Raw genomic sequence first — 115343 nt, forward strand, 5'->3', positions numbered from 1 at the left:
CATTGGAATTGTCCAGACTAATCACTTCTCGATCTATCTTACCTTACGTCCTAACTAAGCTGGCGATTGCTATAAATTCCCCATATAACCTTAGCCTAGGTAACTATATATTTTTTGATGTTTAATTTAAAACTGACGCAGCGTAAATTAAAATCAAAACAATACATAATTATTTGAGATTACAAAAAGTAATTTGTGATACTTATTTTTTTAGTAAGTACCATTCCTGAAAATTTAATTAACAATTCCAAATTTTCATGTTGAGATTTTGGAACTTGATATTTGGAATTTAAGATTTGGAATTTGAGGTTTGGAATTTGAGGTTTAAGATTTGAGATTTAAGATTTGAGATTTCAGGTTCGGAATATGATATGTAGTAACTCAAGTCTTTTCAATCTCAATATCTTTTTTCTCATATTATATGGATTGTGAGATTTTATTAAAAATAATTAATCCAGTTTTAAGATTTTTGTTTGCTCGTGATATTTTACTTTTACTAAAAGAGAAGTAATAAAATAACACAAAAACAAATTCAACAAAAATTGTTAAAATTCACAGCCAAAAAATCTGTAAAATTTGTGTCTAACTTGTTCCTCTTCACTGCTAAAATCTCCCTACATGAAAACCATTCACACATCATCCAAAAATAATGTAAACAGTGAACAATTTGCTGAAAAATACTTGAGATGAAAAATAAAGTCTCAGCAATTAATATTGAATTATCAAGTGCAGAAAATTAAGTAGTGAGTGCACAGTTAACTGTTAACTATTAACTGTTATAAGTCTGTAACAAAAGACCACTAATGACTAATTTATTATGGCTGCAAGGTGGAGCCTGTTCAGGTAACACCATGTCATTTCTCAACGCAGAAGAACCTACGGTTTGCGATCTGGTAACTGATTTCGGCATTAATGTATTGTGGCACCCTTCTTTAGGTACTGAGTTGGGTGACAATGTACAAAGATTGTTGTGGGATTGCATTTCTGGTAGAGTTTCTCTTGATGTTTTAGTATTTGAAGGTTCGGTTGTTAACGCCCCAAATGGAACCGGTGAATGGAACCGTTTTGCAAACCGTCCAATGAAAAGTTGGTTAGCGGATTTAGCTCAAGTAGCTAACTACGTTGTAGCGGTGGGAGACTGTGCAACTTGGGGTGGAATTCCGGCAATGGAACCTAACCCTAGCGAATCTCAAGGATTACAGTTTCTCAAACGCGAACAGGGTGGTTTGTTGGGGGAAGAATTTCGCAGCAAGTCAGGAGTACCGGTAATTAATATCCCTGGTTGTCCCGCTCACCCCGATTGGATTACGCAGATATTGGTTGCGATCGCCACAGGTAGAATTGGCGATATTACTTTTGACGAGCTAAATCGTCCTCAAACCTTTTTCAAAAGTTTTACCCAAACAGGTTGTACTCGCAACATTCACTTTGCTTATAAAGCATCTGCGGCTGAATTTGGTCAGCGTAAAGGATGCTTATTTTACGACTTGGGTTGTCGCGGACCCATGACCCATTCTTCTTGTAACCGGATTTTGTGGAATCGCGTTTCTTCCAAAACTCGGGTTGGAATGCCCTGTTTGGGTTGTACGGAACCCGAATTTCCATTTTATGACCTCAAGCCAGGAACAGTGTTTAAAACCCAAACTGTTATGGGTGTTCCTAAGGAATCACCTCCTGGGGTCAATAAAATCGACTATGTATTGCTCAGCATCGTGTCAAAAGATGTCGCGCCAGGTTGGGCTGAAGAAGACTTTTTTACTGTTTAGGGGATTGGGGATAGGCAATTAGCGATTAGGAGTAAACAGTCCCCAATTGCAAGTCCCCAGTCGCCATATGCCGCAAGGCGGCATGCAGTGCTATCCCCAGTCGCCAGAGGCTTTGCCGACGCCGCAGGCGGCACACAGTGCTATCCCCAATCGCCAAAAGGAGAGGAGAATGGAAATTCAAACTTTAGATATTTCGCCCCTCGGGAGAGTTGAGGGCGATTTAGATGTCAGAGTAGAAGTTGAAGATGGTCATGTAGTAAATGCTTGGACTCATGCGGAACTATTTCGCGGATTTGAAGTTATTTTACGTGGGAAAGACCCACAGGCAGGCTTAATTGTTACTCCTAGAATATGCGGCATATGTGGAGCTTCCCATCTTACCAGTGCCTCTTGGGCATTGGATGTTGCTTGGCAAACAGAAGTTCCACGTAACGCTATTTTAGCCAGGAATCTCGGTCAAATAGTTGAAACTCTACAAAGTATACCGCGTTATTTTTATGGCATTTTTGCTACCGACTTAACTAACAAAAAGTATCAAAATAGTATTTTCTATACAGAAGCCTGCGAAAGATTTGCTGCTTTTAGTGGTACCTCTTACGAAAAAGGTATTACTATTTCTGCCAAACCGGTAGAAATTTATGCCCTTTTTGGCGGACAATGGCCCCACTCTAGTTATATGGTGCCAGGGGGTGTAATGTGTGCCCCTACTTTAACCGATGTTACCCGTGCCCTATCAATTCTAGAATATTTCCGTACTAGCTGGTTAGAGCCTGTATGGTTGGGATGTTCTTTAGAACGTTATGAAGAAATCCAAACTTATGAGGATTTTATGGTATGGTTGGATGAAAATCTCAGCCATCGTAATTCTGATTTAGGTTTCTATTGGCGGATGGGCTTAGATATAGGTTTAGATAGATATGGTGCCGGTGTAGGTAAGTATATTACCTGGGGATATCTACCCCACGAGGCAAAGTATCAGAATCCCAGTATTGAGGGACGTAATGCTGCCATGATCATGAAAAGTGGAGTTTATGAAGCTTCTAGTGACACCCATGTACCGATGCACCATTCTTTTGCTCGGGAAAATACAGTTCACTCTTGGTATTCTGAAGGAGAAGCTGACATTTATCCTCTTGATCGCAAAACTAAACCAATCCAAAACAACGCCAAAGATTTTAATGGTAAATATTCTTGGTCAACGGCAGTCAAACATCAAGACTATGGTCGCTTAGAAGCCGGTCCTTTAGCTCGTCAATTGGTTGCTGGTGGTAAACATGGCGAGTCTTGGCAGCATTATGATGGGTTTATTCTTGATACCTTTAAGCATATGGGTGGTGCTAGCGTTCACTTACGTCAGTTAGCAAGAGCTCACGAACTCGTGAAGTTATATCGTCAAGCCGAACGCTGTTTGCAGGAATTTCGTCTTAACGATCCCTGGTATATTAAACCTCAAGAAAAGGATGGACGGGGTTGGGGTGCAACAGAAGCTGCACGAGGTTCTTTGTGTCATTGGGTCGATATTGAAGATGGTAAAATCAAGAACTATCAGATTGTCGCTCCAAGCACTTGGAATAGTGGACCTCGCGATGCAGAAGGAGTACGTGGTCCAGTCGAACAAGCGTTAATTGGAACGCCAATTGAAGACCTCACCGATCCTGTGGAGGTAGGTCATGTAGCTAGGTCTTTTGACTCTTGTTTAGTTTGTACAGTTCATGCTCATGACGCTAAAACTGGTGAAGAGTTAGCGCGTTTCCGTACTGCGTAACAGTTTGATTCCAGCTTGCAAGTGAGTTCAATGGAAAATAAGTTCTCCTTGCAGCTGACTTCTAACTTCTAACTTCTAACTCCTGACTCCTGACTCCTGACTCCTGACTCCTGACTCCTGACTCCTGACTCCTAAATTCCTACTTCAAAAACTACACTATAAGCCTGTGTCTGAATTAGCATTACACCGATATCTCTCCATTCTTCCAGAGACAGCACTCCAAGAATTTACTCAATGGTGTGTTTTAGAACAAGCAAAAGAAGCCGGATATGAGTTTACTCCCAATGAGAGTAAATTGGAAAATCTTTCTCCTGAAGAATATATCCACCAACTTATAGACCAATTTTTAAAGGTGAAAAATAACCCGATCAGAGATGGATTAGCTGCAGTATCTGCAGGAAAACTCGTCGATCAACATGGTTTATCAGGAACTGCAGTGATGGTTGATTTCATTTCACTATATGTTAAGTACTTGTTCCCATCAGAAGGTAATGATGCTCAACAAGCCGATGAATTAATCGAGCAAGCTTCACAACAACAATTTGAAAAACTAACTCAAATCGCTAAAGAACATAATGTTGAGTTGAAAGCTTAAGCAAGATTGATTTCTCAATTGATAGTTGTAACGTTCTTTCAAATAAAATAATGCGTTACAGCTTTATTAATTTATTTTCTTAAGCTGCACCTATTTTCTTAAGCTACACCCATTTTGAAAACCTGAGTTTTTATCTGAAGGTACATTACGCTGAATGTGCTCAAGGTTTAGATTCATCATTCAACCAATAAATGCTCAGACAATAAATATATTTTTGTGCAGACCTATCAGAATAATTTCAAAGCTATGCCCATAATCCAAACAGAAATATTTCCCGTTAAGATAACTGTTAATATCAGAAAGAATATTTACTCAGGAGAAGTTTATTTTGACGATAATGTCAATATAGTTTTCCATCATCATGTAACAGAAGATGAAGATTACTACATAAAAACTTCTCTTTGTGAACTTACAAAAAAATACCAAGGCAAGGGGAAGTATTTTTTACTTGTAGATCTGAGAAATGCTCCTAAAGTCGGTGTGATGATTACACCATTGGACAAGTTAGACGAGATTTACACTTTTACCAAGCATCAAGAAACTGATAAATTTTTAGCAAGCATTAGCTAGAACAGGGTTTAGAAATCCTATCTGTAAATCTTAAGAGTAGGGCGATAAAATTCAAAGTCTATCTATTTACTTGTAAGCCATATAGAAAATAGACAATATAGAATAATCGTCATCAAAAGATGTTTCACATCCTATAGGTAGCCTCTGCATATATTTAGCTAGCAATTTTATCAATTTCCCTACTCAGTATAATTTAAATGTCATCACTTCAATATATTTCTGATTCCTCAGATATCAAGTGAGGTATATTACAAACCAGAACAAAAGTAACTAAAATTACAAAAAAAATAAATATAAAAATTTTATATACTGGCACTGAAGTAACTTATACTACTCCGAAGTTTGTACTTAGGTCTCAAAAGGTAAGAAAAAATGTATATATTTGCAAGTTGTCAAATACTAATAATTTAAGTATATATGAGCAATCAACATCCCTCATAAATTATTAAATTGATCGAATTGCCGTACTTCAGAAATAAATATATGTTTCTGATTTAACTTTAGTCACAATTTTGACCTTCAGTTACAATTCAGTGAATTTTAAGAATGTTCTTAGACTCATATGTTATTTTCCGAATAAATAGTATTTGAAGTTGTAGGTGATACACAGCACCGAAAGAACTAAACGTTGGAGCTTAAGACATATGCAAAGAAGAAAACTGCTAAGAGATTTGTCAATCGGAGCTGTTGGAGTGACAGCAATTTCCCTTGGTTGGAACTTTCGTGATTTAGTAGTAGCTTCAAAACAAAAAGAGAAGCCCCACTGGGGTTATATCGGTGAAGAAGGACCTGAAAATTGGGGTAAATTATCACCAGAATTTTCTTCCTGTAATTTAGGTACAGCCCAATCACCAATTAATATCAATTCACCTATTGAGGCTAATCTCGACCAGTTAGAAATTGATTATCAAAGCTCTCCATTACGGATTATTAATAACGGTCACACAATCCAAGTTAATTATCAGTCAGAAAGCATACTGAAGTTAGATGGAGAAACTTATAAGCTCGTACAATTTCACTTTCATCACCCCAGCGAGCATAAAGTTAACAGTCAAAATTTTCCAATGGAACTACATCTAGTTCACCAAAATGAAAAAGGGTCTCTAGCTGTATTAGGTATATTTCTCAAACAGGGTAAAGCAAATAAAGCTTTAGAATCTATTTGGGAGGTTTTACCGGAGAAACAAGGAAAAGAACAAATAATTCCTAATGTAGAAATTAACGCTTCTGAATTGCTACCAACGGATAAAGAATTCTATCGATATTATGGCTCTTTGACCACACCACCTTGTTCGGAAAAGGTTAATTGGATTGTTTACAAAAAACCAATTGAGGTATCGGTCGCACAAGTACAAAAATTTTCTAAATTATTTCCACTTAATGCAAGACCAGTTCAAAATTTAAACCGCAGGTTTTTATTGGGTTCAAATTAAAAGCGGTGTATTGTAGGGTATCAAATATCTAGCAGCTAGATGTTTGGTCGAATGCACCGATCCACGATACCTATTCCCACAAATAAAACAATCTACAAAATCTCAAATACGGACTAGAAACAGCTTGTTAGTCAATATTTCTTTCCCTACTGAGAAAAAATTACATGCATAGGGATAACTATTTTTCTACTAATACTCTCTTGCTTAGCAGTTTCCGGTCCTTCAATTATTCACCCAGTAGAGAGTTTTCCAGTAGAAAGTTTTGAGTTTATTTTCTTATCTATTTATCAACTATTCACTTGTCAAAATCCTCATGATGAGATAGGTCTTTCTATAAAAATTCAGTTCCTTGTCCGAGCTTAGAATTAAAGCTTAATCTACCACCATGGTTTTCTTCAACAATTTGGCGCGCGATCGCCAGACCTAGTCCTGTACCTTTATCTGCACTTTTAGTTGTAAAAAGATTATTAAAAAAAGTGGCGTTGGTGAGTGCGTAATGCTTTTCATATAACTATCTACGAAAAATCAATGTTTCAATAATTCGATTCCTTGATTAGCATTCTCTATTCAGCAACGCCGAAATGTGGATTAAATAAAGTACAAAAGTAGGGTGCTGTTAGCATAGCGTAATGCACCATTCTAAATTTCAGAATTACAGGTTATTAAATTCTTATTCCTAAAGACGTAAGTCTGAGTAAATATTAGACAACAAAGAAGTCTCGGAAAATATTGACATTGGTTGAATCTTCAATAACACCAATTAAGTCATCTTGGAAGTAAATCAAAGTATCAGATTCAGAACTACCACTTAAATTATCAAAACCAAGAGAGTATTGTTCGGAATTTCCACCGACTTCGATGAAATCGCGTTTGTAATCCCAATCTTGGATAGTTGCGTAACTTTCACCCTGGTAATAAGCTCCAGAAGAATTACCCAGAACAAAGGTGTCAAATCCATTTCCACCAACTAGAGTGTCATATTCTGTCCCACCTGTAGAATAGCCATCAAGGCGATCGTCTCCTCGACCCCCATGAAGAAGATCGTCTCCTTTACCGCCCTTGAGGATATCATCTCCTTTACCACCTTTCAGGGTGTCGTTCCCTTTACCACCTTTGAGAATATCGTCTCCTTGATTCCCGTAAAGACTATCATCCCCCTGGTTACCGTAAAGAATATCATCATCTTTACCACCTTTGAGAATATCGTTTCCTTTACCGCCTTTGAGAGTGTCATCTCCGGCATTTCCATTAAGACTGTCTTCACCTGCATAACCATGAATAAGGTCATCACCTCTCAAACCAGAAATAGTGTCGTTACCTAAACCACCATTGAGAACATCATCATTAGATGTACCTTTATTAACGAGAGAAAAAACATTGTCCTGAATGATAGTTGTATCGGTATTTCGCTTAATGATATCCGATAGACGAGTATTTTCTATGATTGCAGCTTCTTCTGGCGTAAAGACATTTTCATAGTAGAAGCGATCGCCATCTCGTAAGACTTGAAATTGGTAAGTTAGAACAGCATATACGCTTTCACCAACACTAGCATCAGGAAGTAAATCTTCAGCTAACATACCGACAAAAAAGTCGATGTTATCTACACTACCATATAATTCTTGTAAAGTATTTTGTTTCTCTTGGTCTGAGGTAATCTCTGCAAAACTAGTCACGCGAGATAAACCAAAGGCTTCTCTAACTGTGTTGTAATCAGCTAAGCCATTGAGTCGTCCGCGTTGAATATTGATTGCGGCTAAATCCCTCGCGCTGACAGCACCTCTTGGACCCATACCAAACAATAAGTTACGCACATCGTCAATGATTTCATTGTCTACCTGTTGGCTTTGGGAAGAAGAAATACCTCTAAGAATAGGGTCTATACCAGCCTCTTGAAGAACTCCAGAACCTGGAAAGAAGACTTCACTTAAAGTGACGTTTCCTTCCGGAATAACCTCACCTTCAGTATCTAAGCGGACAATATTTGAACTAAGTTGAGTATGACCTAAACGAAATGCTGCAGTACTGAATGTGCGAGTAATACCAGGGTTGACCTCAGAATTATAGCCTGTGTATTCAGGTAAAGCATTGTCACCCAATAATGCTGGAATATACTCATTAAAAGTAATTGATTGCATTTGGGCGATGTTAATTTGACGAGCACGTTGAAATAGTTGCTCGTCAGTCCATTCTGGATGTATTTCCTTAAGTTCTGTTGCAATACGGTTATGTTCTCTTACAAAGAGGGTGTGAACCGATGATAGTACAGCATTTTCATTCCCTCGGACATCTCCTGCAACAAATAAATCTGTAGGATCCTGACGGGTGGGATTATCATTTTCTACACCACCCTCATTCACAGGTAAATTAAAGGGTAGTAAATCACCTTCACTGGTCTTGAGTTGACCTCCCTCAAAAGAACGCAAAAAATCATTACGCTCTTCATCAGATCCATATACATTTGAGCCATCTATCCAAGCAGTAATAACGTTGGGTAATTGTTTTGGATTATTGACATCAGTTCCGGTATCTTCGATGACTTGGGAATCATTAAGGTCAATAACTACATTACCGGTATTTTGTGGGTCTAAGAAAGGATCCCCCGCAGGTACGGGAATCGAAACAGGTTTATTTCCATCTTCAGGGGTCAGGCTAAGATCATGGTCGAGAAACTGTCCCCAAGCCCAGATAAAGTTAGTAAGTCCTCTAGGATCGAAAATATCTTCATTTTGCTGAGAAATAGCGTTACTAATTTCCCGTGGGTTCGGACGATCTTGTCCTGTAGGGGTAGAGAAACCGTCACCATAATTAAGCGGTGCAATATTTACCAGAGCACTATCAGTCGCTCCATATTCAGGTTTATCCAGGTTGTTTCCAGTTCCATCCAAAGATTGAACTTCGAAATCACTATCTAAAAAGGGGTTATTGAAAAAGATTTGATTTTGCATTGGGTTAAATCTTTAAAATTATTGAAAATGAATGAAAATGACAATTAGTCTTAAAAGCAAACTTTAATAACTTATACAAGCTCTCCAATAAGTTAATAGAGGTTTGGGAGAAGCAAAAATCACAAGAAGTAATAAATGTTACCGCACCTATAAGTAGTTGGTTGCGTTACGCTACAAACCTTTATCTCTTAATTCAAGCTGTATGAGTACTATTTCAGAAAATTTAAGTAATTGATTTAATGCTTTTAAGTAAACTTATGTTTTAAAAAGTTTTTTCAACAATCGCTATTAGGTTTAGAGAAAAGATGGATATTTACTCAATGTCAATTAAACGATAGCTGAGAATATCGCTTGGAGGTAAAAAATCTTTTTTTGAAGCAAAAGACTTAATAATAAATTAAATATTCAAGTTTTTGAACTGAATAGAGACTTACAGAGCGATCGCAGATTCAAACTGTAAAACTATATTTACCACCATAAAAATGGTAGTAGTATTGGAGCAATAATTTTCAAGTAATTTTTTACTCTCTCAAGCTATTGGGAATACAAAAGGAAGTTGACATTTCTTCCTTATCGCATGCTGGAAAAAAGATCGTGAAGATTTCATAAGCTTTAAACGGGATTAGAAAACATCTCTGTAGCTTTGATATTGAATATCAGATAATTTTTCAAAAAACTGGCTGACATTTCAAGAAACTAAGCGATAAATTAATATTGAGTGTAATTTTTTAGTTATTCTTACCCTTGTAACTAATAAATATATTACACCTAGATAAAATAGTTTCAATACATTGTTTCTAATCTTTGTATATTCTTCAAGATTTGAGCTTATTTAAATTAACTGAATACAAATACTATAAAAATAATAGAAAATTTATCTTGGTTGCAAAATTCTTTCCAAAATAAAACTTAAACAAAATCATAGGGCAATGTTCGTAAATGTAGCCTTTTTCCTGGTTAAGTCATCTACTAAAGGGATAATCTAACTGAGAATAAGAATAGTGAGTTCCTGTGATGATATCAATCTGGTTAATTAGACATGGAGAGTCTGAAGCTAACGCTGGTTTACCAACTTCTGATGTTACTTTAATCAACCTGACACAGAAAGGACAACAACAAGCTAATAAAGCTGCTTCAGCGTTTACCCAAGCACCTTCTTTGATTGTCACTTCGCCTTATATCCGTACCAAGCAAACAGCACAACCTACTGTTGAGCGCTTTACTTCTACTCCTCAGACAGAATGGTTAGTACATGAATTTACCTACCTTAGCCTTGACCGACGTCATAACACAGCAGCAAAAGAAAGACTTCCAATGTCGAAAGCTTACTGGGAAAGGTGCGATCCAAACTATGTTGATGGTGTAGGCGCAGAGTCATTCGCAGATATGATACAGCGAGTACAAGATTTTCGGCAAAAAATATATCGATTGGAGGAAGAGTTTACTGCAGTTTTTACATACGAAATATTTATCAGAGCATTTTTGTGGTTAATGCTTAGCAATACTGTAGAAATTAACTCTCAAGCAATGGAAGAATTTCAGGCTTTTATCAAGTCCTTAAAAATTCCCAACTGTGGAATTGTCAAGTTAGAATGTCGTAATTCAGATATATGGTTGAATGGTGTATCTACATCACATCTGTCATAGATATATCTTTAAAGATATCCCTTGAAAATTAACTGTGTATTCTCAAAAATTTTTGGTAAACCATTAGCATATTATTAGAAATAATACGTCGTATCTACATAATATTTAATATGCTTTTTCTAATATTGTTTTGATTTTAGATATTGATACTATATTTGCTGCAACATTAGCATCATATGTGGACTGTCTAAAAAACCATTTTTTGTATAAAACTTTTTAAGTTCTCCATCCTTCATTGTCAAAAGATAAATTAAGTTGATGTCCATAGTTGATAAGGTCTCAACTAAATGACGAAGTAGTTTTTTTCCAATACCTTGGCGTTGTCGATCGCTGCGGACGCATATTTCTCTTAAAAAGAAACGTCTGTAATTGCAAGACTGTTCGGAGTAACCAGCGATAAATCCAAGGAGTTCTTGACCTGCTTGCAGCATTTTACTGTCTACTTGCAGAAGTTTTTTGCGATCGCAGAATACGAATCCTACAAATCCAGGTGTATGAAATATTTCCCATAGAAGTGTTCTTGCACTATCAAAACTCCAAGACTCGTTCCACGGTTCTTTATTGAAAACTTGTACTAATAGATTGGCACAAGCATCAAGATGTTCGCTAGTAAGGGTTAAAATTTCTTCTGACACAAATGATTTTTCAATTACCAATTACCAATTACCAATTACCCATCACCTACCGACTTATTCTTATCCTTGTTTTTATTTTCCAAATATTGCTCTATATCAGCAACAGCATCTTCCCAACTTGCTAAGTCAATACCGGAGGAGTTATCAGTTACTTTGCTGTTATTTGTAGTGTCGCTAATTGAATGAGTATTCTCTTCTTCTGTATTCTCATCTTCGTGCAGAATATTTTGTAACTGCTCTAAAGATTCTTCAAATTCTTGAGCAGCTGTGCGACGCTGCTTTTGCTGATTTTCCTCCATAGCCTTTGATTTTCCTCTATAATTTCTTAATTATTAGGACTAAATTTTAATTATTAAGACTAAAACTTAATAGATTATGGCATATGTCATAGATCTAGAGTTTCTTTTATTCGAAGATTTTTCCTAACTCACAAATCAAAAGCCTTGATCGCAAAATCAGCGAGGGTAACGGTAAAACTTTTCTGTTGTTCGCTAGCAACAAAATTTGTAATCACTTCACAAGCGACTGCGACAGTCAAAATAACTAAGTTTCGGGCTAAGGGATAGTCGCAGACGTCATCGTTAGCAGGTGTCGGTACGCGATAGATTTGATTCCAGATGATTTCTGCATAGTCGCTTGCTAAACCTACATGAAGACAAGGTATATGAGTAGCACAGTAATCTGTAACTATTTGACGAGCAATACTATTATCGAAGCAATCAACGACAAGAGCACTTCCATTTAATAATTGTTTTACATTGCTTGGAGTCAGTTCTTGGGAACGTCCATCTACTGCGATACCCAAAGCCCGATATAAGCTATTAGTAAGAATTTTGGCTTTATATGCTCCCACATCAGAACGATAGTAGGGTTGGGTTGAAAGATTGCGCTCTTCAATTCTGTCTTTATCAATTACCCGCAATTTACTAAACCCGGAACGAGCAAGATTTTCGGTCAGATTTGCACCCAAAGCTCCCGCACCACAGATAGCGATCGGAAAATCTCTTAACTTTGCCATTAGTGCAGGAGTACGATGTAGTTGTTCATGGAAAAATGCGTCAGTCATGGGGATTGGGGATGGGTGAAAGTGTGGGAAGTGTAGGAAGTGTGGGAAGTGTGGAAAGTTGGGGATTTGGTAAAAATAGAATAGATTAAAAACTATTTTAGTTGACAATTTTACTTTCCCCAGTGGGATACTAGTTTGTCATCGAAAATTTAAATTGTTTAGTTAGAATATATTCTCTAGGACTTGTCTCAAAGCACTAGTGTAACTTGATTTACCTCACTTTACCTTTGCAAGGTTCTCCCAAATATTTTTACCGGTCAATATGTAATTCCTAAACTCTGTAGGGGTGAAATTACTACCGCATCCCCACCAATACAGCATTGAAATCAATACCTATAATCGTTTACATTTATTAACAATAATCTTGTGGGGATTTAAGAAATATTGGTTTTAAGAATAGTAGATCTAAGAGTATCAGGTTCAAGAATTTTGGCTTTAAGAATAAATTTATGTAAAGGTAGGAATGTCGGTTATGCAAGTACGATGGAAAAAACTATTTCTTAAAACCTCTGTATGGTTAACTGCAGAAATAATCTTGACTGTAGTTGGTTTAGATAATTTAGCGGATTATAGTGAATTTGTTTTACAGAATCAAAACATAACACAAGTTACCGAAGCTTTTTCTAATCTAATTACTCTGATTTCATGATTTTTATGAATTTAGACTATTTAATTTAAATTACTATTTCAATTTGGTTATTTAAATTCTAAAATATTAGTCTTATGGTTTTATTTTTGTAAGTATAACTGTTTTATATTTAATTGCGATCGCTTCATCCCTCTTCAAAATATTCAAAAAATATGGAACAATTAGAGTCTACATTACTAAGACCTGCAAGAACTTAAAATTCCATATAATCTATTCATCTTAAGTTACTTCACCAACAGCTATTTGCCAAACTACCCTAAATGACTGGAAGGAATCCTGAGATATTCTTTCTTCTACTAAAGCATTGACGGAACGTTTGAATATAGCTTCCAAGTCTTGGCGAATATTTTTGCTTTCTAACTTAAGTAATTCAGATGGTTCTAAATTTTTGAGTTGCTGTTTAGCTTTTCCTTTGACTCGATCCAAAATATTGTTTAAACTCTTTTCCATCTGATTTTGTGTCTGAGATATATACGGTATTTTTATGTTCAAAGTTTTGCTGATTCCTAAAGACTGTTCCCAAATAAGAATTAAAGATAGCAACTGATTTCTCAAACGCTTGTTATGCTCTTTTTCCATATTTTTTTTGGCTTTTTGCACAATAGCGTTAAATATTTCTTCTGACTCAGGAATTTGTTCGATGACACCGACAGTTATTTGCAGAGTTTTTCTAAAAGATTTTAAAGATTCACGAGAAATTTTTCCTTTATTGCGAGCATTCTGAGCTTTTTGAGTACACAGTAGTATTTTTGCAGTTTTATTAATGATATTAAAACGTAGTTCCTCCATCGCATCGATTTGGTTTGATTTATAAGCTGCGAGCAAAGAAGTTGCTGCTTTTATGGACTCTTCTGCATCCATCAAGGCAGTTACTTCTAAAATATAATCATCAGCTTTATTTTTCTTCACTGCATTTTCTCGGAATAAAAGTACTAACCAAGAAACAAATGGGAATGCAATTGCAACGAGAACTTCCATGATTCCCGAATAACGCTCAAACCATGTAGGATCTTCCTTTTGATAGTAAGCTTTTGCTCCGGGATGAATTGGTCTTCCAGTTCCACCTGCTCCACTAAGATTATCGGGTCTACGAATGAAGGCTGCAGCTGGTACTTGATTTTCTTTATATTCGCATGTGGGATTTTGATTCTCTTCAAAAATATTATTATCTTTGCACCCATATACTAATTCTTGACGATGCTCGTAGAGAATTTTAGTAATTTTACGAATTACCTCTTTATCAACACTTTCATGTGCTAAAAATAATCTATTAACAGATATAGTAGGTAAGTCTCGATCAGGAATTGGTGGGTTACCTTGATAAGCTCCTTTAGGAATAATAGCCTCATCTAAATCTGGATGTTCTATTTTCATCGCCTTAGCTTGTTCGATGGGTATTAATTTTGCATTGCAGTGTTTATTTTTAAAAATTTCGTTGCGAATAGAATAATTACCTGCACGACGAACATGAAATACCACATCTGCTTGACCGGCACAAAATGCTTTGTCTGGGTTACTACTTTCTACAGAATAAAATTTATATTTGTTTGTTGAATATTTGAAGTCGTGTTCAATGTAATATTTGGTTAATTTTCTGTTGAGTAAACCATAGTGTTCCATTAAAAAATCAAAAGATTGTATTTGACCTCCACCTGAAGGTGGTAAGACAACTCGCTTTCCTTTTAAATCCAGAATACTGACAATTCCAGAATCTTTTTTAACGATTAATTGATACACATCTGGGAATAGTAAAGATACAAGTTGCGCTTCTGATGGTGCAGGTATATCAGCCTGAGCCATAGCTAACTGTACTCGTCCTTTCTTTAGTAATTCTAGGTTCTCCTGAGTGCCATCAGTGCGTTTAAGAACACTAAGTTCAATATTACTATTAGAGTTATTGACTACCTGTTCTAATTTTTTGGCAAATATAAAACTATCTCCGTTGGGTTTTCCTGCTGCAATTACCAGGTACTGTTTTTGATTGCGAAATAAACTGATAAAGGAACAAATAAGTAATCCCAGAACAAATAAAATAATGAGTCGAGATTTATACTTTATCATTGTCATAAAATGGTAAATCTAACACTACTGGCAGAATTAATTTCTTAGCTTTTACCTTTTAGATGAAATAGTTTGTTAGCTCTTTATTCTGGTTGCTACACTTGAGGTTTGCAGGATTCCATATTATTTTCGCTTCAAAGGAAAAATTAATCACAATTTAAACTAACCTTAATTTTTAGTTTATGAGATTCTGACTAATGAAATTATTAGTTATGAAATTATCTAAGCTGGGGGATTTACTTTAGAAAAGTGTCAATCTAATTGAGAAATTTATATTAGATCGGCTTCTCATTCACATGAGACATAATTCCCTTTCAGTATAAATAGTAACTGTATAGCTTAATTTATTTAATCCTAAGACTATAAGATACCGTAGTGAATTAGACGAATCAGATTACAGTTTTACGTATTGCTATGCAGTAGTTACTTATGGATATGGAAACACTAGTGAAGTTAAAATTTGGCGATGGTGACTTTTTACGAGGTTTCAGTCAAGAAGTAAACACCATCACGATCGCCGCAAATCCTGAAGATAAATCGACAGAGATTGAAATTCAACTTCCTAGCGCCCCAGAAATTCCAGTTTTATATCAAAAATGGCTTGATAAATATACTCTGCTGACTAATCCTTCAAGAATTGGTTTTAAACGCAAACAAGTTACTAATTTTTCTTGGTCTGAGTGTTATCAGGAATGCGAACAATTTGCTGAATATTTACGCGCACAATTAAATCATTGGCTTGTTGGGATTAAACCAAAATTAGCAGGAGTTGTTCAATTAAGTTCCAATTATGACATCATATTTATTATTGATGCTCAAGATATAAAATGCCAATCAACTAAGAATATTTTGCACAGATTACCATGGCGAGAATGGGATTATTTTTCTGGTAATTACTGTTTAGAAACTGCATTAACTTTTAACCAATTTCAATCACAAGTTAATTTAATTAAAGAAAATAATATATTTAGAAGAGTTAAAGTTACTAGTATTTTTGGTGACAATCAAAATATAGATATCGAAACAGACCGAGAATTAAAGGAAATCAAAACCTTTCCAGGACATTCTCAAGGAGTTTCTAGTGTTAGTTTCTCTCCAGATGCTAAAACGATTGCTTCTGCTTCATTTGATGGGGATATTAAACTCTGGGACATAAACACTGGTCGAGAAATTACAACCCTTAAAGGTCATTCCCAAGGAGTTAGCAGTGTCAACTTTTCCCCCGACGGTAAGACCATTGCTTCTGCATCAGGTGACGGTACAGTAATTTTGTGGAACTTTGATTTAGAAAGTTTGCTAGATGAAGGCTGCAATTTAATACGCGATTATCTGCAAAATCACCCCGACGTCAGCGAAGATGATAGACGCTTGTGTGATGGTATTGCTACCAATAAAAATAATTAGGGCTTGCTGAATAAATAGAAAAAAGTGGATGTTCAATACATTCTGGTAATGTAGTATTATCAAGCGGACAGTCCTCCATAATAATATTCTAGCTATTATAAACTTCTATTTTTTTAATAAAGCCTACAAAATTAATCAGTCTTTTAGATATTAAAGATTATTTCGCCAGCAGTATCAAAATCTGAAAAGAGTTAATTTTAACCTTAGTAGATTTTTGCAATACTTGAGATTATGAAGCTTTATTACATACCTACAACAAGAGCAGTTCGTCCTCGATGGCTCCTGGAAGAAATTGATATTTCCTACGATTTGGTTAATGTCACAATGGAAATGTCTCGCTCAAATGAATATGCCAACCTTAATCCTCATGGTAAAGTTCCAGTATTGGTTGACGAAAATGTAACTATTTTTGAATCGGCAGCAATTTGTGCTTATCTTGCTGATAAATATTTGGAGCGAGGCTTTGCACCAAAACTAGAATCATCTGCACGGGCATATTATTATCAATGGATGTTTTATGCTTCTCTAACTTTGGAAGCCCCAGTAGAGCAATATATGTTTCATGTGTTACCAGATTTACCAGAAAAGTTATTGCCTAAACAAGCACAAGCAAAAGTTACGCCGGAGGAAGCTACACAATGGTTCGCGAAGGTGTGTGGACCCCTAAATGAACTCCTCAAAGATAATAATTATTTAGTAGAAAACAGCTTTACTGCTGCAGATGTAGTGACAGGTGGTGTCTTATTATGGGCATTAAAACTGGGAATGCTCCAACAGGATAGCCCTGTTAAAACTTATCTTGCTAGGCTAATGGAACGCCCTGCCTTTCAAAAGGCTGATGAAGATACGTATGCCAAGATAGATTAGGGACAAAGTAAGAGAACTCTAAAAGAAGAAGCGAATGCAACGAAATTGCTACCAATAAAACAGTTAACAGTTAGCATTTCACTTGAGCCCGTAAGGGTTTGACATTAGCTGTTAACTGTTAACTTTGAACTGTAGCCCGTAAGGGCGTGGCGTTAGCCATAAACTGTTAGCGAAGCGTGCGCGTTCCTAGCGTAAGCGTACCGTAGGTATTGCGCATTAACTGACTAACAAACCATTTCTCTTGTAGCCTCAGCATCAATAGGTTTAGTCAGATAAATCCGTAATAAATGACCGACAGTCGAAGCTATTAACGGTACTTTCTGGAATAACTTAACAATTTTGGGTCTGTTACTGTTGTTAATCTCAGTCAATTTCACATTGTTCTCAGAACACTTTTCTAAGCGACGGAAAAAGTCTGGATGCTTAGTATTTAAAATGACAGGAAATGCTCTTGCCGCAGTTTCATTGGTCTTTTCTATCACATCAATATTGTACTGTCGAGCATCCAAACCAACGGAATCATAAAATGTTGAACGCTCTAATACCGTCAGGGTGTGAGTAGCAAATACAGAAAGTAAAAAGAAACGTACCCATAACCGAGCTTTCCAATTATCGTAAAGTTTCCCTTGGGATCTCACCAATACCTTAAAGAAATCTCCATGGCGATTTTCGTCCTGACACCAACTCTCGAAGTAGCGAAATAGCGGATAAAATTGATTCTCTGGATGTGACTCCAAATGACGGAACATAATTATGTAACGCCAATAACCTATTTTTTCTGATAAATAGACTGTATAAATCACCCATTCTGGAGGAAAGAAAGTGTAAGTACGATTTTTAGTTAAATAACCTAAATCTAAAGACAAGTTAAAGTCTGACATTGCTTTATTCAAAAAGCCTGCATGACGAGCTTCATCCCTCGATAGGTATCCAAAACCTTCCGCAAGTAGGGGGTTTTTATTTTTGAGTCGTCGCGACAACTCTTTAAACAACAGAAATCCCGAAAATTCAGAAGTACAGGAACGTTCTAGAAACTCAATAAAAGCAAGACGTTTTTCTCCATCAATGCTGTCCCAGCACTTTTCGAACTCTTCACTACGCACAAAGTGATGGCGATTGTAATCTGATTTTAACTCCTCGATTACTGCTTTTAACTCAGACTCATGCCCAGAGAAATCCATCTGCGCGATCGCCTCAAAGTCAGTAGTGTAAAATCGGGGCGTTAGTAATGTCTCCTTTACCGGCGCTTTAACTCCCGGTTTGAGCATCTCCGGTTCTAGGGTTTGAAGCGATTTAACCATGAGAATTCTGCCATTTAATGCTTACAAGGCTATATAAACACGATTTATTCAGTAAATCTATAATTGGTTAACTTATCTGAAGGATTCTTCAAAAAAATTGTTGATAGGTGGATGATTTTGAGGATATTTACTTAGGAGTTGGGGATTGGGGTGAGCCCGCGCCTAACGGCGTTAGCATAGCGTGGCGTTAGCCATATGGGGATTGGCGTTAGCGTTAGTAACGCACCATTCCAAATTTCAGAATTACAGGTTATTAAATTCTCATTCCTTACCCATAAAAACACCATTTATTTTAGAACTTCATATTTAGAACTTCATATATAGTTATCTACTAACTAAACCTTATTTTTGATATGAGCATCCGCAACTTAAGAAAGAAAAAATTTTGTTTCCGTTACCCAATCCCCAGTCGCTAGTCGCCAATCCCCAATAAACACTTGTTAAGAAAAGTCAATGCTTGTGTAGTGATACGAAGAATAGTGATTAAATAGTTTTAAGTAAGAGTCTATAAGACTAAATTTTATCTTCATGGAAATAGTCTTTGCTCTGAACCGGGCGATTTTGGTCAAAGAAAGCCAAAAATAATAAATCGAAGGGGAATCCATGTTTCGGAAATAAATTCAACAAACTGTAAATCCAGTTATTAAACTGGTGAAGTTTCCGATTCATTCTGCGCAAATCCAACAAACAACAGGATTTGAATATAAGGGAATTGATAATGAGTAATGGTCTAGCGATCGAGCTTCGTAAGAGAACGCAGAAAGCTCATACAGCTGCGGAAAACGTAGGATTTATGAAATGCTTTGTCAACGGAGTTGTAGATCGTGACTGTTTTGCAAAGTTTTTAGGTAATTTATATTTTGTTTATGGCGAACTAGAAGCGGCTGTTCAAACACATCAAAATCATCCAATTGTTAGTAAAATTTATTTTCCCGAACTGAATCGTAAGGCTAATTTAGAAAAAGATTTAGAGTTTTACTACGGTAAAAATTGGCGACAAAAAATTACTCCATCTCCAACTACCAAAAGTTACGTGAATCATATTCGTAAACTTTCTGCTTCATCGCCAGAATTATTAATTGGTCATACATATACCCGTTACATGGGTGATCTTTCTGGGGGTCAGATGTTGCAAAAAGTTGCTCAATCCACCCTCAAACTAGAGGGATATCAGGGTACATCTTTTTATCATTTTGAACAAATTCCCGACAAAAAAGCATTTAAAAATAAATATAGGGAGGCGTTAGATGCTTTACCTATTGACGATATCACTAGAGACAAAATAGTTACAGAAGCAAACTATGCTTTCTCACTCAATATGCAAATCATTCAAGAGTTAGAAGCAATTTTGATCCATGCGATAGGGGAAATTACATTTAAGAAACTCACAAGTCATCACAGTTCTGGTAGTACGGAAATCGGTTAAAAAAGTCAGGAGTAATAAGTAACAAGTAATGAGTAACAAGTAATGAGTAATAAGTAATGAGTAATAAGTAATGAGTGAGGAGTAGGAAATAAGAAGTAAGAATTGAGAAGGATTTACCAATTACCAATTACATAATCCCCAATCCCCATATGGCTAACGCCACGCTATGCTAACGCCGTTAGGCGCGGGCTTCACCCCAATCCCCAGTCCCTAATCCCTAATCCCCAATCCCTAATCCCTAATCGCCAACCCCCCAATGCTCGATATCATCAAAAAGTACGATACTCCAACACCAAGATATACTAGTTACCCACCAGCGACGGAATTAACTGAGAAGTTTACCTTCAAAGATTTTCAAGCACGTATTACAGCTTCTAATCTGCGACGGTCACCACTTGCTTTATATTTTCATATCCCCTTTTGCCAAAATCCTTGTTATTACTGCGGTTGTAATACGATATTTTCTCAAAATAAAAATATTGCTCAACTTTATCTGGAGTATTTGGTCAAAGAGATTGAGAATACAGCTAAGCTAATCGATCCACAACGGGAAGTTGTTCAAGTTCACTGGGGTGGAGGTACTCCCAATTATTTGAGTTTGTCACAGGTAGAATTCTTATGGAAAAAAATTACCCAAAATTTTACTGTTAATTCTAATGCAGAAATATCTATAGAAATTAATCCCTGTGAGGTTGATAAAGAATATATTTTCTTCCTCCGGGACTTGGGGTTTAACCGCATTAGTTTTGGGATTCAAGATTTTAACCCTCAGGTACAAAGTGCTGTTAATCGCATTCAACCTGAAAAAAAACTATTCGATGTGATGGATTGGATTAAGGTTGCTGGGTTTAAAAGCGCAAATGTCGATCTAATTTATGGTTTACCCTATCAAAACCTCGATAGGTTCCGCAAAACAATAAAAAAGACTATCCAGTTAGACCCTGATCGAATTGCTGTTTTTAATTTTGCTTACGTTCCTTGGATCAAACCGTTACAGAAAAAAATTCCTGTAGAAGCTTTACCCCACCCTCAGGAAAAGTTAGATATTTTCCAAATGACTATTGAGGAACTTACAAATAATGATTATGTCTTTATTGGGATGGATCATTTTGCGAAACCTCACGATGAACTGGCGATCGCTCAACGGAACCTCCAACTCAAACGTACATTTCAGGGTTATACGACCCATCCAGAAACTGAACTCTTTGGTTTTGGAGCTACATCAGTAAGTTTGTTAGAAGACAGTTACGCTCAAAACTATAAAAAATTAAAGGATTATTATCAAGCTATTAAAGATGGAATTTTACCGGTGTACAGGGGGTTTCAATTAAACCGGGATGACATCATCAGACGAGAAGTGATCGTCAATATTATGTCCAACTTTCAACTTTGCAAACAAGATATCGAAGAGAAATATCACACCAATTTCGATGATTACTTTTTTCGAGAACTCCAAGCTCTAAAAAATTTGGAAGCTGATGGGTTGGTACATCTATCATCAACACACATCGAGGTTACGGAAGTTGGTAGATTACTAGTGAGAAATATTGCCGTCATATTCGATACTTACATTACTCAAAAAGAACAAAAATTCTCTCGAGCAATTTGAGAAACACAGATACGAACAGCGCTACGCGCGAGTCATTAGCGGCTAGCGTAGGTCATGACGCTGTAAACACGCTCAGTGTCTGTGCTTATACCCCCCGCCTTGCTAACACTTTGTGTTTACCCGCATCCTAGCGGATGTTAGCGTTGCTAGCGTAGCGTACCGGATCCGTAGGTAGCGCAGCTATAGTATTGCGTGACAGTCATACAGCTTTGCTGTCTATAAAGCGTCACACTGCGTTAATGCGTTTCCGTAGGACATATATACTCAAAAAAATAAATAACTTGATAACAAACTATGTCAACACAGTTCTAATAAAACCCAGTCGTAATGACTGGGTTTTTAGTTATGAGTTATTTTGTTATGTCTTTACTGAGCGGTAGCATTCAGTGTGATTCAGTGAAAAAGTATAGTTTACTTAATGAACAATGAAGTTAAAGGTGTTAAAAATTAATTTCTAATTATTTATTACCAACCATTTGTCGGTAAATAAATTACATCAATGTGTGGAGAAGCAAATTAAACATCAATCAAAAAACTAGCTATAAAGTCAACAGATTAATTAAAAAAATTGAAACATTGATGCTAATTTAAAAATTGATTTTTACGGATTTTCTAACTGTTTTGTTTTTTCATTGATACCAAGTGTGATTAGAATTTCTTCCAATCCGATTCTGAGGAGAATAATATAGGACGAGAATACTAGGGGAGCTACAACTAAACTTCCAATTCCCAATGTTAAACCGTTATTAAAACCTTCCGTAATTATTACTACAGCCATTAAAGCAGCAAAAACCATACCGATTACGTAAAAAATTCCAACAATTTCTACTGCTTCGACAGCCATAAACTTAGAAAACGAAAAATCAAATAACCGAAGAAAAAAGTTTTTACTTAGGGACATAAAATTTTAATTTTCCTTTAATACCCTGACAATTCAGTCAAATTTATTCACTTTCATTCAAAAGTACCAAGAATCAATAAATTTTGCACTGACATGCAGTAATAACTATCTTTATTGTATTCTGTTTTGGAATATCGTACATGATGTTACCACTATGCAGTTATAAATCAGAGACTTTATCTGTAAATTATTTGTTTCTTTAATCCTACTTAACAGATCTAACAATTGTTAATTTTGTCATAAGCATAACCACTCAAAATGACTTGTGATATGGGTATATCATACAATATGAGCTTTGTCCATTTACTTCGAGGAATATTTAGCTGAAAACTTATTGACAGTTGTCAGTTATCAATTACCAATTACCGATTACCGATTACCGATTACCGATTACCGATTACCAATTACCAATTACCAATTACCAATTATTTCAAAATAATTATTCCGGATCGCAGCGAATTTCTACCATGAAACCATCAGGGTCGTAGAAGTACACACCGCGCCCTGTGGGACGACTTACGGGTCCGTGAGCAATGGTAATCTGATTTTGTTTTAGCACTTCAACTGCACCATCAAATAATTCTGGAGCAATATCGAAAGCTAGGTGATAAGCTCTAGTAAAGTTTTTTTCTGGATCTGGATCGGGAGGATTTAAGTCTGGAGCGCCAAATAGATCCAAAATGGTACCGTCAGGGGTAATAAAATTAGCAACTTTTCCTTCTGCAACTAATTTGACTAAGGTTTCAGGAACCTCTTCACCTGTAAGCTCATGTAACCCTAGGATGGTACCGTAAAAATACCGGGAAGCTTGCATATCTTTTACGTTGAGAGCAATATGATGCACTCTACGTAAATCACCTGCATTCAATACGCTTTGTTTACTTTGGTTTTTTAGATTTTGGGGAGTAGATACCATGGAAGAAAACACTGTTTAGCTACAACAACAATAGAATGGCAAAATATTTTGCCTTCTACTATTAGTCTAAATGGGGTGTGCGATAAGCCATAGGCATGCGCAAAGCGAACGCTTGTATCAAATTCGGGTTAACGCTTACACTTATTTATATATCTAAAATCTATGTCTGAAATTTACATTCCTTCTGGTTCTAGCTTTGATTTGAAGCGAGCTAAAGAATTAGCGATGTTAGTTGAGGAATCTTATCATTTTTATGAGCTAGACCAAAAAAAAGAAACTTTGGAACCTGAAAAAACGGGTTTTCTGGATGTTGATTTGCATACAGGTAATGTTTCCGAACGCTTAAATTATTCCATTCTTTCTACTTTTCGATTTACTGGTTTTTGGTTAACACGTCCTGAAACTGTAACTTTTGGGTTTATCGCTAAGCGGATTTTGGAAGATGGAAATGTAGGTATTTTTATTGTGTTTCGGGGAACGCGAGAAAATCAGGAATGGTATCAGAATCTTAATTCCAATCAGGAAGATTTTCTCGGTGTCCCTGAATTAGGTTTGGTCAATGTGGGAACCCATAAAATATATACCCGTGCAGTAAAGAATCGGAATTTGCATTACGCTCGTCTTACTGCTGACGGTAATCTTTCTTATATAAAAAATAAAAGTCGTTATCCAGATTTGATTTCTCGGAATGGTCACTCGGAAGCGATAACAGAAACCGTACACAAAACATTAACTGATTCTACCCAATGTCCAGCAAATTCCCAAGTGTTTATCACCGGTCATAGTTTAGGTGCAGGTTTAGCTACTTTTGCTGCACTTCATGTTGCAACTCAAACAAAATTTCAACCTATCCTTTATACTTTTGCTAGCCCTAGGGTCGCAGCTCCAAATTTTAAGGAGCAATTTACTAATCGAAACATAGAATATTATCGGATTGCTAACGCTGAAGATGTTGTACCGACATTACCTTTAGCTAATTTCAACTTCACTAAGGTTAATCCCATCCAAAATTTCTTTAGTCGACTGCTATTTCTCAATCAACTTACATTAATGGACATACGCTATCAGCATATGGGAGAACCAATTTATTTTAGTAAGCAATTGGGTTCTATTTTAGATAATCACGACATCATAACTTATCGGAAAGCGTTGTAAAAGAGGCACCGCAACATAATCGCAAAATCCCTCTCTTCCACCCAGCGACCTTATTCTGGTAAATCCTCTAAAACTTCCCGCGCTACCCCAGCCGCATATTCATCCTTATACTCAACAAATATCTCCAACGCTTGCTGCAAATAATTTCTAGCTTCTGAGTAATTCTCCTCTGTTTGTGCGAGCATTCCTAATGCTCCGTAAGTTCCAGCACACTNGTTCCAGCACACTCATAGCGATCGCCATATTCAATTTTAATTTCCAGAGCATTTTGATAATAATCTCGTGCTTGCTGGTATTCGCGCAATTCTTGGGCTACCCTTCCCAACTGGTGGTAAGTTACAGCACAGCCATAGCGATCGCCATATTCGATTAAAATTTCCAGAGCATTTTGATAATAATCTCGTGCTTGTTGGTATTCGCGCAATTCTTGAGCTACTCTTCCCAACTGGTGGTAAGTGCTAGCAGAGCCATAGCGATCGCTATATTCGATTAAAATTTCCAGAGCATTTTGATAATAATCTCGTGCTTGCTGGTATTCGCGCAATTCCTGGGCTACTCTTCCCAAGTTCTGGTAAGTTTTAGCAGAGTTATAGTGATCGCCATATTCGATTAAAATTTCCAGAGCATTTTGATAATAATCTCGTGCTTGCTGGTATTCGCGCAATTCTTGGACTACATATCCCAACTCATGGTAAGTTTTAGCAGAGCCATAGCGATCGCCATATTCAATTTTAATTTCCAGAGCATTTTGATAATAATCTCGTGCTTGCTGGTATTCGCGCAATTCTTGGGCTACCCTTCCCAACTGGTGGTAAGTTACAGCACAGCCATAGCGATCGCCATATTCGATTAAAATTTCCAGAGCATTTTGATAATAATCTCGTGCTTGTTGGTATTCGCGCAATTCTTGAGCTACTCTTCCCAACTGGTGGTAAGTGCTAGCAGAGCCATAGCGATCGCTATATTCGATTAAAATTTCCAGAGCATTTTGATAATAATCTCGTGCTTGCTGGTATTCGCGCAATTCTTGGGCTACCCTTCCGAACTGGTGGTAAGTGTTAGCAGAACCATAGCGATCACTATATTCGATTTTAATTTCCAGAGCATTTTGATAATAATCTCGTGCTTGCTGGTATTCACGCAAATCTTGTGCTACGATTCCCAACTCGTGGTAAGTTGTCGCTATCCAGAGTTGCTTATCCCTTTCTTCTACTTCTCTGAGTTTTTCATATGCTTCTAAAGCTTGTTTAAAGTTTTTTTCTGCTAATTCATACTGTTTAATATCCAAATAACTACTACCATTTCTGTGGAGTGCAAATCCAATTTGATAGCCAATCTTACTTTCTAAGAACTCAGGGGGGAAATTAGATATTTTTTGACATAGTTGTGCTGTAAATTTAGCTCTGTTATTCGGATCGTTAATTAGTATAAAATAATCATCTAGACAGAAAGAAATATTAAAATCTTCCTGCTTCTCTAGACAAATCTGCAAGGCATTGTATAAGTTTTCATATTCTAATCGACAGAAGTTAATACCTAACTGTCTTTCTTGCGCATTCTTAGAATTCATCAATAGTTGGTAATCACTAGCTAAAACTCGATAGTGATTTTTAAACCCTTCCTGTAATGCTTCGTGGGTTGCTCCATCGATTTGTGCTAATTTTGCTTTTAAAAAGAAGGGGAAAACAGGTTGAATTTGTAATAATTTTTCTTCTCCTGTAAAGGGAGTAGAAGGGATATCGGAAAGCAAACCCCAATTAATTGCTTCTTGAATCGCCTCATCAAACTTATCAAAATTATAATTCTCAAACGGCTCTAACTTCTGCAACTCCTTAGCATAATCAGGAATACTAAGCCGCAAAATAAACCCACTAAAGGGAGCCAAACACAACAATAACTTCTGAGCATCCGGCGATAAATTACTATGGGAATATTCCACACATTTAAGAATGCTCTGGGTCTTATCTTCACTACCGGTATCTAGGTTAATATCTGCTGCTTGCAATTTCGCTAGAATCTCCTGGGGTGAGAGATTTTTCAAGTTCGCTAAAACCACTTCCATTGCGAGGGGATACCCGGCTAAAAGTTCCATTAATTTCTGAAAATCCCCATCTTCGCGAATCTTAGCTATCTTGCGCTCATTACCTACATTCCGCTCTAAGATTTTATTTGATAATTCTGTTCTTGCTTGCGGATCTAAACCTTGCAATTTGTAGATATTTTGTTTAAAAGCACCTTTTAACCAACTTTCATCACTGCGGGAACCCAAAATCACCCGCGTTTTTCCATCAACTAACTGGGTTAAAAAATCTTGCAGTTGCTTTTGCTCGTCTGACGGTAAAGTATTTTGAATTGCTAAAGCTTGTCCCGTCACCGACTCCAAGTTATCCAAAATCAAAACGTAGGGTTGGGATTTCAGTTTTTTGAGTAATTTCTGTACCTGTGCGGTTAGGTTCACGGCTTGAAAATTAGCAAGTTCAAATCTTCCATATAACCGCTTACTAATCTCAAACACTATTTGTGTCAGCGTCCAAGCTTTTTTGTCGTAACCAAAATAAAATATATCCGGGGAGAAATTAGTTGTTTCCCACCAACTGCACAGATAATTTAATAGGGTGGTTTTCCCCGTTCCTCCCATTCCTTGTAACAGTAAAATATTATGACGGAACAAAGCCTTTTCAATTTTCAAAATTTCTAAATCCCGTCCAATAAAGCCATATTCGGGGGGTGTATATTGACTTTGATATGAACTTGCTAATTTTTCAAAATACTTTTCTTCTTCCTCGGGTGTAAACTTCCCCAAATTCAAATTCACCTGTTGGTTACTGTAAACCACAGGTAAAAGCCAATCTTCTAAATCGATATCTGTATTAAAATAAGCTTTGCGCGTCTTACTATTAAATAACTCCCTTCTCCCCAAACGTATCGCTTCCGTTATCTTCTTCCCCTCAAATAATTCTTTATAAACCTGTTTCATCATCAACTTAGCAGCGGAAACAGTTACCGAATACCCCATTGCTACCACCATTTCCATTCCCGCAGTCATTAACCGACTACCCAAACTAGTTTCACGGGAATTTTCTTCTGTTTCTCCATCACTTTTTACCTGCTTCCCCGACTGACAAGCGTTGAGGATACATACAGGAATCCTTTTCCCGGTAAGTAAACTTGCTAATTCCCCTGCTTCCACCGGATCGGCTTTTCCCTTACTTTCCCCGTCCAAAAATAAAAATGCTTTTACCCCGTCATATTCTTGAATATCTTCCCGTCCCCACCTTGTGTTGTAGGTATAGCGGTTTCGTCTCATCCCTTCTTGAATATCTTGATATCTCATCAATGCACCATGACAATCAAAATGTATGAAATGATAATATCCCGCACCTTTTTCTTCCAAATGTCGTTCTAAACTTTCATAGGTACCTGGACGCAATAAATCCACATTGACAGGTAATTCACTATTTTGAATCACCTCAATTAAAGGACGGGAAATAGTACGATAACCCACATCATTTTCTTCGTTCGGTCGGGAAGTTACCACCAACAAGTTAATAACAGGTGATTTATCTATATTTGCAGGTACTGATGCTGCTTTCGTAACTCGCTTGCGTACCATCACGCAATCCACAGCCAAAGGTCGTGGTAAATCCTTGTCCCGCATAGCTTCCCAGTGTAAAGCGTGAAACTCGGGACTATCGCCAACTATCTCAATTTTTACCTCTTTGAGATTATTCCGCAGTTGACGATAATAACTATAAGCATCAAAATCGGTCTTAAAAACCTGTTCAAATAAACTTTCCCCATAACCAGCAACACTGTTTTTAGCAGCTTCAGCCTTCCTCCCATTTAACATAGGGTAAGTCAGCCATTCTTCAAAATACCATTCCAGTCGCTGTTCTTCCTCGGCTGTGAAAGGATCGGTAATATTAATAGAGTATTCACCACCATCACCACGATCGAAAATTAAACGTGCTGTAAAACCCGTCTCTGTTTTTTCCGTTTCCCGAATCGTGATGATTGACATACACTAAACCTGTAGGTGCTAATAATATGATGACAACAATTAAAGTGTCGAATAAGTTGGTGGACAAAAATATTTACCGTCATTGCGAACAACGTGTTCGCGGAGCGCGTCCTCAGCAATCCCAAGCTCCTGTGATTGCGTCATTTCGCTTTGCTCCATATGCGCTTTGCGCACGCTATGCTAACGCAATGACATTGTGTAATTAATTCAGTCCAACGACTTATCAAGCTTCTACTACACAGTCAATGATTGTGAATTCGGATAAATTAAAAAAGATAAATTCAAAAGGATAAATTTAAAGAAATAAATAAAAAAATTCAACTCCAGTAATTCAGGAGTTGGGCAAAATTAATGAAACATTTTGCGCGATCGGGTACGGAAAATTATTTATGTATTCAATATCGATTTATATTACCTTTTCTTAGAATAGCGCTAAGTCTTTAGGCTAGGACATTTATGAGCCCTAAAACCTATGATTAAGATACTTTTGGTCCCCGCACACGGGTCTGTTTTGTTAGCATTTTAACGGAGCAAGCTGTTAGCGTTAGCGTGACTTTAATCATACGCGTAGCGCCTTCTCAGCGTGTCCATAGGACGGACATATTTTGACTTTTGCTCGCCTTTGGCGCGGTCTGTTTTGACTTTTAACTTGCCCATAGCGCCATATTTTACCTTCTTTTTTTCCTCTTCTTCTTGTTTTTTCTCTCATTCTCTTTTTGGATGCTCTGGAGGTGAAACTTATAATCACCTTTTTGAATACCTTTACCAGTAATTACAAGTGCAGGGATCAAAAATAACAAGAGTGCTTCCCAAGGAGCCAATGAAACACTAACAGCAAAACAAATACCGGCTATCGAACCAGACAAATAGCGTAATTCATCCCTGAATTTCGTAAAGAAATACAGGGCTACCAAGGTCATTACAAGTGGAATCAGAAAAACAAACGCCATGTTAGCTTCACTCTGAACTCACAACAAAATTCTCATGCTAAAAAACCCGTTCTTGAAGAACAAGTTAAATTTTTATTAAGCAATCGTAAGACATTCTACATCTTCAAAGTTGTATTTACAAGTAAAGTTGTAAACCATACAACTAAATGACCAAAAACAACTTTAAGCTTTGTTATATTAACCTATTATTTCCTTTTTAAACTCTCTAAATTCATAAGACTTACTGCATGATAGTAGTGGATTTTTTAATCTGTAGATTCAATCATGCTGAACATACCGCAACTCCTAGCTAGCGAACTAGAACTTCAACTAAGACAGGTGCAAAACGCCTTAGAACTTTTTGCTGAGGGTGCAACAGTTCCTTTTGTTGCTCGTTACCGCAAAGAGCAAACTGGTGAAATGAATGAAGTACAATTACGTTCGCTTTTAGAAAGGTATACTTATTTGACCGAACTTGAGGAACGCAAAGCTGTAATTCTCAATGCGATCGCTTCCCAAGGAAAGTTGAATGATGAACTCAAAGCGAAAATTGAATCTTGTTTGCAAAAAACTGAACTTGAAGATTTATACTTACCCTACCGACCAAAGCGACGTACCCGCGCAACCATTGCGAAGGAAAAGGGTTTAGAACCTTTAACAGAATTTATCAAGTCATTGAACATAAAAAATGCAGCTTCTGTTTCCCTTGATGAAGAAGCTGCTAAATATATATCTGAAGATAAGGGAGTGAAAAGCGCTGAAGAAGCACTTAAGGGAGCTGGAGATATTCTAGCGGAAGAAATCGCCGAAAAAGCAGAATTAAGAACATATTTGCGAGAATATCTCCTAGAAGAGGGGATTTTTGTCTCTCGCATCAAGGACGAACATCCCGAAGGGACGACAAAATATGAGATGTACCGCGAATATCAAATGAGGGTTGAGAATATTGCTTCCCATAATATGTTGGCGTTATGTCGGGGTGAAGCGGAAAAAATCTTGAGTTTTGAAATTTCCTTCGATGAAGATCGAGTTTTAGCTTATTTGGAATCACGAGAAATTCGTTCTTCCCTGCGTCAAATTCGTAATTTTTATCAGATGACTATCAAAGATGCATTTAATCGTTTGATGAAAAATTCTTTGATTGGTGAGGTGGTAGCAGAGAAGAAAAAAGAAGCTGATATTGAATCCATCAAAACCTTTGAAGCAAATTTGCGAGAATTATTACTTTCTGCACCAGCAGGGATGAAACCGACTTTGGGAATAGATCCGGGTTTTCGCACTGGTTGCAAAGTTGCAGTATTAGATCGAACCGGTCAATTTTTGGAATATGAACCAATATTTCCCCACAGCGGAACCCAAAAACGTCAATCTGCTGCTGCTTTTGTTGACAAAATTATTAAAAAGTATCAGATCGAATTGATTGCTATTGGTAATGGTACAGCTTCACGGGAAACCGATGAGTTTGTTGGGGAAGTTTTGCAGAATATCGATAATAAACCCATCAAAGTGATGGTTAATGAGTCCGGTGCATCTATTTATTCTGCCAGTAAAGTCGCGATCGCAGAATTTCCCGAGCTTGATATTACGGTGCGCGGTGCAATTAGTATTGGTCGTCGCTTACAAGATCCCCTCGCAGAATTAGTAAAAATTGAACCCAAGTCCATTGGGGTGGGACAATATCAACACGACGTCGATCAAAAGATGTTGAAGAAAAAGTTAGCCGAAACTGTAGAAAGTTGTGTGAACTATGTTGGTGTCGATCTAAATACTGCTTCTAAGGAACTCCTGACTTTTGTTTCGGGAATTACAGCTACGGTTGCGAATAACATTGTGACTTACCGCAACCAAAATGGTGCTTTCAAAAATCGGCGAGAATTACTCAAAGTACCAAAACTAGGACCGAAAGCATTCGAGCAAGCTGCAGGTTTTTTACGAATTCGCGATAGTGATAACCCATTGGATAACACAGCAGTACATCCAGAAAGTTATTCTGTAGTTAAAGCGATCGCCTCAGATTTAAATATTAACCTCAAGCAAGTTACCGAAATTTCAAGCAAACTGAAAAAAACAGACTTGAAAAAATATGTCACCGACAAAATTGGGGAACCAACACTAAGGGATATTATTAACGAATTAGAAAAACCCGGAAGAGACCCCCGAGCCGAATTTAAGTATGCAACCTTCAAAGAAGGAATCAAAGAAATTTCCGATCTAAAAGAAGGAATGATACTTGAAGGTATTGTCACCAACGTTGCTAATTTTGGTGCATTTGTTGATATTGGCGTTCACCAAGATGGTTTAGTGCATATATCCCAACTTGCAAACAGATTTATTAAAGATCCCAAAACAGTAGTTAAAGTAGGTCAAGTAGTTAAAGTTAAAGTACTAGAAGTTAACGAAAAACTCCGACGCATTGGTTTATCGATGAAAGCGGTTGATTGATTTGGTAATGGGTAATGGGTAATGGGTAATGGGTAATTGGTAATTGGTAATTGGTAATTGGTCACTCATTACTTATTACTCATTACTTATTACTTATTACTTATTACTGTGCGCTTACGCACCCCGCTGCGCTAACATTAATTAATCACTTTGTCCCAAACAAACTTGCTCATAACGACGAGCAGCACTTTCCCAAGTAAAGTCTTTTTCGATTAATTTTCTAGCATTATGTGATAATTCAGCCCGCAATTGCGAATCATTAAAAATACGACTAATTGCACTGACATACTCACTGGGTTGATTTGCTCTTAATGCTCGTATCGGTACATTAACCCCATCTATTTCTAAACCTTCTAAACCGCGATCGCTAGCAACTACAGGTACACCAGCAGCCATAGCTTCCAAAGTTTTGTTTTTAATTCCAAACCCAGTCCGCATCGGGATTACGCACACTGCAGACTGGTGTAGATAATCTACCATTGAGGGTACGCGTCCAGTGACATTAACCCCTGGTCTTTCTTGGAGAGCAAGAACCTCGGATGTGGGACGGGAACCAACGATATCAAACATTGCATCTGGATAAGTCTTTTGAATTTCTGGAAAAACTTGATTTGCAAAGAAATTAACAGCATCAATATTTGCCAAAATATCCATTGCTCCAGTAAATATTATCCGGTGTCCTTGAGGATCTTGGAGACGAAATGGAAAAGCAACTAAATCTACACCATTAGGTATAACTGCAATATCTGCGTTGGGATTAAGCTCTTGCAATTGATTTTTATCCTCTTGCGTAGTTGCAACAATCGCCGCAAACTTTGAACTGTAACGTTTTTCGTAACGATGTAAAAGTGGCAAATTAATTCGATCTCGCAGCTTATTTTCACAGACGTCCTGTTTTAACTGATTCAGACAAGTACCATATACAGAACTATGAACATTTACCAAAGTTCGGACTTTTTTCTGAAAATCTGGACGCACATATATCTCATTTACGCTGTGTTCGCAGGTAATTACGTCACACTTAAGCGAACTAACGAAATTATCTATCCAGTCTTGCATTTGTGGAGAATAACGGTTTAATACACTTGGTGGAGTTCCATTTTGGACAAATTTTGCAAATCTTTGAGCTTTTTTCAGTATTCCTCCGGTAGTCCCACTATCTGCTGGACGGTTAAAAAGAACTAAATTATCGACGAAATCCCGCAATCCAGCAATATCTGATTCTGGAATTCCAGGTTGTTTTTGTGTAACTAAAGTAACGTTATGCCTTTTACTCAAATATTTGAGCAAATAAAATGTTCTTACCTGAGTTCCCCCTAAGGTTGGTGGATATGGGAATGTGGAAGATAACATCAAAATATTCATGATTTTAATATTTAAATTACTAATAAGTATTTGAATAAATTAGGAATAAAATAAAAAAATTGAATTCAATATTTGTTGAATAAATATAAAACCAAAAGCTATCAAACTAATTATCAGCCACTCATCATATCCAATATTTTTTTGTAAGTCAATTTTTAAATATGAAGCCTGAAAATCACGGAGATGAAATCATTTAAAACAGATTAATTATTGTATAGGTAGCAAGGATAAATCACTTTATCGTAGTAATTTTATGATAAATATTTTTATGATGTGATCAATAATAAATAATGAAAATTATTGATTTTTACTTGAGCAAATAAATAATAAAGTAATTAAATGAAACTATTTCTATTTTTACTTGAAATAGGCTTTGCTCCTCATTCCAATAACATCTGAAGATTCTGATTGCGATCTTTACTCTTTTAATTCTTAAACTCTGTTGGCTATAGGCTCGTAGCAGCTATTTATCTTAGTTAACTATCAAAATATGATTAAGCCTAAAACAACGCTTAATTTTATACTTTCTAAGTACTACTGATTGGTTTGCTTTTAGTACATATGAACTTGTAGAAGTCGGGGTATATAATGTAGGATAAATCACTTCATCCAAATAATAATCGTTGTATTATTTCGAGACAAGTTTAATCTGTTAAGAACATGTTTAATAAACTTCATCTAGCTTGACGTAGTAATTAGCACTAATCTCGCTACTATAGAAAAGGTGCGTAAATTCATTACTAGGACTTACGCAAGATGAGAATGCAGATTTGCTTTCCATATCCTTTGCATAAAGGAGGTTTTGTGTAAGTCCTAATTCCTTTGAATTATAAATATCTTGACTTAGATACAAAAAGATTAACAGTATGGAAACAAACGACCATTTAAAATTTATACTTAAGTTATTGGGATGCAAAAATTATCGCTCGAGGTTGAGTGCTAGCGCATTCAACAGTTTTAAGAATAAGAATAAAATATGTCAAGATTTGGGCGATCGCGAATTGATAGACTATACTCGCGAGATTGGCTCAGCTAAAATTCTACCTGCTGGTCAAGCTTTGTTAAAACTAGATCTTGCGGAATTACCGATCAAAGACAAGGAACTTAAAGTACTTAAAAGGATTGATCAAGCTTCAGGTGCAATTACTCCCGGTCAAATCAAAATATCATCCCTCAGAACCCATCGGAGAGATGCAATATTGAAGTCTCTGAGTGAAAAAGGATTGATTGAAGTTGAAACTAAGGTCAAGAGACAAAGAGCAGAAGTTTGGTTAACTGAAAGAGGAGTTGAATATTTACGGGATGATTACAACCCACACAAAGGTAATAATCCTGTCATTAGCTTAGATTTATTAAATAATTATCTACGATTTTTACGGAAAACTTTATCTGTTAAGCCTGTACCAGAAGATACTTCAGAAAGTTTAAATTCAGAAAGTTTAAATTCAGCAAGTTTAACTTCAACAACTTTAAATTCACAAAGTTTAGTCCCAGATTCTGCAGCGAAAAAAGTTACAGATATCAGTGACGAGGAAATTTTACAAACTATCCAAAACTTAGATCGGGAAATAGGTACAGAGAATTACTTACCAATCTTCCATCTGCGAGAAAAGTTACAACCCCCTTTGTCAAGGGAACAATTAGATAAAGCACTTTATCGCTTGCAAGGAAATGACCAAATAGATTTTAGTACCTTGCAGGAAGCTAATGCATACACTCCGGAACAAATTAATACTGGAATACCTCAAAATGTTGGTGGTCCGTTGTTCTTTATTAGTCTTAACTAGGACGATACTTTCCCTTAGTATTCACACTCTTTTCATATTTACATTATTTTCAGACTCACAGTTAAGTTCGTGACTCTCATTTATTTGCAGCATGGTATTTATCAACGACATAATTAAACGTGAGGTTAATCCTTTTGACCTAATAAATTTGAAACCTGGTGATTTCTGGGAGGAACAACAGGACTCAACACAGATGGTTGAGTCAATTCATCAAAAAGTAATAACAGAAATTGAAGAATATCTTGACTTAGTAGCTAAAGATAATCGCAGTCGCAGTCTATTACTTTTAGGTGATTCTGGTTCCGGTAAAAGTTATTTATTAGGTCGGGTAAAACGCACTCTCAACCCCAAAGCTTTTTTTGCTTACATTGGACCTTGGGCTGATAGTGATTATATTTGGCGTCATATTTTACGCTCCACTGTTGATAGCTTATTACGAATTCCCGAAGGTCAACAAGAGTCTCAGCTAATGTTATGGCTGAAAAATTTATCTGCATTTACTAGAGGTAAGTCAAAGGATAAAATTTGGCAATTATTACGCAGCGATCGCCGAAAATTTATCAAACACCTCAAAGAAACCTACAAACGAGCTGCTCTTTATAACTCAGAGATTTTTTTTGGTGTACTGCACGATCTTACTAATCCAGAACTATACGATTTAGCTTGTGAATGGTTACGAGGAGATGATTTAAGCGAAGAGTCAATGCAAGCTTTAAAGGTAAAAAATTGTATTGATTCAGAAGATGCAGCAAAAAATATTTTAGCTAACTTTGGTAGAATTTCAGCCCAAACTCAACCCATAGTTTTATGTTTTGACAATTTGGATAATATTCCTCGTATCGCAGATGGTTCTGGGGATTTCCAAGCTTTGTTTAATGTTAATACAACAATTCATAATAGATATCTAAAAAACTTTCTGGTTATTATCAGTGTTATTACTAATACTTGGAGACGTATTTGGTACCGGATTGAGCAAGCTGATAAAGCTCGGGTTGATAAAGCCATTCAGTTAAAACCTATTACACTAAAACAAGCAGAGGGGCTTTGGTCTTATCGACTAAAACCTTTACATCAAGCAGCTAACGATGGAAATTATTCTGAAATTTTTCCATTAAACCGAAAATTATTAGAAGAAAATTATCCTGGTGGTAAAACTCGACCGAGAAATTGTCTCATTCTTGGAAGACAGGAATATCAAAAATATAAACTCTCATTGTTAGAGGATAAAGTAGATAATAAAATACGTGAGCCTGAGGGAAAGCGTTCAAAATCACCAACAAATAACGAACAACAAATTTCCCGCGAAGAGGTTAATAAAGAAAAAACTCATCAAGAAGAAACTAATAAACAACAAACTAATAAAGAAAAAACTCAAAGTGATTCCAAAAATACTTCTCAAACTTCTACAACTCCAAAACCACCAATAGATGATGATGAAACCCAAGGTACAGACAGAATTCAGGCAGAATTTAAATTAATTTGGCAAGAAGAACTGAAAAAAACTCAGGGTAAAATTAGTAAAATAAGTTTTTTGGCTGCACCTGACCTAATCAGAATGTTGCAACAAGCTTTAGAAGCATTGCAAATGAAATCTGTAAAACCAAAACTTATAAGTGGTAAGTATGCTAGTTACTCTTTGAGTTATCAACACCCTAAAAAAGGTGAAAAAATAGGAATAGTTTGGACAGAAGATGCTAATATGGTAAGCTTCTATAATATTATGAATGCTTCACAAAAAGTCATTCAAAAACAAGCTTGTCAAAAACTATATCTAATTAGAATTAGCGGTGTAGGAAATTCAAGGCTGAAAGGGAATCAAATCTATCAGCAAATTTTCAAAGGTAATCAAAAACAGAATATTCATCTTAAACCACATCTATCTTCAGTTCATCAATTAGCCACATACTATAGCTTAGTAAATTCTGCTCATGCTCAGGAATTAGTTGTTGGAGGTAAAACGATTCATCCAAAAGAATTACAATCTTTGATTCGTGAATCTACAATTTTAGAAAAATGCACTTTACTCCAAGATTTAAAGATTGTCTCTGCTCAAACAGAACCTGAAGAAAAGGGAAAAGTGAGACGAGATTTACGACCAGTGAAGGATTATTTGTTAAATTTAGTTATTACCCAAAGTCTTATGGGTGTAACAACTTTAGTAGAACAATCTATCAATCGGTTTTCTGATGTGAGTGAAAATGATACTTTACTCTTAATTGAGCTATTACGTAAGGAAGGTAAAGTCAAAATTCTTAATCACAAAGCAAAGTTACAAGATCAGTTAATTTGCTTGGTGACTTAGAAAGTTTAATATCCAATCAAGAGAATCAAAAAACAAATAAATATAATAAGTAAATGCAATATCTAATTCAAGCCAATGAAATAAAAGCGCAAATTGCTAAATTTAGTTTGGCAAAAGTGTTGTGGCTAGATACAGAAATTGCTGATTATTGGACTGCATACCCACGTTTATCTCTTATTCAAGTTTCATCCGACTATACAGATAATATAGGCGAATCTACTTGTATTTTGGATGTACTAGATAAACCCGAGTTAGCAGAGGAATTTATTAAGCAAATAATGCTTAATCCTCAAATAGTAAAAGTATTTCATAATGCCAGCTTCGATTTAAAATATTTAGGTGGAAAATCTGCAAAAAATGTTATCTGCACTCTCAAAATAGCGAGAAAAATTACCAAACAAGTTTTACAAACATCTAATTTAAAACTTAAAACTTTAGCTGTAGAACTATGTCACTTTTCCAATGTAGATACAGAAGAAGGACGAAGCAATTGGGGAAAACGTCCTCTTTCTCAGAAACAGTTGCAGTATGCGGCTATGGATACAGTTTATCTCGCTGCTGTACATCTTCGCTTACTAGAAGTTTCTAAACCCGATGCTGTAAGGGAAATTTTTGATATGGTCAGCGAGTCCAATAATCCCATAAGCAACTCAAAAACCAACTCGGGAAACCTATCTTTGAGTCCTACTAAGGTTAGAGTTGCTTTTGAGTGTCCCCGTCTTTTTTATTTAAGTCAATATTTTGGTGGTAGAACCTTATTTTCTCCACCAGATAAAATCGCAGGTATTGGTAGTATTTTCCATCAATTGGCTGATAAGTTCGTAAATTTAGCTGTTTGTGAACCCCGATTCCAAGAAATTTTTCACCTTGGAGGGTCGCAATTACAGATTGAAAAAGTTGCTCTCGATATGCAACAGCTTTTTTATCAGTTAAAATTTTCTTCCTACCTAGATCGAGTCATTGCAAAAGATCCGAGTAAAGCTCCAGCACTACTACGACTTTGGGAGGGAATTCAAGGATTAATTAAACGTTTTGCAGCGTTATTAGTCACCAACCGTAATTACTGTAGTGCAGAAACTGTAATTCGCAACACTTTTATTACAGAAAAACGTCAGCTTGAGCATTACTTTAGCTTACCTGATGGTAGCGAGCAAAGGGTAGTAGGAGCATATGATTGTTTAGTTTTCAATTTTGAACGCAAGCGTCTCGGGGTATTAGAATTTAAAACCTATCAACCTGTAGATCCGTCTGCACAGTTAGCCCAGGTTGCACTTTATAGTTACATGTTATGGCACAAGAAAAAGGTTGCTGTTGATGCAGCAGTTTATTGTGTTTTACCAGAATTTAAAGAATATCAATATACCTGGGAACAACTGGAAAATACCGTACATCAACTAATTCCCTATAAGTTACAGCAGATGGGACAGTGGTTAAACTGGGAAGCTCCTCACCCCAATCCACCACCTGAAACAACTCAACTCCATCTGTGTGATATTTGTCCTCAACAACAAAAGTGTCAAAGTTATTTTTCAGCAGAATCTTTAGATCGAACTCAAACTACTGATGTGGAAGACCCACATGTTTTCTCTTCCCAGAAGCAAGATTTTCTAACACAAAGGGAGTTTACAGAAAATTACACCACAGGAAATAAATTTACAGAGAATAAATCTACAGAAAACAACTCTGCAGAAAATAATTCCACAAAATATGAATCAATATCTTGGGATGTTGATGCTACAGGAGAAGAATTGGTCAACACATTAGAATCCTTCGGTATTGGTGTTGATTATCAAGGTGTGGCGATCGCTCCTGCTTTCATTCGTGTGAAGTTAAAACCCCATCTGGGTGTAAAGGTTATTTCAATTCTGAGATTATCTGCTGACTTACAGGTACATTTGGGTTTAGAAAATCCACCTTTGATTACTCCCCAAGCTGGATATGTAAGTGTTGATTTACCTCGTCCGGATAGACAAATAGCCGAATTTACAAATTACGTTCAAAACCAATCTTTATCACCGACAGTATCTGTAAAAATAGCAATTGGAGTGAATTTAAACGGGAAATTAATAGAAGCAAATTTATCTGACCCCAATACCTGTCATTTTTTGGTTGGGGGTACAACTGGAAGTGGTAAAAGTGAATTTTTGCGATCGCTTCTCCTAAGTTTACTTGTTCGTCATTCTCCAAAAAATCTGCAAATAGCTTTAGTCGATCCGAAAAGAGTCACATTTCCAGAGTTTGAGGGTATTGAGTGGTTACATTCACCAATTGTCAAAGATAGCGATCGCGCAATCGAATTAATGGAAGAGTTGGTAGAAGAAATGGAATTACGTTACCAAAAATTCGAAACTGCAAGATGTGCAGACATCAGCGCTTATAACCAAAAAAACTCTCAACCATTATCTCGCATCGTTTGTATTTTTGATGAATATGCCGATTTTATGGCAGAAAAAGAGATTCGTAAGACATTAGAATTGAATATTAAAAGATTGGGTGCAATGGCTAGAGCAGCTGGAATTCATTTAATTATTGCTACTCAACGTCCCGAAGCCAAAGTTGTCACCCCAATTATCCGTTCCAATTTACCGGGAAGAGTCGCTCTACGTACAGCAAGTGAAGCAGATTCCTGTATAGTCCTAGGAAGTAAAGAAACAGCAGCAGCTTATTTATTGGGAAAAGGTGATTTACTGTATCAAAGTGGTAGCCAACTACAACGCTTACAGAGTTTACTTGCAACTAATATCCACTTTACTTAAAGTTTATGACCAAAATCCTTTTGTTCTGCAAGCAGAATAAAAAGATAGTGAGTGGTAAGTAAAGTTATAACTTTGAATAAATATAGCAATCCTAAATCATTTGTGAAAAATAATTATGTATAAAAATTTAGTGGGAATACCTCACTAACTACTCGCTACCGAGCAAGATAATCATATTATTTATTACTAACATTTTCATCACTCATTTAGAATTGCTGTATTCTTCAGATTTTTTCAACAAAGATAACTATGAATCTTAAAGGAAAGAAGATTAAAATTAAATGTTAAATTTTCCAATTGTAATTGGTATTATTTATTATTCATCACTGAAATAAAAGTCAAGGAATCATGATTTAAGATTAAAAGCATAAAATAATACATCAATCAAGTAAATCAAAACAATTAAGTAGAGTAAAGAGGTTATTTATACTAAGTCAATATCAGAAAAAATTACAAACAATAAGTAATAAAATTGACATCTATTTGTTAAATAAAAATTTTGTTACCCTATCCCTATTATCGAGAAAACTCTCAAATTTCTTCATAATTGTTGGATTTGGAGGCTATGCTCTCACTATCAAATTTAAAAATTTATCTCGACATACGGCTAAAAGGACACTACGAATAACAGTAACCTCATAAAAATAATAAGATTCCATCCTCATCAATAGTAAAATTATCAAAAATAAAAATGCTGTAAAATTTACGTCGTTTCAACTAAATATATCGTCATTACAGCATCAAATGCATAAGTTAAAATTCATAACACTTATATATAAATGTACAGCAGTTAAACAATTATTGATTTATTGATTCGTAATCATAGAAATTTTATTAGAAAGTATTCCAATTTCTTAGTAGAAAAATAAATTATGGGGAGTGAATTTACTACCTGTAGTACGGTAAAAATCTCAACAAAATTATTGAGTGAAATCAAAAGGTAAGATAATTCAAAATTATAAATAACACAACTTCATATATTCATAAGCTCTATAAATTTTACAAGTAATCTTTTACATTTATGATTAATCCTGAAAATCTTCTCGAATTAGCAGAAACTGTGATTTACAGTAAAACAAATATCTATTGTAGCGATCTACAAAGGGGTATATTAGTCACGACTTTAAGAGGAGAGCGCAAAACCTACGAGCAACTAGCAGATGAATACGGTTATTCTGCCAAATACCTCAAACAAGATGTTGCTCCTAAATTGTGGCATTTACTTTCGGAAGCTCTGGGAAAAAAAGTGACTAAGTCAAATGCTAGAGCAATCCTGGAACAAGAAATGCGTCGCAATCAAAATTCTTCATCGTTAGAAATCAAGCAGTCAGCTTTCAATGCAATTAACCCTTTAGCAGTTAATGAAGCAACTACCTCCTCATTAAGAGCAGCATCTACCTCTGAGGCAAAATTGCAAATACTAACTCATGCCAGCATTCTACTGGTTGATGATAAGCCAGAAAATTTAAACTTATTATCCAACATACTCGAAGAGCAAGGCTATGAAGTTCGACAAGTGAATAATGGAAATTTGGCGTTACAAACAGCTTCTTTAGCAACTCCAGATTTGATCCTATTGGATATTCGCGTACCAGAATTAGATGCTTATAGTATTTGCCAAAAATTTAAGAGTGATCCAAAAACTCAAGATATCCCAGTTATTTTTGTTACTGCTTTAGATGAATCCTGGGATAAAGTTAAAGCTTTTTCTATTGGTGGTATTGACTGTATCACCAAACCATTTCGAGTCGCTGAGGTCTTAGCAAGGGTCGAAAATCAACTTAGAATTCAAAAGTTTCAAAAGGGGTTAAAAGCCGAAAATACGCAGCTTCAAGAAGCTAACCAGGAATTACAACGACTGGTAACTTCCGAGAGCCTAACTCAGATAGGGAATCCTTATAAATTTGATGAGTCTTTACTTATAAATTTAGAATATCCCGATAATACTGTTTCTTTGGATTCTCCCTTTTATATAACCCGTACTCCTAGCGAACAACTCAGCTGCGAACAAATTCTGAAACCAGGAAGTTTAACCCGTATTCAAGCACCTCGGAAAATGGGAAAAAGTTCTCTGTTGCTCAGAATTATGAAATTTGCTCAACAACAGAACTACAAGACAGTAAAAATAGACTTTCAGGAAGCAGATCGAGCAGCTTATACGAGCTTAAATAAATTTTTACGCTGGTTTTGTGCCAATATAGGTCGTCAGTTACAATTACCACCTCTCCTTGATCAGTATTGGGATGAGGAAATGGGTAGTAAAGTAAGTTGCGGAATCTATTTTGAAGGATATCTATTAAAGCAAATAGAGACTCCTATAGTCTTAGTTTTAAACGAAGTAAATTTAGTTTTTGAATATCTCAATATTGCGGAAGAATTCTTATCTCTTTTATGCTTTTGGCACGAAAAATCAAGGCAAAGTATCGAATTTCAAAAACTACGTTTAGTTGTAGCCCACTCTACAGAAATTAATCTATCCCTAGATATTAATAAATCTCCATTTAATCTAGGGTTACCAATAAAACTGTCAGAATTTAATTTAAAGCAAGTTCAAGATTTAATTAAGAGACACGGACTAAATTTGATAAGTGAAGATAAAGTTAAACAGTTAATAGACATGGTCGGGGGACATCCTTATTTAGTACGTATTGCTCTCTACCATTTGGCTCGAAAAGAAATAACATTGGAAGAATTCTTAAAACAAGCTCCAACTCAGGGAGGAATCTATGGAAGGATTTTACGTCATCACTGGGAAATAATACAAAAAAAACCGGCACTGTCAACAGCATTAAAACAGATATTAATGACGAACGAAAGTATAAGTTTAGAACCAATTCTTAGTCATCAACTAGAAAGTATGGGACTTATTAAATTAGATGGCGATCGCGCTTATATTTCCTGTCAAATGTATCGTCTTTATTTTAATAATCAATATCAACAAAAGGAAAATACACTTTAAATAAATTTAAATAGGATAAATAACTATTAATTAATTAAATTAATATATAAAATTTATATATTGTAGCCCTAATTATTCTTAGTAATTTTGTAGGTTACGAATTAGCCTATCAAGCACAAAAACTTTATTTTCGTTATTACTCCAAGGCTACAAGGACTATTTAGCTAAAAAGGCTAATGTAAAATATTATTTTCTAAGGAGTTTGGGTTATATAGCAGTTTCCATTTGAATCAAATACATTTTATATTCCCATTCTGTAGAGACGTTGCATGCAACGTCTCTACAAGGTGTCATGCACTCAACCGAAAATCGCTATATAGTGGTGGTAAGTAATAATAGTAATCACAGTGGTAGTGAATTTTTATATCACTAATCGTTACCACTACTAATTACTCACAAAAACTTCCACCATTTTCCATACTTAGTTTTGACTTTTAAATCCCATTTTTTCTCTTATTTCATCATATTTGGCACGTACTGCCCGAATATCCTGCCACATTAACCACTTAGGACTACCTTTCTCCCTGGATGGATTACGTAACAAGTAAGAGGGGTGAAAAATTGGCATACATAATCTGCCTTCCCATTCCATCCAGGTTCCGCGTATTTTGGTAATTCCACGTTTCTCAGCTGTTAAACCTTTAACAGCAGTAGCACCAGTAAGCAGAATGATTTTGGGATCTACCAAACGGATTTGTTCTAAGATATAGGGCTTGCATGCAGCAATTTCTTCAGTGGTTGGAGTGCGATTATTGGGAGGACGACATTTGGCAATATTGCAAATATAAACATCTTTTTCCGAGTCCAAGCGTACTGCAGCCAAAATTTTATCAAGTAGCTGTCCGGCTCTACCAACAAATGGTAAACCTGTTTCATCTTCATTTTGACCTGGGGCTTCTCCCACAACTGCAATTAATGCTTTTTGATTTCCACGCCCAATTACTGCGTGTTTACGGGTACTCCCTAAACTACAACGGTGACAACTATTGCAATGTTCAGTGATTTCTGTCATATTTGCATAGGTGCCACTGGGGATAGGAATCTTAGCACTAGTGGGTATGAGTTCTTTATCTTGTGGATTGGAATATTGAAAGAGAGTTAATTGATTATCGCTGCTCATGAATCTTTATAGATTTATTTAATAACTTTGTGGGGATGCAAAATTTATGATTTACGCCTTATGTGAATTGGAAGCTGAAATAACGTAAATTCGTGAAAATAATCACAAACGTGATTTAAGCCAATTCTTGAAATCCTTGATATTACAAGGCTGAATTTAACTCACATTAGCCATTATTTCGAAATCGAAATATTTATGGCTTCAAACTATTCATGAATTAATTTATACGCTAGTAATACTGGAATTTTTACCATCACAGCTAAAAATATCTAAAATACAAATATCTAGAAACTTAAAATTATCATACTTTCAGCTTTTAATTCTATTTTGAAAATATTAAACTTAAAAATATTAAACTTAAAAATATTAAGCTTCAAAAATATTAAAATTAAAAAGCATCAAATCGCAAACAAAATACCTATATATAGGAATCCGATTTTATTTATGAAATACTTTTCGAAGTAGAGAACAGGTAATGGGGAACAAGGAACAGAAATTGTACTTTTAGCGGTTAGCGTTAGAAGCATCTACGATGTTAGCGACAGCGTGACTTATCCCGCGTTCTAAGCGTAACGGTTTGGACGCATCTAACGACGAATGCACGCGGCTTGACCGTTAGCGTAGCAATGCCGCTGTAAGGCTTAACCGTAGGTAGCGCAGCTATGATTATTGCATACTGTATTAGGTATGATTTTTAAGCGCGAAGTACAGGCTGCGTCAACAAAAATCAAATATGAACCCCATAGAATGTTACCTATGTAAATAGCCCATACTTTTTTCATACTTCTATAGATTTGTAAATTAATTGCTTCAGGTAAAAATCAATCATCATAAAATCAATATTAAAGTCGATAATACTAACACCCTTTGTGCTGGGGGAAAGATGTCTGATGCCCCACTTTTTGCTACTCGTGCCGATGCCGGTAAAAAATTGGCATCGGTGGTTGATGACCTTTTAACCCAGCAAATTAATACTTTCGGAGAAACCCCTAGACCAATTGTCTACGCTTTACCACGGGGAGGAGTTCCAGTTGCTGTAGAGATTTCACAATATATAGGCTGTCCTTTAACTATTATCGTATCCAAAAAGATTGGTCATCCAGAGAATCAGGAACTGGCTATTGGTGCTGTGACTGCAGCAGGAAGTATTTTGTGGGCTCCCTCTTACAGATGTGAATTTAATTATCCCCAATGGCAAAAAGAGGCGCTAGATGTAGCTTTAAAACAAGCTAAATTTTTAGAGGCACAACTAATTTCTGTTTGCCCAAAGGTTAAACCCAAGAATTCGACACTTATTTTAGTAGACGATGGTATTGCTACGGGAATGACCATAGCTGTGGCAATTAAAGCTCTGCGAAGACTCTGTCCACGAGAAATTTGGGTTTGTGCTCCTGTTGCACCGATGCGATTATTACCTTACTTACGTGAATGGTGCGATCGCTCAATTGTTTTGGCTGCGCCACAATCATTTTTTAGTGTCAGTAATTTTTATGTGCATTTTCCTCAAGTGGAAACTGATGTAGTTCGAAGATATCTACAGCAACAAGATTAGTTTTAAGAAGTAATAAGTAATAAGTAATAAGTAATAAGTAATAAGTAATAAGTGATGTAACTGTTAACTGGTAACTGTTAGCGCCTAGCGGTTAGCGGCTCACTTAAGCGCGCCCTGCGTGACGTTAGTCAGAGGCTTTGCCGACGCCGCAGGCTCCAGCGTACCTTAGGTATTGCGTGCGCGGTCTAGCGTAAGCGTACTGTAAGTATTGCGCATTAACTGTAGCCCGTAAGGGCGTGCCGTTAGCCATAAACTGATAACTGAATTTTCTTTACTTTTACTTTCTAAGTGTAAATAACTGTAAATGTAACGATAATATTTACGTAAATATTCTACAGTCAAAAATGTTTCTAAAAAAGGTGATTATCTCGATATTTTTCTTTTAAAGAACGGATATTAGGGATGTTGCCCCTACTCTCATTTCAGTAAAATGTGAATATAATCTCACTAAAAATATTTATTCGTAACTAACTATATGTTTCCTAACGAACAAAAAACTCAATCGAACCCTTTGAGCCCGAAGTTTGAAGGCTTTTTTCTCGAAATGGTTATGCCCCGATTAGAGGGTAGATGTAGCGAACTGGTAAAAAATATACTTGGTGATGATTGGAATGTTAAACCAATTGGCGACAATCTGACTGAATTTGAAATTACCCTTAATGATGATGCTTTATCAGTAAAAGAAGCTTGGGATAAAACTTATGAATTGCGATCGCAACCTGGTGTCATTGATGTAGAACCATTGTTTGCTGTTCCACTTCCCGAACTTACTAGCTGGGATGTATCAATACCTGACTTGGGAGATTTTTTCGATAATCAAATTGAACGAGAAAGTGAAGATGTAAATTGGTGTCTTAAGCAACTTCGAGTATTTGAAGTCTGGAAGAAGTATTTCCCCGATCCCAATAAACTACCCGGACATGGAATAGTTGTAGCTCATCCCGATACAGGTTACACCAATCATCCAGAAATTATTGATAATTTACTTCTGGAAAAAAGTTACGATTTTATTGAGAAGGATAACAACGCCACAGATGAACTGGAAAGACCATTCGGTCAGCTAATCAATAATCCCGGTCACGGTACATCGACTGCAAGTGTGATCGTTAGCAATCAAGGTAAAGAAGCTAATTATTCCAATCAAAAATATGTTACTGGTGTCGCGCCTGGTGCAAAGGTACTTCCCTTAAGAGTTTCCTATTCTGTGGTACTTTTGAGTGTCCGCAATCTGGCACAGTCAATTGAATATGCGGCAGATAATGGCGCTCACGTAGTTACAATTAGCATGGGAACTGCTTTTCATAATCAACGTTTGCGAAGTGCGATTATTTATGCTCAAAAACGGGGTATGATTATTGTTGCCGCATCTGGTACGTTAATTCCCTACGTGGTATTTCCCGCCGCATATGATGAAGTAATTGCTGTTACTGGTAGCGATATTCGGCGTGAAGTTTGGTGGGGTGCATCGCGAGGAAAGCAGGTTGACGTTACTGCTCCGGGTCATTTAGTTTGGTACGCAAAAAGTGATAGAAAAGATAAGGGGGTCGAACACAGGATAGAGCAAGGTTCGGGTACTTCATTTTCTGCGCCGTTTGTTGCAGGTGTAGCAGCGTTATGGCTTTCCTATCATGGACGAGACAAATTAGTTGAACGCTATGGTGCGGAAAAAATTCCTTTTATTTTCAACGAACTTTTACGGGATACCTGTGACAAATTCCCCACTTGGAAGCCCAATCGATTTGGATCGGGTATTGTGAATGCAGAAAAGCTACTCGCTGCACCTTTACCAGATAATGTTAATGGATCGGTTGTTTCTCCTGCTTTAGCGTTACAGCAGCACAGTTCCTTGGACAGTGGTAGGTTAGATGCTTTCATGCACCTATTTGAGTCCCAACTATCAGATACTCAACCTGGAGAATTTGCATCCCCTGATGCATTTTTAAATAGTAATCTGGCAGAATTACTACAAACGTTCTCATCAGAATTACCGAATAAATTAAAAGAAGTAGGACAAGAATTAGCTTTTGATTTTGCAGTTAATCCAGATTTGTACAAACAATTTACTGAATTATTACATAGCAATAAGCCATCACCAACTGGTCAATCAGAAGGTAGGAAAAAAGGGGAACCCGACAACAAAAAACCTATACGTGAAACCTTGAAGAAGAAAGGAATTTCCGATATTTTGTTTAATAAACTTTTTAATTGGGGCTAGATTGGCGGTTTTGAGAAATATAGGAATTTAGGATTGGGAAGCGTCTCTGAAAAAGTTAACTTTGTGAGACGCATCTCTAATTAAATCGGACATTATGTATTCTTTAAGTTACAAATCTGTTATTGTTCTTTAATCACTCTGGTGAAGTAAAAATATCAGACAATTTTTTGACTAAATATGGAGATAAGCTTAAGCACCTGTACCAACAGCAAATAAATCCGACTCTTCAGAATTAGATTCAGCAAGCTTGACGGATGCTTCAGTTAATGAAATATTCCCAGTTACATCACTAAGAAACTTGTTGTTTATCAAATCAGAGAAAGTGCTAATATCAGTAAAACAATTCTCAACAACTTGGTTCGCACAACTAAGCTTTTCCTCAGTGCTATTCCCAGTAATTTGATAGCTGAAACTACCACTAAAAATCACAATAGGAATACTTTTATTCTTCTGATTTAAAGCCGCTTCAGTAATATTCAAAGCCAAAGGAGCCCGTTGCAATTTGTACATCAAATTCAAAGAAGCTCGCATTGCTACTTCCCCTTCATCTTGCCAATCGCCAGGAGATAGAAGCTTGTCAGTAATAAATCTGCGTCCAGCATCTTCTTGTGCAAAAGCCACAAAACCCCTAGGATTGATTCCAATTCCCTGAAAATCTAAGCCAGGCAATACTTGGGTATATTTACGTGTAATTTCGGGTATTATAACCATGTCATCTGTTTTTTTGGTGATACCCTCTGCAAAAATTACCCGATGAGGTTCAGCGATGATATTCACACCATTTTTAAAGCTAAATCTTGCCTCGTTATTATTTACAACAGGTTTCTTTGCAAACTCCCATTCCCCCGGAATAATTCCACTGTATTTAAGAAAATCTGGACTTAAGATAGAAGGTTTAAGATTTTTAGCAGCAACTACAATAACCAACTCTTGAACGGTTAATGGTTGATTCATCGGCTTTCCTTGTAAAGTCATGTAACAGTTTCTCTTTAGTCTTCCTACTGAAAGTGATTTAATATACCAGAAATTCCTTGTTTAGTATGGCAACTAAAGATGAAAATGCCAAGTATGTTAAATGATGCTGATGATATGGATTGTAGGTAATACCAATTTTCTGGTTCTACGCAAAAATACATCACTACAAAAGTTGATAATTTTTCTGAGACGAGATTTTTGCAGCAGATTTAGGGCATACTACTTTGAGTTGCTTGAATAAGAAATAGATAGTTTGATAAATTTCTTATTGAAGCTGTGCAGAATTTGTAATTATAACAATACTCTCATTCAGAATAAAAATAAAGTAAAGACGTACCACCAATTTATAACATTAATTGCCAAAGGTACGCCTTTTAAACTATTTATTTTTTACAATAATTCTCAAATTGACTAGCTAATTGTATTGTCTTACTTTTTCATAATCACCAATTGCATAGCAAGCGACTTTTAAACTTGCAAGAGCTTGTTCTTCAGTGCGGGAATCTTTAATATTTCGAGCTAAGTTTAAACGTTGTTCGTAGTAATCAATTGCTTTTTGATAATCACCTAAAGCTTCATGAGCTACACCCAATTTGCCCAAAGATTCTTCTTGTGCTCTTTTATCATCAATTTCTCGAGCAATTTCTAAACTTTGTTTGTAATAAGTAACAGCTGTTATATTTTCTCCTAAAGCATAATAAGCGTTACCAAGATTTTTTAAAACTTGCTCTTCACCCCATTTATCTTTGAGTTGACGTGCAAACTCTAAACTTTGTTCTTGACATTCAATTGCTTGTGGTAAATTATTTAATGCTTTATATACTAATCCTAAATTATTAAATGCAGCAACTATAGAGCGACAATCTTTTAATTCCCGACATATGTGCAAACATTGCTGCAAATTATCAACAGCTTCCTCATATCTACCTAAGTGGCGCTGGGCGTTACCTAAGTAAGAAAATGCTTGTATTTTCATCTGCAGATTCTTAGAATCTTTGATCACCGACAAACATTCTTGGGAATAGACGACTGCACTTTTATAATCTTGTAAATTGTAAGCCGCAAGCGCTAAACAAGAGAGTGCTTGTCCCTGTTGTTGTAATTTCCCAAATGCTTGAAATAATGCTAGTGCTTGCTGCAGAGACTCAATCGCTCTGACAAACTCACCAACTTGTTGATGTTGAATACCATGCTGTAAGAACCTAGTTGCTCGTGATGAATAATCCTCAGCTTCTTTTTTGCTTATGGGCTTTTCTATATAAAAATCTTCATATGATTTTTCATCGGAATTTTCATAAAAATTGTGGGTTATTGTGTCATGTTTCCCGAGTACGAAGTCGTTTTCTGATATTTGTACGGAAACAGTATTTTTACAGGTAGAATCACATCCGCCTTCGCTCATGAAGCAATACCTATTTTATGTGGCTTTGAGTCCAGTGTTCCCAATGTTACTTTTCTATTTCCACCTTAAAGATATACTTTATAACAACTTCATAAGAAATATATTTCTATTTACCTTATATATTCCCATGCATTTGATTGGTTTTTCTTTAATAAGCGATATTTACAAGAAATTAACACTAGATAAGATATAAAATATCAAGAATATTATTTCAATAACTTTTAATAGCATAAGCCATGATTCCAGTTAAATCAGAATCATTAACTTCTATGGAAATTAGAAATACTTCAGTACAGAGAAATCTTCAAATTTATCAGTCAGTTCGAAGATTGGGCTGGCTAGTAGGGGGAATTATTTTGAATCATTTTACATTACTTGGTTTAGTTGTCCTAGGACAAGAAAGTACTGATTTACTTATTAATCAGCAAAAAGAAGCATGTAATACATTCAAGACAGAGAAATCAAAAGATAAACATTTAGATATTGCTTCTACTGGTCTAATACCTGGTACGCAGACCATATCAAATGAATTACAAAAAGTGCAAGTTCAACTAGTAACTGCAAGAAATCGCTTTAAAGAGAAGCATCCAGTTATAGTCAATTTAAAAAGGAGAGAAACAGCACTTGAGAAATTATTATTGGAGCGTGTAAAAAATACCTGCCAAACTTTAAAGTAAATATACAAATTTTATCTGATCTTATTTGTACTTTTTACTTTTGTAGCACTACCTAATAAGGTTAGGACATCGCTAAATCCGGCAAAGCTATGATGTGTAAACTTTTTATCGTCGGACCCCTTAAGTAATGTTAGTCATAAGCACGGTCTTTTCTTACTTCGTATTTGCGCGCAGCGCTACATCATTACACTACATCATTCCAATAGCCAACCAAATAATTCCCCAAGAGTTAATTGAAAAGTTTTAGCAAAATCAGGTACGGGTAAAATATCTGTTGCGAGTTCAAAAAATGCAGGTTGCTGTTTAGGAAAATAAACCAATACAGACTGTTCGCTGGGATCTATGAGCCATCCCAATTGGGTACCATTATCTAAAAAACAATAAAGAATATTTTTGGTGACTTTAGTTTGACTTTGCTCTGGAGATAAAATTTCAATTGTCCAGTCCGGTGCAATCTTAAAAGAATCAGCTACTTCACTATTGCTATCACGGGGTATTCTCTCCCATGTAAATACACTTATATCAGGTACGGTGGAACGTTCGCCAAAGGTACATCTGAGTTCAGAGAACGCACGAGCAGTTTTTTGAGGTTTGAGTGCAAAATTAATGGTAGTGGATAGTTCAGTCTGAATCGTACTATGTTTTCCTTTCGGCATTGGTTTCTGAATAATTTTTCCGCCTATGTATTCACTGGAGGGCTTAGTTTCTGGTAATGTTAAAAACTCTTCTAGAGTGATGGATTTAGATGAAGTTGTAACCATAATGTGGTTTTCCGTTCAATCCTATGGTTGTCTTGATTGCATTTTACCTTGATCGCCCCAAGGGACAAATTTAATGTTATGACCCGTTATGGGTACTTAGCATATTTGATACTACTACTATCAGGATGCCGATGGATTTAAGCGATGAATTTAACTTCGGCTTGTCACAATATCGTTCGCCGCAGCCCATTGTCCGATGTCTTGTTTTTGAATTGCAGCAGCCATTAAATCCGGGAATTTATCGGGACTACAAGCAAAAGCCGGAATATTCATTTGGGAAAATTCTGATGTAACTCTGCGATCGTACATAGGTGCACCTTCATCGTTTAACGCAAGTAGAGTAATTACTTGCACTCCAGAATTCACCAATGCAGCAACCCGTTTTAGCATTTCTTGACGATTACCACCTTCATATAGATCGCTAATCAGCACCAAAATTGTATCTTGGGGTTTTTGTACAAATCCTTGACAATAAGCCAAAGCACGGTTTATGTCTGTACCTCCTCCCAACTGAGTGCCGAATAGTAAATCTACAGGATCTTGAGCCTCATCTGTTAAATCTACAACAGCCGTATCAAACACAACGATCCGCGTTTGAATTGCAGGTAGTGAAGCCAAAACCGCTCCAAAAATACCCGCATAAACTACAGAAGTTGCCATCGAACCACTTTGATCGACACATAAAATAATATTGCGTAAGGAACTACGTTTGCGTCCATAACCAATGCGAATTTCTGGAATAATTGTTCGATATTCCGACTGATAATGTTTGAGATTGGCGCGGATAGTGCGGTTCCAGTCAATTTCGTTATGACGAGGTCGACGGTTACGGATAGCGCGATTAAGACTTCCCATGACAGCTTGATGGGTTGGGTGTGTTAATTTACGTTGCAGTTCTTCCACAACCCCACGAACCACCTGACGGGCGGTATCCTTAGTTTTGCTTGGCATTACGCCGCTTAAAGACAGCAAATTTGCAACCAAATGTACATTCGGTTCCACAGCTTCAAGCATTTCTGGCTGTAGTAACATTTGTCGCAAGTTAAGGCGTTCAAGTGCGTCTTTTTGCATCACCTTAACAACTGATGAAGGAAAATATGTACGGATATCACCCAACCAACGAGCTACTTTAGGTGAAGAACTCCCCAACCCGGCAGAGCGTTCTGAGTCATATAATGCATTTAGGGAGTTATCGATGGTAACATCAGCACCACTCAATTTACAGGCAGTACCGTCTTGTGCGCTGCCGAGAATGAGTCTCCAGCGTCGTAGACGTTCATCTTGGGGGTTTTGGGACATATTGTTTAAGTTTAAGTTCAATTCAAATTTAAGTTCAATTCAAATTTAAGCTCAATCCAAATTTAAGCTCAATCCAAAGTAAGTTCAATCCAATAAGTTAAAAATCAATTCAAAACAAATATTAATTATTCAAAATTATTTTTTGCAAAAATTTTCTCTCGACTTTCGTGAGACCAGGCTATAAAAACAAAACTGAACTAAAAATAACTAAAAATTTACAGTATCAAAGTATTACCATGTCTATTTAGATACTGACCATATGTCTTAAAATCAGTATTCTTGTAAAAGTTATCAGTTAACAGTTAACAGTTACTAGTTAATAGCTAACACTGCGCCTTCACAGGCTACAATTACCAATTACTAATTACAAGTTACCATTTACCATTTACAAATTATTGCAATGAGAACCAAGCAACCGATTAAGATGAAAGTCATATGCATTCCCCATAGCTGTTCATTCTGATCTAATGCCTGTATCGCGCCTAGTTACGCTGATTATCGGTCTGATTGTTATTTTGGCACTCAGCCTGTGGCTGATTGATTCTTTGTCGCGACTGTATTGGCAGTTGTCATATTCTTCTCCTTTTTTGGGCAATCTGTTGTTATTATTGCTGATTGTTTTACTTGGAGTGATTATTGCAGCTTTTGTTTACTATATTTGGATAATTAAAGTAGGAGAACAGCGCACTCGAGGACGTTCCGGGAGGAAAACCCCCCAGTTAAAAATACCAGAAGCCAGAACAGAAGTTGCTTCTTCAACCCTCAAAGCTGTGAAACAGCAAGTCGAACAAATTCAAGATGAAGTGACCCGCCAAGCTTTACTCACTAAATCTCGAGAAATTGAAGTTAGCTTAACCCGTGGTGAGATTCAGGTAGTTGTATTTGGTACGGGGAGTGCAGGTAAAACCTCCTTAGTTAATGCCATCATTGGGCGTATGGTTGGGAAAGTCGATTCACCAATGGGAACAACCCAAGTAGGAGAAACCTACTGTTTGCGCCTCAAAGGTTTAGAACGGAAAATATTAATTACCGATACACCTGGAATTTTAGAAGCAGGAGTTGCAGGAACTGAAAGAGAAGAATTAGCCCGTTCTTTGGCAACTGAAGCAGATTTACTATTGTTTGTGGTAGATAACGATTTGCGACTTTCTGAGTATGAACCATTACAAGCATTAGCGGAAATTGGTAAGCGTTCGATCGTTGTACTTAATAAAATAGATTTATATACAGAAGAAGATAAAGAAAGAATTTTAGCAAGATTGCGACAACGGGTAGGAGGATTTATTGCAGCTAATGATGTTGTCGCTATAACTGCAAATCCCCAAGCTGTAGAGTTGGAAAGTGGGGATATATTCCAACCTGACTTCGACATTTTGCCGTTAATGCGCAGAATGGCAGCTATTTTACGTTCCGAAGGTGAAGACTTAGTTGCAGATAATATTTTGCTGCAATCTATGCGCTTGGGAGAAGAAGCACGCAAACTAATTGATGCCCAGCGTCGCCGTCAAGCTGATAAAATTGTAGAGCGTTTTCAGTGGATCAGCGCTGGTGTAGTTTCAGTAACACCTTTACCTGTTGTTGATTTACTTGCAACTGCTGCAGTTAATGCACAAATGGTAGTAGAAATTGGCAGAATCTATGGTTGCGAATTAAATATGGAGCGCGGACGGGAGTTGGCGCTTTCTTTGGCAAAAACTCTTACAAGTTTGGGGATTGTTAAAGGTGCCGTACAATTAGTTTCTACGGCGTTACAGCTAAATATTGGTACCTTAATTATCGGTAAAGCAATCCAAGGCGTAACCGCGGCTTACCTCACACGGATTGCTGGAAAAAGTTTTGTGGAATATTTCCGTCACGATCAAGATTGGGGTGATGGAGGAATGACAGAAGTGGTACAAAAACAATTTCAACTCAACCGCCGAGATGAGTTTGTTAAGGCTTTTATCCAAGAAGCGATCGCGCGGGTTGTAAAACCCCTAACTAATAAATCGGAACCGATAGAAGAAGAGTTAGAGCAAGGTGATACTAAATCCGGGTGAATTACCCTTTTTTGAAATGAGATGGGGAGTGTGGGAAGAATGGGAAGTGTGGGAAGAGTGGGGAATGTGGGTAGGTATATTTTTAGTTGCAATCTTAGTTAAATTATCTTTATCTCTACTTGAATACTATTTTTTATCAATGATTTTATCGTAGCTAAAATTACAAAATTTGAGATTTATGTTTGCCACTTGCATTATTATGCATACCTAAAAATAAATGCTTGGCATCATGACTTTTGTAACATAATAAACAATTTTGTCTGAATATATTTATCTGTAATATTGACAGATAAAATTTCTACCTAAATTTATTTCTTAGTACACCAACTAATACTTAGAGTTTTCCTTACTCTGTATCTAAAATTTGTATTTATACTACATGCTCATATCCTCACACCTTTTTTTACAAAAACTAAATTCATAGATTTCACAGGTCAACTATCATGCTGTGTGAAACTTTTAATTCAGCCTTAAATCATCATAATGTTAGTATTTTTAATTACAAAATGATGACTTTAAGAAATACTATTAAAGCTATTTGCTTGATAAAAAGCGTGTATTTTTTATTATTAAATGGACTTTATAATTTGTAAGCATGAAATATTAACTTTAAGATAGTTGACTATGCTCTCTTGGTGATAATATTTTCATTGTTGATATTTTTTAGAATTAAAATACTTAAAACTTGCATGTGAATCAATAAAAACAATCGAGTTTAAAGCAACACAAAAATAAAATTACATAAACCCAATTAATTTGTATTCTCGAATACTATTTATTGGGAATCCAAATTCCTTAAATATAAACCAATTGATCAATAAACCGCAGTAGCTATTCAAATATAGCGAGCCAGTACAAAACATATGTGTATCATTTTCTACTTCATTTCCGGAAAGTCTTAAAAATTACAGAACTAATAGATTAGGAGTGAATAAACAGCCAACTCATGACTCTCCCCACGATCGGTAAAGTATTAAAAGCGCGTTATCAAATTGTCCAAAGCTTAGGTGCGGGGGTTTTTGGTCAAACATACATAGCTGTAGATGTAGACCACCCCAGAAACCCTAAATGCGTAGTTAAACAATTAAAAGTCAGTAGTTCTCTACCTAGTTATATAGAAACATTGAGGTTACGCTTTCTTACCGAAACCGAAACTTTAATTCAACTGGGACATCACAGCCAAATACCAGAACTTATAGCCTGTTTTGAGGAAGATGAGCGATTTTATCTAGTACAAGAATTTATTGAAGGACACTCACTAAGTGCAGAATTACCAGTTCAAAGAGATTTAAACTATCTTTGGAGCGAAGGTGAGGTAATTTCTTTTTTAGAAGATGTTTTAAATATTCTAGAATTTATTCATGCCAGAGGTGTAATTCATTGCGATCTCAAACCAGAAAATTTAATCAGGCGCATTTCTGATAATAAGTTAGTCCTGATTGATTTTGGTTCTATACAACCAATTGATTTTGGTATTGATGCAGAACTTCCGATTTACAGAATTCCCGTAACTTCTTTAGGATATATTCCACCCGAGCAGTTTATTGGTCAAACAAAACCCAATAGTGATATTTATGCTTTGGGTATGATTGCAATTCAAGCTTTGACTGGTTTGACTCCATTGCAATTAAAAATAGATCCCGAATCCAACGAAATTATCTGGCGTTCTAAAGAGACTGTAGTTAGCGATTATCTTGCTGCAATTATCAGTCAAATGATATGTTACGACCACAATCAACGCTTTCAGTCAGCCCCGGAAGTTTTACAAGTACTCCAACAAATTCCAGCAGAAGCTAGAAAACCAACAGTTATTCAACCCAACTATAGTGCGTTCTATGAAGATCTGATAGAAAACGAGCGAGAGTCTTCATCTTCAAAGCCTTCCATTCTTACAGGAATTAAATTTGGCTTAGCGGCTAATTCTCTGGTTATGGGTTTGGGGGTATATTCCCTGGTACAAAACTCTCCAGGATATGTAGGGAAAGAGGCTGTATACAAAGCAACAGAAGAATTTCAATCAGGCGATCTAGACCGAGCGGTCGCCTTGATGAGGTCGATCCCCAATAGTAGTAAAGTCTATTCTGAAGCTCAAAATACTATTGATGAATGGGAAAATGAATGGAAAATAGCAGCAAAGCAATATCAAGCAGCCGAAACGGCTTTGAATCAGAAGAAATGGTCGGAAGCGATCCAAGCTGCAAATTTAATTCCTGATATTCTATATTGGCAATCTAAATCAGATAAGTTAGTTGAACAAGCTAAAGCCAAGATAGAAACTCAAACTCAGAATTTATTAAATAAAGCTTACAAACAAGCTGAGTCAAAAAATTTTGGTACTGCTTTAGAATACTTGAGTCAAATTCCAGCTGAAAACTCTACTGGAAGTCTGGTACAACAAAAACTAGCAGAATATAAACAAAAGCGAGATATTCGTTCTGTTCACCTATTGCAACAAGCTTATAACCAAGCAGAGAAAAAGAGATTTGATATTGCTTTAAAATTCCTCCGTCAGGTTCCGAAAAATTCTTCAGCATATCCTACTGCTCAAGTAAAACTTATGGAATATGAGGAAAAACAAGGTTCGCAAACAACAAAAGATAATTCAGTTTCGAGCAAAGTTTCGAGCAAATTTTCTAGTAAAATCGAATCTTTACAACCTGAAGAATCTGTACCACAAAAATCAACCACACAGTTTAATCATTTTCAACCAGGTGATTTTTTGCAAGAAATCAATATTTAAGGAGGGATCCCAGTTTTACAAAATTGGGATGCTTACTTTCTATGAACGGTAATAGCTAACTTGTAATTTATAATTGGTAACTGTAATTTGTAATTGGTCGCTAGTCGTTGGTCGTTCGTTACAAGAACTTCGGTTGAAGCCGATAATTTTTGCAGATGTAAAACAAATGGCAGATGACAAATGACCAACACATAGTGACAAATTACCAATGACCTATCAATCTAAATCAGAATTTTCTAAACCCGAAATTTCACAAAATCGCAAACGCTTACCTAATCAGCGCTGGTACATATACCCGCAGAATTTAGAATTAGCAAACAAGCTGGCTGAATCCACGAATTTATCGCCCATCATTAATCAACTACTAATTAATCGTGGAATTGAAACAGTAGAACATGCACAGGTCTTTTTAAGTCCAGAATCATTAAAATTACCTTCCCCGTTGGAAGAATTTCCCGATCTTGCTATTAGTCTGGAGTTATTACAACACAGTATTGCTACAAAAGAAAAAATTGCTATTTGCGGTGACTATGACGCCGATGGAATGACATCTACTGCTTTGTTATTAAGAAGTTTGCGTTGGTTGGGTGCTCAAGTAGATTATGCGATCCCCAGTCGCATGCATGAAGGTTATGGGATTAACAAACGTATCATTGAAGATTTCCATAATGAAGGTGTTGGGCTGGTTCTAACGGTAGATAACGGTATATCTGCATTTGAACCGATCGCCAGAGCGAGAGAACTGGGTTTAAAAGTAATTGTCACCGACCACCATGATATTCCCCAAGAGTTACCCCCAGCTAATGCTATTCTCAATCCCAAATTAATTTCACCGGCTTCTCCTTACTATGGAGTTGCTGGGGTAGGTGTAGCATATATTTTGGCGGTGTGTCTGGCTCAACAAATGGGGTCGGTGCAAGATATAAACAAGCCGATGCTGGAATTATTTACTTTGGGAACCATTGCAGATTTGGCTCCTTTGATTGGGGTGAATCGTCGCTGGCTTAAACGTGGTTTACAATTATTACCCAAATCAAGTTTACCTGGCGTCCAAGCTCTAATTCAAATGTCTGGGGTGCAAGCAAGGGGTATGGAATCACAAAATAATTCTCCATCGCTAACTCCAAATGCAAATATAAATTCAGATTCACGATCGCACATAAATTCAAACTCAAATATAAATTCAAGCTCAAATATAAATTCAAATACGACTAATAATTTAAATCGAAATCCTAATAATAAATCTTTAAAAACTTTAAAACCAGAAGATATTGGTTTTCGCTTGGGACCGCGAATTAATGCGATCGGTCGAATTGGTGACCCCCAAATAATTATTGAATTACTCACCACTGATGATATGGGAATAGCCCTCGAACGTGCAATGCAATGTGAGGGTATTAACCGTCAACGTCAGGAAATGTGTGAGGAAATTGAGCATGCTGCGATCGCAGTTGTAGAAACAGAATATCTTTTATCTCTCAAAGATGACCGGGTACTGGTAATCGTACAACCAAATTGGCATCATGGTGTGATTGGTATTGTTGCTTCTCGGTTATTAGAACGTTATGGCGTTCCGGTGTTTATCGGTACCTACGAAGATAATGAAACTATTCGCGGTTCTGCGCGGGGAATTCCCGAATTCCATGTATTTGAAGCCTTAGAATTTTGCGACGACCTGTTAGGTAAATATGGTGGACATAAAGCTGCGGGGGGATTTTCCTTACCTGCAAAAAACTTAGATGCTTTCCGTCAACGCTTGAGTGAATTTGCTAATCAGTGTTTAGAAGTTCACCATCTTAAATCTCTTCTCAAAATTGATGCTCAAATAAACTTCGATCGAATCAATCATGAGCTTTATGAGGAATTAAATACTTTAGAACCCTGTGGGATAGAAAATCCCGATCCGATATTTTGGACCCCTGACGTCCAGGTTATGGACCAAAAAACAGTTGGTAAAGGTCATATTAAATTAACATTGTGCCAAACTATTGGCGATCGAAATCATAAAATTAAGGCGATCGCATGGCGCTGGCGCGATTATTTCCCTTTACCCAAACGAGTAGATATCGCTTATAAACTTCGAGAAAATCATTTTAATGGTAATACCACTATCGAATTGGAAATATTAGGAGTTAGACTTCCAGACCGTTCTAATTTATTTCCCAAAGTAATAAAAAAACCAATTAAAAGTTCTTTTGAGTACAATCAGCGTCACTACATCTGTGCGATTTATCCCAATCAGTTTTCAGGCGAATTAAGAATTAAAAATCCAGAAGGTATTGTTTTAGCTGTCGAGTTGGGAAAAAATACCGGTTTACTAGGAGCAAATCGCCAAGAAGCACAAACTGTTGATATATCCGAACAACGCTATCAAGTAATTATTCAAGTCGCTTGGAATGCTTTATCGAGACTTTTAGAGGATATTTAAAAATTCATACTATATAGCAATCTTAAGGAATGTAGATTTAAGGAATATGGATTAAATAAAGTACAAAAGTAGGGTGCTGTTAGCATTGCGTAACGCACCATTCCAAATTTCAGAATCATATCATGTCCGCTTAATTACTTATGAAAAAATATGCTTGTAGTAGCGCTTTAGCCCCATAGTAAAGATATTGGCGTATTAGCGCTCAAGCGCTACTACGAACCTTATCGCAAGTGTTTTACCGGACATGATATTACAAGTTATTAAATTCTCATTTCTAAATCATTCGTGAAAATAAATTTCGTGAAAATAAATATTGTTTCAGCAACGCCAATTTTTAAACTATTCAGCAAGCCCCAATTAGTTTTTTATTTGACAATTAAATGTTTTATACGATACCAATGTTTTCTACCTTTGTGACAAATAATTGTTACAAATATGTCCCAATAATGCAATTGGTTTATGGTGCAAATTCAGTTATTTGGCAGAAAATTTCTATGGACAAATGACATCTTATTTCCGGGTGCAATATGGCTGAGTAGTCGATTACTAGTTTGGATAATAATGCTGTACGTGGCTCCCAACTTACCCGCACCTCCCGGAGGTGTATCTCCTCAATTTGGTTGGGAAGTCTTTAATTTTTGGGACAGCGGACATTATTACAATATCGCTACAAATGGCTACGAATTTGCTAACGACGGTGGAGAACATAATGTCGCTTTCTTTCCCCTATTTCCCTTGGTGCTAAGGGGATTGATGATTTTGGGTTTGCGGTTTGAAATTGCTGGAATGTTAGTGAATAACTTGTCATTTTGTTTGGCATGTTATTGTTTGTACTTCTGGATTAAACACCATAATGGCACTAAAGCAGCAATCTGGACTATTGCAGTTCTAGCTTGGGTTCCAGCTTCCATGTTTGCAGGTGTCATTTATACTGAAGGGCTCTATTTATTTCTTAGCATTGCAGCATTACAAGCTTTTGATCGCAAGCAATATATCTGGACTGCTTTGTGGGGTGCAATGGCTACAGCAACTCGTCCCACGGGAATCGCTCTTGTTCCAACTTTTATAATTACTGCTTGGAAGCAGCGTAAACCAATAGGTGCATATTTTGCTGGATTCGCTACTGCGATTGGTTTGCTTCTATATAGTCTTTATTGTGCCATTCAATTTGGCGAACCCCTTGCTTTTATCATTGCTCAGAAAGGATGGCGCGATTCTTTAGGATTTGAATGGCAAAGTTGGTTGAAAATGTTAGTGCAAATAGTTGCAGGTACGAGCAATTGGAAACATGGGTCAATTCAAGATCCTTGGCATCCAATTTTATTTACACTGATTATTACTCTGGGTTATTTATTATGGCGTTCCCGATCCAAAGTGGGTACAGAAAAAGTTGGTAGTGGAATTATTGTTTTAACTTTCTTACTTTGGTTATTAGCTGGAGATCCCTTAGTAAATACTATGGCGACCATTGGTAGTAGTTATTTATTGTGGCACCTGCGCCAGGAGCTTAGTACGATCACGGTTATATATGGGTGGTGTGGCTTGGGATTACTTTTTGCTTCTGGAAGCACTATGTCACTAAGTCGCTTGAGTTACGGTATTGTCTCTACTAGTCTTGTATTGGGGATACTTTTATCTCGTTATTCCCGTTGGGGGTATTTAAGCTTAAGTTTTTTTGCAATTATCCTAGCTAGTCTATCTGTAAGATTTACTCAACAACTTTGGGTGGGCTGAGAAAACTGTCATCCGAATAAATAATTGGTATTACTATTGGATGAATATTTCACTTTTTATCCGCGACAATTTCCCACTAACAGATTAAACTTGATCTGGCTCCCCCGTATTCCGTTCCCCTCTGCAATATGCAGGGGGGTTAATATTTTATATATTTCGTGCTTTTGCTTCGCCATACTTACGGTTGGAGAGAGTTATAACCTAGAAGCTGGAGTTCAAATTAAAGTTATTCCTTAATAACCTTTTCTTAACCCAAGCCATATTTCTTGTATACTGGTTTTGTAGCGTAAGAATTTAATCTATAAAAATCTAAAGATGTGAAGTCGATTGGGCGATCGCTTATTCTAAAAGCACGGTACTGCAGATGAAAACCTCTCGACAAGGAAAATCTAACGCCTCAGGTAAGAAGAAGCATCAACTACGAAATAGAACCATAAATCCTTGGAGACGGGAACTAAACGATATAGTTCGAGGAATATGTGGAGGTTTTTTATTTGGAATTCCCTTGCTTTACACAATGGAAGTATGGTGGATCGGCTCGTCTGCAACACCAGCAATGATGTTATTGGCACTGACATTAACTTTTATTGTAGTGTTCTTACTTAATCGTTCTGAAGGTTTTCGCCACCGCACAAACGCTTTTCGACACTACGAAGCAATAACAGAAACCATAGAAGCGATGGCTATAGGTTTATTTTGTTCTGCTTTCATATTGTTGATACTCCAAGAATTATCTTCCGTAATTGCTCTTAAAGAAGCTTTAGGTAAAATTATTTTTGAGAGCGTACCGTTTAGTTTGGGAGTTGCATTAGCAAATCAACTTTTGAGTTCTGAGGGGAAAAATTCCCCAGGGAGCAGAATTAAACAAAAAAAAATTAAAGTGAATGCAACATTATCAGATTTAAGTGGAACTTTGATTGGCGCTACAGTTATCGGTTTTAATATTGCTCCCACTGATGAAATTCTCTTTCTTGCTGCTGCGACCTCAGAACCATGGCTATTATCTATTGTTGCCACTTCCTTATTAATCTCTTACGGAATAGTGTTTCAAGCTGGTTTTACTGCTGAAGAACAGCGCAAACAGCATCGTGGGATTTTCCAAACACCATTTAGCGAAACCATTATTTGTTATCTGGTATCTTTAATTGCAGCTGCAGCAATGTTGTGGTTCTTTCAAAAACTAACTTGGAATGACCCTTGGACTGTTTGGTTAGAATATACCTTATTGCTGGGATTGCCTACAACTATTGGTGGTGCTGCAGGGAGGTTAGCAATATGATTGATACGGAGAAAGGGCGAGATACAAGGGAACTCCAGAAACGTTCTTTTGCTGAGTGGCTTACTTTTAGCGTTGCTTCCTCACTCCTGATAGTAGTTATTTCCCTGGTTGGTTTCACTTGGTTTCAAGACTCACAACAAGAACCCCCAATCCTGATTGTTACTCGGGAAAAAGCTATGCGGAAAGAAAACGGACATTTTTATGTACCCTTTAAGATACTGAATAAAGGTGGAAAAACTGCCGCTTCAGTTCAAATAATTGCTGAATTAAGCTTCAACGGTGAAGTCGAACAAACTGGACAGCAAGAAATTGATTTTTTATCGAGAAAAGAGAAAAAGGAAGGTGCATTCATTTTTACTAAAAATCCTCAAGAAGGAGAGTTAATGATTCGGGTTGCAAGCTACAAATTACCGTAGTGTTTCGTTAAGTTTTATTTGAATAATTTCGTCATCTAATTAGAAACTAGCAACTGGGAACTAAGGGTTTTCTAGCATCATAGGGTTAATGTAAATCTTATGTAAAGAAAAAGTTAAATATAGATAAAAAAATCAAGAAGTATTATGTAACCGAACCAGCATATAAATACGTTCAAAACACTTTTAAAAAATAAGTATTGGAGGACTATATGGTTACAACAACCAGGCCAGAAAAACGGGTGAAAATCGGTCCAACCAAACTACTAATAAATAACGAATGGGTAGAAAGTGTTAGTGGTAAAAGATTTGAAACGATTAACCCTGCGACAGGTGAAGTAATCTGCAATGTAGCTGAAGCAGATGCAGCAGATGTGGATAAGGCTGTAGAAGCCGCTAAAAATGCTTTTCACGGTAAAGAATGGCGTCAGATGTCCGCAACCCGTCGCGGCGAATTACTTTACAAGTTGGCAGACTTAATTGAGCAAAATATCGATGAGTTAGCGCAACTGGAAACTTTAGATAATGGTAAGCCCCTACAACTTTCCTACGGCGACTTGGGCTTAGTTATCCGTTGTTATCGTTATTATGCCGGCTGGGCAGACAAGGTACAAGGTAAGACCATTCCTATTAATGGGCCATATTTCTGCTACACTCGTCACGAACCAGTGGGTGTGGTGGGTCAAATCATCCCTTGGAATTTTCCATTACTAATGCAAGCATGGAAATTGGGACCTGCTTTATGTACTGGTAACACAGTGGTGATGAAAACTGCGGAACAGACCCCTCTTTCAGCATTGCGGGTCGGGGAATTAATAATTGAAGCTGGTTTTCCCCCAGGAGTAGTTAATATTTTATCGGGATATGGACCCACCGCTGGAGCTGCGATCGCTCGCCACATGGATGTGGATAAATTGGCTTTCACCGGTTCTACTGAGGTCGGACACTTAGTGATGGAAGCTGCAGCTAAAAGTAATCTGAAGCGAGTAACTTTAGAACTTGGTGGTAAAAGCCCAAATATCGTCTTTGCAGATGCAGATATGAATGCAGCAATTGAAGGCGCTCATCACAGCTTATTCTTCAACCAAGGACAGTGCTGTAATGCAGGTTCGCGTCTGTTCGTAGAAGAAAAATGTTATGACGAGTTTGTTGCACTTAGTGTAGAGAAAGCTAAAAAGCGTGTTGTCGGCGATCCATTTGACTCTAATACCCAGCAAGGTCCGCAAGTGGACAAAGACCAATTCGATAAAGTGATGAGCTACATTGAATCTGGTATGCGCGAAGGTGCAAAAATGTTATGTGGCGGTCATCAAGTTGGCGATCGTGGTTTCTTTATTCAACCTACAGTATTCTCAGATGTCAAAAATGAGATGAAAATTGCTCAAGAGGAAATTTTTGGTCCGGTAATGAGCATTATCAAATTCAAAGACATCGATGAGGTCATTGAGCTAGCAAATACCACCATGTACGGTCTTGCTGCTGGTGTCTGGACCCAAGATATTACCAAAGCCCATGCGATCGCCAATAACGTTCGTGCTGGTACGGTCTGGGTCAATTGCTATCATATTTTTGATGCTGCTGCACCTTTCGGTGGATTCAAACAATCAGGTATGGGACGTGAACTAGGCGAATATTGTTTAGAGCATTACACAGAAGTAAAAACTGTCACTGTCAAATTATGAGCGTCCCAGGGGAGAGAAATCAAAAGTAGTTATGACAAGTAATTTAGTTGTCGTTGGTTATTAGGATTTATTTGCACGGAGCTAATTTAACTTTTGGGATTTTTTGGGATTATCTAATTCCCTGTCTCCCAAAAGATTTTGAGACGTAGTACTACTACGTCTCTATCTGCTTTTAACTAAAAAATTTTTTTACAGCAAACCCTAATTACATTATCTTTCCCTACGATCTATGCTTTTGGTTAGCGGTGAAAATTGCAGATAGCGACGCCACATTTGTCTTCCCAAAAATATTAAACTAATAATCTGCTGGAATTGTTGGATCCGTAGTTGTAATAATTGGTGCTCGTAACGCAGATTACTAACACGATCTTTACCCAAATAAATAGTACGTGGTGTTTTACTTAATAATTTACCTGTACTAATCTCAATTGCAACAAAACAATCAGCAACTATTGTCAGTTTTTTTTTCATTAGCCAGATTTTATTCGCTGCGCTAAATAATATCAGTGAAATAATTGTATTGATGATGACAACAAAAGTTACCATTACTTAATGCGCTAGAATTTCCGGAAATAATTACTCAATAATTCTAAGCTTTTTATTCATAAATTTTCGATCTATCTTATTTATTTATGCACTTTCTGTTACCTGTTCCCTATTCCCTGTTCCCTGTTCCCTACCTTTAAGAATAATTCCAATAATCAAACCGGAATCTTATACTTATAGTATATATCAATACATAAAACCAATAATAAGATGAGAAATAATAATCTTCACCTTTTTAATAATTAATCATTTATTTTCAAGATAAAATAAAGCATTTTTACTCATTTATATTATTTTTTTTAAGAAGTGTTTTCTTTCATACAAAATATCAATACTTATAAATCTTAGTTGTTTTAATATAAATAATAGCAGGTAAATATTTGAATATAAAACTATGGAGCCAATTCTAGAGAGGGAGGTATTAAATACTAATACTTCAGCCATTCGTCTTAAAGAGTTATCCAAAAGTTTAGATCGAGAAGTTCGCCAAGTGATCGCCAAAAACCCGAATACACCACCAGATATATTAGTGAGACTATTTGATAAATTTCCACTTCAAGTTTTACATAATCCTGGATTAAGTTTAATTTTACTGGAAAGACCTGATTTCTTTACAGAAATTTATGAGTCTAATAAGTTGGTTTTTCATAAACATAAATTACCTGATTTCTTTTATAAATGGGCAATATTTCATGTAAATGAAACCATTCGTAGTGCAGTTGCATCTAGTCCGAAAACACCTGAATTTTATTTGGAGCAACTATCTGAAGATAAAAATTCATTTGTTCGTCTCCAAGTAGCGGCTAATTATAATTCTTCTACTTGTGTTTTAAAAAAACTTGCTTCAGACCGGGATAATTCCGTGAGAAAATCCGTTGCTCGTAATCCTAATGTTCCAATAGATATTTTGGAATATTTAGCAAGTGATGAAACAGCGGAGGTTCGTCGAGAAGTTGCAGCTAATCATAATACACCCTTTAATATACTGGCAAAATTAGCTCGAGATCCAAGTCTTATAGTGAGAGCTAGTTGTTACGAAGAATAATTTTTTTGAAACTAGGAAATAGATAAAAAGTCTATAGCAGTAAAGATGTCCGGGGAATTGTATATTATACGAAAGTAAATGAGAAAACAATATTTTAATTCAATATAAATATTAACTAGTCTATTAATCAAAGTAATGTGTAACGTTTTTACTAGAAAACTACATAGCTACCTAAGTACAATAATATATTGTTAAACAAAACTTAATTAGTGATTTTAATGATTGATGAGCGGCTTAAGTATTAATAATGACCGATACTACAAAATATAAAAACCCTCCGCATATTTTTGTTAGTATAACCTGCCCTTAGATTAAAAAATAACGATTACAGCATGCTTTGCTAACAACACACTTTTTGTTGCCTGTTCCCTCTCTTTATAACAATAATTTTAACAATCAAACTTGATTCTGATACTAGCCAATGAAAATAAATACAAACAATTGAATAGATATTAAAAAATAAATAAAATCATATATTAAGACATATCTAAAAATAGATTACCAAATACTCTTATTGCTTGCCCAGTTTGTCAATTTTTGTTGTCAGGGATTTATCTCAACAGTAATTAAATCGGCATTATAAGGGCTACCACAATGCACTTAACTCCGGAACAACAAGCGGCTGATGAAAATACTAAACCTGAAACGCTAAGGATTCTTGCCAAACAAAATATTGAATTAGCACGATTAGTTGCAGGGAATTCTAATGCTGACCCCGAATTATTAAAAGACTTAGCAGCTAGGGAAGATGACTTAATTCTTGCAGGAGTTACCAACAACCCTAATACACCAAAAGATATTTTACTGAAATTAGCATCTAAGTTTCCTCAAGAATTTTTAGCAAATCCAGTCATTAATTTACTGTTAATCGAAAAACCCAATTTTTATATCGAAATACCTTTTTGGACATTAATAAATTTGCTAAAACAAGATAATCTTCCACAATGGCTATTGCTTGGTGCTGCAAACCTTGATAATTCAGCAGTTTTAATTGCTGTAGCAAAACATCCCCAAACTTCACAAAATGTTCTTGAGCAATTAGCAATTAAAAGTAAACATGATAATGCTTTGGGTTTATGTATTGTTAAACGCAAAGATCTAAGTGAAAGGGTATTAGAAAAATTAGTGAAATACGGTACCACTTCTGTACGTCGGTATTTGGCTAGTCAAATCAAAACTCCCCCCAACATTTTGGGAAAAATTGCAGAACATTCAGAATTGAATTGGAATGATGATATTGAAATTCAGACAAGAATAGCTAAACATCCCCATACACCCACACATGTTTTAGAAAAACTGATTGGGAAAGGACATAGCAAAGCAAAAAAAGCCATAGCTTTACGCTCCAATTTATCAAAGAAATTGATAGTTCGATTAGCAATGGATTATCGAGTCCATGAAATGAGATTTCTGGCTTACAACCGTTATCTATCTGGCGACCTACTTACAGAATTAATCCAACATCCCGAGCTAAGGGTACGTCAAATGGTCGTTAGACATCCCAACGTACCTAAAAATGTCTTAGTACAAGCTGTGGAAGTACATCAACTACGTTTATTTGTAGCGGAAAACCCCCATACTCCCGCCGAAATTCTTTTTCAACTTACTAAAGAGAGTCGGGGTGACGTACTCAAAGCTGTAGCGGAAAATCCCAATAGTCCAGCATTTGTACTTGAAAAACTATCAAAAAATCCTTTATATGATTTGTTGCTAGTCCAACATCCCAGTACTTCCCCTGAAGTGATGGAGAAAGTTTTATGGCGTTTAGCAATGAATGAACGTTTATCAGTTCGTAAGTATGTTGCTCAACATCCCCAGACTCCTCTGAGAATATTAATCCAATGGGTCAAAACATCACCAGAAGTTCGTCGTGAAATCGCAAAAAATGTCAGTACACCGCAACACATTTTGGAAAAACTTGCGCTGAGTTCGTGGAAAAAAATACGTCGTAATGTCGCCCAAAATCCCAACACACCACCATTTGTCCTGGAAAAACTTGCTAGCGATCGCCATTTAGAAGTACGTCAAGCTGTTGCAAGAAATCCTAATACGCCAGAACATGTGCTTACAGAACTAGTTCGATATTCGGATTTAAGATTATGCATTGTCAAAAATCCCAACACACCCCCGTTAGTATTGGAAAAATTATCAGAATTTCATAGATATTGCACTTTGGTGTTAGAACATCCGAATACAACAAAAAATATCCGTTTAAAAATCTTGAAAATTTTGGCTGAAAGTTTTATCAGAAAAGAAAGATTAAGAGCTGCTCAACATCCAGAAACACCGATTGATAGTTTAGAAAAATTAGTTGCAGATGAAGAGATAGAAGTTCGTAAATTTGCTCAGCGATCGCTAAAAGTATTGTATTCATCAAAGAAAAACCATCCCGATCGCTCTTAACTCCCCCTGTAAATTAAACTATCTAGTTGAAAGGGAATGGGGAACAGAGAACAGGAAATTTTAACTGTTACAGGAGGGAACAGGGTATGGGGAACAGAAAGTGGTAACTGATAACTGTAGCCCGTAAGGGCGTGGCGTTAGCCATAAACTGTTAACTGTTAGCGTAGCGTGCGCGGTAGCGCATTAACTGATAAAACTTCTTGCAGCTGTAGCGAATCACTCTAGCACTCTTCAAAAATTTTTGGAACAATTAGCAAGTAAAAAAAATAGGGTGTGTAATCTCAAATCTACATGAAGTTACGCAAAATGTAGTTTCAAAATCTAATTGATTTAGATTTAAAACCTGATTAATTCAGCAAGCCCTAATTAATCAATCTATTTGTCTGACCTATCCGCAGGACATAATCTAAAATTCTATGACTCCCAGCGAACTAAAAATTTATTTAGAACACCTTATTCGTAAAAACCTTAAAATCAGCACAATGATTTGGGGCGCTCCCGGGATTGGTAAATCTAGTATTGTTGGGCAGCTTGCAAAGGAAAATAATTTAGAATTTGTCGATGTTAGATTGTCTCAACTAGCACCAACCGATTTACGTGGTTTACCTGTAGCAGTAGATAATACTTCCAAGTGGTATCCACCGGAGTTTTTACCCCGTAATGGTGCTGGGATTTTCTTTTTAGATGAATTAAATATGGCTCCACCGGCTATGCAAGGAGTCGCACAGCAATTGATTTTAGATCGAAAAGTTGGTTCCTATTCCGTACCCGAAGGTTGGTATGTGTGGGCTGCTGGAAACCGTAAAGAAGACCGCGCTGCTGTCTTTGATATGCCATCTCCCCTCGCCAATAGATTTTTACATTTGGAAGTGGAGCCAGATTTTCAAAGTTTTAAAACCTACGCTTTAACAAATGGAGTCCACGAACAAATTATTGCTTTTCTCTCTTTTCGCTCCACATTGTTACACAAACTTGACTCTCAACAGGCGGCTTGGCCATCTCCACGGTCTTGGGCAATGGCATCTAAGTTACATGAATTCGGACTAAGTATTGCCCCGGCTGTAGGTGAAGCTACTGCAGGAGAATTTGTAGCATTTATCAGTCTTTATCAAACCCTACCTAGTCTTGCTCCAATCCTAGAAGGTGAAGCTGAAAATATTCTCTTTCCTGAAGAACCAAGCGCCAGATATGCAACAGCAATTGGTTTAACTATGCGAGCCAAAAATGCAGATGAGGCTTACAATGCCTTTACTTGGTTAAGTCAAGTTGCAACAGCAGAGTGGGTACAATTATTTGTTGCAGACTTGTGCCGCATGATGCGAAATAAAGGACAAATGGGACACCTCGCACAACTAGTCCAGAAAGACCCCAAGCTTCAGCAATTTATTCAAGATTTTCAAGAATTAATTTGATTTTAAGGAAACAGGGAAGCGGAAGTTAAAAGTAATGAGTAATGTTAGCGCAGCGGGGCGCGTAAGCGCACAGTAATGAGTAACGGCTAATGTGAATTAAATTCAGCCTTGTAATATCAAGGGTTTTAAGGACCGGCTTAAATCACGTTTGTGATTATTCCTAGGAATTTAGGTTATTTCAGCTTCTAATTCACATAAGGCGTGAGTAATGAGTAAGAATGAATAATTTGCTCTTCCCCATCCTCCCACACTTCCCACATTTTCCCCCAGTCGCCAACCCCCAATCCCCACCCCATGGAAATCCAAAAAGCAATCAGCGCTTCTTTACTACGTTTGCGGATGAAGTCTCCTTTCTTTGCCACTTTGGCGATGTTTGCTCAGTTTGTTCCTTCTCAAGAGATTGATTCTGCAGCAACTGATGGTAAAGATATATACTTTAATCCTGATTTCTTGCTGTCCCTGAGCCCAAATCAGCAGGATGCAATTTTATTACATGAGGTTTTGCATGCAGCATTACTCCATGTAACTCGCCGGGGGGTGCGCGATCGCGAGCTATGGAATGTTGCTGCTGATATTGTCATCAATGGCATAATTGCCCAACAGGGAATATTTGAATTACCTGCTGAAACTTTACGCGACCCCGATCTAGAAAATCTCAGTGTTGAAGAAATTTACGAAATTTTGGCGAAAGACCGGGGAAGTTCTCCAGATTTAAGTAAACCTGATTTATTAGACAGACCGCCACAGGATAGTTCGGGTAAAAGAGACAACGAAGGCGAACAAAGCAACAATGATAGTATGTCTCAAGCCAGAAAAGCTGCGATCGAGGCTAACTGGCAAAATGCTTTACAACAAGCAGCAACGGTTATTCGAGCCACAGAAAAAGGAGATGTTCCCGCAGGAGTCAAGCGAGAATTAGGTAGTTTGAGCACCGCCCAAATTGATTGGCGTACTTATCTTTGGCGCTATATGGTACAAACACCTACTGATTTTTCTGGGTTCGACCGTCGCTTTATTGGACGGGGTTTATATTTAGAAAGTTTGCAAGGTGAATCAGTTAATGTTTATGTATGCATAGATACTAGTGGTTCCGTTGATAGCGATATATTACAGGTATTTTTAGCTGAATTAAAAGGAATTCTTAATTCATATCCCCATCTCAAGTGCGAGCTTTACTACGCTGATGTTGATGTTTATGGACCCTATCAATTGCAAGCACATGCAGCTATACCCAAACCTGAAGGGGGTGGTGGAACGTCGTTTATCCCATTTTTTGAAAAAGTAGCAGTTAGTTGGGATGGTCAGAATCAAGCGGTTTGTGTTTACTTAACTGATGGTTATGGAACTTTTCCAGAGTGGAAACCAGAATTACCTGTGTTGTGGGTGGTAACTCCAGGAGGGGCTGAAACAGAAGATTTTCCCTTTGGGGAAGCAGTTCGACTAGGGATTAGAGTTAGTGTCTAACATTTAGCATCATGTTCAATTAATTTTACAAAATGTTAAATTAATTTTGTCCGGGTATTTAAACAAGAAAGAATTTTCTGCTGGAAGAATGAAGGTATTGCTAATTCACGGTCTTAGTCGAACACCCTTATCACTGCTTGGTCTTGAATGGTACTTACAACAAACTGGATGTACGACCGAACAGTTTGCTTACATCGCCTTTGCAGAAACATTTGAGTCTATCGTTGAGCGTCTTCGAATCCGTATTCAAAAAATAGCTAGTAAAGAGTCTTATGGGATTGTTGCCCATTCCCTCGGGGGATTATTAATAAGAGCGGCTCTGGGTATAGGTTCCATTGAATTACCTAAACATATTGTCATGTTAGGTACGCCAAACCAACTACCACGCCTCGCGCCCCATGCTTGGCGACTACCACCTTTTAGATGGTGGACAGGTCAGTGCGGATTAAACTTAACTAACCAGGCTTTCTTTACATCACTTCCAGGAATTGAATCTCCTTACACAATTTTAGCTGGTACGGCAGGACCAAGAGGATCCTGGAGCCCGTTTGGAAATGAACTCAATGACGGTATTGTTGCTCTCAGTGAAACTCGACTATCCGACCAAGACCAAATAGTTCAGTTACCTGTCATGCATACCTTTATGATGAATAATTCTGTGGTCCAAAAGACAGTGGGACGCATTTTATCTGCACATTATTAAAGTCAATAAGATTGCTTGATTCTAGGAGGAAAATTCTTTGAACAGTATTGCCCGCGCAGTCCCCATCTATATATTAATTAGTTAAAATGTATTTAGTCAAGGTCGGGACTAATTCATGATGAGTAAAAAAATAACTAATACGCAATCTGTAGTAAGGACTGATGTCTGGAATTTAGTGGCGACATCAATTCAAAAACAGCAAATGATTGCAACTATAGAGGAATATCGCAGGTTTTTAAAACCTTTAGTTCTAATTGTTAATGCTCAATGGATTAGTCTTGATAGTTTGACTTCCAAAGAACGGATTAATGCAGTGGAGAGGATGATTCACAGGACTGTTAAAAATCCTCATCCTAAGCATTTATATTTCCAAAAAATCATTGATAAATACCCGTCTTTTAGGAAGTTTCCAAGTTACCTAAGACGTGCTGCTATTTCTGATGCTATCGGTATAGTATCTAGCTTTCATACTAGGTACAAAGAATGGCAATCAGGCATTAGAAAAAAACGCCAATCCTCACCACCAAAATTGACAGCAATGTGTAATTCTTACCCAGCATTGTATAAAGGTCAGCAGGTAAGGTATGGATTAAATTATAAAACTGTTGATATTAAAGTTTGGAATGGATTTGATTGGATATGGTTGACTAAAATTCCGATCATAAAACATGGTTTAAATCGCCATTTAGTTGAGGGGAACAAGATACAATCACCTGCATTGGTGGTAAATAAAAATAAATGCCAACTTTCTATGCCTGTTCAGATAAAGAAAGTTGTTTTCGAAGAATCCGACTTTGTTTGCAGTGTTGATATGGGTATAAACAATGCTGCAACAGCATCTATAGTGGGTAGAGACGGTACTGTAAAAGCTAGGAATTTTGTTAATCCTGCTAGAGACATAGACCGACGAAATCAACGACGGATGATGATTGCAAAAAAATCTAAGCAGACTAGAGATATTACAAAGTCAGACTTCATCAAAGGTTTTTGTAGAGGACTTTATCGTAAATCAGCTAACATCAACCTGGAGATTTCTCGCAAAGTGGTGCGAGGTATTGTTAGTTTTGCCAAGTCTCATAATATCAAATTAATTGTATTTGAGAATTTAGCAGGCTGGAAAGCTAAAGCTGGAAGGAAAAAGTCTTTACAAAAACAAAAATTCCATCTTTGGTGTCATAGAAAAATTGTGGAGTTGACACAAGATAGATGGATGGAATTGGGTGGTAAAGTTGTTTTTGTTAACCCGAAATATACCAGCGCCTATGCCTTTGATGGTAGTGGTAAAGTTAAGAGGAGCAAGATTAATTATTCCCTTTGTCGCTTCAGTAATGGGAAGAATTACAATGCAGATCTAAATGCCAGTTACAACATAGGTGCTAGGTATTGGTACAGCTATATTTTGGGTGATAAAAACTTTTCTAGAGTGTTCGTAGGCAAAAGTTCCAACGACACACTGAGAACGCCAGTAACTCTGGAAACGTTGCGTAGTCTAAAAGCTGCATAGCGGATGAATCCTCAACTATAACGTTAGTTTAGTTGGGGTGCGTTCAAGCCAGACCTTCTTCTTCTTGAACTAATCGATCTAGTTGCTGTTGCATTAGATTATAAACCTTCCTATAACACTGGTAGACATATTCTCGATCGCGAGCTGCTTTCTTACCATATCTATCGAATACAATAGCCGGACATACCCGAGTGTGCAATTTAATTGGTAAAGGAATATTAGGCAACGGACCAACAGCAATCCCCCAAGGTAAACCCAGGTAAATTGGAAATACACCAGGATCTATTCCCCATAACCATGGCATACCCAACTGATGTAGTTGCTTCAATTGAGGGTACAGATTTGCAATCACAAATAAGGTGGAATGAGCCCCATGAGAAATAAGTGGGATAATTGGAACTTCTTCCATTAAGGCTAGTTTGATAAATCCTTTATTGCCACAGAAATATATCTTGTTTCGCATAGAGTAGGGGCGAAATACATCTTGAGCCCCTCCTGGATAGATTAAAACAGTAGCACCCCGACGCAGTGCCGCTTTAGCCATTTTAGGATGTGCTTGAATGGTGCCTATTTGAGTTGCTAAACGACCGAAACACGGTAGGAATTGCCATATTTTTGGTTCCATTAAGGCATAGGCTATGCGGTCTGTGCCAAATTTTCTAAACCAATCATAGGTCATCATCATGGTGTCAGGAATTGCTAATCCACCATTATGAGAACCAATCAATAGTACTTTTCCTGTTTTTGGGATATGTTCCCACCCATCGGTTTGCACCCGGAAATAATATTTGTATAGCCAGCTAAAAAAAGGCATTAGCTTTTCAATTATCTGGGGGTCTCGATCATCCAATGACCATCCTGTGAGGGTATTGGCTCCAGCTAAAGATGCTTTTAAGTATAAATTTGTCAAAGTTCCCAAGGATTGAATTACAGAACTCAGATTTGGGTCTTTAGATATTTCATTCATCTCTTTTCATCGGTGAGATGTCGATAAATATATATAAAGCTTCGCTAGACTTACAGAGGATCTCACCACCACTTAACTCTGTAAGTATTTTGATATTGTGATACTCAGTTCGGTTGACTAGTAATTAATCTAACCTTAAAGTATTAAATACTACTAATACTACATACTTTTATTTTAGTTTATTTTAAACTCAATAAAACGAAACGATGATATTTTTTTACAAGAAGTTGACAGAAGCTATATTAGAGCTCTCCGGAAATTGAATATGCATAACCCAAAATCTTTGTAGAGCGATTGAGGAGGGGTTAGGTTTTCCCCTCCACAAAACATAAAAGAAACTTACGCTGACAAAATCAAAAAGTACAATTTTATAAGCTTTCGAGCACAAGTTTCTTAGGAGACGTACCATAGTACGTCTCTACATTCTTTTCCGGAGATGTCTATTTTAAAACCCACGATCGGTATTAATAATAAGCCTGTGATATAAACCGATAAAGTTGGATGCCCAAAAAAGCTTTTTCTGCTAATAAAAATACTTCTGGAATTGATAGCGATCGAGTTGATTAATTATTTGTAGCAGTTATCAGCTTGATGAAATGCCTTTACTTCTCACCCTGATTTTACCTGTCTTATTACTCTATATTTTTTTGGTAAGGATAAGGATTGAGGTGAGATTTGTAATTTCCTAATTCTATCAATTTCCCCTTATTCCCTAATCATGTCTGTCTTCACCCGCATTAAACGAAAAATTTCCCTTTTTCTAGTTTTCACTTTTACTATTTGCCTTATTCTTCTACCCAACCTAACCCGGGTAAATGCTCAAAAAGTATCTCAGCCTAAGCCACAAGACTGGCATATTAACGGCATTATGGCTGCTCTTGACGATAGCGATCCTAAAGTTCAGGGATTTGCTTTGAGGAAATTAGGTGAATATGATACGAAGGACTTAAAAGCAATACTTAAGCAACCCAAGGATATTGCTCAAATAGCTATCAAACTTCTCACAGATAAAAATGTTGAATTAGAGGTTCGTCGCGATGCAGTAGGAGCTTTGAAAAATTTGGGGGATGCTGCTAAACCCTACCTCAAAGACATGCTTGAATTAGTCAAAGATACAAGTCTTGATCCTGGACTTCGTTACAGTACAGTTGAAGTGTTCGGTAGTTTGGGAAGTGCAGCTAAACCTTATGTTGAAGAAATTGCTGATATCCTCACAAATAAAAACCTTGACTTTGGAGTTCGTGCTGGTGCAGTAAGAGCTTTGGGGAATTTGGGAGAGCTTACCCAACCTTATGTTGAGGATATCGCCGACATCCTTAAAGATAAAACTGCTGATGACTTGGTTCGTGCTGGTGCAGTAAGAGCTTTGGGGAATTTGGGGGATGCTGCTAAACCCTACGTCAAAGATATCCTGAAGTTCCTCAAAGATGAAACCGTTGGCTCTCAAGTCCGTGGTAATGCGACAGAAGCCTTGGTAAATTTAGGGGATATTGCTAAACCCTATATCGGAGATATTTTTGAGTTACTCAAAGATCAAAAAATCGATTTCATAGTTCGTGGCGCTGCAGCATCTGCTTTTGGGAAAATGGGGGATGCTACTATACCCTACGTCCAAGAAATTCTTGAACTCCTTAAAGATAAAACTGTTGATCAAATTACTCGTTTTATTATGGGTTCAGCATTGACGAATTTAGGGGATCTTGCTAAACCCTATGTCCAAGACATCGTTGATATTCTCCAAGATAAAACCGTTGACTTTCAAATCCGTGACATTGCAATACAAGCATTAGGAAATTTGGGGGATGCAACTAAACCCTACATCAAAAACATTGTTGATATCCTTAAAGATAAAAGTCTTGAATTATACCTTCGTGGTAGTGCAGCAAGAGCTTTAGGTAATTTAGGGGAGGTCGCTAAAGACTACATCGAAGACATCGGCAATATCCTTAAATATAAAGCCAAAACTCTTAATGAATCAAACCTCCGTGGTACTGCATTAGAAGCTTTGGGAAATTTAGGGGAGGCTGCTAAACTCTATGTCAAAGATATCCTTTACATTCTCAAAGATAAAACCATCAATTATTCGGATCGTAAAATTGCAGCAGAAGCTTTAAGGAACATAAAACAAAAGCCGCTGGAGCTAAAAGAATTTCTAATTGTACTTAATAATGCTTATTACGACAGTCTATCAACTATCCCACAATGGCGTTTTTTAGGTTATTTTGTGAGTGGTGGTAGTGATGAAGCAAAAACCTTAATCAAATGGCTTGCTTATCCTCAAACAACTCCAGAAAAACTCACCCATTCAGAAGCTGTGAAAACACTGAAATTATTTCTCAAAGTCTGGGAAGTAATTACCAGTGAAGACTTAACAGAATTACGAAATGATTTAGCAGAAAAAATAGCAGTAGTTGCAGCTAACAAAAACGTTGTTTGGGAAACTCAAGATATTACCTTACTTGGACAGCACTACAAGAACCTCAAACAAATCAACTCTACGAACGCTGAAACAATACAGTCAGTAATAATTAACCTGGAAGGTTGGCGATGGTTTTTCAACTTTAGAAACATCATCTTAACTCACGCAGCTTTTTGGCTTGCTCTAATCTTTGCTTATCCCAAATCTCCCCAAATTCAAGCCATCTTCTTCTGGAATCCTTGGGTCAGAAGGATTGCTGGTATGGGTTACGTTGGTTTTCTCCTTACCTGGGTTCCTTTTCTGCGTCGCAAATTATTAGAACCTTTTCAACGTTCATTATTAGCAGATGCACGGTTAGATAATTTTACTGAAGCAACTTACTTTCCTGAATCTTGCGTCAAACCTCCTGCTTCTGACAAAATCGTTCCTATTACCAAAGCCTTACCCACCGTCAAAGGACAAATTGTTTTAGAAGGTGATTCTGGTTTAGGTAAGTCGATGTTTTTGTGTCATTTACTCAAAAATACATCCAATATTGCCGTTTATTTACCTGCATACAAGTGCGAAAAAGGTGTAATTGAAGCCATTCAAGAAAAACTTCGCGGACAAGCACAGGATATCAACTTCTTAAAAAGCCTTATTTATAGCGGTGCAATTGATATTTATATTGATGGACTGAATGAAGTCACCGCCGATACGCGATCGCAAATTAAACAATTTGTGGAAAGCTATTTTCACTGTAATGTCATTATGACCACCCAACCACTGCAGTGGGAACCACCTTCCACCGCCAAGATATTTATCTTAAAACCTTTAACAAAACAACAAATTAGTCAGTTTTTGATTTCTCGTTCTTTGCGTCTTCCTGCAGATGCAAAAATTACAGACGATTCGTACAAACAAGCTTGTAAAAATTATCTGGGAAAAATTCTTGACCCACAACAACCAGCAACAGAATTAGAAGCAAACTATCGGGTACTTTCTAACCCAATGGATCTAACCTTGATATCTCAAATGTTATCCCAAGGCGAACATCCGGATTTGTTTCGTTTGCAAGAACAACAATATAACTTAATGGCGTGGGAATACAAACGGGAATGGAAACATAATTTTCCCCTGAAGAAATTTTCCCAAAGAGTATACCAACAGCGAATCAATGACGAAAGTGCAATTCTAGCTGATGAATTTGACCAAGAAGTTTTAAGTATGGAAGACCAAAAATATAAAATGGTCGTCAGTCGTCAGTGGAAAAACAAAGATGGCGAAACCAAAAAAGAGTGGTATTTCCGTCATGATAAAATCATGGAATTCTTTATCGTGCAGAACTTCTTAGGTGATTCAACCGAAGCCAAAGAACGTCAAAGCAAACACATGGATGACCCAAGATTTCGCGGTGTTTACTTCCTACTAGCTAAATTACTTCCTTTAGAGCAAGCCCAGGAATTACGCGAAAACTTAATTCAATACGCCGTTGACACCAAGGACCATACCGTTATGGATACTTACGTGCAATTGTTGCGATTGAGGTAGGTGGACAAAAATATTTATATTATGGCGCTAAGTAGTGCTATACCTATTTTTTCAATATTCAAACTGGATTCCTATATAAATACAAATTAACCTTCAAATAACTGCTTCAAATCTTCTAAATCGGTAATTGAATCAAACTCCTCATCACTACGAAGAAGCTTGGGAAATTTATCAGGATCTAATTCTTTTGCTTTATTTAAAAATTCTAAAGCCTTATCATTATCTTGTTTAAAGAAATGACACCTACCCAGACGAAACCAAGCCCAGAAAAAATCGGGTTTCATTTCAATGGATTTACTATAAGCTGCGATCGCATCATCATACTGCTTTAATTCTCTCAGAGCATTTCCGCGACCATACCACCCAATATGATGAGTAGGATTAATTTCGATCGCTTTATCATAAGCTTTCAAAGCTTCTTTAAATTTATTTATTCTTCTCAAAGCCCAACCGCGACTCACCCAAGCAGGATATGAATCGGGCTGTCTTTGAATCACTTCATCGTAGGACTTAATTGCATCTTTGTAGCTACCCTCAAAAAATAAAGCATCACCGTGTTTTAAATAATCGTCTGTAGTAAAAAATATTTGAGGGTTCCCCAATTTCAATTCTTCAAGTTCTGCTGTTAGTTCCTGTATTTGCTTTTGAATATCTGGTTGATGGGTATCTGGAAGAGATGAAAGGGGAGGTGCTAATTTGGATAATTTCTGGACAATTATATCTTTTTCCCGTTGAGCATCTGTAAATAAAATATTCAGTTCGTTCATAAAAGTATTGACAAATTCTTTTTGTCTTTCCAAACTTTCTGTTAAGTCATATTTAAGCTGATTAATTTTATTTTGAATATCTGACATCATTTCTTCTGCCTCTGATATTTTACTAGTATTTTCTCTAATTAATTTATCTATTTCTACCTGATTAGTATCTATTCTTTCTTGTAAGGATTTAATGACTTTTTCCTGAGTAGCTTCTATTTGTTTTTCTAATTTGTTTTTTATATCCGATTCTAATTTCCTGATTATAATTATTCGAAAGAACCAAAAAGCAAGTGCACCTCCTATAGGAATTATTATGAATAAAAGATTGATAATTCCTATGTTCCAATTGATTAAGTTTATGGTAGTTTCAAATACTGTGTTTACCGTACGGTCAACTTCTTCTTCTACCTGTTCTTCTATCTCCTGCGAACGCTGAAGCCTTTCTAATTCTTGAATTTGCTGTTCTTCAGGTGTAGTTAACGACTTCGGGCTTGATTCAGGTGTTAAAGATGACTTCGGTGTAGGTTGTGCGGTTGCATAGTTGTTTGATAAGTTAATGATTACCAAAATAATTAAAACTAAATGTTTAAATAAATGTTTAATTACCATATTTATTACGTAATCATAAGCATCTGTTAGACTTAAAAATCTAATTAAATGATAAAGCTTATTAGATATGCTAAATTTGTTGTTCCAAAAATTTTGCCAACTCAGTTACTAACTACATTAAAAGTGAACAAGCGTACCGTTTTTAAAATACTCAAATTTATCTTAATTGTCCTGCTAGTAGTTTTAGGTATATGGCTCTTAAATACCTATGGAATGGAACAAGTACAAGCTAAAGTTAAGCTACTGGGAGTTTGGGCTCCTCTGGGAATTTTTGCACTGCGCTTCGTTAGTGTAGTAATTCCGGCGCTTCCAAGTTCGGCTTATTCTCTACTTGCGGGAAGTTTATTTGGCTTCACTACAGGGGTTGCGGTAGTTTCTTTCGCAGATATAATCTCTTGTTCTATAAGCTTCTATTTGTCCAGACGTTACGGTCGGGATGTGGTCGCAAAATTAGTTGGCGATCGCTTCATGACTCGCGTTGATGAACTCAGTCAACGTCACTTGGAGCGTAACTTTTTCCTCATGACTGCTTTTTTGATGACGGGTTTATTCGATTTTGTCTGTTACGCTGTTGGACTGACCAAAGCTTCTCCTAAGTTGTTCATACCAGCTCTTGTAATAGGTGTTTCCATTTCCAACGCCACTATTGTAGCTGTCGGTGCTGGTGTTTCTGGGGGAAGTACATGGCTCTTGATTCTTGCGATGATTGGAGCATTTGTTTTAGCGATCGTCACCGGAATTGTTCAGCGCAAACAACAGGAAAAATCTCTAAAGGTAAGCGACAAGGAATAAGAGCTTTAACCTGAATGCTCAAAAGAAAATATCAAAGCAATGGACCCTAAACATTGTAATTGTTCTACAATTCATTTTCTGCACTTAGTTTTTTACGAACAATGAAAAATATATAACACCCACTGTGGAACATAACATGTTATCTTATTGATAATAATTCTAGATAAATCATAGGGTAATTGCCCGCTCTCCATTAACCATTCAATCAGATGCAAGAATATCCAAACTTTTTGGCGGCTATTGAGGGTGTTTGTAAAAAATGGTGTCAGCAAAATGGTTATACAGAACCGTTTTGTCGCAATGGGGAGTACTGGGCTTTTCCTCCTAAAGGGGCGATTCCGGTAAAGATACGAGATATTATTCAAGCAGATAAACAACAAGCTCAACTGGTTTGTATTGGTCGTGTTTCTTTCTGGTTATTACCAGATGGCTCTTTGCAGAAAAGTAAAGAGTAGATCTCTAATAATACCAATTTGGAAAAATAATGAGACAGATAGATTTCTGTAGAGACGTTGCAATGATTTATCAAATTGGTATAAGAGTTTTTATTATCAATTTTTTCTTCGTTGATAGCAATAAGCACAAGCTGTGCACATGCGGTAGAGGCTAAAGCACAGCTGCGAAGCAAGGGCTACAATTGATTATATTTTTTATCTATCTTGAGATAATATTTTTACATAGATATATACATAATAAGGACATATATGCTTACGTTATTACAGATATATTATTAACTCGATTTTAATTCTTGCTGATATTGTGAAATGCCAAAGCTTGGTAAATAACTATCTTCCAAAACTCTTAGTAAGGAAACTTCATTTAAAGAAAAACCTACCAATTCTAAACCACTAAAACGTTTTGGGGCTCCTTGTAAATACCGTGGTAGATTCAGTTCTAAAAAATCGATTGGTGGAATATCAGAAATGAATTCTGTATAAATGATGCGACCATCATCTAAATTAAAGATTCCTTTAGCACGAATAACTTTTCCATAAATATGTTCGGTTATTTGATTCCACAGCTTATTAAAACTATTAGTATAAATTACTTTTCCAGTATTTACTAAGCGAAGGGTTTCTAATTGATGAAAATTTTCTCTAATTGCAGCACCAGTTAGTATCTCTTTTCCCCAAGAATGCCATCTGCATTTTTTGCATAGAGGAGGTAATATAGCAACTGGATAATAAGGTAAATCCTTTAAAAGCTCTTCAATATAGCCAAGTCCTAAATTACTTTCCAGTTCTATATAAGCCATATCTGCCGATTCTAGCTCATCCAGGAATTTTTCTTCTTGACCATCTCCAAATACTTTTACTTTAGGAAAATCTATACTAATTCTCTTTTGGTCTATCTGGAATTTCCCCGTACCAGGCTTGAAATATAGTATTTTTTTATAATATTTTGGAAAACCTTTTTCCTTTAAAGCTATTTGTTGATGTATCCAAGTAGTTTTACCACAACCGACATAACCACCAACTACTACTATTTTTTCTTCGTCCATTCTTTGTATCGCTATATTGCGTAATTTTTTATTTAAATTTGTTCGAGATAAATACCCATCAGTAATTTTTATCTGCTAGAAGTTTTTTATACAGTTTCAAGTTTAGAGGCTTACTTGAATCGTTATTTTGTCAGGATTGTTCGTTGAAAATAATTTGTTGAAAATTACTACTGAGTGTATTTATTTTTTGTTGTGCTTCAGATTGCAAGATTTATCTTAAATGCTTGTCCTCCTTGTAAATACAACTACCAGTAAACTAATGAAATCATTATACGCAATTAATAATTTATGTCAATAAAACTGTTGTTTTTGTGCCGCAAGTTACATATTTGTATAACTTAATTCATGCTGATCAAATAATTCTTTTAATCCAATCATTGAGTACTGTGGATGTAAATTAGAATTTGATTTAAAAACTAGACGGTGTCTTTTTTTGGCCAAATTCCACTCTCATAATCTATGTGGTACCTTTTGCTATGTTCTGCATTAATTGTTACTTTTTATTAATTTATCTTTCAAGACAGAGTGTTACTCAGACGTCATAATTTAATAATTAAGAAATATTATTAATTATTTGACAAATAACTTGAATCAAAAAAGCCATAATATAACAAGCTTTATCTATAAAAATTCTCGAGAGCTGAAAGATTGTTCCTAAAAATACACATATATTTATCTGGATTAAATTGCTACAAGTATCCTCAATCTATACGTTTCAAAGGCAGAAAACAGAAGAATTATTGCTATCATCACCACGGACGAACTCGTGGAAGAAGATGAATGGATAAATTATTCAAACGTAAAGTACTGAAGTACATAGCACCGAATCTTAAGTTCAAAAGACAAATAACCATATTGGTATGCATAACTGTATTGCTATTTGGAACCTTTGGATGCGATCAGGTTTTTGGTCCACCAGAATATTCAGTTCGACGAGTCAGTGATGGTGATACCCTAGCGTTAACCGATCCCAATGGAGAAAAAATTAGCGTGCGTTTTGCTTGTGTGGATGCACCGGAGATACCCCATACAAACAAAGAAAAGAAAAGTCGGCGTTTAGCCGATCGCAGTCAATTTAAATGGGGTAAAAAAGCACAGGAGCGTTTACAAGAGTTAGTAAGTGGTGCAGGAAATCGCGTGAGGTTAGACGTAACTGATAAAGACCGATATGGACGCAGCGTTGCAGAAGTAAGGCTACCTGATGGTACTTTTGTCCAAGAAGTGTTGGTCAGTGAAGGATTAGCTGTTGTTTATCCTCCCTACTTAAAAAATTGTCCTAGCAAAATCTTTGTTCAACAAGCCCAAGGAGGAGCAAAAGCCAATCAAAAGGGTGTTTGGAGCGATAAAAGGTTTATTGACCCTTGGGAATATCGCAAACAAAAAAAGAAATAATTATATAGCGGATTGCAACTAAGTGAAGTACAGTTCAAAAACTGAAAGTCAGTTATAAAGCCGATTCTACTTCTGTCTCCTGACTCCTGTCTCCTGTCTCCTGTCTCCTGTCTCCTGTCTCCTGTCTCCTGTCTCCTGTCTCCTGACTCCTGTCTCCTGTCTCCTGTCTCCTGACTCCTGTCTCCTGACTCCTGACTCCTGTCTCCTGTCTCCTGACTCCTGTCTCCTGACTCCTGTCTCCTGTCTCCTGATTCCTGACTTCTGCTATAAGTTATATTTTGACCTTTGTTAGCACAACTATTTTGGCTTGTGCGTAGCGCTACATGTGCCTTATCAATAAAAATGAGGTTGATAATATTTTAAAAAATATCAACCCCACAGATTTAAGTGCCTTGTTTTGCGCTATTACCAATCAACTCAAGTGCAAGATATTTGACTTAGCTGAATAATTTTAATTTAGAGAACAATCGGGAAGAACTAGGGAAAAAATAAATATTTTGACTTTGATTTGTATCTGTAATTTTGTTATCCAGGAGAATTTAATCAATTTTCCTGATTTACAAAAAATAAATATCAAGTTTTTAGCCTGCTAATAGTTGATTTTTTCAAGCTAGAATATTATTTCGTATTAGCAATTAAATTGAAAAGACTAAATACTGAATATTAAAGATTAATAATTACACAAGCTTAATTATAATTAAACAAAAAATATTCACTTATTAGCTTGGATTTAAAAGATAAAGTCAGATATGAAGAGTTTTACTTGTATTAGCTGATATAATTTGCCTCATAAGACTAAAGCAATATTTGCTACACCCAAGCTAGCCGAGTTTGATGTTCTATTCTCAAATAAAAATTCGCTATAATCAGCTAAATCATCAATTCCAATTAAATTTAGTAGAAGTTCAGTAATCAACCAGACAAAGGTTTTGAGGAATAATTTTCGCCACAGCACTTTTTTCATTGTTCTTCTCCCACAAGTAATTTCCCTTCAAGTCATACTCCATGCTCGATCTAGCAACTAAATGGTGACTTCAAGAGATAATCTGTAAGAAAAATTACTATTACGTATTAATATTTGAATATCCCTTGTTGACCGATCCTAAATTAAAAGGTAATCGGGAATAAATAGAGAAGGGATAACAATGAATAACAAATAAAATTTTTAGTATTAGTCAATTACTAAATCGAAAATAATTGTAAATATATGTAATTTTTATTTGAAAATTGCGTAAAGTTTTTATACCCCTGAGAAGACATCTGTACGTCGAAGTTCAATTTAATCGACTTACAACGCTCAATCTTACTAATAAGTACAATCTAATAACTTTATTGGCTGCCTTAAATAGATGAATATGCGCAGAATACGCAATGCACAAATAAATCGAGTCGCTCGAGTTTTAATCCCTAAAGTTTTAATTCCTAAGGTTTTAATTTCTAGAGATTCAGTTCTTAGAGTTTCAGTGTTGTCGATTTTTCAGTTTAAACCAAAATTAAATTTATCTAGAAGTGATCGCCAAAAAATATTTAAATTTATTTGTTTGTTTTTAGTATTTGCTATGACTGCTACAGCTTGTAGCAGAGACGAACAATTAAAAAATTCCTCACCGTCTTCTGAAAATTCAGTCAATCAAAAAGTACTAAAAGTCTGGTGGGACAAAGGTTTCAACCCAGAAGAAGATGAAGCCCTCCGCACACTGGTGAGTAACTGGGAAAAAGAAACCGGAAATCAAATTCAGCTACTTTTATATACGACTGATTCTCTGGCTAAAAAAATTCGCAGATCCTTGCAAGCAGGCGATCCCCCTGATGTGGTTATGAGTTTTAAAGCTGAGAGGTCGCCAAATTCACGTCTTGCTTGGGAAAATAAATTAGTAGATGTTTCTGATATTATTGAACCGCTGAAAAATCTCTATCCCAAACCAGTTTTAGAAACAGTCAATTTTTATAACAACGTTGAGAAAAAGCGGAGTTATTATGGGGTTCCAATTCACCAAGCGACAATGCAAATCTATTACTGGCGAGATTTGTTAAAGCAAGTTGGTCGTAGCGAAAAAGATATTCCCCAGGAATGGAATGCTTTTTGGGAATTTTGGAAGAAAGCTCAAGACGATTTGCGGGCTCAAAAATCTAGTGAAACATCCAATATTTATAGTTTGGGGTTTACTCTTTCACCGGAAGCTGGCGATACTTACTACTTATTCGAACAAATTTTGGAAGCTTACGATGTAAAAATTGTTAGTCCCAAAGGGGAACTTCTGACTGATAAACCCGAAACACGTCAAGGTATTATCAAAGTGTTGGAGTGGTACAAAAACTTTTACCAAGAGGGCTATATTCCACCGACGGCTTTAAAGTGGTTGAACCCAGGTAATAATCGCAGTTTGCTAAATCGGGAGATATTAATGACTCCTAACTCCAGTCTGTCAATTCCTGTCGCTGTGCGTCAAGATCCGGATATTTACCAAAATAAGCTGGGTATTTTGGAGTTTCCCAACAAACCAAATGGTAAGCCAGTGGAACATTTAACTATGGCTGAGCAAGCAACGATCTTAGCCGATTCCAAAAATCAGAAATTAGCTAAGGAATTCTTACGTTATGTTGTAAAGACAGAAGTATTGAAAACTTACCTCAGAACTGCAGGAGGTCGCAATTCACCAGTTTTGAACCCTGTATGGGAAGATACTTTTTGGACAAATCCCAAAGATCCCCACATTTCTACCGCAACTAAAACTTTTACTGAAGGTAGAGTTCGCTATTTTCAGATTTCTCAAAATCCTGCTTATAGTAAAGTCCTTGATGAAAATATTTGGGGAAAAGCTCTGAATAAAGTTATTGTTGATAAAATTTCTCCAGAAGAAGCAGCAGATGAATCCATCAAAAAAATCAAGGAAATTTTTGATGATTGGGAAAAAAGTTAGTCTACTTAAAAAGTTGCTTTTTTAAAAAGCTAGTTGATCTAAAAGTTAGTTGATTTAAAAGTTGGTTTTTTACAAGCTAATTGATTTTAACTACTTATTTGACTTTTTTCCTGAAAAGAGTAAAAAATCACGAATCAAGGGTGAAGGGTTAAGCAATTTGAGACTAAACTCTGCACTTTTGATTTTGGGTACCCGGTAATCAGCCTTGAAGAGAAGGACAAATGAAATTTTGGAAGCAACAACTGACTACTAAAATTGCAAGTTCCTTCTTGCTACTATCTCTTCTAACTGTTGGTGTCGTTGGAGGAGTTGCATTTTTCAGTGCGAGGGAAGCTCTCGAAGAAGCAGCTTTTAATAAGCTTAAAGTTGCAGCTGCACTTAAAGAAGAAGAAATTACCCGTTGGTTTGAATACCAGCAACGGGATTTTTTGCTAGTAACTGAATTTCCAGACGTCAAAGCTAAGATTAATAAAATTCTCGAACGGAATATATCTGAATCAGAATATAAAGCGACCTATGAAATTATTTACCAGTATTTGACACAAGTTAATAAGGTTAAACCAAATCTACAAGAAATATCGATTCTTGACCGTACGAATAAAATAATTATTTCTACGAACAAAAAGCGTCAAGGTAAGTATGAACCTTCAGCAAATATAACTGATGTTGAGAAAGTTAAGCGGGGAGATAAATTTACACCAATTTTTTATAGAGCCCACGATACTGGGAAACTTACCGTAACTTTATCAAAGACTTGGAGAAACAGTTCGGGAGTCCGTCAAGGTGCGATTTTAGCAAATCTTAACCTGGAGCGAATTGATGAAATTGTTCGTGAAAAAACAGGTTTAGGAAAAAGCGGTGAAACCTACTTAGTTGGTTCTGTAGGTAATGACAATATATTTATTTCTAAAGAACATCGGGAAAAACCTCTTAGAACTGTTAATAGTTATGGTATTGATCGGGCGATGTTCGGGCTTAGTGGTGAGGAACTTTACAGCAACTATGACCAAATACCAGTATTGGGAGTATATCGTTGGTTGAACGAGCAGGAGTTTGCTTTACTGGTAGAAATGGGACAGCGTGAAGCATTTGCTCCAGCCCGTAGACTGGCGAATATCATTGTAATTTTGGGCTTAACAGCGGCGGGGATATTATTAATTGGTGTGTATTGGTTATCGCGACAACTAGAAATTTCCCGTAAGCAGTTAGAAGATTATAGTCATCAATTAGAATTAAAAGCCCAAGAAGCGGAAACAGCTAACCGAGCAAAAAGTGAATTTCTCGCTAATATGAGTCATGAATTGCGCACTCCTTTAAATGCAATTTTAGGATTTGCTCAATTGATGGAGCGGGATCAAATGCTCAACTCTCAACAGCATAATTCTCTTGCGACCATTAACCGTAGTGGGGAACACTTACTTGCTTTGATTAATGATGTTTTGGAAATGTCAAAAATTGAAGCCGGTCGTACCGTTTTAAATCCAGAATCCTTTAATTTGCATCGTCTTTTGCAAGTCATCAAAGATATGTTTCAACTCCGAGCGACTGCAAAAGGATTGGTACTGGAATTTGAGACAGATCCAAATTTACCCCATTTTGTCATTGGCGATCGGGGAAAGCTCCGTCAAGTGTCGATAAATCTATTGGGTAACGCTATCAAGTTTACTCAAAAGGGTGGAGTTATATTTAGAGTAAAGGTTAAATCATGGCACAAACAATACCCAGGTGAAAAACTCTGTACCCTTTACTTTGAAGTGGAAGATACGGGGAAAGGTATCCATCCAGACGAAGTAGATAAGATTTTTGACCCCTTTGTACAAACTGCAAGTGGCGCTCAAACTAGAGGTGGAACTGGTTTAGGGCTTGCTATCAGTCGTCAATTCATTCGAATGATGGGAGGTGATATATTTATTAATAGCGTTCTAGACAAAGGTTCTACTTTCTACTTTGAAATTAAACTTGCTTTAGCGAAAAGATCGAAAACAGATAAACCTGTAAAACGCCAGGTTATTGCATTAGCTCCATCCCAAGAAAATTATCGGATTCTTGTGGTCGATGACCGTCAAGAAAATCGAGACTTATTAGCTGAATTGCTGAGCAAAGTTGCTTTTGATGTACGTACGGCCAATAATGGAGTTGAGGCTATCGAAGAATGGGAAGAATGGAAGCCTCATTTTATCTGGATGGATATGCGTATGCCTTTGATGGATGGTTATGAAGCAACTAGGAAAATCAAGGCGCGATCTCAAGAACACGCTACAGCCATTGTCGCTTTGACAGCAAGTGCTTTTGAAGAACAGCGAGCTGCTATTTTAGCTGCAGGTTGTGATGATTTAGTTCACAAACCTTTTCAACAAGAAGTTATTTTTGAAACCATTGGTAAGTACTTAGAAGTTGAATATATTTACAAAGGCGAAACCGAAGATCGAGACTCAGAGGAAGATTCTGATTCCAGTCAAGAAATAAGACTTACTTCAAAAGATTTAAGCGTGATGTCCGAAGAATGGGTTGCAAGTTTAAATCAAGCAGCAATTGAAGTGGATGCAGATTCAGTCTTGCAATTAATAGAGCAGATTCCAAGTAGCGACCGAACTTTAGCCGAACAACTCAGAATACTTACCTCACGCTATGATTTTGATACAATAATTGAGCTAAGCAAGACTTAATTAACTAAAAATAAAACAGTGTTTTCGCAGACATTTAGTATTCTTTAGTACTATATAGTAATTGAATTGTCCGTTTTGTAATTTTTTTTAATGTATCAGGTTCATTGCTTGGTTTAAAAGCTGAAAGCCTTGTGAAATATAGGTCACATAAAATTAAAAGTATTGACAAATATGTAATATTGAAAGATTTTAATAACTTTTCCAAAAAATTACAACGCTCTAGTTCTTATAATTTGCTACGATGATAAATAACCAAGATTTAGAAATTCTCATGTTATAAAGTATGCCTTGAGAAACTTGTGTTAGGCTCTAAAATCTAATAATCGCAAATAAAGTTTAGCACTCTAAAGTATAGGCTATGAGCTATGTGCTCCTGTAGCTAGTACTTTCTAATTCTTTGAGAATTATTGATAAGCTAGTAGATCGGTAAATATCGCTGGTATCTTTACTATAGATTATTCCGAACTATAGATTATAACCAATAGTCAGGATAATAAAAACCAATCAATCTAGTTATCTCTCATAATGTATCTCTTAGTAAAATGCGCTGTTACTAACTTAATAGAGATTCTCTAAAGCTTTGGGGCTACTTGATAGAGCACAAAATTTGAGTAAGTTGGTATGAAGGGGATTTGAGGTATCTATCCTTACTTTCTTCCTATGTCATGGTGCAAATTTAAATATTTATTTGCCTACTGTGGGACTAATTTAAAAGTGGAAGTTTATGTAACTTTTCATTAACATGGTTGTCCATTAGCAAAATCTTTATCAAGGAAATTTTCTTTGTTTCAGGAAAGCTGCAGGATAGCCAATTAACATAACTTCTTCTTAGAATTGGTGTCAAGATAAAGAAGATACCCCTGAAGACCGACACATGTGGGATCTGGGAGGATTAATAATTATAGCAAGATGAGAATCGAACTAGGATAAGCCTTTGAAAGGCAACACCTTAAAAAGATAAGATAAAAAAAACTGATATTTTTACAAAATAACCTCCGAACTTTATCCACTTCTTAGTAACCCTTGTCTCCCTCCAACGGTCTTATTCATCATTAGAGAACTAACAGGTTTGTTCTCTAGACTTAACCTACAGTCTATTTCCACTCTTCAGATGTGAAGCATTTTTTGTCAAGCTTTGCATAAATTTAGAGTCAAGGAAAAGAATAGTTTTCATACTTACGGAACTTACGCAAATTTAACGGGTAGGATTAAAATCTAGAGATTAGATTGTTACTCCTCCCAAAGCAATATTATTTATTAGCTAAATCGTGTAAGTCTGATTCCTTACTATGAACTTACTGAGTACTTATAGGCTAGTTTTTTCGTAAATGATTGACAACCCGAACAACCAGGTAAACTGGCGTTGCTGTTAGTGCTTTCTGCCCTTAAACAGCATCATGAACGTAAGCGGACGGTCAGCCTTATAGGGCGTTATTTATAAGACTCCACTCCTAGTTTTGAATTTTTCGATACTTGGTGTCAAATATCTTTTGTAGTTAAAATCCAAGATTTATTGAATAGAAATTAAGTAGTTTAGCGCGAATAAAGTTGGACTTTGACTTATCGTTTGTTGGGAACGATAAAAAAGAGTATTGCAATATCAGAGAATATTGTTTGCTTTGTTACCAATTTTCTACTTATTTGACTCGTTTTTTGATTAATGTCGTCTAACTGATTTAGAAAAATGACATTCCCGGAAGTACGTAATTTTGTTGAATACCCAGAAGCAGAAAGCTACTCTATCATAAGGAAATCTACTGATTTAATCGAGTCTAAACCAGTATTATCTAAGAATATTACTGAATCTGAAGAAAATCGAGCTTTTAACCTCGCAGAGTCTGCACTTGTATCTATACAAGGAAAATCCTTAAATAACTTACAGAGAGCTATTTTTAAGGGAGCTTGGCAAGGTCAAACTTATGAGGAAATTGCATCCGAAATCAACTGTTCGGAAGGTCATATTAAAGATGTCGCAGCTGATTTATGGAAACAAGTATCCGAAAAATTGGGGCAAAAAGTTTACAAGAAGAATTTTAAGGCGATTTTAGAGCAGCGATTATCTACTGGAGAATTAGCATTGTGTAAATCTAATCAAATACCATGTCATTATTTGAACAATAGGAAAAAGTATTGGGGTGAAATTCCTGATATTTCTGGTTTCTATGGACGAGATGAGGAACTATCTACCCTCACAGGATGGATTAATAAAGACCAATGTAGACTGTTGACAGTATTAGGTATAGGAGGTGTTGGTAAAACTACTTTGATTGCTAAATTAGCAAAACAGGTTCAAAATCAATTTGAGTTTATCATTTGGCGTAGTCTGCATAAAGCTCCAGCTTTTGAAGATACTGTAACAATATTACTCAACTTTTTCACTTATCCTAAAGTCGCAGACTCACCCACAAGTGTGGAAGAGAAAATATTACTCTTGCTTGAATTCTTTCGCTCTCACCGTTGTTTAGTAATTTTTGATAATCTAGAGTCAGTTTTAGAACCTGGAGAACAAGTAGGTTGTTATCAGGAAGAATATTCAGGATATGGTGAACTAATTCGATATATCGGTATGATTCAGCATCAGAGCTGTTTAGTACTAACCTCGCGAGAAAAACCCAGAGACTTAGAACTTCAAGAAGGGGAAAACTTACCTGTTCGTTCGTTTTACCTTAAAGGTTTACCGCTAAAAGAAATTCAAAAAATTTTACTGGCGATTTCACCATTCTCAGCGACAGAAAGTGATTGGAATTTTTTGGTGAAGTATTATGCTGGAAATCCTTTGATGCTGAAAATTTTAGCGACTCAAACCAAAGAATTATTTGAGTGTAACATCTCAAAGTTTTTACAAATAGGAGAGTACAAGATTTCAGAAATAAGGGACTTACGGAATCTGCTTACTCGACAGTTTGAGCGTTTATCAAGTTTAGAAAAGCAAATAATGTATCAAATTGCTTTAGGTGAAGCTCCTATTGACATTAAAAGCTTGCAGGAAAAAACTTGTTTATCTAGTTCTGGAAGTAAATTCATGGAAGCATTGAGAAGTTTACTTCAGCGTTCTCTGATTGAGAAAACCCCTGCTGGACTTAAACAAGAACCAGTTATTATGGATTATGTAAACATGAAACAAGTTTGATTGATAATTAGAATGATAGTGCAAGGACTAATAATATATTCATTTAGCATCGTTGACATTCAATTCTCAATAGACATTTCCCAATCCTAAACTCTAAAATATTCATGTAAATAAATTCTCTATAAACTAAATAACGTTACATTTCTACATATTTTTCTCCCTAAAAATAAAATTTTATTTACATAAGCATTTGCTCCGACTTATTCCTACCTATTTACAGACTATATTGCCGAATTTTTCCGACTGACAAGTCTAGCTTTTTTTGCAAATATAAATATAGAAAAGTTCAAAAGCTATTCATAAGGGAGTCTTAACATCTCTTGTAGGGGAGTAACAAGGGAGCTTTAGTTTTGACTTGCTTCTACTTTTAGTTCGCTAGCTACTAAAAAATTCTTTAAGGAATGTAGCGTTGAGTTTAGGTTTGGATAAGGTTTAGATGCTATTTGAGTAAGTGAATTATCGGTTTTTATTTTATCTGTTAGTACATATCTTTTGGTAGACAAAATAAATGTCAGTTTTGATTAATTTTGTTGTCGTCCTTAAGTATATTTGGACTAACTTTTCTTTGCTAACTGAACTATATTATTGGTTGAATAGGAGACAAAATATGTCTTTTATAAAGAGTAAGATAAACAAGTTGTTCGTACAATTATCTGAGGAACAAGAAGAGATTGTATCTGGAGGTTCTTCATTTCCTAAAAAATTTGAAGGTGATTTTGGGATTAGTAAAACTGACTTTCTAGAAAAGGCTTCGGTTCTGCATACATTTTCAGCATCTGGTCCTGAAGGTAGCATTGCTGGTGGTTCCTATATTAAAGAATTGATCGAGACGAGTGGTATTAATGCTATTGCTGTTGGCTAGAAAATAATCAATTTCACAAGCAAGTATGGGAATCTATTGAAGTTATGGGAATATACTGCAATACTGATCAGCTTTGAAGGAAAAGCTACAGTCTAAAAATTCTTACATAAATTAAAGCAGATTCCTATATTTGATTAATTTAATGTTACTTACGATATGGATAGTTCAAAAAAATTGGCATAAAGATTGGCATTTTCAAGCAATATAGACATTAGTTTTATAAGTGCACATAAATAGTGCCTCTTTTTTTTGAATATTTTGTAGGAGGTTTATATTATGTTGTTCAGAATTCAAGAAAGTAAATGGCTTGCAGATTTATCTGACGAGCAACAAGAAATAATTGCAGGTGGTGAATCTAATTCAGCAGTCAATGTTAATGACTTTAAGAGTCTTACGACTCCCGAATCTGCTAAGATTTTAGGTAAAGATATTGGACTAACTACTGCTGAATTCCTGGAAGAAGATTCAGAACGAAAGTTAATCTCTAATTCTCAGCCAATGGGTAGTCTTTCGGTTTTTTTGGAAGATTAGATTTAGTGTGTAAAAGTAAATATTTAGCAAGTATGAATTTTTCTATAACAGAAAATCACATAAATCTGTAGGAAAAATTCTAGGATAATAGCACGCTCGTTACACAATAGAAATTTTGTGTAGCGAGCGTGTTAATTAGTTATATCAACTCGCTTAATTACAATATATGTATATAATATGCTAAATATTTATAGAATATTTGATAGTAGAAAAATATAGTTTTTATTAAAGTATTAATTAACAAAATCATCCTACCTAATCCGACTAATATTCAGACGAAATTACCGATTTTTTCCGACTGACAAATAGAAGATAAATTGCAAAAATACAAATATAGAAAAGGTCAAGAGCTAAGAAAAAAATTATAAATCTTAAGTTCACCTTTCTGAAGTATCCTAAGTTAATGTGAGGCAGAAAAATGTCTTTTGCAAATAATGAAGAAACCAAATTGTTCGTACAATTATCTGAAGACCAAGAAGAAATTGTTGCTGGTGGAAATGGTGACGATCTAGGGTTAGGCCATCATATCGGTAATATTGGTATAAGCAAGACTGATTTCTTATACAAGTCTGTTGATTTAGCAACAGTATCTGCATCTGGTAAGGATGGTAGTATTGCAAGTGGTGCATTAAGCAAGAAAGTGCTTGATACCAGTGGACTTAATGTTATTGTATTCAAACACTAGAAGCGATAAGAGTCATTTTACTAACTGGATGTGTAACTAATTCTATCAGGCTACAATACCAAAAGCTCAAAAGGTGGGTAACTTCAAGCAAGATAAAAATTACTTTTTAGATGCACATGATTTTGCCCAACCTTAAAAAAAATGTAAATTAATTTGATAAAATCAACATAGTAATTCACATATGATACGGTATGAATTACTAGATTATTTACAAAATTTCAGTGTTATTTTCTTCTGGGCTATTCCAGAGCTTTTGACTACATAATTCAAATATATTGTTAGCTAAAAGCTCTGGAATTTTCATACACTTCTTCGTAGTTATGAAAATGTATTAGTAAATGTCACTGAAGTTTAGGTTTTGGTATTAATTGGTCGCTCTAATAGATTTCCGATCATATTGTGAGGTAAATTTGATGTCTCATTCTTTAAATAAATTGGAATCATTAAGCGAATTATCTAGTCTTCAAGAAGAAGCTATTAGTGGTGGTAAATCCTCGTTGTATAAAATACCAAGATTTTCATATGTAGAATTTCCTTTCGGAAAATTATTTGGTTTAGAAATTAACCAAACTAGTTTTTACCAAAGAGAGGAGAGTTCTGATAGATTTTCTAAATCTGATGAAAATGGTAATTTATCTGCAAATGATTCTAAAGTTGAAGAGACAGATATAAATCGTTTAACTATTGGTTAAATAGTTGTATCTATAGTACCTTTGAAAGATTCTTGAGAAAGATGATTTAACTAATATTATCTTTCTCCTTGTCCTTTTTGTGTTAGATTCATCCTTGATTTAGCTATTTATTTTATAGCATTAAAACCATTTATTATATTTTAAATATTTTGAGATTAACCAAAAATTATATATTTTAAAGTTGCGTGATTAATTCAAACTTTTGGAGAATTCCAATTTTTGGAGAATTCAAATTTTTGAAAAATTTTAAGCTTACAACATAAGTATTATCAAACAATTTTTATAAATCTTGACTAAATTATTAACCTGAGGTGTCAAGATGTCCAGAAGAAATGTTCCGCTATCAAGCTTATTTGTAGAACTGTCTGAACAGGAACAGTCAGTAATCTCTGGTGGTTTTACAACCGGAAATAAAAAATCATATTTATCTAATAATGAAGATAATATTATAGATAACTCTAATATCGTTAGCGCATATAACTCCACTCAGATATCTGTAGTTGAAAATTTTAATATCGAGAACTCTTTAAATAATTTATTGGGTTCATCTACATTTTCTCTAAGTGCAGAAAGTATTGGTTCGAGTAGTATTTTGATTTCAGGTGACTCTTCATCCACAGAAGCACTGCTTCATTCTGAAATATTTGCTACGCTTCCAACAAAGTATAAAGATGAAGTAAGTAAAGTATTAGATAATAACAAGATAAACAATTTTGCTTTAAGCATCACCCATTATTCTGCAAATATTCAAGGAACGGAGACCTTTAATATTTATGGGTCTGCGGGTAGTATCGCAAGGTCATCAAGTTGGTCTTTGGACGTAGATACTGTTGCGGTTAGTGGTATATTCTTCCCTCAAACATCATCAAAATTAGATTTATCACATTTAATCCCAGGGAATAATCAATTTGGAACTCAGTTAACGAACAAACAAACAAATATTAGTAATTTTGGTTTAAGTTTCACTTATTATTCTGCTGATTTTCAGCAAACGGACGTATCTAGGATTTCTGGATTCCTTGGTAGTGCGTTTACATCATCTGCACTTTCTATGAATATAGATACTGAAGCTTTAAGTGGTATTTTTCTCTCAAAGCAAGTATCGTCACCTTTGATTCTATCCGGAAAAGAAAATCAAGGTATTACAAGTTTCAGTGCTCAGAATATTAGTAATAGCTTTTTCGTTAATGAGTCTTTAGGTTCTTCCGATAATTTATGGTTGTCCCTCAACACGGTTTCAGGAATCGCAGGTAGTCAAGCAGGTTTATCTGCATCTTGGGAGAGAATTAGTGATATTTCTACAAATCTAAAGCAGTCAGATCTCAAAGGTTTATTAGAAAATAATTTTGGTGCTAGTTTTGGTTTTAGTACTAGTGCTTATCATAGGGAAATATATAATACAAAATTCAATTTTCTTTCTGGTAACGTTGGTAGCACTGAAGAATTGATTGGTTCAATTTTGGGTATTACTCCAACTGATACTGAAAATGTACCGGATTTTGCGTTTTCAAATTTATCTTCAGGTTCCTCTACAGGTTCAGTTTTTGCAAGCTCATCGATAGATGTATCCCCCAGTTTGGGATTAAATTCAAGGTTAACTGAATTTACCAATCTCTATGCTTTCAATTACTTAAATTCTGGGGGATTACCATTAGATAATCCTTCTGGAATTCAGTTAACTGATGATAGTAATAATTGGTTCACTAATCTTAGTGCTAGAAATAAAAATCTCAATAATTTATATATCAATAGTTTTTTAAATGGAGGTAATTTAAATTCCCAGTTGGGAGCGATAGACTTAGATTCCCTCGCATTGACCTCTATAAGTACGTTAGGAAATAAATTTAAAAATTTAGAAGGTTTTACATCTGATTCTTCCATCAATACTTTGACAGAAAAAGATAATTTACTTGAAATTGGAAATTCAGGAATTGGTGATTATGCTTTCTTAAATAGTGATGTGTTTAGCTTTAATTCCGCTGATTATAGTAATTCTGATTTGTATAGTAGTGGTCGAAATTTAATAGGTAGTTCTCCTAACTCCTTTAAATCTGGAACAATTACTACAAATATTTCTAAAAATCTTCCAAGTTTAAGTAGTAATTTAATGCCTTCGATGTTTTTACTATTTACAGCTAATAGCTTTGACAATAGTATATTAGCTTTTGATAAAAATAGTCTGACAAACATGGCTAATTTATCTCACAAGTATAGTCTTGGTTCGAAAAAGAAAATATCTCTCTAACGTTAAAACAATGGTTTCTAAATTGGCAAATGATTTTGATTAAATACTTTAACTATAAATTTCATGGACTCTTACACACCAACATCAAATCAAATCCCGCAGCTTCAGGAAAATGAATTTCTTCCTCGAATTAGTTCTTGGTTAACCATCGGAGGAGGATTTTTAGTTATTTTATTTGTTTGTGGTGTAACAGCTTCTTCGGTACTAGAATATAGAGTTGCAGTCAAAACCTTAGCTACAATTCGTCCCGCAGGAGAATTACGCTTAGTACAAACTGCAATTGATGGAAAAGTTCAAGAAATTAAAGTTAGTAAAAATCAAGTAGTCAAATTAGGACAAACAATTGCTAGTATTGATGATTTTCGTCTGCGAATCCGCAAAGAACAACTAAAAGATTCCATCGAAGAATCTCGTTTACAAATAGGACAGATGAATGCTCAGATCCGAGAATTAAGAGTGCAGATGCACGCCCAAAAAAGCTTAATGGAGCACAATATTTCAGTAGCTCATGCGGATCTGCAAAAAAATGAACGATCCTATCAAGACCGGAAAAATATTACAAATGCTGACTTAGAACAAGCGAAAATTAGTGAGAAATTTGCCCAGTCGAAATTAATAAGACTCCAAAAAGAAAAAGCTTTACAAGCAACTATCGAAGAAGCCAAAGCTTCTTTTAGATTAGCTAAAGCCCAAAGAGATAGGATGTTACCAATATTAAAAGAAGGAGCTATTTCACGTAATTATTTTGAAGAAAAAGAACAAACTGTTAAAGCAGCCCAAGCAAAATTAGAACAAGCAAAATCGTCAGCCAAAACCTTATTGGCTGAAACAGAAGAAGCTTTAAATATTGCTCAAGCCAATGTTATTAGAGCCAAAACTGCTGTCGATCCAAGTAATGCAAATATCTTAATTTCCCAACAAGGAATCCAACAAGCTAAAGCTAAAGGTGAAGCAACTATAGCCGCTTTAAACAAAGAACTACAAACTTTATTTATATCCCGTCTGGAATTAGAAAAAAAATTACAGCGCGATATGAGGGAACTCAAACAAGTAGAGAAAGACCTAGCATTAACTATCATTCGCGCTCCCGTCGCTGGTACTGTACTGGAGTTAAATCTGCGTAACCCACAGCAAGTGTTGCGTTCCGGAGAAGTAATTGCAAATATAGCTCCTAGCGATGCTCCATTAAGAATCAAGGCTAAAGTTGCAGCTCAAGATATTGATAAAGTAAGACCGCAACAAAAAGTACAAATGCAGGTTTCTGCTTGTCCTTATCCTGACTTTGGCACTCTTAAAGGTAAGGTTGCAAGTATTGCACCGGATGCTTTACCTAATAACACTAATGACGACGGAAACTCATCCATTGGGGCAGCCTATGAAGTTACTATCATACCTGAAACTTTGCATGTGGGAGAAGGTGTTAATCAGTGTACTTTACTTCCGGGGATGGAAGGTAAAGCTAGCATCATTTCTCGTGAGGAAACAATACTCAAGTTTATTCTCAGGAAAGCACGACTGATATCAAGTTTTTAGTTAATTGGTAATTGGTAATGGGTAATGGGTAATTTATTAATCACGTAAATTGCTATTTACAAATCTGTTGAATTTGGATCCCCCTAACCCCCTTAAGAAGGAACATAAGATCGAAGCTCCCCAATTACTAAGGGGACAGGGTATTTAAGAGGATATAAGAGAATCTAAAAGTTTTGCTCATAATCAGCAATTTGATTTAGTAATTTAGACTAAGTGACTGTAAAAATTAGAATCTAATTCTATAATTCTATCCTTTGGGATTAGCTTGATAACCAGAAGAATTTAAACACATTAAAGATTAAAGACTATGTTGTCTCTATTTAAAAAACGTACTAACTACGAATGCATTCGTCAAAACAGTGAAGAAGACTGTGGAGCTGCTTGTTTAGCTTCGATATGCAAATATTACGGATATATTTTAAGTATTAACCGTAGCCGAGAAGCTGTAGGTACGGGACAGTACGGTACAACTCTTTTGGGTTTAAAACGCGGTGCGGAATCCCTTGGTTTCAACGCTCGTTCGGTAAAAGCTTCCCCTGCAATTTTAGATAAATTACAAGAACTGATTCTACCTACAATTATTCATTGGCAGGGACGTCATTGGGTAGTTTTATATGGTAAATCCGGGAAAAACTATGTAATTGCAGATCCAGCATTTGGTTTGCGCTATCTCAGCAGACAGGAACTGAAAGAAGCTTGGGATGGAATAGCTCTATTACTGGAACCAGGTAATGATTTTTCCAAATCATCTCTAACTTCAGATACTTCTCAAGATGGATTCGGACGCTTTTTTAAGCGAGTTTGGCGTTACAGAAACCTCCTAATCCAGGTTTTGATAGTTAACCTGGTTCTAGGTTTACTTTCCCTCGCTAGTCCAGTTTTAATCCAGATTTTGACTGATGATGTTTTAGTACGACAAGACACTGACCTATTAACAGTAGTTGCGATCGCTGTTATAGGTATGACTCTATTTAGTGGGTGTTTGCAATTCTTACAGTCAATAATGATTGCTCACTTCAGTCAAAGAATACAGTTAGGACTAGTATTAGAATTTGGACGCAAATTACTACACTTACCCTTAAGTTACTATGAAGCTCGTCGTAGTGGGGAAATTGTCAGTCGACTCAGAGATATTAACGAAATTAATCAGCTAGTATCCCAAGTTGTTGCTAGCTTACCCAGTCAATTTTTTATCACCGTGATTTCTCTGGGTTTCATGCTTTTCTACAGTTGGAAATTGACCTTGGTTGCAGTATTAATTTCCATCATCATGGCGCTTTCAGCCTTACCCATGCTCCCCGCTTTACGGCAAAAAACTCGCAGTCTTTTAGTCCTTTCAGCAGAAAACCAAGGTATTTTAGTAGAGACATTCAAAGGTGCATTAGTTCTCAAAGTAACAAATGCTGTACCTCAATTCTGGGAAGAATTTCAGAGTCGTTTTGGTCGTCTAGCTAATTTAACTTTTGGTACAATTCACATCAGTATTATCAACAGTACTATCACTAGGGTTGTTGCAAAACTTGGTGGGATTACCTTACTGGTAATGGGTAGCGTTTTGGTAATTAATCGGGAACTAAGCATTGGACAATTACTGGCTTTTAATGTCATGCAAGCCAACGTCTTAGCCTTTATTAGTTTAATAATGAACCTTGCAGACGAATATTTTCGTTCTAAAACCGCCGTCACTCGCCTATTAGAGGTAATAGATGCGACTCCAGAAGCTGTGGAAGATACTAAGAAACCCTTTGTCGAAATTCCCGACGACAAAGATATATACTTCAACAGCATTTGTTTTCACCATATAGGAAGAGCAACCTTACTCGACGACTTTACAATTAAACTTCCCGGGGGTAAGGCGATCGCATTTATTGGTAAATCTGGTTGTGGTAAAAGCACTTTAGCTAAATTGATTACGGGTTTATATCAACCCCAATCAGGTAACATCCGCATTGGTTTGTATAACCTGCAAGATATTTCTTTGGAATGCTTGCGACAAAAAATAGTTTTAGTTCCTCAAGAACCCCATTTTTGGAGTCGTTCAATTCTAGAAAACTTCCGTTTGGGTAATCCTCAAGTTTCCTTGGAGCAAATTGTGATTGCTTGTCAGGTTGCAGAAGCTGATGAATTTATCAGCCAACTTCCAAATAAATATCAAACAACCTTAGGAGAATTTGGAGCTAATTTATCTGGAGGACAAAGACAAAGACTGGCGATCGCTAGAGCAATAGTTAATAATCCTCCCATCCTGATTTTAGATGAAGCAACTTCGGGATTAGACCCAATTAGCGAATCGAGGGTACTAAAACAACTTCTTTATCACCGCCAGGGTAAAACTACAATTATTATTACCCATCGACCGAGCGCAATTAATCGTGCTGATTGGGTAGTTCTTTTAGAGAAAGGAAAAGTAGAACAACATGGTTCCCTTGAATATTTGCATTCAATTCCTGGGAAACATCAAGAGTTTTTGGGTTTATTGAGCCACTCCCCGCGATCATAGGATCGCGATACTTCAGACGTTAATGTATTTATCGCCACTTTCGCCAAATCCGAACAACCGCACAAAGTTACATAAAATATTTATTTCGGACGCTGCGACAACCAGAAGATGTATCTGGAATCGTAGCGTTTCTTTCTCTCGATGAAACGAAATATATCACAGGTTCGACTTTCTATATTGACGGTGGTTTATTGCGGAATTATAAGGAACAGTAATATTCTACCTTTTAAAGAGCTGATTTATTAACCCCACCGAATTTGATTATTCCTCCATCGGAGTGAAATCCAGGAATTTGTCACCCGAAGAAATAGCTAACACCGCTCGAGGAGATTTATCGGGATTTGAAGCCACCCAACACCTGATTACCGACCATCAAGTCAAAGTTGAAGGTGAATCTGCAACTTGTCAAGCTCACGTAAGAGCAATACATTTTCTACCCAACGAGGATGGTGATTCTATATTTGAAATGGGAGGATATTATACGGTTCATCTAATTCGCGATCAATGCGATTGGAAAATTCAGCGTTGGAAATTTCGGATTTTATGGTCCAGCGGAAATCAAGATTTATTTAAACTTGCTCGAGCGACGCTGTAATTTCAATTAAGAATAGGAATGCGATTATCGTCCACTTTCATCAACCAAGATTTACTCAATAATTCCGAGCGGCTGAAAAAAGTTACCCGAAATATCATCTCGGACGTATAAAAGCAATTAAAGGAGACAATATGCATGACAGGACAATTAATCGATAGAAAAGATAATCCACAAGCTTTCCCTAAACTGAGCGAAGATAAAATCTCAGAATTAGCAAAGTTTGCTGAATGTCAAAGCTTCAATGATGGAGAAACTTTGGTTAAAGCAGGGGAAAAAGAATTCGATTTTTATATTATAAAATCGGGAGAAGTCGAAGTTATCGACCGCTCCAGTGGAGAAGAAAAAACTATAGTAACTTTAGGTGCTAGGGAATTTGTTGGCGATTTAGCTAACATTAAAGGTAGTCCCGCTAGCGGTAATGTTGTTGTTAAAAATGCTTGCGAAGTTTATGCAATTTCACCGGATAAATTAAGAAGGATTTTAAACGAAAAATCCTGTCTGAGCGATTTAATTTTACAAACTTTTATTGCTCGCGCCCAAGCCCTTAGAGACTCGGACTATATAGGGTTACGCGTTGTCGGACCTACTAGCTGTAGCGAAACTTTCCGCATTCGAGATTTCCTAAGCAAAAACCACGTTGAATTTAGCTGGATTGATTTAGAAAAAGAACAAGAAGTTTCCGAAATACTTAACCATTTTGATGTCGGACGTGAAGAAACCCCCGTGGTAGTATACGGCGGTGAATGGATAATCAAAAATCCTTCCAATCGGAAAATGGCTGAATATCTCGGCATGAAAAAACCGATTGAGAATAAAGTATACGATTTAGCTGTAATTGGCGCGGGACCCGCAGGTTTAGCAGCAGCAGTTTACGGCTCTTCAGAAGGACTCGACACAATAATTTTAGAAAAAGAAGCTTTGGGAGGACAAGCCGGTTGTAGTTCTAAAATTGAGAATTATACCGGGTTTCCTATGGGTTTATCGGGAAATGAACTGGCTTGTCGAGCCCAAATTCAAGCGCAGAAATTTGGCTCTCAATTTTCAGTTCCTTCTGAGGTGGTAAGTTTTGAAAAAAAAGACGAGTATTACACGCTTGAACTCGATAATGGAGAGCAAGTAAATACCCAATCGGTATTAATAGCAACCGGAGTTTCTTATCGCAGGCTTCCCGTTGATGGAATCGAAAGTTATGAAGGTACTGGAATTTATTACAGCGCGACAAAGGTAGAAGCTCAACTTTGTCAAGACTCTACAGTTATTATTGTAGGTGGTGGTAATTCTGCGGGACAAGCGGCGGTATTTTTATCTGGATTCGCGAAGAAAGTCTTGATATTAATTCGCGGTGATAATTTAGCGAAAAAAATGTCTCAATATTTGTTGCAAAGGGTAGAACAAATAAAAAATATAGAAATTTTAACTAATACTGAAGTGACGGGGGTAAAAGGCGATGAAATGTTAAACAAGGTCGAAATCACTAACAATCAAACACAAGATAAACAGGAAATCGGTGCTTGTTCTATGTTCATTTTCATCGGTTCAAAACCCCATACAAATTGGCTGCCAAAGGAAATAGAAACTGATGAGAAAGGATTTATTAAAACTGGCTTAGAGGTCAGAGATTCTCCCCATTGGACGGGAGAACGTCAGCCGTTTTTTCTCGAAACTAGTTGTGAGGGAATATTTGCAGCAGGGGATGTTCGTAGTGAGTCAATAAAACGGGTTGCTTCTGCTGTCGGTGAAGGTTCGATGGCGGTTAAATTTGTTCATAAAGTACTCAAGGAGTAAATTTATCACAAGAAAAACTAATTGAGGTTTGGTGAAGGTTTAAAGCCTCTCATATCCGTTAGAATGCGTTCAAACGCTTTCCCCTTAATGCTTATACGCAATCACTATTTCTTGTTTGCTGTTCCCTTCACATTAAAAAATTTTTAATTGATTTTAAGGAGCAAGAATCATGACCGCAGAAGCCCAAAGGCTAGAAGAAAACCGAGAACGTAAAGCTTATTGGACCCGTTGGGGTCCTTACGTCAGCGAAAGACAGTGGGGAACGGTTAGAGAAGATTACAGTGAGGATGGCTCAGCTTGGGATTATTTTCCCCACAGTCAATCCTTATCTCGTGCTTACCGTTGGGGAGAAGATGGTATTGCAGGTATCTGCGATAATCATCAGCATCTTTGCTTTGCTCTAGCTTTTTGGAACGAGCGAGACCCTATCATTAAAGAAAAAATGTTCGGTTTAACTGGTTCTCAGGGCAATCATGGGGAAGATGTTAAAGAGTATTACTTTTATCTCGATAATACTCCAACTCATTCTTACATGAAATATTTATATAAATATCCTCAAGGAGAATACCCTTATGCAGATTTAGTTGAAGAGAACCAACGCAGGGGCTTTAACGATCCAGAATACGAACTACTGGATACGGGAATTTTCGAGCGCGATCGCTATTTTGATATTTTTATTGAATATGCTAAAAATACTGACGAAGATATTTTAATTAAAGTTACAGCACATAATCGCGGCGATGAAGAGAAACCACTGCATATATTGCCGACTCTATGGTTTCGCAATACTTGGTCTTGGTATAAAGATGCAGAAAAACCTAAATTAAAAGTTAGTTCTCAGAAGGATAACTACAGCATTATTGAAGCATCGCACCATACCTTGGGAGAAAGATGGCTGTATTGCAATAGTCACGATGGATTGTTATTTACTGAAAATGAAAGCAACACTGAATTACTATTCGGACAAAAAAACGTCTCACCCTATGTAAAAGACGGAATTAACAATTATGTCGTTAAGGGCGACAAAAATGCAGTCAACCCCGACAACATCGGTACTAAATTTACCGCACATTATCAATTATCTATTCCCCCAGGAGAAAGCCGCAGTATTGAATTAAGGCTATGTAATTTTGATTCTTTGCAAAATCCTTTTGCTGAGTTTGAGGACATCTTTGAGCAAAGAAAACAAGAAGCCAATGAATTCTACCATTGGATTAATCCCCACGAAATATCAGAAGACCGGCGCAGAGTACAGCGACAGGCTTTTGCAGGGATGTTATGGACCAAACAGTTTTATTATTATGTAATCGAAGATTGGTTACAGGGCGACCCCAGTACTGTTCCTCCACCAGAATCCCGTAAAAATGGCAGAAATTCAGAATGGAAGCATTTATTTAATGATGATATTATTTCCATGCCGGATAAATGGGAATATCCTTGGTATGCTGCTTGGGATTTAGCCTTTCATCTGATTCCTTTAGCTATAGTAGACCCCGACTACGCCAAACTACAATTATCTCGCCTAACTCGCGAATGGTACATGCATCCCAACGGACAAATACCTGCCTACGAATGGGCGTTTAGCGATGTAAATCCTCCCGTAGAGGCTTGGGCTGCATGGCAGATATATACTTTAGAGCAAAAGTTTTGGGGACGCAAAGATACAGAATTTTTAGAACGTATCTTCCAGAAGTTACTGCTAAACTTTACCTGGTGGGTTAACCGCGAAGATGCAGAAGGGAATAACGTTTTTGAAGGTGGTTTTCTGGGTTTAGATAACATTGGGGTGTTTGATCGCAGTTCGGAATTACCTACAGGGGGACATCTAGAACAGGCAGATGCTACAAGCTGGATGGGAATGTACTGTTTGGGAATGCTACATATTGCCCTAGAACTAGCACAGGAACGTCCCCCTTATGAAGATGTTGCAAGTAAATTCTTCGAACATTTTCTGTATATCGCTGATGCGATGAATCATATTGGCGATGGTTTTGCTCTTTGGGATGAAGAAGATGGTTTTTATTACGATGCAATTAACTTCCCCGACGGCGAGCGACATTTATTAAAAGTGCGATCGCTAGTTGGTTTAATTCCTCTGTTGGGAGTTAACGTTATCAAACCAGAAACCATTAAAAACTTACCAGGATTTAAAAAACGCTTGGAATGGTTTATTGATAATCGTCCCGATCTTAAAAAGAATGTCGCCTGTATGGTTACAGAGGGAATGGGTGCAAAAAGATTATTAGCTTTATGTTATGCCACACCCAGAAATGACGGCAAACCTAATAAATTACAACGTCTTCTTTCCTATATGTTTGATGAAGCCGAGTTTTTGAGTCCCTATGGTATCCGTTCGGTTTCTAAATATCACGAGCATAATCCTTTTGTTATGCACGTCAACGGTAATGAGTATCGAGTAGAATATCAACCAGCCGAATCCACTTCAGGAATGTTTGGTGGTAACTCAAACTGGCGCGGTCCGGTTTGGTTTCCCATTAATTATCTGTTATTGGAAGCTTTGCAAAACTTCCACGAATATCTAGGAGATGATTTTAAAGTTGAATTTCCTACAGGTTCGGGTAATTACGAAAATCTCGACAAAATCATTGTCGAACTTTCTGGGCGGATGACCAATATCTTTTTAAGAGATGATGCGGGTAAGCGTCCCGTATTTGGTGGTACAGAGAAATTTCAAAACGATCCGCACTGGCGCGACTATATTTACTTCCACGAATATTTTCACGGCGATAACGGTGCGGGTTTGGGTGCATCCCATCAAACAGGTTGGACGGGGGTTGTGGCTTACTTGATTCAGTTATGTGCGGAGAGTAAGCTGTAAAATAAGTCACACTGTATCCGCTTAATTACTCTTCATTAAATGTGCAGGGGGGAAGGGAGTAGCAGTGTGACCCAGCGATGACGCAAGTCGCCATTCGCCTGCGGTGCAGCCACCCCGCAAGATGGGAATGCGCACTGGTACCAAATCCGATTTTTAAAACCCCTTTATATTCTTTGGGATTTCCCCCCACACTTCCCACACCTCCCATACTTCCCTCTCTCATTCTCAAAAGGGGTAATTAACCCGGACGTAGTATGAGAGAGGGTGCAGGGGGAGAAAGAGTTTTCGGTTTTTCCACTCATTGATACTTCAGTTTGGTTATTAGCATTAAGATAACAGCATCCTAGGCTCCACTTCCAATACTCTATTCCTTGATGGAGACAAAGAGATTATTCCAAAACTATTACCTTTGTTATTCCAAAACTAATACCTTTGTTAGAGTTAGCAAATCCTAAGTAATTGATAAAAACCAATATAGAGACAACCCTCTGGGTAACCTCCACAAAGCTAGCCTCAAGTAGCAAGTACTGAGCAGCAAACATCCAGTAATAAAATAAACTCTACCTTTTTGCTAATTAGGCAAAGAAAATAATGAGCGATACTAAAGAAGAATCTAACCCGCCAAAGTTTATTTATTGGCACGTTTGGACAGATGATGATGGTGTCAGTCACCAAACTCGGTGCGAATTAACTAATTTTGAAAAAGAAAGCATGGGAGGGGATGCTGCACCCCAGTGGAATAACCGTTTACTTACTTCTGAATCTAAAATTGTTTTTGCCGAATTGCCGGTAGGATGGGTGGGAGAATGGCATGAAAATCCTCAACCCCAATGGATTATACCCCTATCAGGTAAATGGTTTGTAGAAACAATGGATGGTATACGGGTAGAGATGGGTGCGGGTGAGATTTCTTTTGGTGGAGATCAAAATACTCAACCCAACGCCGAAGGAAATCAAGGACATCTTTCTGGTACCGTGGGAGATGAGCCGGCAAAACTGATGATTATCCAGTTAGAGGGCGGTCGCTACGTGGAATTGCGACCAGGAGATTTTTCCTAGCTTGAACTATATGACCCCTCATGAAAAATAATCGTACGTGTTTACTATGGCACAGGTAATTGCAGTCTATGACCAACGCATGCATTCTTTAATCTCGGTTGACGCGAAACTAGAGAAAATTGCTGACGGTGCAAAACATAGCGAAGGACCCGTTTATTTTCCTGAAGATGATAGCGTTATTTGGAGCGATGTTACTGGTAATCGCTTGTTTCACTGGAGTGCCGAAGATGGAGTTAGTATAATTCGCGAGCCATCTCACTATCAAAATGGTAATTATCGCGACTTAGAAGGACGTTTGGTTGCATGTTCCCACGGTCAAAGAGCAATTATCAGAAGAGAAAAAAATGGTGAATGGGTTGTATTAGTAGACCGCTATCAAAATTATCGTTTAAATAGTCCTAACGATTTAGTTGTGAAAAGCGACGGTACAATCTGGTTTACCGACCCACCTTTTGGACTTACTCAACCTGGCGAAGGATATGGTGGACAACAGGAACAAGCGGGTAGTTTTATCTATCGTTTTAACCCCAAAACGAGAGAGATAGACGCAGTTATCAAAGAAATGGAACGACCTAACGGACTTGCTTTTAGTCCAGATGAAAGTATTTTATATGTTTCGGATACTTCTGAAGTTAATTATCCCCAAGGTCATCATTACATTCGTGCTTACGACTTAGTAAATGAAAAGCAGGTAAAAAATAGTCGGGTATTTGCTGTTATCAAACCCGGACAACCCGATGGATTGAAGGTGGATAATTTTGGTAATATTTTTACCAGTTCTGCCGATAGTATACAAGTATATGCTCCTGATCGTACTTGTTTAGGTAAGATTTTTGTACCAGAAGTTTGTGCTAATCTTACCTTCGGTGGTAGGGATGGTAAAAGGCTTTTTATTACTGCAGGAAGTTCTCTGTATGCGATCAATTTAAAAAAGAATAAGTAATAGTGACTGCATACGAGTTTAACTTTCCCGCAAGTCTTTGTTTTTATCGATCTACTTATATATCAATAGAAATCATATTTGATTTGTGAGCAGATAAATCCTGTAAAGACCTTACAGAGCTTGTGACATCAGCGTTAGCATCTGCAAAGTTTTTACAATATTGCTCATCATAAATAATTTGGGATTACTAAATCTATTTAATTTATTAACATCACAACGAAATAAGTGACTGAAATCCTCTGATAATTGCGATCTAAATCACAGTTGAATTCACAAAAATAATATTTATATCAACATTATTTAAATATTACATTAGCGATAAATTACTAACAGTAAAAAAAATAGTTTTTATCCGAAATAGGGAAAGAACAACCTGTAGATAAATTTGTTGTAAAAGAATAATGCAAACTTAGAAAAAAAAAGCAAATTCAGAAAAATAATTACCTCTACCTTTTGGTCTATATTTCTAGATAAACGCAATTTTGCATTACCTATCACTTTTCAACTGGTTGGAAATCAATTTTAATATTCAGTTATACAAGCTAATTGGTATTGCCTAATCAAAATTTATGACCTCTGAAACTTTAATACTTAATGATTAACTGCGAACTAAACGACCTTAAAATACAACTTAATCAGAGGATTTCAGAGGATTAAACGTAATATTTTTTGGACTATTACTCTTCATTGAAATAAGTAATATTTTCATGAAAGTGCATATCAGTTACCAGGTATCTATTAATGGCATTAGTGTGTATCTCTTTGATTTTTTCGCTGCCCACACAGTATTAATTTTATGGTGAATGATATGATTAATGTCTCAAAGATATCAAAAGACATAACAAAAGAAAATTATTCTTCAGTCAAAATTGACAGTGTGAATTATCTAGAGACAGATTTTTTACAAAAGATAATTGAAAATTTGGCAGATGGGATATTAATTTTGAGCAAAACTGGTAGTATACTTTATGCCAACAAAGATGCAGATCATATTTGCTATCAGTTAAATCAATTTTTAAACAGCAAAAACTTAATTCCACCCAATATCTGGTATCTTTGCGAATCTTTAATTGAAAGTCACAGTTTGTTTCCCGATAAAAATCTTATTCTCTCAGATGAGATCAACATTGATAAATCAACAATATTACGCATCAGAGTCAGATGGCTCAATTTAGATAAATTTAATAATTCATGCTTATTAGTTACAATTGAAAATAGATATGAATCCTTAAAAAATGCAGCCCTTGCAGAAGTAAAACAATATGATTTAACTCAACGAGAAGGGGAAATTTGGTTATTACATCGAGCTAATTACACTTATAAGGAAATTGCCGAGCAACTTTACATAACTATAAACACTGTTAAAAAACATATGAAAAATATTCATGCTAAACGACAACATTTGTTCAATAGCATCCACGAACGGCATTTTTTCTAAAAGGTTATATTTTTTTGGGATTTTGTAAAACTGTATTTACTCCTTTCAGAAGTTCTATATCAGAAACACGTGTAACTATGCACCATCTCAAGGATAGAAATTGTGAAGATTAACTTGTGAATGAGTTTATAATTTCTACCTTGAGATAGTGTCAGATTCGCAAATAATCTTAAGTAAGGATAGCGCTAGTCATAAACTAATAAAAAACCTCATTTTCAATTCCACGCCACCATTCACCTAAATTCATTAAATCTTGGTAAATTTCTTCAAGTTGCTGTAAATATTCATCCTCAGAAAGTGTAGCTCGACGTTCCTGTAATTTTTTAAGTCTGAGTTGTACTAACAGCCAAGGTTTAGATATACCATTAGTTTCTTCTATGAATTGGGCTAGTTCTTTGCTATCCATCTTTTTTATTTAACAAAGTATTAACATCTAGACTGTTCTCATATCACTATTAAATAGAAATACGATTAACAATAAAAGAGGGCTAACCGATCGCTAATTAAATTTAGTTATTAACATCGAACTTTTTGTCGATCGCTGGTACTATCTATCCTTAGTCTCTGGAATTTATTTAGCCTTAGGCTGGGTTGCTAGGCAACCCGAATCACACTAAGCTATATGGGGTGAGGGGGGATACTGAGTTACGGTAAGCCCAAAGCTCCATCAACCCTGCACCAACCGTTCTATGCATCTTCAAAGATAAACAAATCCGTAAATACCATGTTCAAGAAAATTGCTACCAGATTAAAAGATTGGTTCCCCGCACAAGAAGTACACGCTCACTGTGATGGTCCCTGCGGTGTTTACGATCCTGCTTCTGCAAGAATTACAGCTGAAGCAGTCCTCTCAATGACTAAAAAAATTTTAGCTCTGGAAGTTCCTGCAAGCGGCGATACCGCAGCAATGGTTGCTTACAACAATACTTTGTCTCGCTACATTGCAATTAAGGAAGAACAAGCTCAAAAAACCAAAGATGATTTACTAATTTTGTGGACTGATTATTTCAAACCAGTACATTTAGAAAAATACCCCGACCTACACGATACTTTCTGGAAAGCTGCAAAACTTTGCTCTGCTTGTAAAGTAGAAGTAAGTCAACAACATGCAGAAGAACTCATGGCTGCTGTTGAAAAAATCCACAATATGTTCTGGGCTACCAAAGACCGTAACGTTGCTTGGTACAAAGCTAGCTAGAGCACAGTTAAGAAAATCTAGTAGTTTGAGGCTAATATAGTAAATTATTGTTTCGATTAAGCTATTTTATTGGTGTAAATAGGGGATGAAAGAGGAATTAGCAGTTGCAAACAAATTATTACTGCTAATACTGGGAAAGCGAAAGCGACTACGAGTAACTGGTCCCTCCATGATTCCTCTACTCCAACCCGGAGAAGAAATTTTATTCGATCCCAAAGCTTATCGACATTCATTTCCTCTTATTGGTGATGTTGTTGTTGCACAACATCCGTACCAAGGAAAGCAAATAGTGAAGCGAGTGGCTTTGGTACTTGAAGATGGTTCTTGCTTTCTCGAAGGCGACAACCCCAATGCAAGTACCGATAGCCGCTCTTATGGTTTTATACCCTTAAGCAAAATTATCGGTCGCGTAACCTGTAAGTTTCCTTAGCAGGGGATTTGTGATAGCACTGCGTCCCCAATCGCCAATCCCCAGTCGCCAGTCCCTAGTCGCCAATCCCCAATCCCCTCCCACTCAAAAGCGTCTTTGATATTCCACGAAAACCCGCGTATCATCAAATAAATTGGTAGACCCACGCAAACGAACTCGATCGTTGACTCGATAGTTAACTCCCCATTGGAACGGGTCATCATCGGTTAAGATTTTGATTCCGGAAACGGAGATTTTTTTAGTTATATCAATTCCAGCTTCCGCAGCAATTTCTAAACTAGAGTAGTTTCTTCCTGCTTCGCGGTCTTCAGAAATAATAGTGGGAAATACCCGAAATTCACTCAAACCAAAAGCGGTACCAATTTCATTGAATGTTGATTGCAGATTATTGAATACTGCTGAACCGGCGATATTAATTAAACCCAAGGTACTTTCACCCCGTCCCTGAGTATTGACAAACCCGCCACCAAGCAAAGATACTATCTCTGTTTTGCTACGAGCAGGACTGCTGGTTAATTCTAAATTTTCTTTGAGTTTACTTGCTGGTCCTTCAATATTCGCTTCTACACGCACGCTTTCCAACGCTGACAAACCTGTAATATTTTCCCTGCTCAATTTAGTAGTTTGAATTGTATCCAAAACCTTCGCAAACAAATGAATATCTAAATCGGGGTCGTTTGGTCGGTTTTTTCTGAAAGTTGCTGTATTCTTTTCACCGCGAGCCAATTTAAATTGGGTGGTAAACAGATTAACGTTACCTTTCTTTAAACTAATTTTTCCTTCAGGTATGGGTTTTTCTAAGGAACCAGTAAGGTTTAATTCCCCAGTGGCTTTAAAGTTTAAAATTGGCGGACGAGCGATTTCAAGGTTTTTACCCAAAGTTAGTTGCAAATTGTTAAACCTGGTGACTGATTCTCCGTTTACTATTTCATCTGGTTTATTTGATTTTAAAGTTGAAAAAACAAAACTATCGTTAACAGAGTTAACCGCTTCGCTAGATTCAGCAAGTAATACTTTTCCATTACTTAGTTCTACTTTTCCTCCCACCTTCGGGTCAAAGATTGAACCTGTTATTTCTAAACCGCCACTCACACCTCCTTCGTAAAGACCTTTCATATTTAAAGTTAATTTTTCTAGGTCAATTTTGAGAGGGTTTTCTATTTGAGTTTGCAAATCATTAAATATGGGAATTACTCCTACCGCAGCAATTTTTCCTTTACTAAATTGACCCTGGAGATTATTGACAATAACGCGGTCAAAATCAAAATCAATATTTCCCGTTACTCCCGTAATTTTTTCTGGTAAAGCTTGAGCAGAAAAAGTTGCATTTTCAATTTTTGCTAAACCAATTGCTTCTGGCTTTTCTAAAGTTCCACGTACAGAAACATCAATTTTTCCTTTACCTTCCTCAAAAGTTAATCGGTCGGTAAATAAATTTAATAAAGCTAATCCCCGGTCTTTTACCTGCAAATCCAGTTGGATGTTTTTGTTCTCGGAAGCAAAGGTACTCTCGTGTAGTTGATAAGGGACGCTACCTTTAATCCGCACCGGTTCTTCACTGGTAATTGCAACGTCGCTACCAAAATTCAAACGTCCGTTAGAATAACTAAAACTAGCACTAGCTGAATGTAATCCTTGCTGATTGAGATAACCATCGGTAATTTCCAATTCTCCACGGGCTTGGGGATTTTCTACGCTACCACTTAATGCTGCTGTGGCGTTGATATTACCATTTAAACTAATTGGTAATTCCACAAAGTTATTCAGCATCTGCAAGGGGAAATTATTTACCTTCAATTGACCAAACTGTTCGGTACCGCCAATGTTACCGGTAAAAGCTACTAATTGGTTTTTCGATTCAACCCGTAATGGTCGTAGTTGTAAAATTCCCCGGTCAAGTTTACCTTGAGCAATAATCTGTTCAAAATTGTAAAAGCGACCTGGTTGGTTTTTCTTACCCCAAGCAAAATCCTGACCTTGAAAATTGAATTCAACTTTTGGCTCTTTAGTTGTAAGAGTATCAATTTTTATCTTCGTATCAAAAGTTCCCTTTAAATCTGCAATTTTTGGTAAGGGAGAAGCATCCCGTTCCTGTTGTTTCTGTCGGTTTAAGCGTTCTTTAACTTCGGAAAATCGTTGTAGTTGCGTGTATAAGGATTGATTTGCTAAACCTACAACTTGAGTTTCACCAAGCTCAGCAGCTTTACCGTAAGTAGGTCGATTAAAACCACGTTGAAAATCTTCTAGCTCAAATAACTGAAAAGCTGCTAAAACATCTTGAGCTTTTCCTTGATTGACATTAATCTCACCTTGTAGCCGTGGTCCTTGGTTTCCTTGAATGATGGTACCGACAGCTTCATATTTACTCTTATTTTTTATAAAACTGCTGTTTTTTAAGGTTATTTTATTTCGATCTAAGTTAAACTTTGCTAAAAGGCGATCGCCCTCAATTCTACCAATTTGTGGCCGGTCGATTGTCAAATCACCTGTGGTTGCAAAAGTTTTTTTGTTAACCTGAAAATTTCCACTTAAGGAACCAGCAACACTTCCAGGTCCAACCATACTGGTCGGTGGTAAATTTAAATTAAAAAGTTTTAAAGGGATTTTTTCTGTCTTGATTGCTAAATTGTTTCCACGTAATTTTCCAGATGCAAA

84 protein-coding genes and 1 pseudogene (1 of these 85 running past the window's edge) are annotated in these 115343 nt (G+C 36.4%); 58 read left to right on the forward strand and 27 right to left on the reverse strand.

Annotated elements, in window-relative coordinates; genetic code table 11:
• Positions 1-803 precede the first annotated feature (803 nt).
• From BC008_RS18715 to BC008_RS18735, 5 genes are all read left to right on the forward strand, one after another.
• Entirely contained in the window at positions 804-1766 is a 963-nt protein-coding gene (locus BC008_RS18715) for a hydrogenase small subunit (RefSeq protein ID WP_027846704.1), read from the forward strand.
• Positions 1767-1935: 169 nt separating this feature from the next.
• Positions 1936-3531 carry a nickel-dependent hydrogenase large subunit gene (locus BC008_RS18720; protein ID WP_027846705.1) on the forward strand — a complete coding sequence of 532 codons (1596 nt, stop codon included), beginning with the start codon at positions 1936-1938 and terminating at the stop codon, positions 3529-3531.
• A 166-nt stretch (positions 3532-3697) separates the two neighbouring features.
• On the forward strand, positions 3698-4126 hold the full coding sequence (locus BC008_RS18725) for a hypothetical protein (protein ID WP_027846811.1): 429 nt from the start codon (positions 3698-3700) through the stop codon (positions 4124-4126).
• Between the two features lie 246 nt (positions 4127-4372).
• The gene (locus tag BC008_RS18730; RefSeq protein ID WP_036268939.1) at positions 4373-4696 is read left to right on the forward strand and encodes a hypothetical protein; all 324 of its coding nucleotides are present in this window, start codon (positions 4373-4375) and stop codon (positions 4694-4696) included.
• Between the two features lie 644 nt (positions 4697-5340).
• The gene (locus BC008_RS18735) at positions 5341-6129 is read left to right on the forward strand and encodes a carbonic anhydrase (RefSeq protein ID WP_027846809.1); all 789 of its coding nucleotides are present in this window, start codon (positions 5341-5343) and stop codon (positions 6127-6129) included.
• Positions 6130-6460: 331 nt separating this feature from the next.
• Here the strand turns inward: BC008_RS18735 and BC008_RS46580 are convergent.
• Together BC008_RS46580 and BC008_RS18740 are read right to left on the reverse strand one after the other, a co-directional pair.
• Positions 6461-6601, reverse strand: a pseudogene (locus tag BC008_RS46580) (ATP-binding protein); the annotation flags it as partial.
• Positions 6602-6830: 229 nt separating this feature from the next.
• Positions 6831-9077 (reverse strand): peroxidase family protein, encoded by a 2247-nt coding sequence (locus BC008_RS18740; protein WP_058182971.1) that lies wholly within the window; start codon positions 9075-9077, stop codon positions 6831-6833.
• A gap of 1014 nt (positions 9078-10091) precedes the next feature.
• Between BC008_RS18740 and BC008_RS18745 the strand changes: the two genes are divergently transcribed.
• Complete coding sequence (locus BC008_RS18745; protein WP_027845615.1) at positions 10092-10724, forward strand: histidine phosphatase family protein; 633 nt, start codon at positions 10092-10094, stop codon at positions 10722-10724.
• Between the two features lie 149 nt (positions 10725-10873).
• Here BC008_RS18745 and BC008_RS18750 read toward each other — a convergent pair whose 3' ends face one another.
• The 3 genes from BC008_RS18750 to BC008_RS18760 form a co-directional block, all read right to left on the reverse strand.
• A complete protein-coding gene (locus BC008_RS18750) occupies positions 10874-11359 on the reverse strand; it encodes a GNAT family N-acetyltransferase (protein WP_027845614.1) in 486 nt (161 codons plus the stop codon).
• A 35-nt stretch (positions 11360-11394) separates the two neighbouring features.
• Complete coding sequence (locus BC008_RS18755) at positions 11395-11658, reverse strand: hypothetical protein (RefSeq protein WP_027845613.1); 264 nt, start codon at positions 11656-11658, stop codon at positions 11395-11397.
• A 128-nt stretch (positions 11659-11786) separates the two neighbouring features.
• The gene (locus BC008_RS18760) at positions 11787-12425 is read right to left on the reverse strand and encodes a ThiF family adenylyltransferase (protein ID WP_027845612.1); all 639 of its coding nucleotides are present in this window, start codon (positions 12423-12425) and stop codon (positions 11787-11789) included.
• 472 nt (positions 12426-12897) lie between these two features.
• Between BC008_RS18760 and BC008_RS50575 the strand changes: the two genes are divergently transcribed.
• Positions 12898-13074, forward strand: a complete 177-nt coding sequence (locus BC008_RS50575) for a hypothetical protein (RefSeq protein WP_201026063.1) — start codon at positions 12898-12900, stop codon at positions 13072-13074.
• A 219-nt stretch (positions 13075-13293) separates the two neighbouring features.
• Here BC008_RS50575 and BC008_RS18765 read toward each other — a convergent pair whose 3' ends face one another.
• Positions 13294-15141 carry a TAXI family TRAP transporter solute-binding subunit gene (locus tag BC008_RS18765; protein WP_027845611.1) on the reverse strand — a complete coding sequence of 616 codons (1848 nt, stop codon included), beginning with the start codon at positions 15139-15141 and terminating at the stop codon, positions 13294-13296.
• A gap of 423 nt (positions 15142-15564) precedes the next feature.
• Here BC008_RS18765 and BC008_RS45745 point away from each other — a divergent pair, with 423 nt between their 5' ends.
• Positions 15565-16539 (forward strand): WD40 repeat domain-containing protein, encoded by a 975-nt coding sequence (locus BC008_RS45745; protein ID WP_063800728.1) that lies wholly within the window; start codon positions 15565-15567, stop codon positions 16537-16539.
• 231 nt (positions 16540-16770) lie between these two features.
• Positions 16771-17406, forward strand: a complete 636-nt coding sequence (locus BC008_RS18775; RefSeq protein ID WP_027847055.1) for a glutathione S-transferase family protein — start codon at positions 16771-16773, stop codon at positions 17404-17406.
• Between the two features lie 224 nt (positions 17407-17630).
• Here the strand turns inward: BC008_RS18775 and acsF are convergent, their stop codons facing one another.
• Entirely contained in the window at positions 17631-18707 is a 1077-nt protein-coding gene (gene acsF / locus BC008_RS18780; RefSeq protein WP_027847063.1) for a magnesium-protoporphyrin IX monomethyl ester (oxidative) cyclase, read from the reverse strand.
• 718 nt (positions 18708-19425) lie between these two features.
• Between acsF and BC008_RS18785 the strand changes: the two genes are divergently transcribed.
• A complete protein-coding gene (locus BC008_RS18785) occupies positions 19426-20133 on the forward strand; it encodes a biliverdin-producing heme oxygenase (protein WP_027847086.1) in 708 nt (235 codons plus the stop codon).
• Between the two features lie 256 nt (positions 20134-20389).
• Complete coding sequence (gene hemN / locus BC008_RS18790) at positions 20390-21742, forward strand: oxygen-independent coproporphyrinogen III oxidase (RefSeq protein ID WP_036268622.1); 1353 nt, start codon at positions 20390-20392, stop codon at positions 21740-21742.
• 601 nt (positions 21743-22343) lie between these two features.
• Here the strand turns inward: hemN and BC008_RS18795 are convergent.
• Complete coding sequence (locus BC008_RS18795) at positions 22344-22643, reverse strand: DUF4282 domain-containing protein (protein WP_027846575.1); 300 nt, start codon at positions 22641-22643, stop codon at positions 22344-22346.
• Positions 22644-22938: 295 nt separating this feature from the next.
• On the opposite strand from BC008_RS18795, the gene BC008_RS50580 reads away from it, so the two are divergent.
• Complete coding sequence (locus BC008_RS50580) at positions 22939-23082, forward strand: hypothetical protein (RefSeq protein WP_201026064.1); 144 nt, start codon at positions 22939-22941, stop codon at positions 23080-23082.
• On the opposite strand, the gene BC008_RS18800 is transcribed toward BC008_RS50580, so the two are convergent.
• Positions 23083-23559 (reverse strand): VOC family protein, encoded by a 477-nt coding sequence (locus tag BC008_RS18800; RefSeq protein WP_027846574.1) that lies wholly within the window; start codon positions 23557-23559, stop codon positions 23083-23085.
• A 162-nt stretch (positions 23560-23721) separates the two neighbouring features.
• Between BC008_RS18800 and BC008_RS18805 the strand changes: the two genes are divergently transcribed.
• Positions 23722-24714 carry a lipase family protein gene (locus tag BC008_RS18805; protein WP_058182972.1) on the forward strand — a complete coding sequence of 331 codons (993 nt, stop codon included), beginning with the start codon at positions 23722-23724 and terminating at the stop codon, positions 24712-24714.
• A gap of 50 nt (positions 24715-24764) precedes the next feature.
• On the opposite strand, the gene BC008_RS52115 is transcribed toward BC008_RS18805, so the two are convergent.
• The 3 genes from BC008_RS52115 to BC008_RS18820 form a co-directional block, all read right to left on the reverse strand.
• Complete coding sequence (locus BC008_RS52115) at positions 24765-24899, reverse strand: hypothetical protein (RefSeq protein ID WP_268768229.1); 135 nt, start codon at positions 24897-24899, stop codon at positions 24765-24767.
• Between the two features lie 2 nt (positions 24900-24901).
• Positions 24902-28735, reverse strand: a complete 3834-nt coding sequence (locus BC008_RS18810; RefSeq protein WP_063800781.1) for a tetratricopeptide repeat protein — start codon at positions 28733-28735, stop codon at positions 24902-24904.
• Positions 28736-29403: 668 nt separating this feature from the next.
• A complete protein-coding gene (locus BC008_RS18820; protein WP_063800729.1) occupies positions 29404-29685 on the reverse strand; it encodes a hypothetical protein in 282 nt (93 codons plus the stop codon).
• A gap of 264 nt (positions 29686-29949) precedes the next feature.
• Here BC008_RS18820 and BC008_RS18825 point away from each other — a divergent pair, with 264 nt between their 5' ends.
• Entirely contained in the window at positions 29950-32106 is a 2157-nt protein-coding gene (locus BC008_RS18825) for a Tex family protein (protein ID WP_027846237.1), read from the forward strand.
• Between the two features lie 141 nt (positions 32107-32247).
• Here BC008_RS18825 and BC008_RS18830 read toward each other — a convergent pair whose 3' ends face one another.
• On the reverse strand, positions 32248-33471 hold the full coding sequence (locus tag BC008_RS18830; RefSeq protein ID WP_027845300.1) for a glycosyltransferase: 1224 nt from the start codon (positions 33469-33471) through the stop codon (positions 32248-32250).
• Positions 33472-34337: 866 nt separating this feature from the next.
• On the opposite strand from BC008_RS18830, the gene BC008_RS18835 reads away from it, so the two are divergent.
• The 4 genes from BC008_RS18835 (at position 34338) to BC008_RS49560 (ending at position 43275) form a co-directional block, all read left to right on the forward strand.
• The gene (locus tag BC008_RS18835) at positions 34338-35258 is read left to right on the forward strand and encodes a hypothetical protein (protein WP_027845299.1); all 921 of its coding nucleotides are present in this window, start codon (positions 34338-34340) and stop codon (positions 35256-35258) included.
• Between the two features lie 91 nt (positions 35259-35349).
• Entirely contained in the window at positions 35350-37560 is a 2211-nt protein-coding gene (locus tag BC008_RS18840) for a P-loop NTPase family protein (protein ID WP_027845298.1), read from the forward strand.
• A 53-nt stretch (positions 37561-37613) separates the two neighbouring features.
• Positions 37614-40316, forward strand: a complete 2703-nt coding sequence (locus BC008_RS18845; protein ID WP_027845297.1) for a DNA translocase FtsK — start codon at positions 37614-37616, stop codon at positions 40314-40316.
• A gap of 1021 nt (positions 40317-41337) precedes the next feature.
• On the forward strand, positions 41338-43275 hold the full coding sequence (locus BC008_RS49560) for an AAA-like domain-containing protein (protein ID WP_058182975.1): 1938 nt from the start codon (positions 41338-41340) through the stop codon (positions 43273-43275).
• Positions 43276-43696: 421 nt separating this feature from the next.
• On the opposite strand, the gene BC008_RS18855 is transcribed toward BC008_RS49560, so the two are convergent.
• A complete protein-coding gene (locus tag BC008_RS18855; RefSeq protein ID WP_027846911.1) occupies positions 43697-44395 on the reverse strand; it encodes a uracil-DNA glycosylase in 699 nt (232 codons plus the stop codon).
• A gap of 883 nt (positions 44396-45278) precedes the next feature.
• Between BC008_RS18855 and BC008_RS18860 the strand changes: the two genes are divergently transcribed.
• A complete protein-coding gene (locus BC008_RS18860; protein ID WP_027846912.1) occupies positions 45279-45947 on the forward strand; it encodes a phosphoribosyltransferase in 669 nt (222 codons plus the stop codon).
• A gap of 475 nt (positions 45948-46422) precedes the next feature.
• A complete protein-coding gene (locus BC008_RS18865) occupies positions 46423-48162 on the forward strand; it encodes a S8 family peptidase (RefSeq protein WP_027844646.1) in 1740 nt (579 codons plus the stop codon).
• A gap of 189 nt (positions 48163-48351) precedes the next feature.
• Here the strand turns inward: BC008_RS18865 and BC008_RS18870 are convergent, their stop codons facing one another.
• Together BC008_RS18870 and BC008_RS18875 are read right to left on the reverse strand one after the other, a co-directional pair.
• On the reverse strand, positions 48352-49137 hold the full coding sequence (locus BC008_RS18870) for a hypothetical protein (RefSeq protein WP_058182976.1): 786 nt from the start codon (positions 49135-49137) through the stop codon (positions 48352-48354).
• Positions 49138-49552: 415 nt separating this feature from the next.
• Positions 49553-50539 carry a tetratricopeptide repeat protein gene (locus BC008_RS18875; RefSeq protein ID WP_027844645.1) on the reverse strand — a complete coding sequence of 329 codons (987 nt, stop codon included), beginning with the start codon at positions 50537-50539 and terminating at the stop codon, positions 49553-49555.
• A 236-nt stretch (positions 50540-50775) separates the two neighbouring features.
• Between BC008_RS18875 and BC008_RS18880 the strand changes: the two genes are divergently transcribed.
• Positions 50776-51216: a hypothetical protein gene (locus BC008_RS18880; protein WP_058182977.1), complete on the forward strand. Its 441-nt coding sequence runs from the start codon at positions 50776-50778 to the stop codon at positions 51214-51216.
• Positions 51217-51410: 194 nt separating this feature from the next.
• Here the strand turns inward: BC008_RS18880 and BC008_RS18885 are convergent, their stop codons facing one another.
• Both BC008_RS18885 and BC008_RS18890 read right to left on the reverse strand, forming a co-directional pair.
• Positions 51411-51977 carry a Uma2 family endonuclease gene (locus tag BC008_RS18885; protein WP_027844642.1) on the reverse strand — a complete coding sequence of 189 codons (567 nt, stop codon included), beginning with the start codon at positions 51975-51977 and terminating at the stop codon, positions 51411-51413.
• A gap of 150 nt (positions 51978-52127) precedes the next feature.
• Positions 52128-53276 carry a VWA domain-containing protein gene (locus tag BC008_RS18890; protein ID WP_027844641.1) on the reverse strand — a complete coding sequence of 383 codons (1149 nt, stop codon included), beginning with the start codon at positions 53274-53276 and terminating at the stop codon, positions 52128-52130.
• 467 nt (positions 53277-53743) lie between these two features.
• Here BC008_RS18890 and BC008_RS18895 point away from each other — a divergent pair, with 467 nt between their 5' ends.
• From BC008_RS18895 to BC008_RS18925, 8 genes are all read left to right on the forward strand, one after another.
• A complete protein-coding gene (locus BC008_RS18895) occupies positions 53744-55315 on the forward strand; it encodes a YcjF family protein (protein WP_027844640.1) in 1572 nt (523 codons plus the stop codon).
• A 16-nt stretch (positions 55316-55331) separates the two neighbouring features.
• The gene (locus BC008_RS50585) at positions 55332-55469 is read left to right on the forward strand and encodes a hypothetical protein (RefSeq protein WP_201026065.1); all 138 of its coding nucleotides are present in this window, start codon (positions 55332-55334) and stop codon (positions 55467-55469) included.
• Positions 55470-56261: 792 nt separating this feature from the next.
• A complete protein-coding gene (locus BC008_RS18900) occupies positions 56262-58055 on the forward strand; it encodes a serine/threonine-protein kinase (RefSeq protein ID WP_027844639.1) in 1794 nt (597 codons plus the stop codon).
• Positions 58056-58263: 208 nt separating this feature from the next.
• Positions 58264-60483, forward strand: coding sequence for a single-stranded-DNA-specific exonuclease RecJ (locus BC008_RS18905; protein ID WP_058182978.1), 2220 nt, complete (start codon positions 58264-58266; stop codon positions 60481-60483).
• Between the two features lie 459 nt (positions 60484-60942).
• Positions 60943-62217 (forward strand): mannosyltransferase family protein, encoded by a 1275-nt coding sequence (locus tag BC008_RS18910; RefSeq protein WP_027845414.1) that lies wholly within the window; start codon positions 60943-60945, stop codon positions 62215-62217.
• Positions 62218-62581: 364 nt separating this feature from the next.
• Positions 62582-63496 (forward strand): TIGR02587 family membrane protein, encoded by a 915-nt coding sequence (locus BC008_RS18915; RefSeq protein ID WP_036267311.1) that lies wholly within the window; start codon positions 62582-62584, stop codon positions 63494-63496.
• The gene (locus BC008_RS18920; protein ID WP_027845416.1) at positions 63493-63912 is read left to right on the forward strand and encodes a TIGR02588 family protein; all 420 of its coding nucleotides are present in this window, start codon (positions 63493-63495) and stop codon (positions 63910-63912) included. The genes BC008_RS18915 and BC008_RS18920 overlap by 4 nt, the downstream gene beginning before the upstream one ends.
• 209 nt (positions 63913-64121) lie before the next feature.
• Positions 64122-65591, forward strand: a complete 1470-nt coding sequence (locus BC008_RS18925; RefSeq protein ID WP_027845417.1) for an aldehyde dehydrogenase family protein — start codon at positions 64122-64124, stop codon at positions 65589-65591.
• A gap of 210 nt (positions 65592-65801) precedes the next feature.
• On the opposite strand, the gene BC008_RS18930 is transcribed toward BC008_RS18925, so the two are convergent.
• Complete coding sequence (locus tag BC008_RS18930) at positions 65802-66062, reverse strand: hypothetical protein (RefSeq protein WP_153009504.1); 261 nt, start codon at positions 66060-66062, stop codon at positions 65802-65804.
• 469 nt (positions 66063-66531) lie between these two features.
• Here BC008_RS18930 and BC008_RS18935 point away from each other — a divergent pair, with 469 nt between their 5' ends.
• The 3 genes from BC008_RS18935 to BC008_RS18945 all read left to right on the forward strand — a co-directional run bounded on the left by BC008_RS18935 (position 66532) and on the right by BC008_RS18945 (position 70997).
• The gene (locus tag BC008_RS18935; protein WP_027845418.1) at positions 66532-67182 is read left to right on the forward strand and encodes a HEAT repeat domain-containing protein; all 651 of its coding nucleotides are present in this window, start codon (positions 66532-66534) and stop codon (positions 67180-67182) included.
• 594 nt (positions 67183-67776) lie between these two features.
• The gene (locus BC008_RS18940; protein WP_027845419.1) at positions 67777-69585 is read left to right on the forward strand and encodes a variant leucine-rich repeat-containing protein; all 1809 of its coding nucleotides are present in this window, start codon (positions 67777-67779) and stop codon (positions 69583-69585) included.
• A 416-nt stretch (positions 69586-70001) separates the two neighbouring features.
• Entirely contained in the window at positions 70002-70997 is a 996-nt protein-coding gene (locus BC008_RS18945; protein ID WP_027845420.1) for an AAA family ATPase, read from the forward strand.
• A 168-nt stretch (positions 70998-71165) separates the two neighbouring features.
• Here the strand turns inward: BC008_RS18945 and BC008_RS51400 are convergent, their stop codons facing one another.
• Positions 71166-71303 carry a hypothetical protein gene (locus BC008_RS51400; protein WP_235595769.1) on the reverse strand — a complete coding sequence of 46 codons (138 nt, stop codon included), beginning with the start codon at positions 71301-71303 and terminating at the stop codon, positions 71166-71168.
• On the opposite strand from BC008_RS51400, the gene BC008_RS18950 reads away from it, so the two are divergent.
• The 3 genes from BC008_RS18950 to BC008_RS18960 all read left to right on the forward strand — a co-directional run bounded on the left by BC008_RS18950 (position 71292) and on the right by BC008_RS18960 (position 74668).
• Complete coding sequence (locus BC008_RS18950; protein ID WP_027844804.1) at positions 71292-72461, forward strand: vWA domain-containing protein; 1170 nt, start codon at positions 71292-71294, stop codon at positions 72459-72461. The two genes, BC008_RS51400 and BC008_RS18950, sit on opposite strands and share 12 nt — an antisense overlap.
• An 88-nt stretch (positions 72462-72549) precedes the next feature.
• A complete protein-coding gene (locus BC008_RS18955) occupies positions 72550-73164 on the forward strand; it encodes an esterase/lipase family protein (protein ID WP_027844805.1) in 615 nt (204 codons plus the stop codon).
• 115 nt (positions 73165-73279) lie between these two features.
• Positions 73280-74668, forward strand: coding sequence for an IS200/IS605 family accessory protein TnpB-related protein (locus tag BC008_RS18960; protein ID WP_058182980.1), 1389 nt, complete (start codon positions 73280-73282; stop codon positions 74666-74668).
• A gap of 43 nt (positions 74669-74711) precedes the next feature.
• Here the strand turns inward: BC008_RS18960 and BC008_RS18965 are convergent, their stop codons facing one another.
• Positions 74712-75635 (reverse strand): lysophospholipid acyltransferase family protein, encoded by a 924-nt coding sequence (locus tag BC008_RS18965; protein ID WP_036266631.1) that lies wholly within the window; start codon positions 75633-75635, stop codon positions 74712-74714.
• 718 nt (positions 75636-76353) lie between these two features.
• Here BC008_RS18965 and BC008_RS18970 point away from each other — a divergent pair.
• Positions 76354-79584, forward strand: coding sequence for a HEAT repeat domain-containing protein (locus BC008_RS18970; RefSeq protein ID WP_027844808.1), 3231 nt, complete (start codon positions 76354-76356; stop codon positions 79582-79584).
• A gap of 86 nt (positions 79585-79670) precedes the next feature.
• Here BC008_RS18970 and BC008_RS18975 read toward each other — a convergent pair whose 3' ends face one another.
• Positions 79671-80951, reverse strand: coding sequence for a tetratricopeptide repeat protein (locus tag BC008_RS18975; RefSeq protein WP_027844809.1), 1281 nt, complete (start codon positions 80949-80951; stop codon positions 79671-79673).
• Positions 80952-81074: 123 nt separating this feature from the next.
• Between BC008_RS18975 and BC008_RS18980 the strand changes: the two genes are divergently transcribed.
• Together BC008_RS18980 and BC008_RS18985 are read left to right on the forward strand one after the other, a co-directional pair.
• The gene (locus BC008_RS18980; protein ID WP_027844810.1) at positions 81075-81743 is read left to right on the forward strand and encodes a TVP38/TMEM64 family protein; all 669 of its coding nucleotides are present in this window, start codon (positions 81075-81077) and stop codon (positions 81741-81743) included.
• A 209-nt stretch (positions 81744-81952) separates the two neighbouring features.
• Complete coding sequence (locus BC008_RS18985) at positions 81953-82198, forward strand: hypothetical protein (protein ID WP_058182981.1); 246 nt, start codon at positions 81953-81955, stop codon at positions 82196-82198.
• 275 nt (positions 82199-82473) lie between these two features.
• On the opposite strand, the gene BC008_RS18990 is transcribed toward BC008_RS18985, so the two are convergent.
• Positions 82474-83244 carry a hypothetical protein gene (locus tag BC008_RS18990; RefSeq protein ID WP_027844811.1) on the reverse strand — a complete coding sequence of 257 codons (771 nt, stop codon included), beginning with the start codon at positions 83242-83244 and terminating at the stop codon, positions 82474-82476.
• 780 nt (positions 83245-84024) lie between these two features.
• On the opposite strand from BC008_RS18990, the gene BC008_RS18995 reads away from it, so the two are divergent.
• The gene (locus tag BC008_RS18995; RefSeq protein ID WP_058182982.1) at positions 84025-84636 is read left to right on the forward strand and encodes a thermonuclease family protein; all 612 of its coding nucleotides are present in this window, start codon (positions 84025-84027) and stop codon (positions 84634-84636) included.
• A gap of 787 nt (positions 84637-85423) precedes the next feature.
• On the opposite strand, the gene BC008_RS50590 is transcribed toward BC008_RS18995, so the two are convergent.
• The gene (locus BC008_RS50590; RefSeq protein ID WP_201026066.1) at positions 85424-85600 is read right to left on the reverse strand and encodes a hypothetical protein; all 177 of its coding nucleotides are present in this window, start codon (positions 85598-85600) and stop codon (positions 85424-85426) included.
• Between the two features lie 391 nt (positions 85601-85991).
• On the opposite strand from BC008_RS50590, the gene BC008_RS19000 reads away from it, so the two are divergent.
• From BC008_RS19000 to BC008_RS19060, 14 genes are all read left to right on the forward strand, one after another.
• Positions 85992-87557, forward strand: a complete 1566-nt coding sequence (locus tag BC008_RS19000; RefSeq protein ID WP_082650457.1) for an ABC transporter substrate-binding protein — start codon at positions 85992-85994, stop codon at positions 87555-87557.
• A 221-nt stretch (positions 87558-87778) separates the two neighbouring features.
• A complete protein-coding gene (locus BC008_RS19005) occupies positions 87779-90223 on the forward strand; it encodes a hybrid sensor histidine kinase/response regulator (protein WP_027843480.1) in 2445 nt (814 codons plus the stop codon).
• A gap of 1684 nt (positions 90224-91907) precedes the next feature.
• On the forward strand, positions 91908-93353 hold the full coding sequence (locus tag BC008_RS19010; RefSeq protein WP_058182983.1) for an NB-ARC domain-containing protein: 1446 nt from the start codon (positions 91908-91910) through the stop codon (positions 93351-93353).
• Between the two features lie 607 nt (positions 93354-93960).
• On the forward strand, positions 93961-94215 hold the full coding sequence (locus tag BC008_RS19015; RefSeq protein ID WP_027843479.1) for a CTB family bacteriocin: 255 nt from the start codon (positions 93961-93963) through the stop codon (positions 94213-94215).
• A gap of 276 nt (positions 94216-94491) precedes the next feature.
• Positions 94492-94746 carry a hypothetical protein gene (locus BC008_RS19020; protein ID WP_027843478.1) on the forward strand — a complete coding sequence of 85 codons (255 nt, stop codon included), beginning with the start codon at positions 94492-94494 and terminating at the stop codon, positions 94744-94746.
• 418 nt (positions 94747-95164) lie between these two features.
• Entirely contained in the window at positions 95165-95431 is a 267-nt protein-coding gene (locus tag BC008_RS19025; RefSeq protein WP_036265540.1) for a CTB family bacteriocin, read from the forward strand.
• A gap of 413 nt (positions 95432-95844) precedes the next feature.
• On the forward strand, positions 95845-96123 hold the full coding sequence (locus tag BC008_RS19030; RefSeq protein ID WP_058182984.1) for a hypothetical protein: 279 nt from the start codon (positions 95845-95847) through the stop codon (positions 96121-96123).
• 319 nt (positions 96124-96442) lie between these two features.
• Positions 96443-98368, forward strand: a complete 1926-nt coding sequence (locus tag BC008_RS19035) for a hypothetical protein (protein ID WP_027843477.1) — start codon at positions 96443-96445, stop codon at positions 98366-98368.
• 63 nt (positions 98369-98431) lie between these two features.
• Positions 98432-99901: an HlyD family secretion protein gene (locus BC008_RS19040; RefSeq protein ID WP_058182985.1), complete on the forward strand. Its 1470-nt coding sequence runs from the start codon at positions 98432-98434 to the stop codon at positions 99899-99901.
• Between the two features lie 307 nt (positions 99902-100208).
• On the forward strand, positions 100209-102401 hold the full coding sequence (locus tag BC008_RS19045; protein WP_027843475.1) for a peptidase domain-containing ABC transporter: 2193 nt from the start codon (positions 100209-100211) through the stop codon (positions 102399-102401).
• 71 nt (positions 102402-102472) lie between these two features.
• Positions 102473-102616: an SDR family oxidoreductase gene (locus BC008_RS51405; RefSeq protein ID WP_072207674.1), complete on the forward strand. Its 144-nt coding sequence runs from the start codon at positions 102473-102475 to the stop codon at positions 102614-102616.
• A gap of 26 nt (positions 102617-102642) precedes the next feature.
• Positions 102643-102996, forward strand: a complete 354-nt coding sequence (locus tag BC008_RS19050; RefSeq protein WP_082650458.1) for a nuclear transport factor 2 family protein — start codon at positions 102643-102645, stop codon at positions 102994-102996.
• A gap of 135 nt (positions 102997-103131) precedes the next feature.
• A complete protein-coding gene (locus BC008_RS19055) occupies positions 103132-104781 on the forward strand; it encodes an FAD-dependent oxidoreductase (RefSeq protein ID WP_036265538.1) in 1650 nt (549 codons plus the stop codon).
• A 169-nt stretch (positions 104782-104950) separates the two neighbouring features.
• Entirely contained in the window at positions 104951-107620 is a 2670-nt protein-coding gene (locus tag BC008_RS19060; protein ID WP_027843473.1) for an MGH1-like glycoside hydrolase domain-containing protein, read from the forward strand.
• A 25-nt stretch (positions 107621-107645) separates the two neighbouring features.
• Here BC008_RS19060 and BC008_RS49565 read toward each other — a convergent pair whose 3' ends face one another.
• Positions 107646-107843 (reverse strand): hypothetical protein, encoded by a 198-nt coding sequence (locus BC008_RS49565; RefSeq protein WP_161938064.1) that lies wholly within the window; start codon positions 107841-107843, stop codon positions 107646-107648.
• Positions 107844-108211: 368 nt separating this feature from the next.
• Between BC008_RS49565 and BC008_RS19065 the strand changes: the two genes are divergently transcribed.
• The 3 genes from BC008_RS19065 to BC008_RS19075 all read left to right on the forward strand — a co-directional run bounded on the left by BC008_RS19065 (position 108212) and on the right by BC008_RS19075 (position 111060).
• Complete coding sequence (locus BC008_RS19065; protein WP_027842379.1) at positions 108212-108679, forward strand: cupin domain-containing protein; 468 nt, start codon at positions 108212-108214, stop codon at positions 108677-108679.
• 46 nt (positions 108680-108725) lie between these two features.
• On the forward strand, positions 108726-109622 hold the full coding sequence (locus BC008_RS19070; protein ID WP_027842380.1) for an SMP-30/gluconolactonase/LRE family protein: 897 nt from the start codon (positions 108726-108728) through the stop codon (positions 109620-109622).
• 808 nt (positions 109623-110430) lie between these two features.
• Positions 110431-111060: a helix-turn-helix transcriptional regulator gene (locus tag BC008_RS19075; RefSeq protein WP_072207675.1), complete on the forward strand. Its 630-nt coding sequence runs from the start codon at positions 110431-110433 to the stop codon at positions 111058-111060.
• A 196-nt stretch (positions 111061-111256) separates the two neighbouring features.
• Here BC008_RS19075 and BC008_RS19080 read toward each other — a convergent pair whose 3' ends face one another.
• A complete protein-coding gene (locus BC008_RS19080; RefSeq protein WP_027842382.1) occupies positions 111257-111466 on the reverse strand; it encodes a hypothetical protein in 210 nt (69 codons plus the stop codon).
• Positions 111467-111784: 318 nt separating this feature from the next.
• Between BC008_RS19080 and sodN the strand changes: the two genes are divergently transcribed.
• Together sodN and sodX are read left to right on the forward strand one after the other, a co-directional pair.
• The gene (gene sodN / locus BC008_RS19085; RefSeq protein WP_027842383.1) at positions 111785-112258 is read left to right on the forward strand and encodes a superoxide dismutase, Ni; all 474 of its coding nucleotides are present in this window, start codon (positions 111785-111787) and stop codon (positions 112256-112258) included.
• An 85-nt stretch (positions 112259-112343) separates the two neighbouring features.
• Positions 112344-112688, forward strand: a complete 345-nt coding sequence (sodX, locus tag BC008_RS19090; protein ID WP_027842384.1) for a nickel-type superoxide dismutase maturation protease — start codon at positions 112344-112346, stop codon at positions 112686-112688.
• A gap of 84 nt (positions 112689-112772) precedes the next feature.
• On the opposite strand, the gene BC008_RS19095 is transcribed toward sodX, so the two are convergent.
• Positions 112773-115343 carry the 3' portion of a translocation/assembly module TamB domain-containing protein gene (locus BC008_RS19095; RefSeq protein ID WP_027842385.1) on the reverse strand. Its footprint extends 3348 nt past the window's final position, so 2571 of the gene's 5919 nt are visible here — the last part of the coding sequence; its start codon lies off the right edge, out of view; the stop codon is at positions 112773-112775.

Source organism: Mastigocoleus testarum BC008 (assembly GCF_001456025.1).
GTDB lineage: Bacteria > Cyanobacteriota > Cyanobacteriia > Cyanobacteriales > Nostocaceae > Mastigocoleus > Mastigocoleus testarum.

Excerpts from the sequence above, each read along its gene's own strand:
- BC008_RS18955 (WP_027844805.1), top strand. The coding sequence starts at position 72,550 with ATGAAGGTATTGCTAATTCACGGTCTTAGTCGAACACCCTTATCACTG.
- BC008_RS19025 (WP_036265540.1), top strand. The coding sequence starts at position 95,165 with ATGTCTTTTGCAAATAATGAAGAAACCAAATTGTTCGTACAATTATCT.
- BC008_RS19035 (WP_027843477.1), top strand. The coding sequence starts at position 96,443 with ATGTCCAGAAGAAATGTTCCGCTATCAAGCTTATTTGTAGAACTGTCT.
- BC008_RS18900 (WP_027844639.1), top strand. The coding sequence starts at position 56,262 with ATGACTCTCCCCACGATCGGTAAAGTATTAAAAGCGCGTTATCAAATT.
- BC008_RS18855 (WP_027846911.1), bottom strand. The coding sequence starts at position 44,395 with ATGAGCAGCGATAATCAATTAACTCTCTTTCAATATTCCAATCCACAA.
- hemN (WP_036268622.1), top strand. The coding sequence starts at position 20,390 with ATGCTCGATATCATCAAAAAGTACGATACTCCAACACCAAGATATACT.
- BC008_RS18800 (WP_027846574.1), bottom strand. The coding sequence starts at position 23,559 with ATGGTATCTACTCCCCAAAATCTAAAAAACCAAAGTAAACAAAGCGTA.
- BC008_RS19000 (WP_082650457.1), top strand. The coding sequence starts at position 85,992 with ATGCGCAGAATACGCAATGCACAAATAAATCGAGTCGCTCGAGTTTTA.
- BC008_RS18845 (WP_027845297.1), top strand. The coding sequence starts at position 37,614 with ATGCAATATCTAATTCAAGCCAATGAAATAAAAGCGCAAATTGCTAAA.
- BC008_RS18890 (WP_027844641.1), bottom strand. The coding sequence starts at position 53,276 with ATGTCCCAAAACCCCCAAGATGAACGTCTACGACGCTGGAGACTCATT.
- BC008_RS18995 (WP_058182982.1), top strand. The coding sequence starts at position 84,025 with ATGGATAAATTATTCAAACGTAAAGTACTGAAGTACATAGCACCGAAT.
- BC008_RS18875 (WP_027844645.1), bottom strand. The coding sequence starts at position 50,539 with ATGAGCGAAGGCGGATGTGATTCTACCTGTAAAAATACTGTTTCCGTA.
- BC008_RS19010 (WP_058182983.1), top strand. The coding sequence starts at position 91,908 with ATGACATTCCCGGAAGTACGTAATTTTGTTGAATACCCAGAAGCAGAA.
- sodN (WP_027842383.1), top strand. The coding sequence starts at position 111,785 with ATGTTCAAGAAAATTGCTACCAGATTAAAAGATTGGTTCCCCGCACAA.
- BC008_RS18775 (WP_027847055.1), top strand. The coding sequence starts at position 16,771 with ATGAAGCTTTATTACATACCTACAACAAGAGCAGTTCGTCCTCGATGG.
- BC008_RS18785 (WP_027847086.1), top strand. The coding sequence starts at position 19,426 with ATGAGTAATGGTCTAGCGATCGAGCTTCGTAAGAGAACGCAGAAAGCT.
- BC008_RS18895 (WP_027844640.1), top strand. The coding sequence starts at position 53,744 with ATGCCTGTATCGCGCCTAGTTACGCTGATTATCGGTCTGATTGTTATT.
- BC008_RS50575 (WP_201026063.1), top strand. The coding sequence starts at position 12,898 with ATGCAAGTACGATGGAAAAAACTATTTCTTAAAACCTCTGTATGGTTA.
- BC008_RS18805 (WP_058182972.1), top strand. The coding sequence starts at position 23,722 with ATGTCTGAAATTTACATTCCTTCTGGTTCTAGCTTTGATTTGAAGCGA.
- BC008_RS18985 (WP_058182981.1), top strand. The coding sequence starts at position 81,953 with ATGCAAGAATATCCAAACTTTTTGGCGGCTATTGAGGGTGTTTGTAAA.
- BC008_RS18870 (WP_058182976.1), bottom strand. The coding sequence starts at position 49,137 with ATGACTTTACAAGGAAAGCCGATGAATCAACCATTAACCGTTCAAGAG.
- BC008_RS19055 (WP_036265538.1), top strand. The coding sequence starts at position 103,132 with ATGACAGGACAATTAATCGATAGAAAAGATAATCCACAAGCTTTCCCT.
- BC008_RS18755 (WP_027845613.1), bottom strand. The coding sequence starts at position 11,658 with ATGGAGGAAAATCAGCAAAAGCAGCGTCGCACAGCTGCTCAAGAATTT.
- BC008_RS18915 (WP_036267311.1), top strand. The coding sequence starts at position 62,582 with ATGAAAACCTCTCGACAAGGAAAATCTAACGCCTCAGGTAAGAAGAAG.
- BC008_RS52115 (WP_268768229.1), bottom strand. The coding sequence starts at position 24,899 with ATGCTCGCACAAACAGAGGAGAATTACTCAGAAGCTAGAAATTATTTG.
- BC008_RS50585 (WP_201026065.1), top strand. The coding sequence starts at position 55,332 with ATGAGATGGGGAGTGTGGGAAGAATGGGAAGTGTGGGAAGAGTGGGGA.
- BC008_RS49565 (WP_161938064.1), bottom strand. The coding sequence starts at position 107,843 with ATGAGAGAGGGAAGTATGGGAGGTGTGGGAAGTGTGGGGGGAAATCCC.
- BC008_RS18825 (WP_027846237.1), top strand. The coding sequence starts at position 29,950 with ATGCTGAACATACCGCAACTCCTAGCTAGCGAACTAGAACTTCAACTA.
- BC008_RS18965 (WP_036266631.1), bottom strand. The coding sequence starts at position 75,635 with ATGAATGAAATATCTAAAGACCCAAATCTGAGTTCTGTAATTCAATCC.
- BC008_RS19065 (WP_027842379.1), top strand. The coding sequence starts at position 108,212 with ATGAGCGATACTAAAGAAGAATCTAACCCGCCAAAGTTTATTTATTGG.
- BC008_RS18865 (WP_027844646.1), top strand. The coding sequence starts at position 46,423 with ATGTTTCCTAACGAACAAAAAACTCAATCGAACCCTTTGAGCCCGAAG.
- BC008_RS18765 (WP_027845611.1), bottom strand. The coding sequence starts at position 15,141 with ATGACAATGATAAAGTATAAATCTCGACTCATTATTTTATTTGTTCTG.
- acsF (WP_027847063.1), bottom strand. The coding sequence starts at position 18,707 with ATGGTTAAATCGCTTCAAACCCTAGAACCGGAGATGCTCAAACCGGGA.
- BC008_RS19005 (WP_027843480.1), top strand. The coding sequence starts at position 87,779 with ATGAAATTTTGGAAGCAACAACTGACTACTAAAATTGCAAGTTCCTTC.
- BC008_RS18930 (WP_153009504.1), bottom strand. The coding sequence starts at position 66,062 with ATGAAAAAAAAACTGACAATAGTTGCTGATTGTTTTGTTGCAATTGAG.
- BC008_RS49560 (WP_058182975.1), top strand. The coding sequence starts at position 41,338 with ATGATTAATCCTGAAAATCTTCTCGAATTAGCAGAAACTGTGATTTAC.
- BC008_RS18960 (WP_058182980.1), top strand. The coding sequence starts at position 73,280 with ATGATGAGTAAAAAAATAACTAATACGCAATCTGTAGTAAGGACTGAT.
- BC008_RS18925 (WP_027845417.1), top strand. The coding sequence starts at position 64,122 with ATGGTTACAACAACCAGGCCAGAAAAACGGGTGAAAATCGGTCCAACC.
- BC008_RS18920 (WP_027845416.1), top strand. The coding sequence starts at position 63,493 with ATGATTGATACGGAGAAAGGGCGAGATACAAGGGAACTCCAGAAACGT.
- BC008_RS18795 (WP_027846575.1), bottom strand. The coding sequence starts at position 22,643 with ATGTCCCTAAGTAAAAACTTTTTTCTTCGGTTATTTGATTTTTCGTTT.
- BC008_RS18840 (WP_027845298.1), top strand. The coding sequence starts at position 35,350 with ATGGTATTTATCAACGACATAATTAAACGTGAGGTTAATCCTTTTGAC.
- BC008_RS18730 (WP_036268939.1), top strand. The coding sequence starts at position 4,373 with ATGCCCATAATCCAAACAGAAATATTTCCCGTTAAGATAACTGTTAAT.
- BC008_RS18970 (WP_027844808.1), top strand. The coding sequence starts at position 76,354 with ATGTCTGTCTTCACCCGCATTAAACGAAAAATTTCCCTTTTTCTAGTT.
- BC008_RS18885 (WP_027844642.1), bottom strand. The coding sequence starts at position 51,977 with ATGGTTACAACTTCATCTAAATCCATCACTCTAGAAGAGTTTTTAACA.
- BC008_RS18760 (WP_027845612.1), bottom strand. The coding sequence starts at position 12,425 with ATGACTGACGCATTTTTCCATGAACAACTACATCGTACTCCTGCACTA.
- BC008_RS19045 (WP_027843475.1), top strand. The coding sequence starts at position 100,209 with ATGTTGTCTCTATTTAAAAAACGTACTAACTACGAATGCATTCGTCAA.
- BC008_RS19015 (WP_027843479.1), top strand. The coding sequence starts at position 93,961 with ATGTCTTTTATAAAGAGTAAGATAAACAAGTTGTTCGTACAATTATCT.
- BC008_RS18860 (WP_027846912.1), top strand. The coding sequence starts at position 45,279 with ATGTCTGATGCCCCACTTTTTGCTACTCGTGCCGATGCCGGTAAAAAA.
- sodX (WP_027842384.1), top strand. The coding sequence starts at position 112,344 with ATGAAAGAGGAATTAGCAGTTGCAAACAAATTATTACTGCTAATACTG.
- BC008_RS50590 (WP_201026066.1), bottom strand. The coding sequence starts at position 85,600 with ATGAAAAAAGTGCTGTGGCGAAAATTATTCCTCAAAACCTTTGTCTGG.
- BC008_RS18880 (WP_058182977.1), top strand. The coding sequence starts at position 50,776 with ATGATTCCAGTTAAATCAGAATCATTAACTTCTATGGAAATTAGAAAT.
- BC008_RS19070 (WP_027842380.1), top strand. The coding sequence starts at position 108,726 with ATGGCACAGGTAATTGCAGTCTATGACCAACGCATGCATTCTTTAATC.
- BC008_RS18835 (WP_027845299.1), top strand. The coding sequence starts at position 34,338 with ATGGAAACAAACGACCATTTAAAATTTATACTTAAGTTATTGGGATGC.
- BC008_RS18940 (WP_027845419.1), top strand. The coding sequence starts at position 67,777 with ATGCACTTAACTCCGGAACAACAAGCGGCTGATGAAAATACTAAACCT.
- BC008_RS18720 (WP_027846705.1), top strand. The coding sequence starts at position 1,936 with ATGGAAATTCAAACTTTAGATATTTCGCCCCTCGGGAGAGTTGAGGGC.
- BC008_RS18820 (WP_063800729.1), bottom strand. The coding sequence starts at position 29,685 with ATGGCGTTTGTTTTTCTGATTCCACTTGTAATGACCTTGGTAGCCCTG.
- BC008_RS18735 (WP_027846809.1), top strand. The coding sequence starts at position 5,341 with ATGCAAAGAAGAAAACTGCTAAGAGATTTGTCAATCGGAGCTGTTGGA.
- BC008_RS18905 (WP_058182978.1), top strand. The coding sequence starts at position 58,264 with ATGACCTATCAATCTAAATCAGAATTTTCTAAACCCGAAATTTCACAA.
- BC008_RS19075 (WP_072207675.1), top strand. The coding sequence starts at position 110,431 with ATGATTAATGTCTCAAAGATATCAAAAGACATAACAAAAGAAAATTAT.
- BC008_RS45745 (WP_063800728.1), top strand. The coding sequence starts at position 15,565 with ATGGATATGGAAACACTAGTGAAGTTAAAATTTGGCGATGGTGACTTT.
- BC008_RS18975 (WP_027844809.1), bottom strand. The coding sequence starts at position 80,951 with ATGGTAATTAAACATTTATTTAAACATTTAGTTTTAATTATTTTGGTA.
- BC008_RS18830 (WP_027845300.1), bottom strand. The coding sequence starts at position 33,471 with ATGAATATTTTGATGTTATCTTCCACATTCCCATATCCACCAACCTTA.
- BC008_RS18990 (WP_027844811.1), bottom strand. The coding sequence starts at position 83,244 with ATGGACGAAGAAAAAATAGTAGTAGTTGGTGGTTATGTCGGTTGTGGT.
- BC008_RS18715 (WP_027846704.1), top strand. The coding sequence starts at position 804 with ATGACTAATTTATTATGGCTGCAAGGTGGAGCCTGTTCAGGTAACACC.
- BC008_RS19040 (WP_058182985.1), top strand. The coding sequence starts at position 98,432 with ATGGACTCTTACACACCAACATCAAATCAAATCCCGCAGCTTCAGGAA.
- BC008_RS18935 (WP_027845418.1), top strand. The coding sequence starts at position 66,532 with ATGGAGCCAATTCTAGAGAGGGAGGTATTAAATACTAATACTTCAGCC.
- BC008_RS18745 (WP_027845615.1), top strand. The coding sequence starts at position 10,092 with ATGATATCAATCTGGTTAATTAGACATGGAGAGTCTGAAGCTAACGCT.
- BC008_RS19020 (WP_027843478.1), top strand. The coding sequence starts at position 94,492 with ATGTTGTTCAGAATTCAAGAAAGTAAATGGCTTGCAGATTTATCTGAC.
- BC008_RS18910 (WP_027845414.1), top strand. The coding sequence starts at position 60,943 with ATGGTGCAAATTCAGTTATTTGGCAGAAAATTTCTATGGACAAATGAC.
- BC008_RS19080 (WP_027842382.1), bottom strand. The coding sequence starts at position 111,466 with ATGGATAGCAAAGAACTAGCCCAATTCATAGAAGAAACTAATGGTATA.
- BC008_RS19030 (WP_058182984.1), top strand. The coding sequence starts at position 95,845 with ATGTCTCATTCTTTAAATAAATTGGAATCATTAAGCGAATTATCTAGT.
- BC008_RS18950 (WP_027844804.1), top strand. The coding sequence starts at position 71,292 with ATGGAAATCCAAAAAGCAATCAGCGCTTCTTTACTACGTTTGCGGATG.
- BC008_RS19060 (WP_027843473.1), top strand. The coding sequence starts at position 104,951 with ATGACCGCAGAAGCCCAAAGGCTAGAAGAAAACCGAGAACGTAAAGCT.
- BC008_RS18740 (WP_058182971.1), bottom strand. The coding sequence starts at position 9,077 with ATGCAAAATCAAATCTTTTTCAATAACCCCTTTTTAGATAGTGATTTC.
- BC008_RS18945 (WP_027845420.1), top strand. The coding sequence starts at position 70,002 with ATGACTCCCAGCGAACTAAAAATTTATTTAGAACACCTTATTCGTAAA.